Raw genomic sequence first — 115,086 nt, 5'->3', positions numbered from 1 at the left:
GGTTTTATTCAATGCCTCATTGGGTTCGGTTGCCATGTGCCAGAAGTCCACGCCGAGAATATCGGAAGCTTCGACAAAGGTGTCCCTGATGACAGCAAGGTCACCAAACCCCTGCATCATGCCAACTGACTGTGATCCCTGACCGGGAAAGAAAAATGCAAATTTCATTATTGGGTCTTCTTGATGAGAGAAAATTAATATTTGAGAAGCACGGAACCCCAGGTAAATCCGCCGCCAAATGCTTCCATCAAAACAGTTTCGCCACGCTTGATACGGCCGTCACGCACAGCAACATCAAGCGCAAGAGGGACAGAGGCCGCTGAAGTATTGCCATGCTTGTCCACGGTCACAACAACTCTCTCCATATCCATCCCCAGCTTCTTGGCGGTGGACTGCAGGATGCGGATATTGGCCTGGTGCGGTACCAACCAATCTATATCGGATTTTTCCATGCCATTGGCCGCAAGGGTTTCATCAACGATGGCATCCAATGTGTTTACGGCAATCTTGAATACGGCATTGCCTTCCATATATATGGTTTTGTCGCCCTCGCGTTCAGAGACCCCGCTGGGAACATTAAGCAGTTTGGAGTAACTGCCATCCGCATGCAGATGAGTAGAAATGATGCCCTGCTCTTCGCTAGCCTGCAAAACCACGGCGCCGGCACCATCTCCCCAAAGGATACAGTTACCGCGATCAGTCCAATCAGTAATACGGGACATAGTCTCCGCACCAACCACCAGTACATTGCGAGCCGCACCACTGCGAATAAAATTATCCGCTGTGGCAAGGGCATAGATAAAGCCACTGCATACCGCCTGCACATCAAAGGCTGGCGCCCCAGCATTGCCGAGTTTTTTCTGCAGCAAGCAGGCTGTACTTGGAAACACTCGGTCTGGCGTTGTGGTTGCAACGATGATCAGATCAAGATCATCAGCAGTAATGCCTGCAGCCTGCAAAGCAGGCACGGAAGCGTGCAAGGCAAGGTCGCTAGTAAACTCGTTGTCTGCAGCGATATGGCGCTCGCGTATACCCGTGCGCGTGAATATCCATTCGTCCGTAGTATCTACCATGCGCTCCAGATCGGCATTGGTCAGGATTTTTTCTGGCAGGTAACTGCCAGTGCCGGCAATACGTGAATATGTCATAAACCCTCTTTCACAGTGGCGCTCACGTCAGCTGTTGCGTCTTCAGTTGCCTTATCAGCCTGTGGCTTCAGATGCTCGATTTCCAGCTGGTTGGTAATGCGGCCAAGAACGCCACTGCGTGATTCCTCTGAGGCAGCAGTAATTGCATATTGAAAAGCAAGACTGTCTGCACCGCCATGGCTTTTGACAACGACACCGCGCAAGCCAAGAAAAGTGGCACCGTTGTAACGGCGCGGATCCAATCTGCGCTTGAATGCCTTTAGCACCGGCATAGCAATCAAAGCCATCATCTTGGTCAGCCAGCTACGCTTGAATTCCTGGGTCAGAAAGCGATTCACCATTTGAGCCAGGCCTTCTGAGGTCTTGAGCGCCACATTGCCAACAAAGCCATCGCAGACCACTACATCAGTCGTGCCTTTATAGATATCGTTACCTTCGACGTTACCGTAGAAATTCAAATGGCTGGCACGTAGCAGCTCACCCGCCTGCTTGACCACTTCATTGCCCTTGATATCTTCAGATCCGATATTAAGCAAACCCACGGTGGGACGCTCTTTATGTTCAACGCAGGAAACCAGCATGGCACCCATAATAGCAAACTGCAGCAATTGCTCTGGCGTGCAATCCGCATTGGCACCAAGGTCCAGCATATAGGTGGTGCCTTTTTGGGTAGGAAGCACGCCGGCAATGGCAGGGCGGTCAATACCTGGCAGGGTTTTCAGCACGAATCGTGCTGTTGCCATCAGGGCGCCCGTATTTCCGGCGCTGACACAGGCGTTGGCCTCGCCGCTCTTGACGAGGTTGATGGCCACACGCATGGAGGAATCTTTTTTGTTCTTAAGCGCGCTTTGCGGCGATTCATCCATGGAAACAACTTCACTTGCATGATGAATGCGCAGGCGGGGACCGACGGAAGCGTGATTGGCGGCCAACTCTGCCTCTATGACTTCCTTTAATCCAACCAGAACAATGTTTAATTGGCTATCTTGCTTGATAGCGCTGAGCGCTGCGGGAACGGTAACATGGGGACCATGATCTCCACCCATCGCGTCAATAGCAACAGTTATATCCATGATCACAATCGGACGTTAAATACAAAAGCGCCAGCCATAAAGGCTGGCGCATAAGCCTGCAATATCAGGGAGATTACTCACCCTTGGCTGGCAATACCTTGCGACCACGATAGTAGCCATTGGGGCTCACGTGGTGACGCAGGTGAATTTCGCCAGTTGTTGGCTCAACTGCCAGTGGTGGGTTGGTCAAAAAGTCATGCGAGCGGTGCATGCCACGCTTGGATGGTGACTTTTTATTTTGTTGAACAGCCATAATTTACTCCTAATTAACTAATCGTTTTGGCTTTTGCCAGTTTTAAGACCTTTTAAAACAGCAAAAGGGCTCGGTTTCTCCAACTCAGTCCTGCCCGTTCCTCCGCAAGTACTTTCTTCATGCTTGGGTGCCAGGGGCAAGGCCAGCAATATCTCGTCTTCTACCAGGTCTATCACCTGCAATTGCGTTTCAGCAACCAGATAATCCACCTCGTCGTCATATTCATCTGAATCTGGCGACGGAATCGCGTTCTCGTTGGCGACTATAATAAAATCAGCATCAAGATCCAGCGAATATTCAAATGAATCCAGGCAACGCTGACACGTCAATATTAGTGCCGCTTGCACCCTGAGCTGCAATATCGGCCTACCTTGCGCATCGACCTTGCCGATCAAGCTAATATCCACCGTTCCGTCAGAGGACGCCAGATACTCGCTCAAGCGAGAAAATCGCAAGAGCGGGAGTATATCATGAAACTCAAGCGCTTTTCTTGCAAACTCGAGGCTATTAATAACAGGTACGTTGATTGCTTGTGCAGTCATAAGGCGCGCATGATATAATTTGTGGGTTTCTGTGTCAAAAATCAGCACCATTTTTCAGGTTTAGGTTTACTCAGTGATCAAAAAAATTCTAATTGCCAATCGTGGCGAAATCGCCGTGCGTATTGTTCGCGCATGCTCAGAGATGGGCATCAAGTCGGTGGCGATATATGCGGATGCAGACCGCCACGCATTGCACGTCAAAAAAGCTGATGAAGCTTACAACATTGGTTCAGATCCTGTATTGGGCTATCTGAATGCACATAATATAGTCAATCTTGCAGTTGCTTCCGGCTGTGACGCACTACATCCGGGCTATGGATTTCTTTCTGAGAATCCAGAGCTGGCAGAAATCTGTGCGCGCCGCGGTATCAAGTTCATAGGCCCTGACGCCAAAGTCATCCGCCAGATGGGGGATAAGATCCAGGCACGTACTGCCATGATCAAGGCTGGCATCCCTTGCGTACCTGGCAGTGAAGGCAACCTGGCCGACCTGGAAGAGGCCCGCAAACTCGCCGCCAAGATCGGCTATCCAGTCATGCTGAAAGCAACCAATGGTGGTGGCGGCCGAGGCATACGCCGTTGCAATGATGAAAAAGAGCTGCTCGGCAACTATGACCGCGTCATTTCTGAAGCCAGCAAGGCATTTGGCAAGCCGGAAGTGTTTCTTGAGAAATGCGTGGTGAACCCACGCCATATAGAAGTACAAATTCTGGCCGACAGCCACGGTAACGTAATTCACTTGTTTGAGCGTGACTGCTCCATCCAGCGGCGTAACCAGAAGCTGATTGAAATTGCCCCGTCCCCACAGCTAAGCAAGGCTCAGCGCGACTATATAGGCACGCTTGCGGTCAAGGCCGCCAAGGCGGTTGGATATAAAAATGCCGGCACCGTGGAATTCCTGCTCGACTCCGATAACAACTTCTATTTCATGGAAATGAATACCCGCTTGCAGGTGGAACATACTGTTACGGAATCCATCACCGGGATTGATATCGTACAGGAGCAGATTCGTGTCGCCGACGGTCAGCGTCTGCAATACAAGCAGGCTGAGGTACAGTATCGTGGCTTTGCCATGGAGTTTCGTATCAATGCAGAAGATCCCAAGAACGACTTCCTGCCCAGCTTCGGCAAAATCACACGCTACTACTCTCCTGGCGGCCCGGGCATCCGTATGGACGCGGCCATGTATAGCGGCTATGTGATTCCGCCTTACTATGACTCCATGTGCGCCAAACTGACTGTCTGGGCACTGAACTGGGAAAGTGTGGTCGAACGCGGCCGACGCGCGCTGAGTGATACCGTGGTCTATGGCGTAAAAACCACCATCCCTTATTATCAGGAAATTCTTAAGCACCCGGATTTCCGTGCCGCAAAGTTTGATACAAGCTTTGTAGAGGCACACCCCGAGCTTGCCAACTATGCAACAGAACTCCCTCGGGAACTGATTGCTGCGGCGATTTCTGCTGCAATAGCTGCCCACGAGGGTATCTGAGGCTTACATTAACACCTTGAAGTGGTAAAAAGATTATGGCAAAAGTACATGTAACAGACGTAGTTCTACGTGATGGTCACCAGTCGCTGATTGCGACCCGCATGCGCACCGATGACATGCTGCCCATCTGTTCAAAACTCGACTCAGTTGGCTTCTGGTCGCTTGAAGCGTGGGGAGGCGCCACTTTTGACGCCTGTGTGCGTTACCTGCGCGAGGATCCATGGGAGCGCCTGAAGAAGCTGCGCCGTGCCCTGCCCAATAGCCGCATCCAAATGCTGCTGCGCGGCCAGAACCTGCTCGGCTATCGCCACTACTCGGATGATGTTGTACGTGCTTTTGTGCAGAAATCTGCAGACAATGGCATAGACGTATTCCGCATTTTTGATGCGATGAACGACATCCGTAACCTTAAAACCTCCATTGAAGCAGTCAAAGCCGTTGGCAAGCACGCAGAAGGCACCATCAGTTACACAACCAGCCCAGTCCATGATATCCCATACTTCGTCAACCTGGCGAAGGAGCTGGAAAGCTTTGGCTGTGACACGATTGCCATCAAGGATATGGCCAGCCTGCTGACACCACAAGTGACCGGCGACCTGGTCAAGGCATTGCGTGCCGCCACCAGCCTGCCTATCCACCTGCATGCTCATGCAACGTCAGGCCTGGCAAGCATGTCCATTCAACGCGCCGTTGATAACGGTGTTTCCATTGTTGACGGTTGCATCTCATCATTTGCCGAAGGCGCCAGCCTGCCGACCACCGAAAGTATTGTGGCTGCGCTCAAGGGAACCGAATATGACACCGGCCTGGATATTGGCCTGCTGCAGGAAATTTCTGCTTACTTCCGTGAAGTACGCAAGAAATACTGGCAATTTGAGAGCGAATTCACCGGAGTGGATACCCGGGTGCTGGTCAATCAAGTGCCGGGCGGCATGATCTCCAATCTTTCCAACCAGCTCAAGGAGCAAGGCGCGCTTAACCGCATGGATGAAGTGCTGGATGAAATCCCGCGCGTTCGTGAAGATTTGGGCTTCCCTCCTTTGGTAACGCCCACATCACAGATCGTTGGCACCCAGGCAGTACTCAATGTGATGACAGGCGCACGCTATAAGTCTGTCACCAATGAGGTCAAGAACTACCTGCTTGGCCATTACGGCAAGGCACCTTCCACAGTAAATGCAGATGTACGAAGCCTGGCCGTAGGCAATGCCGAAGTGATTGAGTGCCGCCCTGCGGACCTGCTCAGCGCCGAAATGGAAAAACTGCGCAATGAGGTAGAAGGCCTGGCCAAGAGTGAGGAGGATGTGCTGACCTACGCCATGTTCCCTGACCTTGCCAAGACCTTCCTGCAAGAGCGCAATGCAGGCAGTCTCAAGCCCGAGCCGTTGCTGAGCAAGGATACGGTAACCACCAGTGCTTCACGCTATGCCCCGAGTGAGTTCAACGTCACCCTGCATGGTGAAACCTTCCATATCAAGCTGACCGGCAGCGGGCATCATGGCGAAGAACAGCGTCCATTCTATGTTTCAGTAGATGGGGTGGCGGAAGAAGTGGTTGTGGAAACCTTGAGCGAAATTGAAGTATCAGGCGCACAGAACGGTAACGGTGAAGCCAAGAAAAAATCCAGCAACTCCAGCAATGGTAGCGGCCGCCCCCGCCCTTCCCATCCAGGCTGCGTCACGACCGCCATGCCAGGTACCATTGTGGATGTTAAGGTCAATATTGGTGACAAGGTCAGCGCAGGCGATGGAGTACTGGTCATTGAGGCCATGAAGATGGAAAATGAAATCCAGGCTTCCAAGACTGGTGTGGTCGTTGCCATACACGTCAAGAAAGGCGATTCTGTCACCCCTGACGAAGCATTATTAGAAATTCAGCCCGATTAAAGCCGGATACCCAGTGCTTTGATCTAAATAAAAGCCGGCCTAGCCCGGCTTTTTACTTTTGGCCCATTATTAATCTTCAATATGGATATTTTCACTTTATCAATGAACAAGCCTCCTCTCATACTTGCCTCTTCCTCGCCCTACAGGCGTGAACTGCTGGAAAGACTGCAACTGCCGTTCAGCAGCGTAGCGCCAGAGATAGATGAAACGCCTTTGGCAGATGAACCCCCTGAGCAAACTGCGCTGCGGCTGGCGCAATCCAAGGCCAGGAAAATTGGCGAGACATGCAATGATACCTTGATCATAGGCTGCGACCAGGTTGCCACCATAGATGGACAGCAACTTGGCAAGCCTCTTACCCATGAAAATGCAGTACGCCAGTTACAACTGATGCGCGGGCGTAGTGTGATTTTTCATAGTGCCCTCTGTCTTTACAATGCTTGCACCGGCAATATGCAAGCGGAAGTTGTCCCTTATACTGTCAATTTCCGCCAACTCAGCAATCAACAGATAGAGAACTACCTGCGCAAGGAGCAGCCCTACAACTGCGCTGGTAGTGCCAAGTCGGAAGGACTGGGCATAGCAGTAATCGCATCCATGCATGGTGACGATCCCAACGCACTGATAGGCCTGCCACTCATCCGGCTAGTCAGCATGCTGGAAAATGAAGGAATTAGCGTGATCTAGCATCACGCCAATAATAAAGGAGATCAATCATGTTCAAGCATACCGCAATTGCCTGCAGCTTCATCGCCATGTTCAACCAGCCATTGCATGCGTCCGAAGCCGATGAGATACGCAGCACATTGCAAGACCAGCAAAGTGTTGCAGTGACCATCTACAATGGCGACCTTGCCTTGGTCAAGGATCAACGCAAAGTGCAGCTCAAGACTGGCTTCAACAGCCTGGCCTTGCGTGATGTCAGTGCACAAATACTGGCTGAGACAGCCTTGTTGCGCAGCCTGAACGGCAACCTGCGAATATTGGAGCAGAATTTTGATTACGACCTGTTAAGCCCGGAAAAACTGCTGGAAAAATACGTGGGGAAAACAGTCGAGGTCATCAAGACCAGTCCTGCGACAGGCGCTGAAAGCAGTGAGCAGGCACAGGTACTGGCAACCAATAATGGTACTGTGCTCAAAATCGGCAATCGCATCGAAACCGGCATTCCAGGCCGAATCGCCTATCCCGATGTACCAAGCAACCTGCGTGACCGTCCTACTTTGGTGGTCCAACTGCAAAACCAGGGCACAGGTACTCAAGATATAGAGTTGAGCTACCTGACTGGCGGCTTGGGCTGGAAGGCAGACTATGTAGCGCAACTCAACCCTGCTGAAGACAAGCTGGATTTATCGGGCTGGGTGACACTCTCCAACACTAGTGGCACCGCCTATCACAATGCCAGGCTGCAATTGGTAGCTGGTGACGTCAATCGCATACAACCACCACGTCCAATGCCCATGGCAGTGATGCGCAAAAACGAGATGATGATGGCTGACGCAGCTTCCATGGCTGAAGAATCACTGCTGGAATATCACTTGTATAGCTTGGACAGGTCAACCACCATAGCGGAAAACCAGACCAAACAGGTGGCATTGCTCTCGGCAACCGCTGTTCCTGTACGAAAAGAACTGGTATTACGTGGCGCCAACTATTATTACCAGTCCAGCCAGGGTAATCTGGGACAAAAGTTGAAGGTAGGCGTATATATCGAGTTTGACAACAAGGAAAGCGCCAGACTGGGTATGCCCCTGCCCAAAGGCATCATGCGCGTCTACAAGCAAGATAGCCAGGGCAATGCCCAATTTATTGGTGAGGACAATATCGACCACACAGCAAAAAATGAAACCGTCAGGCTTAAACTGGGGGAATCCTTTGACGTCACTGCCGACAAGAAGCAAACTGACTTCAAGAAATTGCCCAATCCCGCCAAGGACAACAGCCAATTTGAGAGCGCTTATGAAATTGTGCTGAAAAATGCCAAGAAAGAGGCGATAACAGTCAATGTGGTAGAACCAATTCCTGGCGATTGGAAAATCCTCCAGCAGAGTCATCCCAGCAATAAATCCAGCAGTAGTACCGCCAGTTGGAACATCAGCATTCCCGCTGAAAGTTCTACGACATTGACTTACAGGACACAGGTGAAATATTGAGTTACGGTACCTTATACCTGATCCCGGTTACGCTGGGTGCTGACAACATTAACCAGGTATTGCCTCCTGATGTTGTGTCACTGGCACAGAAGCTGGATACTTTTGTAGTTGAGAACGAGAAAACTGCAAGACGCTTCCTCAGCACCATCAAGCCGCTTAAACCAGTGCGCGAACTGGAACTGATGCTGCTTAACGAACACACCACAGACAAGGAGCTGCCTGCTTTGCTGCACCCACTGCTGGCAGGCAAGGATGTCGGTTTGATGTCTGAAGCCGGTTGCCCCGGCATTGCAGACCCTGGTGCCAGATTGGCGGCCTTGGCACATCGGCACCATGTGCGTGTCGCGCCATTGGTAGGCCCCTCTTCCATTCTGCTTGCACTGATGGGCTCAGGTTTCAATGGCCAGAGATTTGCCTTTCTGGGTTACATCCCCAGTGACAAGCAGGCCAGGATACTCCGGCTGAAGGAAATAGAACGCCATTCGCAGAAACAGGGCGAAACACAGGTTTTCATAGAAACACCCTATCGCAACCAGCACTTGCTCGAGGATATCCTGGCCCAGTGCCAGCCCGAAACACGGCTATGCATCGCACGCAATATCACCCTGCCAACAGAGCTGATTATGAGTAAAAGTATCCAGGACTGGAGAAAAACGGAGTTGCCGGAGCTGCATAAGCAACCTACTGTTTTTCTATTGCAGGGCTAATTCAGCCACAATAATCAGCAAAGAAAGAGGGCTGCAAAATGGATAGCAAGCTGCGGCTATACGCCAAGCACTCGCCTCACAGGTGCATAACTGCGCCTATGTATTTCTGATGCACCATGTTCAGCAAGAAGCTTGAGATGATGGGCTGTAGGGTAACCCTTGTGCTTGGCAAAATCATATTGCGGATAAAGCGTATGCATTTGATACATTTCATGATCTCGTGCGGTTTTGGCGAGTATGGAGGCAGCAGCAATTTCCTGCACCTTGCTGTCCCCTTTAATTATGCCCTGGGCCGCAATGTCGATCTTGGGGCAATGAGGACCGTCTACCAGCACCCGGCCAGGTAATACGTTCAATTGCTCAATTGCACGCTTCATGGCCAAGAGACTTGCCTGCAGAATATTGATCTCATCAATTTCAACAGCGCTACAGGAAGCAATAGCCCAGGCTAAGGCATTCTCCTTGATCTGTATGGCCAAATAGTCACGTTTTTTTTCTGATAATGTCTTCGAGTCAGCCAAGCCGACTATAGGCCGCAACGGGTCAAGTATCACAGCGGCTGCATAGACTGCACCTGCTAGAGGACCACGCCCAGCCTCATCCACACCGCAGATAACCAATTGAGTATTCATTTGATAAAGGACAAGACAGCTTGCGCCGCCTTTTCTTCGGTATTCTGCCGTAAACTTTCATGAATACGGGTAAATTCCGCACGGATATCCGCCATCATTTCCTTGTCTTGGACCATTTTGAGTGTAGTGGCCGCCAATTTTTCAGGAATGGCATCATGCTGCAACAATTCCGGCACGACAAAGCGGCCAGCTAGCACATTGGGCAAACCCACATATGGCAGGTAATTCATGCGCTTCAGTATCTGCCAACTAAGGTTTGGCATGCGATAAGTAATCACCATGGGACGTTTGAGCAAGGCTGCTTCCAGGGTGGCTGTACCAGAGGCCACCACCACCGCGTCTGCAGCTTCCATGGCCAGGTGCGCATGACCAAACAGTATTTTCAATGGCAGCTCATACGCCTGGTTGGCATATATAGCTTTTTCGAATATCTCGCGGGTTTCCCGCGTGATCAGGGGCACAAGAAACTGTACATCAGGCCTTTCCTGGGCAATCAGCTGGGCAGACTTCACATAGAGGTCAGCCAGCTGCTGCACTTCACTCTGGCGGCTTCCTGGCAGCATGGCAATCACCAGGGTTTCGGGCTTGATCTTGAGATTTTCCCGAGCCCCCTGAGTATCAGGCTCCATGGGCAATATATCAGCCAATGGATGGCCAACATAGGACACTGAAACGCCAGCATCTCGGTACAATTCAGGCTCAAAAGGAAATAGTGCCAGCATGTGGGAGACAGCCTGCTGGATTTTTTTCATACGTCCTTTACGCCATGCCCAGATCGATGGGCTGACATAATGGATGGTGCGTATGCCGTTCTTCTTGAGCTTGCGCTCCAATGCAAAGTTGAAGTCAGGCGCATCTATGCCGATGAACACATCGGGCGGGGTTTGCAGAAAATGTTGCAGTACCTGTTTTCGTATACTCAGCAGGCCTGGCAAATGACGTAGCACCTCAACATAACCGCGCACGGAAAGCCGCTCCATAGGGAACAGCGATTCAGCACCTTCAGAGATCATTTTAGGGCCAGCAATCCCGACAAACTTAAGGTCAGGGCGTTGCTTCTTGAGGGCCCTGATCAGGTGGCTACCAAGTAAATCGCCCGAGGCCTCGCCCGCTACAATGCCTATGGTCGGCATACTTCACCCGCGCGTTAGCGGACAATGCCGCGAGTTGAATGGTCGAGGAACTCAACCAAGATATCAAGCTCAGGCGCATTTTTCTGCTGCTCAACCAGCTTGAGCTTGGCTTCTTCCAAGGTATGGCCATTCCGGTACAGCGTCTTGTATGCACGCTTGATCTGCAGGATGTTGTCTGCAGTGAAGCCGCGGCGCTTGAGCCCTTCGGAGTTGATCCCATGCGGCTTGGCATCGTATCCGGCAGCCGTGACATAGGGCGGAATATCCTTGAAGACGACTGAGCCCACTGCTGTGATCACATGTGAACCTATCTTGCAAAATTGATGTATCAAGGTGAAACCACCCAGAATTGCATGATCGTGTACATCCACGTGCCCAGCCAGTGAAGAATTATTGGCAAAAATCGTGTGGTTGCCTACCTGGCAGTCATGCGCAATATGCACATAGGCCATGATCCAGTTATGACTGCCTATCTTGGTGGTGCCTTTATCCTGCACGGTACCACGATTAAAGGTACAGAACTCGCGGATGGTATTGCCATCGCCAATCTCCAGCAGCGTAGGCTCATCCTTGAATTTCTTGTCCTGGGGCACTTCACCCAGCGATGAATACTGAAATATCTGATTATTCTTTCCTATGGTAGTCGGCCCCTTGATAACCACATGACTGGCCACACGAGTACCAGCATCAATACGGACACCTGGACCTATGATGGAAAACGGGCCAACTTCAACGCTGGAGTCCAGCTCAGCCTTGGGATCAACAATCGCGCTTGGATGAATCTTTGGTTCTGTCATGCTTAATCAATCGCCTTCAAGATACACATCATCTCTGCCTCGGCAACGACGACATCATCAACCAGTGCTTGACCCTTGTATTTCCATATCCCACGCAAAACGCGATCAATGCTGACTTTAAGAATAAGCTGGTCACCGGGTGAAACTGGCTTCTTGAAGCGCACATTGTCCATACCGGCAAAATAATAAACGGATTTGTCATTGGGCTTGGTATCCATGGTCTTGAAAGACAGGATAGCCGCAGCCTGAGCCATTGCTTCTACAATCAATACACCCGGCATTACTGGATGATAAGGGAAGTGGCCAGGGAAAAATGGCTCATTGATGGTGACGTTCTTGACTGCCACAATCTCTTTATTCAACTCCAGTGAAAGCACACGATCCACCAATACAAAAGGATAGCGGTGTGGCAGGTAATTCAATATTTCATGAATATCCATGCTCGTAGAGGCTTGTTCAGTCATGGCTTTTCTCGTTTCTCAACATCAATTATTGTTTTGTTTGCTTGATCTGGCTGCTTGCTATCCAGTGAAGCAGGTTGCAGTGTGGACAACTGTTTCTCCAGTTGTTTGACACGATCTGCCAAATCTCCCAGGCGACGAATTCCGGCTGCGGTTTTCAGCCAGTCGTCGTGAGTCTGGAATGGCATCAGGGCAGTATAGGTATCCGCCTTATTCAGGGAGCGTGTAATCATACTCCCTGGAGATACCGTCACGCCATCAGCGATTTCCAGATGACCCAATATCATTGCCGCACCGCCAATGCGGCAATGCTTACCCAGTATTGCACTTCCTGCAATACCGACACATCCGGCAATGACACTATGCGCCCCTATCCGGCAGTTGTGGCCTATCTGCACTAGGTTATCAATCTTGGTGCCCTGCCCGATAATGGTGTCATCCAATGCACCACGATCTATAGTGGTATTGGCGCCTATATCAACATTATCCTCGATGATGACACGCCCTACTTGCGGAATTTTCACCCATCGCCCGTCATCTGGTGCATAGCCAAAACCATCACCACCTATCACGCTGCCAGAGAATATGTTGCAATGATTGCCAATCTGGCAATGATGGTAAACCGTGACATTTGCCTGCAGCACGCATCCATCGCCAATTTGCACACCTAGACCGATGACAGTACCAGGATGTATTACCACATGCTCCCCGAGTACTACATCTGCCGCAATGACAACATTGGCAAGGATGGTACAGCTCGCTGGAATTTTTGCACTCACATCAATGACAGCTGACCCAGCTATGCCAGGCTGATAACTTGGTACAGGATTCAATAATTCTGACACCCTGGCAAAATAGGCATAGGGATTATCCGTCACGATACATGGCAAATCAGTATTATCGCGATGTTCTGGCTTGAGAATTACTGCACTAGCCTTAGTTTCTGCCAATACAACACGGTATTTGGAATCGGTAAGAAAACTGATATGCCCGGATTGAGCATTGGCAAGGGAAGCAACACGACTGATCAATACATCATCAGCACCAGCTACCTCCCCTCCCAGCCTGGATACGATTTCCCGAAGGGAATAGGTTATGCTCATGCAAAAATCTAACTGCGCAGCTTACTTCTTGCCCAGTGACTTCAATACCTTGTCGGTAATATCGATTTTCTTGTTGGCGTAGGCAACACCACCATAAACCACCAAGTCATAACCTTCAGCTTCAGATACCGTAGTGACTGCCTTGTTGATTCTGTCCTGCAACACACCAAGCTCTTCGTTCTTGCGCAGGTTCACATCTTCACGCAATTCCCGCTGTTTACGCTGAAACTCGATTTTGAGATTCGATGCATCACGCTCCTTGTTACGGCGATCAGTTTCAGAGATAGTCAAGCTATCCTTGTCCAGTGCTGTTTCCAGATCCTTGATCTGTTTTTGCAAACGATCAAGTTCTGCAGTTCGTGGACCGAACTCCTTTTCCAGTTTCTTGCCACTTTCAGCCGTTTGCGGGGCTTCCTGCAGGATCTTGTCAACCTGCACGTACCCGATCTTCAGCTCAGCTGCCTGGGTACTTGCAGCAAATGACAACAAACTAGCCACCAACAGACTCTTCAACAACTTATTCAATTGACTTCTCCTGAAATTCACTCAATGCTGCTTAATATAAATTACCTGTTAGAACAAACCGTTAGAACTGAGATCCCATCTGGAACTGCAACATCTGGGTTCTATCACCGTCTTGCTTGTTCAAAGGCTTGGCCAATACCAGCTTGATAGGTCCAAATGGCGAGAGCCAGCTCACACCAATACCTGTTGAATAACGAATGTCACTCAAACTTGTCGAGTAAGGGCAACCTGATACATTACCTCTTCGATCAAAACAAGCTGCTGATTCATCAATACCATCGCCAGCAATAGATCCGGCATCAACAAATGCGCTCAAACGAAGTGCATTGTTATCCTTCATGCCCGGAATCGGGAAATAAAGTTCCGCGTTACCCAGCAAGCGCTTGGTACCACCTGCAGCAAAATCACGGTAATTGCCATTCACATCATAAATACGCGGGCCAATCGAACTTTGTTCGTAGCCGCGCACAGAGTTCACACCACCTGCGTAGAAATTCTTGAAGAACGGATAATCCTTGTCGCCATAGGTATTGCCATAGCCGATTTCACCATTCAGCATGAAGGTCACACTCTTGCTGATATCCTTATACCATGAGTGCTTGTATTCAACTTTATAATATTGCAAATCAAGGCCGGGCAGCCCGATTTCAGTACTGATGCGCTGGAGCACGCCCTTGTTGGGGAACATGATATTGTCACGCGTATCATGCGCCCATCCCAGGCTTGCGAACCAAGAAGAATTGCTACATCCATTACTTTCTTCAGAGTTACTGCAATAACGTTGAAACTGTGGTGGACTATTGCTAGTCAGTTCAACATCGGTATAGTCAAATGTCAGGCCAGCATTGACAGAATCGCGCTCATTCAGCGGCATGCCAAAGTTGACCCCTGCTCCAAAGGATGACGTCTTGTAATCACCAGTTCTGAGATATGTCGTATCGACATCACGGCGATAGACATTGAATCCACGGCTCACGCCATCAGGCGTGAAGTATGGATCGGTGTAGGTCAGTGAGTACACGGTATTGATACGACCAGTATTCACTTGAGCAGCAACACGGTTACCAGTGCCCAGGAAGTTGTTCTGGTTGACCGTTACCCCCAGTACCACCCCTTCATAACTGGAAAGGCCAGCACCAAACATGACACTGCCGGTTGAGCGTTCGGTCACATTGATATTGAGGTCAACCTGATCAGTGGTACCAGGAACTGCCGGGGTTTCAACATTCACGTCAGAGAAGAATTGCAAGCGCTCAAGACGCTGCTTGGAACGCTCTATCTTGTCAGCTCCATACCATGCAGACTCCAGCTGGCGCATTTCACGGCGCAATACTTCATCACGGGTACGGGTGTTGCCCGTCAAGTTGATACGGCGTACATACACTCTTCGACCAGGATCGATAAAGAAAGTAAATGCAACCGTATGATTGTCCTTATCCACTTCTGGCACGGCATTGACATTGGAAAAGGCATAACCGTCATTTCCCAGGCGGTCATTAATCGCCTTGCTGGACTCGGTCACACGCTGACGGTTGAATATCTCACCTGGCGCCACTGAAATCAGGTTGCGTGCCTCGGTTTCGGGAATCAACATCTCACCGGCCAGCTTGACATCTGTCACCGTGTATTTTTCACCTTCGGTAACATTAACCGTGATGTAGATATCGCGTTTATCTGGTGTAATGGATACCTGAGTGGAGTCAATATTAAACTCAAGGTAACCCTGGTTCATGTAGAAAGAACGCAACGTCTCGAGGTCGGCGGTCAGCTTCTGCTTGGAATACTGGTCATTCTTGTTCCACCAGGTCAACCAGTTCGGCGTTGTCAGCGTCAGCTTTTCCAGCAACTGCTCCTGGGTAAACTCAGTGTTGCCAACAATATTGATATTGCGGATCTTGGAAACCGCACCTTCCTCAATATCAAAGCGCACCGCCACACGGTTACGCTCAAGCGGGCTGACCGAAGTCTTGACCGAGGCGCCGTACTTGCCCTGAGACAAATACTGACGCTTGATTTCCTGTTCTGCGCGATCCAGCATGGACTGGTCAAAAATCAGGCCCTCGGCCAAACCGATCTGCTTGAGGCCATCCTTCATCTTGTCACTAGGAAAGGACTTGTTGCCATTGAAGGTAATCTGAGCAATTGCTGAACGCTCTTGTACCATGACCACCAGAATGCCGCTATCTGATTCGATACGCACATCCTTGAAAAAACCTGTGCCATAAAGGGATTTGATCGCCTGGGTGGCTTTTTCATCCGTCATGGTATCGCCCACACGCACCGGCAGGTAATTAAAGACCGTCCCAGCTTCAGTACGCTGCAGGCCTTCAACGCGTATATCCTTGACGACGAATGGATCCTGGGCCAGGGCTGATGTGGAGTAAAGTCCGAGAATCAGTAGCGGGATATGTTTAAGCTTCATGCCAAACTTCATTAAGATCAACCTGTTATAAACCTGGTAAAGTCATTGTAAAAAGCCACTGCCATCAGCAATGCCAGAATAGTCAATCCTATGCGTTGCCCCGCCTCCATTACGGCTTCGGAAACCGGACTGCCCTTGAAAATCTCTATCGTATAATACAACAAATGCCCCCCGTCCAACACTGGCACAGGCAACAGATTTAACACTCCAAGGCTGATGCTGATCAACGCCAGGAAACCAATGAATGACTTCCAGCCGACATGCGCACTTTGCCCCGCATAACTTGCAATGGTCACCGGCCCGCTTACACCCTTCCAGGAAGCCTCACCAGTCACCATGCGCGCCAGCATCTTGATGCTGAATACGGAGGTTTCCCATGTCTTGTTCACGGCACTGGTAAATGATTGTAAAGGGCCGTAACTCACCAGGACGGTCATCTTGTCAATTTCAGCCTGATCCATCGCATAGCCAGCCCCGATACGGCCAATTTTCTTGCCTCCTTCATCAACAATGTCCGGGGTCACAGCCAGCTGCATATTCCGGCCATCACGCTGCAATTCCAACAGCATCGCTTGGCCTGGTTGTTCGCGCACCTGAGTGACGAACTGCTCCCAATCACTGATTGCCTTGCCATTCACGCTGATCACGAGATCACCTGTCTTGAGTCCTGCTTTTTCCGCAGCACCATCCTGCAGAATATCCCCGAGCTTGGCCGGCATGACAGGACGATAAGGAGCCAGGCCCAGCTTCGCGAGAAAGTCCTCCTCAAAATCATCCTTGCCTATACTATCCAATGCCAGTTGATGTACGCTTTCGCGTTGTAAATCATTCTTGACGCGCATTTCCACCATTGGCGCCTTGATTACCTCTTGCAACAATATCCAACGTACATCCTGCCAGCTGGCTACAGGTTCACCTGCCACTGACTGGATCAATTCGCCAGACTGCAACCCGGCTTTTGCAGCGGGACTGTCAGCAGGAATATCGCCAAGCAACGGCTTGATTCCGGCCACTCCATGCATGAACAATACCCAGTAGAGAAAAATCGCCAACAATAAATTGGCTGCAGGGCCGGCAGATACTATGGCTATACGTTTCCAGACAGACTGGCGATTGAAGGCTCGAGGCAAGTCGACTGCATCAAGCGCCACTTTCTCACCTTCAGGCAGCTCACGCTCATCCAGCATCTTGACGTAACCACCAAAAGGCAGAACCGAGATTACAAACTCGGTATTGTCCTTGCCAAACCGCCTCTTATAGAAAGGCTTGCCAAAACCCAGGGAGAATCTCAGGACTTTGACATTGCACCAGCGTGCAACCTGGAAGTGGCCATACTCATGCACCGCGATCAATATGCCGAGAGTGACAATAAATGCAAGCAAGGTCAGCATACTTCGAGTTGTCTCCATTCCTTGGCAGTTACCCGGGCTAGCTCATCCACAGCCACCAACTGCTCCAACGAACTGACAGGCTCTATCGTGAGTGTGCCCATGACGAACTCAATCAGGCGTGGAATATCCAGGAAACCGATATTTCCGTTGAGGAAAGCCTCTACTGCCACTTCATTGGCAGCATTGAGTATGGCAGGAGCTGTGCCCCCTTGCCTTAGCGCGTCAAAAGCCAATCCCAAACAAGGAAAGCGCCCGGTGTCGGGAGCTTCAAAATCCAGCCTGGCAACCTTGAACAGGTCCAGGGCCGTTACGCCGCCGTCTAGGCGATCTGGATAGCCCAGGCCATACGCAATCGGCGTGCGCATGTCAGGATTACCCATTTGAGCCAGTACTGAGCCGTCCACGTACTCGACCATGGAATGAATCACACTTTGTGGATGCACGACTACTTCAATCTTCTCGGCAGGAGCATTGAACAACCAGTGTGCTTCTATGACTTCCAGCCCTTTATTCATAAGGGTGGCAGAGTCAACGGTAATCTTGGGGCCCATCACCCAGTTGGGATGATTAAGGGCCTGGGCCGGCGTTACCGCAAGCAACTCGGCGGTACTGGCATTGCGGAATGGGCCCCCAGAAGCCGTGAGGAGAATGCGCCTCACGCCCCCATCACCCAGATGTGCCAGCCTCTGGGGAGGCATGACCTGGAAAATGGCATTATGCTCGCTATCTATGGGCAACAAGGTAGCGCCTCCCTGCTCCACGGCGCGCATGAAAAGACTACCGGCCATGACCAGGGTTTCCTTGTTGGCCAGAAGAATGCGTTTACCGGCATGAGCGGCAGCCATTGCAGGCTTGAGACCGGCAGCACCAACAATCGCAGCCATGACGATATCCACATCAGCATGCGCAGAAACTTCTTCAAGTGCAGCCAGACCCGACAAGACTATGGTATCGGTACCCAGCAACTTCACAGCCAGCCTTTCAGCGGCATTGTCCTCAAGCATTACCGCGAACCGTGGCTTGAATTTGAGGCAAAGTTCTGCGAGCTCGTCTACACGCGAGTGCGCAGTCAACGCAAACACGTGAAACTGCTCTGCGTGACGGGAAATCACATCGAGCGTGTTAAGCCCTATGGTGCCAGTCGCACCCAGAATAGTGACATTTTGAGTCTTGGGCTTGATCACGCGGAATGCATCCATGCTTGATAATAAAGTGGGAAGTAAATAAAGAATGCCGCCAGTGGCAGGCTGGAAGTCAATCCATCAACGCGGTCCAGGATACCGCCATGGCCAGGCAGCAGGCTGCCGCTATCCTTGAGACCGGCCTGGCGCTTGATCAGCGACTCCAGCAGATCTCCCATAATGCTGAGTATTGTCATTCCCCAAAAACCAACAATCAGCCAGAAACTGATATCCAAAGACAGACAAAGGGCAAGCCCATAGAGACTAACTACCACCCAGGCCCCCAATACACCTTCCCAGGTTTTCCCCGGACTGATGTTGATGGCTAATTTGCGTTTGCCAAAACGCTTGCCGGCAAAATAGGCTGCACTGTCAGCAATCCATACTGCGAGCATCAAGCCCAGAAGCAGCCAGGGACTGATGCCACGCAAGCTTACCAGGGCAAGCCACAGAGGGATGACTATCAGCCAGCCGGCCAACATCATCAGGTAAATATTTTTAATATGGGCGCGGGTAGCTAGCCAAACAGGCACTAGAAGCACCCAGAAAATTACCGCAGACAAGAGCCCCCAGTAGATACTATATTCTTGCAGAAAAGCATTTTCTGGCCCGCGCCAGAAAGTAAGGAACACTCCGCCTACCATAGCCGCTGCAACGTAAAGATAACGGACGGACAACTTGAACCTAGCCATGCCGGACCATTCCCATAATCCTGCCCCTGCTGCAACAAGCATCAGTAGCGACCAATAAGGGTCAGGAAGCAGGAACAATACTGCAAGGAAAAGCGGGATCAGGATAGCTGCCGTCAGCAGGCGGGTTTTAAGCATAATTTAGTTATTCACCAACTGTTCGCTTGTACGACCAAAACGACGCTCGCGTTGCTGATATGAGTCAATCGCCAGCTTGAATGCAGCCGCGTCAAAATCCGGCCACAAGGTTTCAGTGAAATAGAGTTCGCTGTAGGCCAATTGCCATAGCAGAAAGTTGCTGATGCGTTGTTCGCCACCAGTACGAATGAACAGGTCAGGCTCAGGGGCGTAATGCATGCTGAGATAAGCGGACAGGTCTTCTTCAGTGAAGCTGTCAGCCAACTGAGGCTTATCCTGCAACAGGCGCTTGACGGCCTGCATTACATCCCAACGGCCACCATAATTGGCGGCAATGGTCAGCGTCAAACCATCATTCGCTTGTGTTTGGGCTTCAGCTTCACCAATCTTGGCCGTCAACGCAGGGTCAAAACGCGAACGGTCGCCTATCATGACCAGGCGGATATTATTTTCAGCCAGCTTGCCGACTTCCTGTTGCAGTGCCTCCATAAAGAGTCCCATCAGGAAACTTACCTCATCGCTGGGGCGTCGCCAGTTTTCGCTGCTGAACGCAAATAAAGTCAGGTATTTTACGCCACTGTTGGCACATTGCCTGACGACTTCACGGACGACTTCAACGCCTCGCTTATGACCGGCAACCCGGGGGAGAAAACGTTTCTTTGCCCAGCGGCCATTACCGTCCATGATGACGGCAATGTGCTGGGGAATCTCACCCGTCACAGGTACAGTCTGGGTGGAGCTGGAAAAAAGTGCCACTCAATGCTCCGTGAGATAATTACGATAACGAAAGCAGATGGCCGCAAAAGCAGCCATTAAACCGCCATTAATTCAGCTTCTTTGGTTTGCAGCAACTTATCAATCTCCGCTACATACTTGTCTGTCAGCTTCTGCACTTCATCTTGCGCACGGCGCTCATCATCCTCACTGGCTTCCTTATCCTTCACCAGTTTCTTCAAGGCATCATTGGCATCGCGACGTATATTGCGTACTGCCACCTTGGCGTTTTCGCTTTCACTACGCACGACCTTGATCAGATCACGCCTGCGCTCTTCAGTCAGCATTGGCATAGGCACGCGGATCATGTCGCCATTGGTGGCAGGATTCAGACCAAGATCGGAATCGCGGATGGCTTTCTCCACCTTGGCTGTCATGTTCTTTTCATACGCCTGTACATTCAGCGTGCGGGCATCACCCAAACTGACATTGGCTACCTGGTTAATGGCAACCATAGAGCCATAATATTCAACCATCACGTGGTCAAGCAAGCCGGTATGTGCACGGCCAGTACGTACTTTACTCAAGTCGGTCTTGAGCGCTTCAATAGATTTCTGCATTTTCTGGTCTGCAGTGCTTTTTACGTCTTGTATCATTTTTATCTCCTGCATGTTGCGAATATATCGGGTTAAGGTAAAACCTTGGTTCCCTCGTCTTCGCCCATCACGACCCGCTTCAACGCTCCCTGCCGGAAGATGCTGAACACGGATATTGGTAACTTCTGATCACGGCACAAAGTCAGTGCTGTTGCATCCATGACCTTCAGGTTTTTAACAATCGCCTCATCAAAACTCAGAGTCTTGTAGCGCATGGCTTCCGGGTTGGTTTTTGGATCATCAGTATAGACACCATCAACCTTGGTGGCCTTGAGCACGATCTCGGCATTGATCTCCATGCCACGTAACGCAGCTGCAGTATCAGTGGTGAAGAACGGATTGCCGGTACCTGCGCCAAAAATCACGACACGGCCTTCCTCGAGATACCGGATGGCCTTGCCCCGAATATACGGCTCTGCCACCTGCTCAATATTGAGTGCAGATTGTACACGGCTAACCAGCCCCACATGCCGCATCGCATCCTGCAGGGCAAGTGCGTTCATGACTGTTGCCAGCATGCCCATGTAATCGGCAGTTGCCCTATCCATGCCTTCGGCAGCAGGCGCTACGCCACGAAAAATATTACCACCACCAATCACCACGCCAACCTGCACGCCAAGGTCTACCACTTCCTTGATTTCTTCCACTATACGGGAAATAGTCGCACGGTTTATGCCATAGCTATCATCACCCATCAGGGCTTCACCAGAAAGCTTCAACAAGATACGTTTATAGGCGGGGGTGCTCATGGGGCTCCTTATTCTAGTTGTGCAAAACGTGAATTACCATTGCAGTGATAATTCACGTTCCTGTTATTTCAAGCATTGTCGCAACGAGTGCGAATCAATACTTTAGACCTTTGCAGCAGCAGCTACTTCAGCAGCAAAATCGGTCACAACCTTTTCAATGCCCTCACCCACCACATACATGGTGAAAGAAGCGACACTGGCATTTTGCGACTTCAACAACTGCTCGATAGTTTGCTTGTCGTCCTTGACGAAAGGCTGGCTCAACAGAGTCACTTCCTTCAGGAATTTCTGTACGGTACCGTCGGCAATCTTGTCCAGCATGGCTTCTGGCTTGCCGGCTTCCTTTGCCTTTTCTATAGCAACACGGCGCTCAGCCTCGATCAGCTCTGCACCAATACCGCTGGCATCTAGAGACTTAGGCTTGGCTGCTGCAATATGCATGGCAATGTCCTTGCCCAGATTATCATCGCCACCAACCACATCAACCAACACACCGATCTTGCCGCCGTGCACATAGCTTACCAGCTTGCCCTTGGCTGCACCGCTCACAAAGCGACGTACGCTGATGTTTTCACCAATCTTGCCCACGAGCTGCGTGCGGACATCTTCGACAGTACCGCCGTCAATTGCAAGGCCTGCCAGCGCAGCAACATCCGCTGGATTGTGCTTGGCAATCGCGTCAGCCACGTTGTTTGTAAATGTAAGGAAGTCCGCATTCTTTGCACAGAAGTCAGTTTCAGAGTTCACTTCAACAATCGCGCCAGACTTGCCATCGGAATTAATGCTAACAGCAATGATACCTTCAGCAGCAACACGGCCAGCAGCCTTGCTAGCCTTGTTGCCAAAACGTACGCGCAGGATTTCCTCTGCACGTGCCATATCACCCTCGGCCTCAGTCAGCGCCTTTTTGCAGTCCATCATTGGCGCATCAGTACGCTCACGCAACTCTTTTACCATGCTTGCGGTAATTTCAGCCATTTTTTACTCCTTAATCATTGATTGTTCTGGCGATCGGCCAGAATCAGGTACAAAAAAAGGGGGCCAGAGCCCCCTTTTAACAGGGTCTTACTCTGCCGCGGCTTCTTCAACCTCGACAAATTCTTCTTCAGACGCTGCCTTTACAATTTCGTTGATGCTGTGGCTACGACCTTCCAGAACCGCATCAGCAATACCACGGGCATACAGGCGGATTGCACGGCTGGAATCATCATTACCAGGGATAACGTAAGCTACGCCATCTGGGGAGTTGTTGGTATCAACAACACCGATCACAGGAATGCCAAGCTTTGCTGCTTCAGTCACAGCACCGCTTTCATGGCCAACGTCGATAATGAAAATCGCGTCTGGCAGGCCACCCATTTCCTTGATGCCACCAATAGAACGCTCGAGCTTGTCAACTTCACGCTTATAGCCAAGGGCTTCTTTCTTGCCAAACTTGCCAAGACCGCCTTCCTGCAACAGCGCTTCGTATTCATTCAGGCGCTTGATAGACTGTTTGACCGTCTTGAAGTTAGTCAGCATGCCACCCAGCCAGCGATGGTTAACATAAGCGCAATTGGCGCGCTGTGCTTCTTCCTTGACGATTTCACGGGCTTGACGCTTGGTGCCAACGAACAGGATACGGCCCTTGTTTGCAGCTAACTGGCGCACATACTTCAGTGCATCTTCAAACAGCGGCAGGGTTTTTTCCAGGTTGACAATATGAATCTTGTTGCGATCACCAAAGATGTACTCCGCCATCTTGGGATTCCAGTAACGGGTTTGGTGGCCGAAGTGGACACCGGCTTCCAGCATTTGACGCATGGTCACGGACATTTTAATTCTCCAGTAAGGGTTATGCTTCCACACGCCCAACAACATCCGCCGTGGCGGACACCCTGTACGGGGCATGTGTGCAGATTTGCAGTCTGCCGACTATTCAACAGACTACTAAGCCGACCAACAGGACACTCCTGTCAAACGGGTGCGGTATGCTAACATAAGCACCTGTACGAACTCAAGGAAAACATGGGCTAAAGCCCATCAATGCACATGGCAATTAACATCAAAACCGAAAGAGATATTGAGAAAATGCGCGTAGCTTGCAAGCTCGCTGCAGAAGTTCTGGATTTTATCACGCCGCATATCAAGCCGGGTGTGACTACAGGCAAGCTGGACGAGCTCTGCCATGACTACATGGTCAATGTGCAAAAGACCATCCCGGCCCCACTCAACTATGCCCCACATGGACACACTCCCTACCCAAAGTCGATATGCACTTCTGTGAACCACCAGATCTGCCATGGAATTCCAGGTGAAAAAGTCTTGAAGAGTGGTGACGTTCTCAATATTGACATTACGGTCATCAAGGATGGCTATTACGGCGATACCAGCCGCATGTTCCATGTAGGGGATATCTCAATACAGGCCAAGCGCCTCTCGGACATTACTTACGACTGCATGTGGCTGGGTATTGCCCAGGTCAAGCCAGGCGCAACGCTTGGCGATATTGGCCATGCTATCCAGACTTATGCCGAGAAGAACGGTTTCAGCGTAGTACGTGAGTTCTGCGGGCATGGCATCGGCAAGAATTTCCATGAAGACCCGCAGGTGCTGCATTATGGCCAGGCAGGCAAAGGCGCCACACTGAAACCTGGCATGATTTTCACGATAGAGCCCATGATCAATGCCGGCAAGCGCGACATCAAACAGCTTGGTGACGGCTGGACCATTGTAACCAAGGACCATAGCCTGTCTGCCCAGTGGGAACACACCGTGCTGGTGACCGAGCAGGGTTATGAAGTCCTGACCATTTCCGCAGGCACGCCTGCCCCCCCATCCTTCATCAAACAGGCAAGCGCTTAACATCAATGCAGGCCCATCCAGTTTTGCGTGAACATGACGCTCTTGCCAAATATTGGCGCAAATATTTGCTGGAGCAACAGCAAACCTTGCAGAAGGCATTTGAAAACAAGCCGAATGTGGGCCTATTGCTGAAACAACAGGCCCAATTGGTGGACCACACGCTGCAGAGCCTATGGAATGAGTTTGAGCTACCGGACCAAGCCTGCCTAGTTGCGGTAGGCGGATATGGCCGCGGGGAACTGTTCCCATACTCTGACATTGATATCCTGATCCTGCTGTCCGGTAATATCGATGAACGTGCCAATCACCGCATAGAAGAGCTGATTGGCATTTTTTGGGATATAGGCCTGGCTATAGGCCATAGCGTACGCACGCTGGAGGAGTGCTTGGATGAAGCCAGCCGTGATGTCACGGTGCAAACCAACCTGCTGGAAGCCAGGCACCTATGCGGCACGCCTGTGCTATATGCGGAATTTGAGCGCCTGATATCCGCAGCCATGCGGATAGAAGCGTTTTTTGAGGCCAAGACTCGGGAGCAGCAACAGCGGCATGCCCGCTTTAATGACACTGCCTATAACCTTGAGCCCAATATCAAGGAAAGCCCTGGCGGCTTGCGCGATTTGCACAACGTCATATGGATTGCACGTGCCCTTGGCCTTGGCAGCACATGGGGGGAACTGGTCAAGAACCGGGTTATTTCCAAGCAGGCTGCTCAGCAAACACGTCGCCATGAACGCAACCTGCAGATGTTGCGCACGCGCCTGCACTATCTGGCGAAGCGCCGTGAAGACCGACTACTGTTTGACTTCCAGAACGAACTGGCAAGCCGGATGGGGTATACCACCACCAAGCGCAAGCGTGCCAGCGAACAGCTCATGCACAGCTTTTACCAAAGTGCCAAGTTTGTCAGCCTGATCAATGAAATCATGCTCCAGGTATTACGTGAGCGCATCTACCCTACACAACATACTGTCATCAGCATCAATGACCGCTTTGAAGCGGTGAATGGTTTGCTGGAAACCAAGAACCCCACATTGCTCTATGATGAACCAACGGCCATTCTGGAAAGCTTTCTGGTATTACAGCAACACCCTGAATTAAAAGGAATGGGGGCTGAGCTTCTGCGTGCCCTGCACCGCACCAAAAGCCACATCACTCCACAATTCCGGCATGCGCCCGAAAACAAACGCCTTTTTCTTGAGATACTGAGCCAGCCTGACGGCATTACCCACACACTCAAGCGCATGAACCGGTATGGCATACTCGGACGTTACATTCCCGCATTCGGTAGGGTTTCGGGACAAATGCAACATGACCTGTTCCATGTCTATACCGTAGACGAGCATATACTCAACGTGCTGGGCAACCTGCGTCGTTTTGCCCAGCCTCAGTTTGCCCACGAGTTCCCGCTTTGTAGCCGCCTGTTCAGCGAGTTTCCCAAACCCTGGCTGCTTTACCTGGGAGCCCTATTCCACGATATCGCCAAGGGACGTGGTGGCGACCACTCGACGCTGGGGGCAGTGGACGCGCGCAGATTCTGCAAGCAGCATGGTCTTTCAGAAGAAGATGCCGAGCTAGTTGCCTGGTTGGTGGAGGCACACCTGATTATGTCCAGCACAGCACAAAAATCAGACCTCTCCGACCCGGCCGTGATAGAAAAGTTTTCCCAGGTTGTAGGCAGTGAATACCGCCTGATCGCACTCTACCTACTGACCGTAGCCGACATTCGCGGCACCAGTCCCAAGGTGTGGAACGCATGGAAAGCTGCCCTGCTGGAAAATCTGTTCCGTGCAACGCAGCGGATACTGCGCGGCAGCGGCACCAACCTGGACCAGGAGCTACATGCTCGCCAGCAGCAAGCCAAGGAAATACTCAGCCATTATGGCGTTGTTGAAAAAGCCTACCTGCCATTCTGGCAAAAACTGGGCAGTACCTATTTTCTGCGGCATGACAGTCAACAAATTGCCTGGAACACGCGCCTGCTCCTGGCCCATGTCAATACCGACAAGCCTATAGTCCGTGCCCGGCTGAGTCCCGCCGGTGATGGAATACAGACCATGATCTATATGCCGGACCAGGCTGATATTTTTGCGCGCATATGCAGCTTTTTTGAACATCTGGGCTATAACATCGTAGAAGCCAAGGTATATACCACGCAAAATGGCTATGCGCTTGATAACTTTCTTGTTCTGGATCAAACCGATAACAGGATAAGTTATCGTGATTTATTAAATTATATCGAGTATGAGCTAATGCAAAAACTCATCAGCAAGACACCGGCTGACCCGCCGCTACAAGGACGTCTCAGCCGCCAGGTCAAGCATATGCCGATGAAGACAGAACTTGCGCTCACCACTGAGGCCAACAGCAACAATACATTGCTCGACATCGCTACCAATGACCGCCCCGGATTGCTATCAAGGATTGCACACATCCTGCTGCAACAGCATGTCAGACTTCATACTGCCAAGATCAACACACTGGGCAATCGGGCAGAAGATACCTTCCTCATCTCGGCACAGTCAGGCCAACGCTTGAGTGCGGAAACCCTGCAGCTTATAGAGCATAGCCTGCGTGAGCAGCTTTAGCCTGTTAATCAGGGTTCCATCGCAAATAAAAAGCCTCATCAAATGATGAGGCTTTTTATTGCAATGCGCCAGAAAGCGCATCAGGCAGGATTAACCGTGCTTGTAATGCTTGCGCAGTGGCTTGACCACTTCCCAGCTGGTGTCCAGGCCGGCAGGAAACACGACCAGGTCACCAGGAACGATACGCACAGGCTCGCCACCCTTAGGGGTCACAATGATTTCGCCTTCAAGTACGTAAGCAGTTTCCTTGATACCGAAATCCAGTGGAAACTTGGAAACTTCCTTTTCCCAGATAGACCAGTTAGCAACGCCAAGTTGCTTCAATTTTTCTTCACTGGGATTGTGTTCAACAGTAATTTGGCTCATTTAAACGTCCTTGATATAGATAATAAAGCTTGAAAAACAAACAGCCGGGATTCCGGCATGGCGCAATTCTAACATGCAGTCCCAGTTGAGCATATCCGCCCCTTGCAAACTGTAGGGTTTTGAGCACTTGGTGAAAACTGGCTAGAAACCAACAGATCACTCCTGCCATATCAATGGCCTATCACTGACCACCACAGACTTGTCTCATTAGCAATGGGCAGGTCGCGCCTTTCGCTATTTCCCCATCAAGCCCTATGGCCTTCATGACTCATGTCACGCTAGCCAATGGCTAATGCATCGGCTGGCGTCACGACCGCACTTAACTCGCCTGTCTGCAAATGCCAGAGATCAGCATAAACACCATCCTTGGACAACAGCTCGTCATGCGTTCCAGACTCTATGATGCGACCACGTTCCAGCACGTTGATGCAATCAGCATGACGCACAGTGGACAAGCGGTGCGCAATGATAATGCTGGTCCGGCCTACCACCAGTTTTTCCAGCGAACGCTGGATAGCAGCTTCGGTTTCATTATCGACAGCTGAAGTAGCCTCATCCAGGATCAGGATGGGAGGATTCTTGAGAATAGCCCTCGCCAAGGCCAGGCGCTGCCGTTGACCTCCAGACAGCTTCATGCCGCGCTCTCCCACCTGTGTCAGGTAACCCTTGGGCAGGCTCTCGATAAACTCATGGGCCTCTACTGCCTTGGCCGCCGCAATGATGTCTTCCATCCCGGCGTCGGCCTGTCCATAGGAAATATTCTCGGCAATGCTGGCATCGGCCAGGAACGTGTCCTGGGCCACATAGCCGATAGCGCGCCGCAACTCCTGTAGATTCAGGTGATTGATATTCACACCATCCAACTGGACTTCGCCGCCCTGCGGCTCATAAAATCGGAGCAGCAACTTGGTAATGGTGCTTTTTCCACCGCCAGTGGTGCCGACAAAGGCGATGTTCTGGCCAGCAGCAATATGCAAATTGAAGTCTTGCAGGGCTGGATTAGCGCCGCTGTTTTCATAGAAGAAATCCACATGTTTAAAACGTATATCCCCTTTTACCCCGTTAATGGGCAAGGCCTGCCCTGCATATTCAATGTTCACAGGCGTATCGAGCAGATTCATTACGCGCTGGATTGAGGCCATGGAGCGTTGGTAAAGATCAGTCAGCTCGGCCAGTCCAGTCAAAGGCCATAGTAAGCGTTGCGTCAGGTACACCAATGCTGAATAGCTGCCCACTCCCAGCTCACCTTTGAGCGTCATGAAACCGCCATAGAGCAAGGTCACGGTAAAGCCTGCCAGAATTGCCATGCGAATTACCGGGGTAATGGCAGCTGAAAGGCGAATGGCCTCGGCGTTATTATTGCGATAAACATTGGAGGCATCGCTGATATGTTGCGCTTCAATTTCCTCGGCGGCATAAGCCTTGACGGTAGCAATGCCTTGCAAATTATTATTCAGCCGTGTTGCCAGCGCGCCGGCGGCCTCACGCACTGAGGTATAACGGGAAGCCAGCCGTGACTGGAACCAGAATGCGCCATAAAGAATAAAAGGGACAGGAATCAGTGCCAGGAAAGCCAGTTCCTTGGTCAACACAAAAAACACGCCGCCCACCATCAGCGAGCCAAAGAAAACCTGGATCAGGCTATTGAAACCACCATTGAAGAACCGCTCCATCTGATTGATATCTTCATTCAGGATAGCCAGCAGGTTGCCTGTGCGGTTGCGTTCAAAATAGGCCAATTCCAGCTTCTGCACATGTTGGTAGGCTTCCATGCGCAGGTCGTGTTGCAGGTTCTGCGCAAGGTTACGCCAGCGTACGTCATACAAATACTGAAACAACGACTCGCCTACCCAGATAAAGACTGTCAGCAAGGCAAGCAATATCAGCTGATCCCTTGGCTCAGCCACACCCAGGCCTGCCAGAAAGGATTCCTTGCGGTTGACCACGACATCCACAGCTATGCCGATTAAAATCTCCGGCAAGATATCAAATATCTTGTTCAGCAGGGAGTAAAAAGAGGCAATGTAGGCATCTTTTCTGTATTGGCGGGCATGATTGAACAGGCGGTGCAAAGGATGCATGGATCAACTATCTTGATAACAAAATCGCCATTCTACTGGGCCAGAACTCTAATATCAGCCACGTTATGATGATGGGAATGTATGGGAAATATAATTAAATACTCCCTGCCCCGGCATCACGCCGGAACAGGGAGCTTGAGGCGTGGCGAGAATAACTAACCGACTACCCGCAATGCCGGGGCACTGTCATGCCCTCTTACAAGTGGCAGCACTTCCTCACCAACCCGATAGGCCTCTTCCAGGTGCGGGGTGCTGGCCAGGATGAACGCATCAGCCCCCAGCTTGACCAAATCATCGAGGCGCTCCGCCACCTGCTCGTAACTACCGACAATCCCCTGGGTCTGCCCGCCCCGCAACAAGCTGAGCCCTGACCAGACATTAGGATGGATAATGAAATCACGGTAGTCATTCAACTCTTTGGGCGCATTGCTACGCTGACGTCCAGCTCCTACTGAATCACCAGTCTGCTGCGCAAAAAGCTTGTAGCGTTCGCGGGCAGCGTCGTCCAGATTTTCAAAGCCTCGCCTCACCTCACGCCATGCCTCCTCTTCAGTGCGCCGAGCAATGATATCCACCCGCACAGCGCATTTGATCTTCCGGCCCAAGGCATCAGTGCGCTCTTTTACGCGATCAAACTTTTCGCGTAATTGGTCGAAAGGCTCCAGCCACGAGAGATAGTATTCCGCATGCTTGGAGGCAGAGGCCAGCGCAGCATCGGAAGATCCAGAAAAATAGATTTCCGGAAACTCTTGTCCCAGCAGCTGGGCGGGCAAGGCTGCATCTTCGACTTGATAGAACTTTCCCTTATACGAGAACTTTTCTCCCTGCCATACACCGCGCAATACATCGAGAAACTCCGTAGTACGGGCATAGCGATCATCATGAGGCGCCACATCGCCCCACCACAACTGTGCAGGACCGCCGCCGCCGGTGATGACGTTATAAAGAGCACGACCGCCCGTTGCACGCTGCAGGCTTGCTGTCATGCGTGCCGCTACCACGGGATTGAGGAAGCCTGGCTGGAATGCGATCATGAAACGGAAAGTACTGGTTTCACGCGCAAGAAAAGAGGAAATCGCCCAGGGTTCATCCGTCATGGGAAATGATGGAATCAATCCTCCCTGAAAACCAGATATCTCCGCCGCACGCGCTACCTCGGCGATATAGTCCAGGTTGGTAAAGCCATCTTCATGGCCACCACTCAAGCCTTTATGCACAATATGGTCACCGTGCTGCTGGGACCAGTCGCCGCGATGATGCAGTTTGTCGCGAAGTGAGCTTGGCTCTCCGTGGGTGGGGATTCTCCAGAAAACATCTATTGCCATAATACTTAACTCCTCAATCAGGCTGCGCGCTGGCTGGTGCCAGCGATCAGGGAACGCACTTGTGGCAGGACATTCTCGCCAATGCGATACGCCTCCTCAAGGCTGGGCACTGCACCCAGGATAAAGTGATGAACACCGGCGGCAGCAAGCTCAGCTATGCCTTCGCTGACCTGCTGATAGCTGCCAACCAGCGTTGCCAAGGCGCCTGTATTGGCAGTTGTCAATCCGCTCCACAAGGCGTTGTGGGCAAACCCCTTGCCCTGTCCGCTTTGCTCGGCATAGCGCTTGGCGTCAAATATGGCTTCATCCTCGGTTTCACGGGCCAATACATCCAGGCGGATGCCTATTTCAATCTCTCTCCCAACAGTACTTGCCAATTGGCGCAAGCGCGTTATTTCCTGGCGGATGCCTGCCAGTGGCTGGGCATCAAGCACATGCACATCAGCCACACGTGCCGATAATGCATACGAGGCCTCATCATTGCCAGACAGATAGACTGGCGGTACCTTTTGACCAGAAAGCGGCCCTTGGAAACCACCCTTTAATACCTCGAAGAACTTTCCCTTGAAATCGTAATCGGTCTGTGTGATGACATGACGTGCAACAGTGACAAACTCTTCTATGCGCGTATTCAGATCTTCTGCCGCGACATAATCCCCATTTCTCCTGCGCTGGGATTCATTCGCCTCTACGCTGATCTGCCAGGCAAACCGGCCCCCGCTGAAACGCTGGTAGCTGACGGCATTCTTGGCTGCATATACGGCTGAGCCGCGTGCAGCATCAAATTCAGCCAGCACGGTCAGGTCCCGCGTAGCGCGGCTGAGATATCCTGCCACAATCCATGACTCATCACCTTCCGGATCATTGCGGACTTGCAGGCCATCAAACTTGGCCAACTCTGCCGCTTTTGCAATCTGGTGCAGATGATCAAAATAATTGAAGCGCCTGCCACGTGGATCAGTCACTCCCGGGAGGAAGTATGGCTTGCTGTCGCTGCGCTCACCACGTATGCGCTTCTGCGCATCGGCATACCGGCCATCGCCCGCGGTCGGTATTTGCCAGAAAAACTTGATACTCATGCATGCTCTCCTGCAACTTGGTTCTCTTGATTGATTAGAGATATCGCAGAAAACATGCCATACCTGGATCATTCCCTTAAACTTTTTACGGGAATGATCTATGAATTTGATTTAATAGTGTTAATTATGATTAATTCGGGCTTGCAAGATTTGCCTCATGCATAATATTTTCATCATCACCCGGACAAACTGTCTCATTTAAAACAGTTACCCCGCAATAAGTGTTGTATTTGCAACTTCTGCTCAAAATTCAACAATAGAAATGCCGTGTTGCAAAAACAGAATCAACCACACACATAACTAGGTAAATCAGCAATCGCAACAGGAGCATTGAGTAAATGGTATGCCTGTAATTCAAATAAAGAGTAAGCCATACCACAAAAGGCTGCTGCTGTAGATGCAACAACCCGTTTTGATGCACGGCCATTAATTTGGTAACTGATTATGCTGTTGCATGAAGATGCTCAATCTGTCACCAGCTCTCTATGCCTATATCATCTCCGTCGACAACAACGCTACTCACTGAAGTTAAATCGGCCTTCAGCATAAAACCCTGCCAACGGTTTTCGCGGGGTTGGCTGCTCTCGCAATTGGAAATCCTCGGGCAGCTCTGCCCTGTCTCCCTGATATCCGACTGCAATCAGTATCTCGATATGGAATCCTTCGGGTATATCAAGCACCACCTTTGCCTGCTCTCTGTCAAAACCGCCAATCGCATGGGTAATCAGTCCGGCATGTGTTGCCTGCAAGGCAAGATTAGCCCACGCCGCCCCAGCATCCAGCGAATGATTGCGCAGGGCGCTGGGCTCACTGTCGCCATTACGTAAGTGAGTTGTCTTTGAAACCAGGGCAATAAGTACGCTTGCACTCGCTGCCCAACGTTGGTTATTCAGGTTGGCCAGCCCTAGCAGGTTGCTCCAGCCGGTGGAACCATTTCTTGCATAGATAAATCGCCATGGTTGAGAATTATTGGCGGATGGCGCCCAGCGCGCCGCCTCGAAAAGACTGAACAAGGCGTCATCATCCACTTGCTTATCACTGAAAGAGCGTGGTGACCAACGGCTGGTAAACAAAGGATGGATATCGTAGTCAGCTTGACGGGGAGATAGCTTGTATACATTGCTCATATTGTCGGTTCCGGGTTTAAATAAACATGGAAAGTGGCTATAGCAATCAAACCGCTACTGCCCTCACAACTCATTCACTCCCGGAAATAGCGCGGGAAGAACCAGTTTGGCTTGAAGAGCACTATCCATACCAACTTCCATGGCTGCATGAATAATAAATTAATTATTGAATAACAATAATTTAACCAGAAATTTTCCGGTCAAGCTCTTACTGCCCAGCTCATGATTGTTATCAAAACAACATTTAGCAGCAATTCAAGTGTTGCCAAACAAACAGCTTGTATCTATATAAACGAAAGGAACCTTCAGATAGTCAGCCCAGCAATATGGAGGCTTCAGACATATGGCTGATAATATAGCTTGCCCCGGCGTCGACTAGCCGGGTGGCGTCCATGGTTCCGTCATACCCAATCACGGTCATGCCTGCAGCCACCGCGGCACTCACACCGATATGGGTATCCTCAATCACAATGCAGTCCTGCGGTAGCACCTGCATCGCCTTAGCTGCACTTAGGTATACATCCGGCGCTGGTTTTGGCCGCCCAAGATCAGCAGCACTGAATATGCGCCCATCAAAATACTGGAGCAGGTCACACAGGCCCAACATTTCATTGACCTTCTGCCCCTCGCTGTTTGAAGCCACACATGCTGGCAACACCAAGTTTTCAAGCAACTCTTTTACGCCAGCAACTGCTTGCAAGCCTAATTTAAGCGCCTGATCGCGCCTTGGCTTGTATTGCTCGATAAAGTCTGGTGCCAGAGCCTTGCCATACACATCCAATACAATCTGCTTGCATTGCTGCAAAGAATTGCCGACAAAATAAGCCTGCATATCCTGCAATGATGCCGGGATCCCGGCATCATTCAGCATATCGACAAATACACGGTTGGTAATACGTTCACTATCAACAAGTACCCCGTCACAATCGAAAATCACCAACTTATACGTCGACAATACTGTTTCCTTCACTCACTATTAGAATTATCCGGCCTATCCAGTCCCAGGCTTTCTCGATAGCTTGAACCACTGTACTCCTTGTGGAAAAGACCACGGCGCTGTAACTCAGGGACAACCAAACGGGCAAAATCCTCCAGCCCTTTGATGGAATAAGGCGGCACTACATTGAATCCGTCAGCACCCTTCTCTACAAACCATTGCTCAATCAGGTCAGCCACCGTTTTGACCGAACCAATAGCCTGGATATGCCCTCGCGCCACCCGGAACTTCAGAACCAATTGCCGTATGGTGAGATTCTCACGCCTAGCCAGTTCAAGTTGCTGCTGGAACCGGCCTCGGCCATTCTCACCTGGATCGTAAGGCAAATCAGGCAAAGGGCCATCCAGTGGATATTGTGAAAGATCAAATCCGCCAAATTCAATCTCGCTAAAATCTACAAGGTTCTGCAGTTCGGCATATTTATCCTGTGCCTCCTGATCAGTTTCAGCCACCACCACATTGAGCCCCGGCGTAATCTTCAACTGGTCTTCAGCGCGTCCATACTTGGCCATGCGTGACTTCACATCAGCATAGTAGTCCTGAGCCACTTTAAGGGATGTGGCCGAACTATAGGTCATTTCAGCTACCCGTGCAGCAAATTCACGTCCTGTTTCAGAGTTGCCCGCCTGCACGAATACAGGGTAGCCCTGGATGGGCCTTGGGTAGTCCAGCAAGCCTTCAGAACTGTAATATTTGCCGTGAAAATTGAGCGGGTGCGCAGCGGAAGCCTTGAAGAAAATTCCAGCCTCGCGGTCAGGATGATCAAATGCATCATCATCCCAACTATCCCACAATGCCTTGGCCAGCTGTAAAAACTCCTCAGCACGCTCATAACGTTGCTCATGTGTGCGTCCGTCATGATTTCCAAAATTTCCTACTGTTGCCGGGTTGAGTGATGAGACTATATTCCAGCCAGCCCGTCCACCGCTCAGGTGATCCAGCGAGGTAAATTGCCGCGCCACGTTATAAGGTTCCGAGAAATTGGTATTGACCGTTGCAACAAGGCCTATGCGCTTGGTCTGGGTGGCAATTGCGGACAAGAGCGTAAATGGTTCGAAGTGGAAATTGGACGGGTTTTTGGTAGCCTCTGGTGTCAGCTCGCCTGAACGTCCAATGAAATCAGCCACAAAAAAGGTATGAAACTTGGCATCTTCGGCAATCTGTGCCGCCCTTACCCACCAATTGAGGTCAGGCCTGCCATTTTCCTTCCAGGTTGGGTGCAGCCAGCCTGCAGGATGGTGTCCGTATCGGAGCAGGAAAACATTCAGGATCAGCTCGCGTTTTTTATCTGTCATGGGTATGTCTTTCACGCATAAAAAAGTCGGGCTTGCGCCCGACTCTTGATATTTCAGTCAATCAAACAATATCTTCCAGATACCTGCCGCTATAAGTCTTGGCCTTGTCCAGCAACCCTGTGCGCTTCCATTGGAGTTCCAGCGCCCCTGGCGTGTAAACCTGGGCACCACCGATCTGCTCTGCAATCGCCTGATATCGCGCAGCCTCCTCGACAAACAGGATAAGTTCTGAAGTGCGGATAATCCCCTTGCCCCAGAAATTCACACCGCCATTGGATTCCAGCAAGGCAGGCGGCGGTGCCAGCTCCGGATATTTATCCAGGCGCTCACTGATCACGTCCAGGACACTGCGGGTGCGGTCCAGATGGTTGGGAATCTCTCGTGCCAGGAGATGGCGTGCGGCTGCCACATAGAGAATTGGGAAAGGTTTATGTGCCAGAGACCATGCAGATAAATAGTTGGTATGAATATGAATGGCAGTATCCGCATCCAGGCGAGACTCATTGAGAATATGGTTTTTCTCATCGGAGAAATTGGTCAGGTTGATCGTAGGCGTCTGGTCACGTGCCAGGCCACCCGGGAATCGTATATGCAGCAATTTGTCATGCCCTGGGATACGGTGCGAGATATGAAAAGTCAGGCTGGCGGATAATGTCCGGTTTTCACGCAGCACATTAAATGCATGGATTGCATCGGCCTTGGCTTCATCAACATAAGATATCAAATCAATCTCGGAGAGGTTATCACTCATTTCAGTCATCCTTTTGGGGTTGGAATACAGTTTTGATCTGGCAGATGGAAAAGCCCTGGTCTATTAAATGACCAAGAGAATCAGCCCATCAATTATTGCTGAACGGCTTACATTGGATTTAAGCGGCCATAGCGTGATCATTAATCAAACTGCAATCTGTATGCCATGTGTGAACCGTATACAGAACTTCGCACCAAGTTTTCAGGAAATGGTTTGGATATTAAAAATAACCTATTGATATTAATAATTTTTCAAAAAACCACCATCAATTATATTTAAGATTTTCCTAACCCCTCTCTTTTCCAATCCACCATTCATTGTTTGTATATCAACAATACCTATGCACCCATACAAACAACTGTTCAAATATAAACACTTTGCATAAAAATTAAGTAAAAATTCAACAAACAAGCTCAACCTCGTCATTTGATGACCTAAAAACAACATTTGTTGGCGAAACAACAGTTAAAACTGTTTCCCAGCCAACAGAAAGCTGATTAAAAACCTCTAAATTTGGATAAATATATTTATTTATCAACAGATTAAACCAGAACTCTACCACTGGCATGGTTCCTGCCATATCAAGCTGACAGCTCGTTAGTGTTGACGAGATAGCATTCAATTGACGCAGGGAACCTTTATGGCTAAGAATTCGCAACAAACAATCTTTATCAAGAAACCTTTGACTATTGCTGTACTGGGGGCATTGGCAGGTAGCTTGTTCATTAACGCAGCTTTTGCTGCCGAAGACGCGCAGCCCGACACCGCAGCAAGTGAGGAAAAGGTTACAGAGAGCTCTCCAGCAACATCGAGCGTTGCTCAACCAGAAAAGGATATAGAGTCATCATTGGGTAGCGTAGTAGTGACTGCACAACGCCGTGAAGAAAATGCACAGGAAGTCCCTACCGCGATTTCCGTACTCAGTGGCAAAGAGCTTCAGGACAGAGGCATAGGCCGCTCTGCCGGTGAAGTCCTCAATAATGTGCCCAACTCTTCTGCTGGCACCATCCAGAATGGCCGGCCACGTTGGTGGATTCGTGGTGTAGGTGCAGGCCAGCAACAGCTCGACTTCCCGAACCCAATCGGGTTTTATATTGATGACGTGTTCATCAGTAATGCCACAGCAACGGGCATTCCGATTTTTGACCTTGACCGCGTGGAGGTGTTGCGTGGTCCACAGGGTACGTTGTGGGGTAAAAACACGACTGGCGGTGCAGTCAATATCGTTTCCAAAAAGCCCACCTTTACTGACAAGCCTGAAGGTTATGTCAAAGCAGATTACGGCAGTTTTGGCGATAAGGTTGTTCAAGGCGCTGTAGGTGGCACCATCGTTGATGAACGTGTGGCCGGGCGTATTTCTTTCTACAATCAGGATCTGGATGGACGGTTCAAGAACCAGTTTGATGGAAAAACTAATGGCGGGGTTGAGGATTCCGTGATCCGAGGCCAGTTGTTATTTTTACTTACACCAGATCTGGATGCATTGCTAAATGTCTACCACCGCAAATATAAAACTGAAGGTAACGTAGGCACTGTAAAAGGTACAGGGGCTAATGGTGTATTCCGAGACAATTATATTCCCAGTCGTGACATCAACCATGTCAGCAGTAATGCAGAAAACAGCAGCGATATAACCCAGAATGGTGCCTCCATAAGCGTTAATTGGCAGTTAGGTAATTTAACCCTGACCTCCATCACTGCTTATGCTGACTTCAAGCAAGAGACCTTGCAGGATGGCGACAGCTCCCCACTCGAAATCAATCGGACTTACACCGACGCCAAGAGTCATCAGTGGACGCAAGAATTTCGCCTGGCATCCCCACGCGAAGATAAATGGAACTGGTTGACTGGTTTCTTCTATTTTAATGAAGATATAGATTCCATCTCAGCGGGTGCCCGTTTGCCGAATGGATCCGTACCACAACTTGCAGGTAGCACTCAAGCTGTCACTTATAACAAAGCTGACCTCAGCCACAAAACTGAGAGCTATGCTATTTTCGGTAGCACAACTTACAACTTCACTGAGAAATTCGATACCACTTTAGGAGCACGCTGGACTACCGAGGAAAAGAAATATGATCTTGACCGTATCAGTAGCCCTAATGCAGGAGCAGCAGGTTGGAGTAATTTAGGTTCGTGGTGGAATAGCTATAATGGCATTATAGGTGGCGCCGGCACCTTTAATGATTCACGCGATAAGCGCTGGAATGCGTTTACTTACGACATCACTCCTCAATATAAAATCACTGATACTGACCGTGTATATTTCAAGTTTTCCAGAGGCATCAAATCCGGCGGCTATAACACTGCAGCGACATCAGAATTGGCACTTAACACTCTCAAGCCGGAGGAATTGAATGCATTCGAGGTAGGCTATAAATCCGAATGGCTAAATGGTCGTCTTAATTTCAATGCCAACGCCTTTTACTATGATTACAGCAACGTTCAGGTCAATGTGGTGGGTACAACGCCACAAGGCCAAACAGTTTCCTATCTTCAGAATGTAGAAAAATCTAGCGTCAAGGGTGCAGAGTTGGAAATTGAGGCGTTGCCCACCAATAATTTGCATATCAATGCAAACGTAGGGCTATTAAAAACAGAGTTCGAGAAATTTGACGTGCTCAATGGCGGTGGTAACCATGATGGTAATGAATTTGTGCGCGCACCACGCTGGAGTGCTTTGCTAGCTGCCAGTTACCGCATTCCATTGCAAAATGGCAGTAAAGTTACACTAGGTGGTGATGCACGCTACTTGGGCAAGCAGTATTTCTTTGTTGTCCCACAGGATAACGATCTCCTCAACCAGGACCCCTACACTCTTGTCAATGCCCGTGTCACTTATAGCACTAAAGATGACAAGGTTGAACTGACTGGCTATGTAAATAACCTGTTCGACAAAGAGTACCGTTATCATGCCCTGCCTCCCCAAAACTCCACTGGCAATATCGTGTATTGGGGCAACCCTCGTACGATAGGTGCATCTTTAACTGTGCGTTTCTAATTCATCTTCAGGGGGACTCTCCTGAAATGATGACAAAAAAGACCTGGCAGTATGACGTTGCTAGGTCTTTTATTTCTTTCCGGTTAATAGGCGATCTATGAATAAACAGCATCCATTACTACGCTGCTTGGCGCTCTATCGATATATGCCATGGAAATTTTCATTTACGGCTGTGCTGTTTACCTTGGTTAATATCGGAATGGCTTGGCAGTTATGGATCGTCGGCCAGGCAGTACAGGATTTACAGACCGGGAGTGCGATCATTCGCTTGGCGGATGGCAATTTGGATTACTCACTGGCAAAACATTGGATTGTGTTACTAATACTTGTTGCCCTTGCCCGCGGCGTGTTGCAATACATCGGCGGCATCATGTCACTGATCATCGGCCAGGATTTACTGACCATTCTGCGCGAACGCATCATGCATCAGGTACAACGCCTTGACTTGGCCTATCACTGGCGTCACGGTATGGGTGAAATGGTCACCCGTACTACGCGTGATGCAGACAAGGTACGCGATGCCCTCATCAACTTCTGGCGCCAGGTTTTCGAGGCCAGCCTATGGGTACTTGTCTCTGTAGCCTTGCTATCGTGGTATCACCCCTGGCTGGGGTTGGGCACTTTATTTTTTACCCTGCTTGGTATCGGTATTTTTATTGCACAGACAGAAAAACTGGTGGTCCTTGACCGTGTAGTGGGAGACGCATATGACCATGTCAATCAAGAATTGAGCGAAGGCGTAAACGGCGTACGCGTTATCAAGTCTTTCAGCCTTGAGCAGCAGCGTATCGCCATTTTCAGCCACTTAGTCCAAACATTTATTCAGCATGCGAGAACCGCCTTGGCCTATGCCACATCTCGCATTCCTTTACCGCAGACGGTAGTTGCCCTGAGCCATGTGTGGATACTGGCAATCGGCGCCTACCTGGTACAGCAAGGTGCCATCAACATCGGCCAGCTGGTGGCCTCGGTGCTGGTGGCCAATGCATTAGTGTTTCGTATAGAGGGTATAGGGCGCATTATCCAGATCTTTGCTGATGCACGCTCCTCTGCGGCCCGTATCTGGGAATTGCTTGATGAATCTCCCACCATCACGCCCGGCAATGAACCTATTCCTGATGGCCCCTTGGGGATACGCCTCAACCAGGTCAGCATCAGCGCGCCAGGCAATGGTAATGCCATTTTGATGGATTGCGACTTTGAAGTTGCTCCAGGCGAAGTAGTCGCCGTGGTTGGTATGACGGGGTCTGGCAAGAGTACGCTTGCGGGCCTGCTTCCGCGTTTGCTTGAAACGGACAAGGGTGAAGTCCAGATAGGTTCGCCTTGGGCCGGATGGAGAAACATAAAATCATTTAAATTAAATGAGTTGAGAAGTAGAATTCATGTAGTTCCACAAGAAAGTTTTTTGTTTTCAGATACTCTGGAAGCCAACTTGAAGCTCGCCAAAGCTGATGCCAGTCAACAAGAAATCCTCAATGCCTTGGCACAGGCTTCTGCCGGTGAAGTGTTGGAAAAGCTCAAGGATGGACTCCATACCCGCATCGGAGATCGCGGCATTACGCTCTCAGGTGGGCAAAGGCAGCGTATCAGCCTGGCCCGCGCCTTCCTGGCAGAACCATCTATCCTTGTGCTAGATGATGCCACCAGCGCACTGGATGCCATCACTGAAAGACGCGTTCTGGAAAACATACGGCAATTACGTGGCCGCAACGGCTACCAGATTACTGTCATCCTGATTGCCAGCAAGCTCTCCACCATATTGCTGGCGGATCGCGTCGTGATGCTTGCCCAGGGGGGAATTGCTGCTTCAGGCACCCATCAGCAGCTGGTAGAGAGCAGTGCAATATATAGGGATCTGGTAGGAGTTGATCATGGCCAATGACTTTCGTGGCGACAAGCCGCTCAATGATATAGAGCTGGAACAATCACTGGCACGCAAGCAGTTGGACCGCAATATGTTCTGGCGGTTGTTGCCGCTGCTTAATCAGGTCCGTGGCCGCATTGCTGCTGTCATCTTGCTTGAGCTGGCGCTGGTAGGCGTCATCTTCATCCGCCCCTGGTTCCTGCGTGAAGTGATTGACTATGGATTCATACAAACCGCGCAGGGATTGGTACTTAATACTCCACTGATCAGCTGGATGGCTCTGGCAACAGGTCTCAGCTGGGCGGTACGTTTTGGCATTGCCGGCCTGTCACAGTATCTGGCTGGCACGGCAGCCATCACCATTCTCAATAACCTGCGTATTCAGGTATTCAGCCATGTGCAGTCATTGAGCGTACGCTATTTCGACCAGACCAAGGCCGGGCGCATCATTTCGCGCGCTGATCGCGACATCGACACCCTGGAGCCGCTGCTGATCCAGGGGCCGCCTGAGCTGTTTTCAGCCATATTGCGCCTGTTAGTCGCTTCATTCGCGCTGTGGTGGATATCACCAAGATTATTCCTGGCACTTGCCAGCATAGTGCCGGTATTGGTACTGGGAACCTGGCTATTCAAGCGGATCTCGGAAAAAATCTGGGGGCGTGTGGCAGAGGCCCGTGCACGATTCACCGCTCACCTGGTAGAAACCGTATCCGGGGTGCGCATCCTCAAGCAGACCGTCAACGAAGAAGCCAACCAGCAACGCTACAAAGCCTTACTGGAAGACTTCAACACTATCCTGGTACGCGGCAGCATGCGCTCCAGCTGGTTCCTGCCGTTGACCCAGGTGCTCAGCACCGTGGGTATGGCTTTTCTCCTGATGGCTGGCGGCATCAGTATTGCAGATAAACAGATGACGGTAGGCCAGCTGGCACAGAGTCTGTTCTACGTGCAACTTTTCCTCGGCCCTCTGCAGGAACTCAATGATCTGTTTGAGCGTTACACGTCAGGTGCATCATCGGCACAACGCATTTTCCTCATGCTGGATACTGAACCTGAGATCAACGACCCTGCAGAGCCTAAAACGCCAGCGCAGCACCTGGGCGAGGTCGAATTCAGGCAAGTAGTGTTCGGCTATAACGCCCCTCCTGCTGTCCCGGTAATCAGTGACTTCAACTTGAAGATAGCGCCAGGCGAAGTCCTTGCCATCGTCGGCCCCTCCGGGCATGGCAAGAGCACCCTGGTGCAACTGCTGACTCGCTTTTATGAAGTGCAGCAAGGTGAGGTGCTGATTGATGGACAGGACGTGCGAGCCTACAAGCAACAAGATTTGCGGAAAAAAGTCGGGGTGGTCCTGCAAGATAATGTGCTGTTCTCCGGCAGCGTATTGCACAATTTGCGATTGGCTGCGCCCGGAGCCAGTGATGAGCTATTGATTGCCGCTGCGCGTGAGCTTGGCGCCGATGAAGTTCTGGAACGTTTACCTAAAGGTTACCAAACCGAGGTAGGCCCGCTGGGAGCCTTTCTCAGCCATGGTCAGCGCCAATTGGTGTGCCTGGTGCGCGCTTATCTTGCCAACCCCTCAGTACTGGTATTGGATGAAGCCACCTCTGCTGTCGATATCCATACAGAACGTCGCATCCAGGCGGCCTTCCGGCGCCTGTGTGAAGGCAGGACAGCCATCATTATCGCCCACCGTCTGGCCACTATTCGTGATGCTGATCGTATTGCCGTAATCTGGAATGGCCAACTGGCAGAAATAGGCAGCCATCAGCAACTGATTCATCAAGGAGGCTCCTACTCCAGGTTGTATCAGGCTTACGAAGAAGCCTCCATCTCATCTGGCGCAACCTCGGCCTAAAAATGCACCTTCGTCATGGAATGGTGCCAGACAAACAAATGTTGCCATAACAACAGATAAAAAGTTATCTGTTGTTATGGCAACAGACCTCTCGATCGCCAAATCCAAAACGCTGAACGATATAACTTTAATTCATTGAATATTAACCGTTAAAAATCACAATACCAATCATGGATAACTGGCATGGAATATGCCAGATAGATAACTCAAGCCCTGCCCCCTCGCATGTGGCAAGACCAATACACAAGGAGATTTTACCCATGTCACAAGATCCAAGCATCGACGCACTTTGGTATACCCGCTGCCCTGTTCCCACCCCACTGGGCCTGGCGGCCAGGGAAGACTGGTTCAAGCAGGAATTCCAGGCTGATGGCATCAGTATCAACACGCTGCAAGAAACCACGGACCCTGTGCTTCGTGAGTCACACTACGACCACAAGCTGCCGCACTCTTTTCGCCAGGGCGGCAATGTCCCGGCAATCTGGGCTCGTGCCAACGGTACTGACACCAAGGTAATCGGGCTAAACTGGGTAGATGAAGCACAGTTGATCCTGACGCTCCCAGAATCTGGCATCAAGGCTCCGCAAGACCTCAAAGGCAAGAAAATTGCCCTGCCCTTGAACCGCATCAGCATTGATCATCAGCGTGCGAGCGCATTGCGCGGCATTGTGGTCACACTTGAAACAGCTGGCTTGACCCACAAGGATGTAGAACTGGTTGATTTTGAAGTGCCACAAGCACCTACAGGTCAAGGCTGGGGGGCTGGCGTTCGTGTAGCCTATGCCACTGAACTCGAAGCTCTCAAGAGCGGCCAGGTTGATGCAATCTTCACCAAAGGCGCCCGTGGTTATGAAACCGCTGAAGCCAATGGCCTCACCATTGTGTATGACGTACGCAATCATCCTGATCCAAAAGTACGGGCCAATAACGGTGCTCCGCGCCCTATTACCGTGGATGGTGAATTGCTCCGCACTCGCCCAGATCTCGTTGCCCGCTTCCTGAGCCGCATTGTGCAAGCTGGCGACTGGGCATCCGCGCACGAAGCTGAAACCGTGGCTTATATCGCCAAGGAGTCAGGCTCCACAGATGAATATATACGCAAGGCCTATGGCAATGACATCCATCTGCACCAAGGCACTGACTTGAGCCCTGAATCTATTGCCGCACTGGAAGGTTATAAAAACTTCCTGCTGGAGTGGGGCTTCATCAAGGCCGACTTTGATGTCAAGGCATGGATTGATCCTGCGCCATTAGCCGAGGTATTGCGCTCGCAATCCAAAAAAGCAGCATAATAAGCTTATAACAAACAATCATAACAAGCAGTTGTTTGTTATGATTAAATCAAGGTATCTTCACAAAATGAAGGTACCTTGATTATTTACAAGGCCTTGAAACAACAAATTGAAACAGGCTTTGAGTGACCATATTCAGAATTAACCAGGAGGCCTTACCATGGCAACACTAAGATTAGGCGATACCGCTCCCGACTTCACCCAGGACTCCAGCATCGGCCAGATTTCCTTCCATGAATGGCTGGGGGATAGCTGGGCTATCCTGTTTTCCCATCCAGCCGACTACACTCCGGTTTGCACCACAGAACTAGGAGCCACTGCCAAGCTCGCGGGCGAATTCAAGAAGCGTAACGTCAAACCGATTGCCCTTTCTGTAGACCCGGTTGAGTCCCACAAAGGCTGGATTACAGACATCAACGAAACCCAGTCAACAGAAGTCAACTTCCCCATCATTGCCGATGCAGACCGCAAGGTTTCCGAGCTTTATGACCTGATACACCCCAATGCCAGTACCACAGCCACCGTGCGCTCAGTATTCATCATAGATCCTAACAAGAAAATCCGCCTGACTTTGACTTACCCAGCCAGTACCGGCCGTAACTTCAATGAACTCCTGCGCGTGATCGACTCGCTGCAACTGACTGAGTACCACAGCGTAGCCACCCCGGCCAATTGGGAAGATGGCGACGATGTTGTCATCGTGCCGTCCATCACCGACCCGGAAGTTCTCAAACAGAAGTTCCCGAAAGGCTTTAAAGCCGTCAAGCCATATCTCCGGTTGACCCCACAGCCGAATAAATAATGGATGGCTAAAACGGATAGCAATCTGAGGAATAAAAAAGCCTGCATTAATGCGGGCTTTTTTATCCCTAAGCTCTTGGGACTGGTGCTTAAGAATCCAGGCGCATTCATTCATTGAATTTCAATGTAGCTCCCGAGAAATATTGATTCAAAAAGGAAAATTCTTGTTCACCAAAAGAACCAAAAATCCAACCCGGAAATTCTACAAAATAATTGCAGAATATTGTTGACCACACCCCGCCAAGCCAGTATAGTAGCGCCTTCATCGATTCCCCGATAGCTCAGTCGGTAGAGCAACGGACTGTTAATCCGTGTGTCCCTGGTTCGAGCCCAGGTCGGGGAGCCAGATATGAGGCTCACTATGAACCGGTTGTTTTTCAACCGTGTTTATAGTGAGTTTTTCATTTTCAGCGACAGAAATCACTCTCTCTGGCCAATACACCAAATCAACAGAGTCTGGTGTCATGACGGCTTCTTTTATCATCAACTTCATGAATTCGCGCACCCTCTTGGGATCGCTGCATTCCTTTACAATTTTATGCATAAAATCGGTGGCTTTTTGCATATCTGATGCTGAAACTTGCATAGAAGGCTCAGATTGAAGGCTTACGCGTAAATATTCATTTTGCAAATTATCCTTTTGACTTTTCAACAGTCTTAGGCGTTCGGAGAGGTCACCAAGGTTGGGGGCGTCAACTCCGTGCAACTCTAGGATTTCATATAGTTTGGTCTGCCGCCGCTCAACATCGCTTATTTGTGAAGCGATGGAGTCAATTGTGGCCTGGTGATTCTGATGCCATTCGCTGCGTAGTTGCAGTACCTCCTGCATCAATACTTCCATGCGTTTTGGCGTAAAAACCCGTTGCAGAATTGCATCCATCAGCCAATCATCCAGTTGATCAGCGCTCACGCGGCGGTTGATGCAGCCCTTACCCTTCAGGAAATTGCGACAATTGTAGTAACTGTATTGCGCGGCCCGTCCTCTGGCAGTTTCGATCTGCATGGGAGCGTTACAAAGACCACAGCGCAAGATTCCCGTGAAAACATATCTACTAACAGGTGAACCGTTGTTGATTGAGCTAGTGCGGTTTCTAAATCCACGCTGGACGGCCTCAAAATCCTCATCTTTAATGATGGGATTGTGGCTTTTGGTGATCACCCAGTCTTTTTCTGGCTTGAATATGCCATCAGCGTGGTTTTTTCGGTTGAAAACGGTCACGCCTATGTTGGCTTTATTTTTCAAGACCAGCGTAATGGTGTTTTTTTCCCAAGGCACACCTCGTTTGAGCAAACCTGCCCTGTTCAGCTGTATAGCAATTTCCCTCGTACCCGCGCCTTCCAGATAACTACGGAATATTTGCCGCACGATTGTGGCCTCGGGTTCGTAAATATCCAGGCGTTTTCGCTTGCCTTCTGGCACTGCGATATAGCCATATGGCACGCGACCACCATTGAAAAAGCCATCAGCTGCATTTTTCATCATAGAGCGGCGTGTATCTTTACTGATTACGCGACTGTAATGCTCATCAACAATTTCAAAAATGGACTCCGAGAACCATCCTTCATCCGTTTCACTGTCGATATCGTTGCTGGCATATATCACTTTAGTGCCATGCCGCTTCAATTCAAGCTTATAGGCAGCTGCATCCAATTTGTTACGTGCAAAGCGAGATGTGCTCCAAACTATGAAATAGGTAACTTTATGCAATGCACAGAAGGCAATGGCTTGCTGGAATGCTGGACGTTTGGAAGTGCGCCCCGATATCCCCTCATCTGTGAAAACCTTTAGCAACTCAGCATCCATTGACTGGGCTTTTTTGATACCTTGCTCCACCTGGCTTTCTACGGGCAATCCATCTTCAGCTTGCCGAGTAGTGGAAACGCGACCATATACTATCGCCGTGATTTTATTTTTCATGTCCCAATCATAGCCTTTATGTTGTTTGGGCAATATGTGGAAAAAACTAAATTTTTCACAATGTTAAACATCAAATGCTCCGCATGGCCGCTTAGGCCTTTCCCTTGCTACACAATCGCTCTATCTGCCTAAGACTCATTTTTTCCCCCACCTGTTTATAAACAAGTTCTCTGATCTCCCTTGGTGTAAGCCCAGAGCTCTGAAGCGTATCTATATAACGGTTTCGCTGATACCTAAGAAAAATCTGATACCGCCTGATCGGCACTAACACGCGCCCCTCATCTGTGAAGTGTGCAGGCCTGGCGTCCAGGATGCGCCAAATATTCAGGAATACATCAACTCCGACCTGTTCAGCTATCTCAAGCCACACAGGCTGCAATCCCACTTGCTGAAGTTCCAATAACCGAGGGTCGCGTTTTTTTTCTGGCGCGATTTTTTTTGTGAAGTTTGAGGTAGTGCAGTTATCTAGGTACCCACCTCCCATGGTGGGGGGGGCGGGGGGTGCATGCCGACCCCCCACCCTGTTACCCCCCACCCCTTGGCTATCCAGGGGGGTGGCAGTTTGCAGTGATGAACTGCGCTTTTCATTCACTTGGCACATGGCTCAGCCCTCATTGTGTCGTTTATCAACTGCGCTTTTCTACATATCACGCAGTACAGGGGATTGGAGTAGTTGCGTCCGGTTAACTGTTTTAGCCCGATATTGGACCTCGTTGCGAAGGCTGCGTAGGCATACGAATCCACCCAGCTACAGCGCAGGTTCACCATATATACAGAGGTCTTGGCAACCACCCTTAATAGGCGTTGCGTCTGGTTGATGGAAGTCAAGCGCGCGCATAGATCTTGAGCCTTAAAAAATGGCGGGATCTGGATCATGGCTTTTTCTCCAGTCGCTTGAGGATGTCACTTACTGGTGTCTTCATCTTGGTTAATGGATTGGCACGATCTGATTCCCTGGTCAGTTTACGCATGGCAAGGTTGGTGTAGATCTTAGTGTTCTTGGGATCAGCGTGGCCCATGAGGTTCTGACGTACGAGGATATCCACATCATCCTCTGCCAATTCGGTGCCAAACAGGTGACGCAAGGCATGGGGATGGATCTGATCCTCTGGGATATCCAGCAGCTGGCCATATCGTTTGATGACAGACCACACAGCCTTGCGGTTGAGGCGCCGCTTTTCCCCGATGAACTCATGGGCTGGAACAGTACGGTTGGTGATGCTGACGAAAAGGACTCTGTCACCATCTGGCAATGCCCGGTCGATATCCTTCAGGTCTGGATGTTCAAGATACATGCGCAGCAATAGATCTGCCTCTTGGGGCAATGGAACTTTGCGTTCCTTATCGCCCTTTTCCGTGACCCGGATCAACAACCTGATCCTGTCATCAATCCTGTCCTGAATGAGCTGGCTTTCATTGAGGCTGACAAGGCCCGATGCACGCAGCCCGCAGCCAATTAACATGGCGATCATGGCGCTGTCTCGCAGGCCTTTGAATGTGGATACATCAGGTGCCCACATCAAGCGCTCCGCATTCTCCAGCGTAATGATGCGTGGTATGCGCTTGGCTTGGGATGGGGCCTGCAGCATGAGGGCTGGGTCGCGTTTGATCAGGCCAGTCTTCTTCATCCAGCTGAAGAACTCTCTGATATTGACCACATGAATGCGCCGGTTGCCTGGCTTGACCCCCTGCTTGTGCAACCAAGGTCCAGCGAATGCGACCAGGTCGTCGCTGGTCGCAGTATGAAGTGACTTGTTACCCATGAACACTTGAAAGCGGCTTAGTACAAGCTTGTAGACCTCTCCAGTTCTTGCGGATCGTTTCTGGTTGACCAATTTATATTCTAAAAATCGATCGATAACATCATTGGACATGAGCGGCTCCAAAAATACCCACACGCAAAACAACCCGTGGATGCGTGGATTGAATGAAATACTGACTTATCATTTTGATTATTAATGATAAATGCATCCACGGATTTCCACGGGTTAGCGTTTTTTTAATTGCTAACCCGTGGATTAAAAAATAGGCAGCTCTGCTAACCCGTGGATCAGTGTTATCTATTTTAAGGCCTATTCCATTATTATTTATTTCTTTTAAAAGAATAAGATAGATAGATATATTAATGTGAAGTGTAGAAAAACGACCCGTGGATAAAACAGGGTAATCCGTGGATAAAACACATGAACCCGTGGATTTAACAGCATTACCCGTGGATGCATACCGCTCCACAATCAATAACTTACGTCCAGAAACATGCTGAATCCACGGGTTAGCGCCACTCTGCCCCACAACCTTTCCAGAAAACGCGCAGCGGACAAAAAAAAGCGGCTGCTTTCCTTGATGGGGGGTGCGGGGGGATCTAAGGAACATGATTGAAGTCCGTTTCTACCTTGGTCACTGCGTGCAGCCCAAACTGTGCAAGCTTGGAGAGCTGCAGGGCCACCAGGTGCGATACTCGGTTGCTGTTGATAGTACGCTCTAGGCTGTCGCTGAAAATAGCGCCTGCGTTTTGTAGCTGCTTCTTGAATACGCGGTCAGACTTCACCGGCAGGCCGTTCCACTTCTCACGCAGCGCGGGGGTCTGTGCCAGGTGATCCATGACATGGCTGGTGCGGATCAAGAGGCAATGCTCTCCGTCCACATAATCGAACTTGTGCGGATAGCGGAATTCACCCCGGGCAATCTCAGAGAGCGCAGTCTCCATGATCCAGATCCAGGGCTCACGGTCTGAACTGGTTTCCTTGATGTGCAGGTTCATGTCTTTGAGCAAATCCGCCCCGAAATTACCCTGGGTGACTGGGATCTCGGCAAACTCGCATAAGTAGCGCCAGGCCGTCAGCACAGCTGCATAATTGCTTGCCATGCGCACCGCCCCATCGTCTGATCCACTGGCCATTGATTGCTTGAGGCAATGCTCCCGCAGCGTTTCATAGGCTGCCAGCACATTCTTGCGGTTAAGTCCTGTCAGGAATTCCAGCCATTGCCTCACTGGGAAGCTGGGCAAATCATCGGGCATGATCGGCCCTTTCTTGCCTGTCAGGTCGGTGCGGACAATCTTGCCAGTCAATGAGCGCACCGGCACATCCTCTCCTGCTAGCAGCACAGGGGCTGATATCAAGAATTCCGTCATATCCGCCCCGCGTCTGTTGACCGTGTACTGGTAATTTTCCTGCAGCAGGGCAACGGCTTTTTCGATAATGTCCTGGCGGCGTGCGGATAGCTCTTCCCAGCCCACAGGCTGGGACGTGTGGCTGATTGATGTCAGCAAGCGGAACTCGGTCTGGAGTGACTGGCCTGAAAACATTGTAAATCCGATGCTACGCTCAAGGCGCTTGATCAGCGTGGATTTACCCTGCCCCTTGTCAGCTTGCATCATCATGTGTGGCCAGAAGCCTAACAACACCTTCAGGTGGCCACCCAGACCCCACACCAGCGCCATCAGCGCTGCGTTGCCCTTGAATGTCTGCTGGTATGCATCAATCACGGTGCGAGCGTCTCGCTGGTGCCCATTGGGAAAAGTGAGGTTATGGTATGGGCACTGTTGATCTGGATTGGTGAAGTAGCAATCAGGCCCTTCATTGACCTTGAGCTTTCCATCCATATAGCAGAGGCCGACAAAATTGGCAGCCTTGCGTGAACCGATGTGGGCGCCACGCTCCAGGATGTTGATCATGCGCAAGAATTCGCTTTGTTTCCATACGGCGCCGAATCGCTTCCACGTGTCCACATTAAACAGTTTTTCATCTTCCACCACGCGGCGTTGGAGATCCGCGCCATTGCGTGGCGTCTGCACGCTCACGGCAAACTGCACCTTTGGCTGTGTATCCTCATCACCTGTCATGGTCGCAGTGGCACTAGCGATCGTCACGCGGGATAGGCCAGCCACTCGGAAGCTGCACAGCTCGCCAAACGTATAGCTTTCACCGTCATCGCCCTGCTTGATTTCGGTGATATAACTTGTGAAATCCTCAGTGACGCGATAGCGCCAATATTTATTGTCATCCAAATAAGGCAAATACACGCGTTGATTGCCTTCACTAAATTCCCTCTTTCCTGCCTGACCTTGAATCAACCAGGGTTCGAGTTGGCGCATCAGCCTGGTGAGGGCTTCAAGCCCCATTTCCTGCAGTAGATCATTGACATCATTAATCGGCTTCTCATTGCCATCTACCCACTTGGATTGATCAAGCATCATGGCGCTGATGTCCATGGCCGTCAGGCGCTCATGCAGCTCCCATGCGGTGGCAAGACCAGGGCGACGCCCATTGTTATCCGGTTGGTCATTGTCCATGCAGATATGGACACGCTTACCCTTCAGCCAATCAAGCGGGATATTGCTGGCATTGCCGGTACCACGGATGGCAAAGGCAGCGCGACCAGGCATGCCACAACTCTCGATCGACATGGCATTAATGGGCGATTCCACCAGGTACACCGTATGCGCCTTGAGTAAAGCCTTGGGATCCAGCGCCCAGCCATAGCCAAACTTCTCACCCTGGCACTGGGTTTTCACGCCACCATTCATGGTAGCGTCAAAATACCGCATATCCACGGCCACCACGGGGCCACCAGTAAGGGGTTTTACAATGAATGCAGCAGCTGGTCCACCATGCATGGGCTGCCCTTCTTCTATCTTTGTGGATCGGTAGTCGTTAAACCCCACTGTGCGTTTGTTCAGGCCCTTGAGGATCACTTCCTCGCTAATACCCCGCCCCTTGAGATACTCCACCACGTGACTGGTGTCTGAATAGCACTGGTCAGCAATGTATTCAACACGGGTTTTCTCGCGCCTTTCGGTCTTCTCTGGCTTATCCAGTGGGATACCAAGGTAGTTGTGCAGGTATTTAATGGCGTCAGCCACGTCCATGCGCAGCACATACATGACCAGGTCAACACACGTACCAGATGCATTGGAATCACCAGAGTAATCACGCCATTTATCAGGTCCAGCCTTGGTACCAATCTGCAGCGAAGGTGCTTCATCCTTGTGGTGCGGACTGCGGTAATTACCCTTGCTGCCACCTGGACGTACCAGCTTTAAATGGTCAGCCAGGTCATGCAGGTCTACCCGCTGCTTGAGTTCGTCAATCGATGCCACGGCCTTACCCCTGCTTGATTAATTGTCTGTGTCCATAGGTATCAGGGGCTGTAATCACATCGCCCTCAAGCCCACGCATCAAGCGCATGGCATGGCTGTAACTGATGCGCAGCTTGCGCTGGATGAGTGATTCACAGGGCCTGCCGGCACTCAACACCAATGCACGGGCGGCGGAATATAGGGGGTCTTGTCTTGGGTCTAACAGCTTAGTTTTTTTCATGGAAATCCCCTAAAGGTTCGGTCATGGCAAAGCGCAGGCCACACGGGTGGCTCACGCGAATAATGTTGTTGGAGGTATTGCCGGCAAGGCTGATGCGCTCAAAATGCATCTGCTCATACAGGGCATAAAGTGGATCCAGATGAGGCCAGATATAGGCAATGTCCGATAGCCGGTTGCTGTCGCTTCCCTCGGCTTCAATCAGGTCCAGCACCTCTTCCCAAGGCACCGGGCAACCATCCAGCACCCCGGCAAAGCTTCCGCGAATGTGCTGGACAGGCACCACCAACAGACTGCAGCTGCTGACTGCAATGATGTGGTCAAATGCACGGTACAGTCGCTTGTCTTCAGCAAAGTGCAGCAGCAGATCAATTTGAATGGTGGGATGGGCCATATCAAAACCCCACCAATGCCTGAAGGATCAGCGCCATGAGTATCAACAGCACCCCTTCAAACTCGCGCAGATCCTTGCTCATGGTCTTACCCACAGCCCAAAAAATCACGCAGATAACCACCAGTCCGCAAAGTGTTTTCATTTCCCTGGCTCCAGAAAGGTCACAGTAGCAGTGATCGCGGCGGCAGAAAGCCAATAGCACACCCCAAACGCATTGCGCTCAAATGCCCAGCGCAAGATGTTCAGGCTGTACAACGCCAGAATCACATAATTGAAAATTCGAGGATCTAGAAAGATGTGCTTCATGATTTTGATAGCTCCCGGAAGCGATACATAAATGCCTTGTATGCATCCAGCGGCGCCAAAGGATGGATCTTCATGCGCAACGGGGTGATGCCATCAATCAATGCCCACTGGTCATCATGGGCTGGCATCAAGTCCCGCTGCTCAGTGGCCAGCAGCACAATGTCTGCATGCTTGATGGTGGAATGCAGCTTCAATGGCAGGCCAAACTTGATGGCGATAGCCAACTCCACCCGCGCTTCAATCACCTTATATTCAGGCAGTAGCTGTTTGAGTGGCCGGGTAACATCGCCCAGATAGGCCTCAGAGGCGTCATGCAGCAACGCTGACAACGCATGCTCATAAGGCACAATCTCGCTCACCATCACAGAATGCTGAGCCACCGAGTAAAACTTGCTGGTATGGCCGTTGAAGCGGCACAGATGTGACAATGCATGCGCAATGTCGGTGATCTCGATGGTGTTCAGGTTGGGGGTCAGAAAATCGAAGTAAGCACCGCTGGCGGTGAGGATGTCGGGGCGGCAGGTCATGATTGCACCTCATCCTGACCAATAATTGCCTCTGCCTTATCAATGGCATCTTGAAGGTGCTGTGGTAAAGATCGCCAGCTTTCAGTTGCACGGTTTCTATCATCCTCAACCAGTGCATGGCCCATTATTGCTGCATGGTTAATGAGACGGTCCAGATCGCCTAGATCTTCAACCTTTACCACACTCTTTTGATTGGCTTGTACAAGAGCGACAATGTCATCAGCCATTTCTCGGTTCTGAAACCCATACTTATTCATAATTAATCGAATACGACTCATAAAATCTTCGTCTTGATTAAGAATGATCTGTTCCTGCTCTGGCTGGTGAGCGGCATCGAAATTACTTGCACCTTCCTGGCTGATATCCTGAAAATCAACCGCCGCACGGGCCTTGGAATCAATATATGCTTTGGGCCAAGGAAAATCAGATACACGTGATGCATGCTGCTTGAATGCGTCAACCTTGCTGAAGACCTCAGCTTGGGATAAATCAGTGGTATAACCAATCCCGTCCTTGGTCCACCACAGAACATTGTTGCCAACAAAATCCCGGCTGTCCTGCAAGTAATAAAGATGGCCTTGATTCAATTCACCGTTGCTCATGCTGCTGCCCTCCTTTTGGCTGCCAATTCGTCGTAATAAGCGCAGACCTCTTTATCTGCATAAACCCACAATTCACCTGGCTGGCGCAGCCAGAACTCCCTGGAGAAGTCGACCATGTCACGCAGGGCTTTCAGCTCCAGGGCGTTCACACCCAGTTTTCCTGTATTACCAAATCGGCCCCGGATGGAAACAATCACTGGCTTGATCTTCTGTTCTGCGTAATCCAGGGCATATTTGCGCTCTGGGCTGGTCTGGCCAGCGATCAGCAGCAGGTTCATCATCAGCAGGAGCAAATCGAAGTGCTGTTCCTTGGCAACACCATGGGTAAACGCGTTGATGCACTGACGCTCGCGGATCTCCATTTCGGTGTTGGCCAAGGTGCGGGTAACCAGCATGGGTGGGTTGGCTTTGTTGCGATCGGAACCTGGTGACTTGCTAGAATGGCGCCGCATGGCGCGATTGGGTTGGGTGTTCATGCCTTCACCTCCAATTCTTGGATCAGGCCACGAAGCGTAACCAGCTGGTGCTCAACACCATCCTGCAACTCATCATCCTCAAAACCTGAAATGAAGCTTTCAGCCTGTATCAACGCCGACTTGATACGGTCATCCCTACTTTGTGCAGCCAGCAGTCGTGCTTGCCACTCAATATAGGATTTGCAAGGCTTGGCTTTTCCGGTGGAAATCCATGGATCATCGCCGCACCGGTTGATGCAATCGCATGGGGGTAATGTAATTTTGACTTTCATCCCATACTCCATTCCATGGGGGCAACGGCATAGCCCACATAAAGCGGATGCTTGGGAGAACCATTGCGGTTTTGACCAAGGTAGTAAGGAACAACGCCAGCAGAGCGTAGGAGTGAAATTACGGCCAGATCTCGACCTAATAGATCGCCATGCTTACCCCAACCGCACACCACCATACCTGCGCTCTTGATTAAATCCAGGATGGTGGAGTCGTTGTCGGGACCTATTGGATCACTGTGCCCGTAAAGCAAAGCAGGATTGGTTGATCGCAAAGCAAATAGATTAACCACCCATAAGCTGCCAAAGCCCATGAATCGCGCCCGGCGTTCGCAGCGCTCCACTGTGGGATCATTCTTGAAAGCATCGGCAGTTGATGGATTCAACATAATGAACAGCATGGGAGCTTTGGTGTTGTCCCATACACGCCACAGGGCATAACGGTATAGGCCACAAGGTGAAAGAGTCGCACCGGTATTAGATGTGGTGATCATTTGTGACCTCGAACATTTCTTTGTGAACACGCATGAGCAATGTGCCTGGCATAAGTTGCAACAGCTCTCCAATATGCAGCCATTGGGCCTTTCCGACGCTTCCAGGCTTTATCCGCCTCATCATTGGCTTGAAGTCTCAGTTCACGCATGACGTTTTCAATGAGCTGCCTTTCCGAGGCTGGAAGCTCCAATAATTTCTTCCCAGCAGGAAGTTGTAAAAGTGGATTGATGTATCCCATTACAAACTCCCCTGTGCCACGCTCAAAGCCACCGCCACTGGCTGAACCCAAACCTTGCTGGCACTGAGCTGGAAGGTTTCACCCGACCAAGCCAGCAGCAGCGTCAGAAAATATTCATTGCCGATGGCTTCCATGGAGTCAGGCGGTATCATGTTGCCGATCTGCTCGCGCCACTCCTGGTCACTCAAGCCATCAAGTACCAGCTTTTCTTCCGGGTCGATGTAGCTTTGCAGTGCTGCCAGCTCTAGTGTGGTGAACGGACGGTGCCATGTGCCATCCAGTGACTGGATGATGGCGATGAGTTTTTCGTCTGCAGCAGGGATGCGAGGGTCAGCAACAGACCAACGGCCATTGTCGAACTTGCCTGAAGCGCTGACGGCACCTGTGTGCTGGTCCCATGGGATTACGCCATAGTGTCCACCCGTCAGGTAATGGTCGCCCTTTTCCCGGTCGAGGTTGGTGCGTGGATCTGCCACTGCAAATGCACCTTGTCCTGTGGTACTACCAGCAATCACGGTTCCTGCTGGCTCATCCCAACCGTTAATACGGTATTTTCCCTTGCCACCAAAACCAGTATTGGAACGAGGATCAGCCACCGCACAAGCCCCATTCACGGCCCCAGCAATGACTGTCCTGGTAGGCTCCTTCCATGAGGTCACGGGGTATTTTCCATGCAGCTTGCTAGGGTCGTCACCACCACGTGGATCTGCCACTGACATGGCAGCACCGGCAACATGGGCAGCGCCGGTGACTGCACCTGCCTGACGGTCAAAACTCACAACCCGGTACATGCCGTTTTGCCGGTTGGCTTTCTCTGGCATGCGTGGATCTGCGACCGTGTATTTACCGCCGCCGGGTTTGGACTGGCTGCTGATGGCGCCCATGGACTGATCAAACGGGATCACGCCATATTGCATGTACTCTTTGCCGTTGTAGCGCGGGTCAGCCACAGAGAATTTTCCGGTGGACGGCGATGCATGGCCAGTGATGGTGCCAGTGGAGTCTGCCCATTTATTCACGCCCATATAGCCAGCGTGGTAGTCAGGGACAATCAGGTAATCACGCAGCAGGCCATCCTCGACCGCTAATTTATTCAGGCTACGCCAATCGCTACCAGCCTCAACAAATGCCAGCCTGACCCATGTTTTCCACTGCAATGATGGGATGCGGTGCATAGGTCCAGCACGCAGATCACCCGGCAGCAACATACGGCCCAGCACATCACCCACGGCACGCAATGGGCGCTTGGGTGGCTCATATAGATAGTTGGGTACCTTCTCCATATGGCGTGCAACCAGCAGGAAACGCTTGCGGCTTTGGGCCAAACCGCCCAGCTCACCACAATCGTGGGTGGTTTCTGCCACGGCATAGCCATAGTGGTGCAGGATCTGTTCGATCTGGTCCAGCAAGTGACGGCCCCGGGTGGCAATGCGCGGGACATTCTCAAATACGATCAGCTCGACCGGGTCGTCCTTCCAGGCTTCGCACATCAACCATACGCAGCGCAGTGTCAGCTCGTTCAGTGCCTGGTACTTGCCGGTCTTGCTCAAGGTTTCAGACAGCAGGCCGGACAAGCCCTTGCATGGCGATGAGATCAGGACGATGTGCGGGTGCTCATGGCCTGCCGCTGCCTGGATATCAGCGGGTGTGACTTCACGCCACTGATCACCTGGCTCACGGCCATGGAATGCAATGTACTGTTGACGGGTAAACAGATCCATCACGGTACCCTTGCGCCCTGGTCCTGCATTGTCGAAATTGCGGATGGCGCCCGGGTTGACGTCAATGCCACCAATGCAGCGCGATGTGGCCATCATGTTGCCCACACGTGCGCTGGATTTGTTCAGGCCTTTCTTGCCACCACCAGACCCGCAGGCAAAGTGGAAATGACGGATTTCATGGATATCGCTCATGCTGATTTCTCCGCAGTCTGAAGCGCCTGGGCAGCGCGAAATTCCGTGACTGTGATTTCCGTCATCAGCTCATTCAGTGTGCAACCAGTATTGACGTACAGCGTTCCCTCGAAATAAAAGAAGCCCATCCCAAGCAAGAAAACATGGCCCCAGTCCGTGTTCATGGCCTTGTACAGTGGTTCAAAGCTCACTTTTTCAGTGGGGAAGCTCGAATTCCACCTCTCGTTGAGTGCCTTAAGCTCTTCACGCTGGGCTGGTGTAGCTTTCTTTAAGGTAGCCCTGGGGCGCTGACTGTTGAAGTATTTGCGATCGGGCAAAGTCCACAAAGGGCTGTCATTGGCTGGTTCAAACTTAATGCCATCAACGCTGTAATCATGAAGTGAATACAGCACCACAGGGATTCCACCAAACTGGTCTGCGAAGGCGACAGCAACTTTGTGCAGTGCCTTCTTTTTCTCCAGGATATCAACGCAGATTGCGGTGAGTGTGGGGTGGTTTGACTTGTAAAATTTGATGTCGCTCATAGCGGCAGCACCTCTTGTTTCTCAGCAAACTGAAGTTGCTCCAGCTCTTTGGTTTTGACGCAGAGATTATCAAGATGCTGATCAATGGCGGCTTTCAGCTCATGGCATTGCCATGGTTCGATGCTCACATGGAAGGAAGCCCTACCAGTGCTGATTATTAAAACTGATGCGACTTCTTTGGGTTCATAATCCGTGATCCACGTTGAAAGCTCAATTTCTGCTTTTTCCACAAGGATGGAGGCTCTTAAATGTTCATTCATGACGGCTGCCCTACTTCCTGCTCAAGCCGCTTTTCCACATCATTGATGGCTGCCAGGTAGGCGGCTGTATCAGCTCCACGAATGGCGATGAGTGCAAATATGGGTTTCTGGGATGTGCTGTCAGAAATCGTCATGGTCAATAGGCCGCCGTCCAATTTCTCCATGTCAGCCAACATCTGGGCTAACATTTCCTTGACTTGATCTACCTTCATGACGCCCTCCACTCGGTGTGTTGACGCACTGCACGCTTGCGGACCACTACGCCATCCACCTCATTGAGGGCTGCAGCCATGGCTTCACGTGTCACAGCGGTGTAGATGCCGGTGCTGGCAATGGATGCATGCCCCAGCTCAGCCTGGACGATGCCGCGTGGGTCTCGGCTGGTGGTGCGGGCCATGATGTTCATGGCGCGGGTATGGCGGAACCAATGCGGCGAAACCCCATCTGGCAATCCAGCCAGGGCTGCCCAATGCGCCACACGGGCCTGATAGCTCCGGACAGACATGGCTTTGCTGTTGCGGCTCATGACCAAGGGCTGGTCAGGGTGGTTGATATATCCCATGCGCTCACGGATGTTCAATAGCTCATGCAAGGTATCGCGCACGGGCTGGGTGACCAGTTTTGAATGATCCTTGCGTTTGCCCTTGCGGTGTTCGCGTGGGATAAACACATAACCAAGCTTTAGCGCGTTGTGGGCGCATCCCACTGTCAGCAGGCTGAACTCGGTCACGCGGAACCCTGTGAGGTTTAACAGGGACATCCAGGCATAGTCCCTCTGGGCTAGTACATCCGAGAATTTCTTCGGGGCTGATAGGAGTAGGCGTTGCTCGCCTTCCGTCAAGTACCTCTTCATCATTTTCATGGCTCGCTCTTTCCATAGATTGATCCGTGGTCTCTTCCAACATGGGCACCCCCCACGGAAAATCGGGTGACATGACTACAACTGCCAGCGCCACTGCCACGCTGGTATACAAAACGCCTTCAAGAATCCTGTTCAAAACCCTCTCCCCTTTCGCATCACAGAAACTGCTACGTTGCGCAAACACACCTTCAATCCCCTGTCCTGCATTGCCGCCTCAAAACTCACTGCCAGCCGGCAGCGCTGATAGGCCGCCCGCATGACCCCTTCCGGGATTTCCACTATTTCAAGCGGCAATCGCTTTTGATGCCGGCTGCGTGATCTGCGCATGGGATGGGCTCCTGCTTGAGCTTGGCTTCAATATCGCTGCGGAAAATGCGTAAAAAAAAGCTGGTCACATCCAATGCATCACCTGGCTGCAGGTTGTCGCGGACCTCATTAAGGCCGCGCCTGGCAACAGCTGGTGGTACTGGCTTCACTTGCTCATTTCCTCAATCCGGAAAAGGGCCTCATGGATGGCGGCAATCCATTCATCCGCCTCTTTCTTAACCTTGAAAAAACATTCAGGGGTTGGCCGTCCACCATTGGTGAGGATCTTCTGTAACTCGTGGTAAAAGTCGCCACCCTCGGATTCAATCTTCAGGATGTGCAGCAACAGGGAATCGGTGGTCAGGTTTGATAGGTCGGGGCTTTCAACATATATGCCCCCAGCAATCTGGCAGAAAGCCTGCACAATCCGCTTGTCACCTGTAACGGTGGTGGCAATCACGGCATCTGCCAGGGTAGGCTTGTTGTGCCCTTCATGGTCCGGATTGGTTTTGTTGTACAAAACCCCAGGTGTGCTTCCAATCAGCGAGGCCATCAGATCAATGCCGTAGTCATGGACTACATCGTGATAAGCCACGTGAATGTTCTTGGGTAAGGCGGCTGCCATCTATGAATCCCCCGTCAAAATTAACCTACTACTGCTGAGCTTTGGCGGGGATACTTGGCTTGCGAGCGAGTACCACCGCATCCCATTTGCTGGTTGGCGCCAGCAAATGGGCTTTTAGGCTTTTGCTTCTTCCAGCGTGAATCGTTCTGGATAAAGAATTTCGATCTCAGATATTTTTCCGTTGAAAAATTTGGAAATTTTTTCAGCTAGATCTGGAGATGGTTTTTCCTTCATCCGCTCGATGCGAGAAATCGTGGAAGCTGAGCACTCAACACCACTAGCCAAGCCATATATGGTCACATTGGTTTTAGTTCTGATTTTTTTTAATGGTGTAGCAACTGAGGTCATGGCTATGTTCCGTTTCACGCAACTTGTTAAAGCGCATGTTGCGCCTTACGAAACATCATGTCAATAGGAAGTTGCGTGTTACGTGTTGCGAGCTACGCAACAACAACAGAAAATGCAGGAATGAAAATTGGATCCGTTATTGAAAAACTTCGGATCGAGCGCGAGTGGTCACAGGATGAGTTGGCAGACAAGGCCGGCACTACCAAGTCCAACCTTTCCCGCATTGAGAATAATTCACAATGGCCGCGGCCCGAGCTGTTAGAAAAAATTGCAGCAGCACTCGATATGAAGGTTTACCAGATATTTGCACTTGCAGAGAGTGTGAGCCTTCCCACGGCCCCCTCCCCCTATAGCAAAGATGAAGAAACCCTAGTTAAAGCCTATAAGGCGATGGAGCCAGACGCTCAAGCCCATTATTTGGGTTTGGCGCATATGATTGCTAAGTCAAAACTAAATTAGGATCTGTTCATGAACTACGCCATCACCAAAATCCTGGCTGTTTTCGCCCTGCTGCTCTTGGGATGTCTGGCTTATGTTCAGTATGGCTACCATCTTGATGGGGATATCCGCGCCACCATGAACAAAATCAGACACAATGCCAAGGACCCTGACAGCATTCAATTCAGGTCACTGAGAAAAGTCAAAGCCAGAATTGCCGAAGCAGATATTAAAACCATTTGTGGTGAATACAATGGCAAGAACTCTTTTGGGGCATATGTTGGTTTTACCCCTTTTTATGCGCTTGTGCTTACAGATAACCCGATTATTTATGATGCAGAGCATGATGTTCAAAATTACCATCTCTATTGCAGCACAAGCCTTTAAACTCCACCCGCATAAATAAACAGATCATCCAGCTGTTCATCAGTCAGTTCCAGCAATGCCGCCATGGCCAGCAATGAAGGGCTATTGCGCTCGAACGTTGGCGCCTCACGAAAATCAATGACCAGCTCAACAGGGGTATCAGGATCATCCAGCAGTGCATTGATGGCCGGCATCAGGCCAAAATGCTGCAGCGCCCTTAACCCTTGCCGCCGCGTCACAGATGCCGGTATCGGCGGCAGCAGGTATTGATCGTACATAGGATGCTGCCCGCGCAGCCCCTCACTGATCTGCCTGCTCAAATCAATTTGTTCCAATGCGCCTTGGGGTGATGTCGGCAGCGGGAAAGCACCCAGGCGCTTGAAATACATCGCTCCTTCATATTCCCCCAGCATTGCCAGGCTGGCCTCGCCATCCCACTTTTCCGGCCAGGTCAGGGTGCCGACCAGGTCCGCTTCAATCATCCATGTACTCATAGCATCACCTTTTGGAATCCGGGAATTAAACTGGCTGTCGTCTGAATGGCGCTGGCCTGGTTCGAGCTGTTGTAGCCAGCTGCGTAGAGGTTGCCAAGGTTGGTGCGGGCAAACAGGGTTTCGTACTGGTCGTAACCGGACCTGAACAATTCGACGAATTTCTCGCCCGGCTCATCCATGATGGGCCTGGTTGCCACCGTGAATCTGGTCTTGTTCGCAGCATTGGTGCCAGAAATTACATAGGTGTCATAACCTGTTAGGTATACATTGCCGTCCGTATCCAATACGGCGATGCCGCCATACCCTAATCCCACACCACTATGCCCGACAATTTGCGCAATTTTGCCACTGAATTCAGGAGGACTCGCCACGATGATCAATGCAGTCCCGGACCACTTCTGATATTCGCTAACGGTGAATGGGCTTGTTACCTCCACAATAGCGCCATTGCCCACCTGACCAGCAGAATTTCTGCCCCAAGTCAGCAATTCACCGTTTTGACGCACGGCCCAAGAGTAACCATACATACCGCCGCCAACGCCAATTTCCACAATGTCAGTCAAACCAGGCACAAGCGTGAAAGCATTGCGCCCGACGGTATCCCCCAGACCAAGCTGGCCCGAACCATTATGGCCCGCCGCATAAACCCTGCCGTCATCCGCCAGGGCCAGAATATGACCGCCAGCTGATGCCCAGGTTGAATCTACCCACCCCTGAGTCGCGGCAATATCGACGATATTGATCCCAGCAAGTGCTGAAGGTGAGGTAAACGATGATTTGTTGACGTTATCACCCACCCCAAGCTGCCCTCTGCTGTTGTATCCTGCCCCCAGCAAGTTGCCACTTTCCAGCAGCAGGTAGCTTTGTCCAGCGTTGCCCGTCAATACTATTTTTTTTACGCCACTAATGACAGCTACAGGCGACGGCAGGTTTCTGTTGGATGTGTCGCCCAAGCCGAGCACGCCATTGACGCCGTACCCGCATGACCATATTTGCCCGCTCGCATTCCTGAAAAATGCCCAGCCAGCCTCGCTGGTTGCACGGCTGGTTTCAGCAACCACGTCGACAATATTGATGCTGTTGGTCACGAAATATTCAATCCTGCAAAGCAGCGCACGGTGGACGGTATCTCCGTGGCCCAGCATGCCATAGCCATTTGATCCGCCCGAATAAACCCACCCGTTGCTGATCACGGCATAAAGGGCGTTGCCAGTTTTTTCCCACTTCACCACGTGATGCCCGGCTGGGATGGGAATATTGAACAATGGCCTTTGCGGTGGCGCGATGAAATCTCCCGTCTGGTTCACACCAATGGCCAAGTTCACCGTCCTACCCCAGACGGCCGCGCTCCCGTCATCAAACCCCGCGAGCATCTGAAAATAGGTCCAGTCGTGGCCGGAACCCGCAAACCCCTTCACCTTGCGGGATACGCTATTGGACAGCATACGTTTGGAGATGATGTCGTTGGTCAGGTCTGATGCCAGCACCCCGGTATTCAGCGCCTTGCCATCCTTGCGAACAATGATCACACGGAACCGGGTAGTGGTCTCCGCCAGCACCATGGCCCAATCGCCAGCCTGGGTTGTATAGGTTGGACGGCCAATGATCAAGTCATCACTGCCAGTGATGGTGAGCACATCATCAAACATCAGCCACTGGATGGCCCCTGCAAACGGTGCACTGCTGAAGCCTGTGATGGTACTGATGCCGGTGATGTGCCGCTTGTTGCCATCATTGAGCCAGATCATGGGACTGGCAGCGCTTGCTACGGCTGCTCCCATGCCTTGGGTTTCGCCAGCCACAGCTGGGGATATCACCCAGTTGCTATAAGTGCCACCGCCCTGGATCTGCTTTACCGCAAAAGTCATGGCGCCAGTGGTCACGTTGTAACTGGTGATATCCCCCAACATCCAGTTTACCGGGGCGCTTTTCGCGGCTGCCTTGATGGTCATGCCTAGCAAGAATCCTTTGTCAGGCTCAACCAGCATTGCCTTGGGACCGATGCCAATTTCCTGCTCAGCGATGCTGGTACCTGAAGTGGCAAAGTTATTGAGCTGCGTGATGAATTCATTGAGGCCTGGGACAAGCTGCTCAGCTTGCCATTTCAAAAATGCATCTGTCCTGCTATCAAATTCTGCAGGAGGTAAATTGCTTTGAGGCACAGGCGGGGCGAGTGGTATAGACATTAAATAAAACCCTCGTTGTCGATCGTTAAAATGGAATAGGTGGGGAAACTGATCAGCATCCTGAATTTGTTGTAAACGCCATAGATCACCAGCGACTCATAACCGGGCGCCCCTATCCAGACTATCGGGGTCGCGCGGTATTCAGCCAGCAGACTGTTGACGGCATCCACACTGCCAGCCGTCACCCACACTTCAAGGGCGCTGCGCTTGGTCCAGCCGCGTTTTTTAAGATATGGGTTGCCAAAGGCATCACGCTTGTTGACCGAATAGTCATTGATCCCCACCTCAGCACCATAGCGGGTTCCGCCGATGTCCCGCTTGCGCCCTATCACCAGGTTATTGCAACTCACGGCACCGCCTGGCCGGCTGATGATTACCTGGATATTGGCATTGGCAATGTTGGGTAGATCCGTGATCAACAATTCTCTTTTGATAGCCCGAGGCTGGAAGAAGTAAGCCCAGAAACCTGTAATCAGGCTGTGGTCGATCAGGTCATAGGTCTTGTTATAGACTTCACCTGCAATGCTGTCTGTCACAATGACCTGCACAGACTCAGCCTCAACCCCCAGCACAGCCACGGCATCCACCCGGCCTATGGTGTTCAGTGTTACAGCAATACTGTCCTCATTAGTGCTGGCCTGGCTGAAAGGGTCAAACATGCGCCATGGGGCTGTCTTTCCGGCCCTTGCCCAATTCACAGGGATGGCTTCCGGGTCATCGCTTTCTTCCAATGGATTGTTACCCAGGTTGTCAGCCTTCACGGAACGGTATCGATAATGCACGCCTGCCGTGGTGACCTGCACCCAGTCATGCAGATCATAAGTGTGCAAAGGGTCAAACTCATCATGCTCTGTTTCGGGGATATTGGTGGCATCCAGAATAGAGTCGGTCACCACCAACGGCACTATCATGCTCATGCCGCTCATAATTCTTCTTCCTGCACCTGTGGCATGCCAATATCATCCCACTCTTCAAGCTGGTCAGCGGTTTTACCGGTGGCCTTGAGTATTTGTATCAACACCAGCTTGATCTCTTCCTGCTGACGCTCCAGGCGGCGGATATCGGCATCGTGCCCACCGTTGAGCATCTGGGCTGTTTGCTGGTTATTGAAAATCTGCGAGGGCCCGGTATATTCCAGCTCAGGGCCCTGCTCGCCCACGATGCGCCAGCCACCTGCATGATGGCCGCCGCTGGCAAAACCAGGGATGCCCAGCAGCTCATTGGCTTTATTGATGCCACTGTTGGTGGCAATCCCTTTGTAAGCCTGCAAATCAAACAGGCTGGCAAACTTATCAGTATCAAACGCATTCATGCTGGCATAGAGCTGGTCTGTGCCATCCTTGAGCGACATGAAAGCCTGCACCAGGCTGGGGAATGCTGCCGCGAGATCCAGCCCGGCCTCTGTGGTGTAATCAATACCAGTGCCAAGCTTGATCAATTCATCAATGCTGGTTGGCATGGTGAGGTTGAGCTCATCAAATGAACCTTTGAGGTCTGATTCCAGGCGCTTCAATTGTTCAGCCGGGGTCAGCATACTGACCACGCTGGCATCCACATTGGCCTTGAGCGTATCTATGGCCTTGGTGAACTCGGTAAAGCCAGTGCGAATGCCAAACAGGGCTGTGAATTTCTCAATGCCTTCCTGGGTGGTGGTGTCTATGCTTTTGAGCAATGAGTCAAATGCATCCAGCGTGGTGGGCATGGTCGTGGCGCCGCTGAATGCCTCGATGTAATCAAGCAACGTGCTCTTGGTTTCCAGCAGCACCTGGCTGCTGGTCTTGAAGCTGTTGGCCGTGGTGGCCAGATCGTTTACAAACTTGCTCAGCTCATCCCCGGTGTAACCGCTTTGCACTGCGACCTTGGCAGCAGCATCCACCGTCAGGCCAAAGCGGTCAGCCAGTTTCTCCTGTGCGTAGTTCAGGTTCAGGCTGGCCTGGATCATCTCGCTCACCTTGGTGCGATCTGTCAGACCGTTGAACAATGCGCGAATTCCCTCTGGCAGCTTGGAGCGCTGGATGGCCTCAACCAGTGTCTTGCCCATGACGATCTCAAACATCTGCTGAAAGGCCTGCTCAGCCGTTGTGCGCTTGGATTTTCCGAAATTCTGCCCAAAGCTTACGGAACCTCCTTCAAAAGAGGCATCAAATCCCCCGCGCACATTGGTGCGGGAGATCATGTTAGAGCTGGAAGCTATGCGGTCATTCAATCCAAACGCCGACAGCATGGATCCAAGGGATGATGAAAATGCTTCATTAAGCCCCCCCAGGGCACTGCCTACCCCGAGATCCCTATCTCCAAGTTTTCCGATGCTGCCATTGGAATAAGCCCCTCCCTCGTAAACACCTGATGTCGAGGTGCCGTATTTCTTGAGCTTTTTTCCGCCAGTGAGTGAACCGATCAGGGAGCCTATCACCGCACCAATGGCCGTACCGATGCCGGGAATGATGGAGCCAATGGCAGCACCGGCAGCGGTGAATGCCGCTCCGCGCACATCCCCGGAAAGGGCCTGGATGGCAGCACCAACCCAGGGCATGGCCTTTGCAGCCATGGCGCCGGCTGCGCCCCAGCCGCTGCTCATGGCGCCAATGCCAGTGGCTGAACCGGCTACAGTGGCGCCCATGCCAGACGCTGCCCCCACCATCTGGCCAGACATGCCTGATGCAAACTGGCTAAGAGTCTGTGAGCCAAGCATACTGCCGATGTTGCCTACCCACCCTCCCACGGTACCCATCAGGTTCTGGCTCATGCTATTGCCCGATTTCAAACTGTAAATACTCTGTGCAGCACCCATGATTGAATTGGTAGCACTATTACCACCCGCGGTGGCTACACCATTGGTAGTACCGGCGCCACTGAAAATACCGCTCAGCATATTGCTCACTGGCGACATCACGGCCTGGATCACGGGACGCAGAATCAAGGTGCTGAACATGTTTTTGATAGTGTCACGCAGGTTTTCAGCAAAGGTTTTCCCACTTTCAAACCCGCGCAAAAGCGCATCTGTCAGCGATCTATTGATGATGTCATGGTCACGCTTGGCCTGGGTGACCAGGTCTTCCTGTGCTTTGCGCACCTGTTTGATGCCGTCCAGGGAAGCTTGCTTGCTGTAAGCCTGTTTTCGGGCTTCAGCCAGCTCACGCAATGATCGTGCTTGTTCCTGTGCAAACTTGATAGCGGTGGGTGAATATTCATCCAGGGCCATCATGGCTGCCGCTTGCTCATAGGCTGCCGCGGCATCCAGCAACCGCGCCTGCTCCATATTGCTCACAGCCAGTGCCCCAAGCTTCAGTACATCAATCTGCTGCTGGATGGCTTGCGCCTCTTTCACAGCGCTGGCAACCAGAGAATCTACCGACTTGCCAGCCGCTTCCAGGCTGGCGTTGTATGCCCGTTCCTCTTCAAGTCGGATCCGCTGGGCCTCGGCAAATACCGCCATTTTCTCGGCCTTGTTGGACTCAGCCAGGGATAAAGCCTCAAGCGTGGTGATCTGCTGTGCATAGGTTTCCAGCAGCTCGCGCTGGGACTTACTCAAATGCCCGGTACCAGTCGCCAGCAGCTCGCGGATATCCAGCACCGCCTTCTGCCCCTGGGTCAGTTTGTTTCCTGCATCAATCTCGTACTGTAGAGAAGTCACCAGGTCTTTGGACTTGTTGACGATGGACTCATAGCTGTTGGCAATCTTGTTGGCAGCCTCTGTGGCAAGCTTCTTCTGTCCCGTGGCCTTGTTGTACTTGTCAGCCAGCACCGCCAGCTTGGCTTGCAGCACATCCTGGGCAATGCCTTCACGGTTGGCGGCTTCAGTGATGGACTTGACCTGTTCCTGGTATTCCTTTGTGACATCGATGACGGTTTTCAACTCACTGGTCAGGTCGGCAAAGCGCTTAGCAGTGGGGTCAATTTTCCGGTTGGGATCCTGCAGCTCAAGCTTGGCCAGTTCAATACCGGCCCCCTTGATCATTTCAGAGGTAATGCGGATTTTCTGATTCAGGTCATCAATCTTGCTTTGATCGATCTTGGATAGACTCTTTGCCAAGCCTTCAAACATGGTGCCCTGGTAATCACCGCCTGCAAAAGAATTACGGCGATTGATCAACTCATTCTGAGTTTTGATGAGATCCTGAAGTGAGGATTTTTGCGCAAGGTAAGGGTCGTCCTGTTTGGCATTAGGATCCACCTGCTTGGCCTTATTCAGTTCCTTCTGTTTGGCAATTACCTGATCAAGTGCAGGTACCGCCTTGTCACGCATTAAGATGAAGGCGCCAGCCGCAGCTGTAAGTCCAATCACCAAACCCACAGGACCCAATAATGAAAGACTTAATGCTTTCAATCCAGCGCCAAGAGTGGCAATGCCCGTCAAAATGGTAGGCGCATACATGGCGGCCAATCCAGCACCAGCAGCTGATCCCGCAATGGCGACAATCCCTAGGTTGTCTGCAACCATAAGCATGGCAGCAGCCACAGCCTTGGATGATCCAGTGACTTGATCAAATCTGCCTATGCGCTGTGTGATTGAATCTGTTAGAACCTGCCACCCGCTGCCAAGAGTCTGCATCTCTTTGGCTTGCTGACGCAATGCAGCCAAAGCTTTTGGGTTGTTAAAGGCATTTGCCAGGATGTCACTCGTAAGCAAACCCTGAGAGGCCATTTCCCTCAATGAACCTACAGGCACATTGATGGCTTCTGCCAAAGTGCGCATCAAGCCTGGTGCAGCTTCGTTCACAGCGTTAAATTCTTCGCCACGCAATACGCCAGATCCAAACGCTTGAGAGAGTTGCAACATTGCAGAGGCTGACTCTGTTGCTGTAGCCCCTGATACTCGCAATGAAAGGGCAACCGTTTCACTGATATTGCTAACTTCAACCTGGGTAGCATTCAGCCCACGCAATGAGTTATTCAGGCGTGCATACAATATGCCGGTACTATTAACCTCAGTTTGGGCACGTCTCGCAATGGCCAGAGTGTTGGCATTAGCCTGGGCATATTCTTCCGTGCTGCGGGTTGCGAGTTTCAGCTGACCAGTGAAACGGGTATATTCATCCGTGACGCGTGCCAATCCGGTAATGCTGAAAATAGCCCCCAGTGCGAAACCCAGCTTGCTGACCATTCCACTGGCAATATTGGATGTATTCCCAAGGTTCTTGGTTGACTTGTCCATATCGTCAACGTGCTGCTTGAGATTGACCAGGTTCTTGTCGTAAACCTCCTGGCTGAGGATCCCAGCCTCAAATGCCTGGCGTAATGTCACCGTGCCAGAGGCCAGCTTGCTCATGCTGGCATAACCTGGCTCGATGGTCTGGCGCAAGCTGTCAATGCGGGTTGCCAGGTTCTGCGCATAGATGCGGGCCCCGTCAAGCTTGGCAGCCGCATCCTTGGCAGCCTCGCCTATGCTCTTGATGCCCTGCTCGCCTTGCTTGGCTTGCTTGCCGGCTGCATCCATCTTGTCGCCGGCCTTGGTTGCAGCACTGCCCACCGCCTCCAGTGCCTGCTCGGTTTTCACCGTGGCCTGCACTGTGGTGTTCAGTTGCTTGCCGGTTTTATCGCTGTTGATGCCAAGCTTGTCGATGGATGCTGAGAATGAGTTGAGTTCGGCAGCACCAGCAGCCACCCCCTCCACTTCAAGCTTTAATCCCAGTATCTTCTGCGTCATCTCAGTTTTTCTCGTTCAACACATCCAGCGCTTCACGCTCCATGATTTGCAAACCGGAAAACAATACCTTGCTCATTTCCAGCTCCAAGCCCTGCAGCACGATTGGCAAAGCCTCATAACGCAAACCCATGTATCGAATGCTGGTTGGCAACACCAGCATTCGCCACTGCTTTTCCATTGCCAGAAACACCTCAACAGTTGGTAGGTTTTCCGGCCATATCTCACAATCATATGAAGCCCCCGCCTCCAGCTCGATGCGGGCCTGTTGCAGCTGCTCATCGGACATTCCATATTGCTTGAGCCCTTCGATATAGCTGTCAACACTGGGGCGCCCTTCTTGAGCCCAGTAGCGGGCGGCCTCTTTTAGTTTCCCAACTCTATTCCTGCATTGGCCTTCAAAAAGGCGTTGTAAATATCTGCTGCAGCCATTGGATAAGCTACTAATATGTGGCGCAAATTTTCACGGTTGAATTCAGTGCTTTCACCGATCTGCACATCTTCCCAACCTTCCAAAAACAACAGCAGGAAATCCAAATCAGAATCGATTTTTTCAGTGATGCTTTGCTCTGCACCGCCTAGAGCCTCGTTATCTTCCTTGGCCTGTTTCAACAGTGCGTCAATTTCTTCACGGTTGTGACGCTTGAATTTCAACCGGATGACGTTTTCAACACGACGCCCTTTGCCATCAATGGATGGCAACTTAACAAGTGCTAGGAATGATGCGGATAGTGCAATTTTGAAAGCCATGGCTCGCCCTTTGTGGTTAGTGAATGGTGATGTAAAGCTCGTCATTGCCATCAATAGGCAAATGACGCATTTCAGCAGTGAAAGTACGCACACTGGTTTTTTCCCCATAGTTCGGGTTATTGAGCACCACCGAGTTGCTGCACACAGTCACCCGGTTGCCCGCCTGCAGGCCATGCCCCACTGCAAAATTACCTGTGGTGCCATCGCGTACCGCGCCCCACAAATCAGACACGGCCACATTGACGGCTTCCAGGCTGATGTTGGTTTGTGAGCGGCGGTCTGTTTGCTCGAATGACTCAGTGATGTTGATGAAGTCCAGGAACTGGATCTCATTGCCCAGGTCCAGGCTGATGGATTCAAGGCCAATGTCATAAGCCCCGAGGAAGGCCACTAGCGGGGTATTGTTCTTGTTGGCCAGCAAGGGCTTTTTCCAGGCGCTGAATACAGGATTGGGGATGACATTGTCTTCAACCGGTGCAGCCACGCCCTGAAAAGCAAAATTCCACTTGGGTATGGCATTGGCCCCCAGCTCAAACACTGCATTGCCACGGGTGCCCACAAACCGGTGCAAGACATCCTTGATGTATAGATAAATAGTGATCGACTCATGGTTGGCACTGATCGGCGTGTAAACCACGCTGGGCTCAATGCTGTATTGGCTAGTGTTGTCAGTTTCTATCCAGTCTTTACCGATGACCTTGGCAGTCTTGGTGGCACCGTCATAATCCACGATCACACCAGCCTGCCCCTCACCAGTTCCATCGGTGATGGTGATCGGGCGCCCGTTGTAGAAGTTATTGACCGCAGATGCCGCAGCAGCCAATTGCACAGTGTCAGCAGTACCCCCTTGTGCAGTCCCGATGATTGCTGCAGCCAGCAAGCTTTCGCTCAGGCCGCAGGCACGCAACGCAGGGCCGTAGGCTGGCGCCACTCCAGCGGTACCAGATCCTGCTCCCTCAACTGAAAAATTGATCTGCCCGGTGATGGAGCCAATCAATTGCTCAAAATTGCCAAAATATGGCCGTATCAAGTCACGGTCTGCCCCACGGATCTCCATTGGTGTAAATGTGGGCTGGCCTGATAACAGCACGGCGTTTAAGGCTGCGGTGGGGGCTGCATCCACCCCATAAGTGGCCTCGTTTTTCATCAGCAACGATGTAATGCGTAATGGAATCATGATCAATAATCCTTAACTTGAAATGGTTGATTTCCCCTTGCGCTGCTTTACTGGCGCCTGGGGTTTTACTGGCTGCTGAGGGGCGGCGGGTGCAGCGTTAGCGGGCCTGGTTTCCTGCTGCAGCTCACGCTTGCCGCTGCCATCAATCACAAAGCTGCCACCCCTGCCCAGGTTGATGTCTTGATTCATGATGCCCTCCGCTGTGCTATCAAGAGTTGCTGGCAGGATGTCAGTTGCTCGACGACCTGGTCGGCTTCTGAGGCGAGGCTGACAAGAAATTCAGCAGCCGTGTCAGAAAGTTCGGCTCTCGCTTCACCATCACGTCCGAAGGTGGCGGTGTTGGTTTCTCCTGGCTGGTCTTGACCGGGAGCACATGCACCGGCGCTGCTGGCGGTTTTGATGCCGATGCGCAGCTGCTGAGCATTAGCGCGCAGGCCAGCAATAACACTGTCTTTACGGGTTTCAACATGGCGTAATTTCTCCTGGTAATCAGCAGATATGAAGGCAAACGACTCCTGCACCGCTTGGCTGTAAGCCCTGCTGGTCTCCTGCTCGGCATTGAGTTGCAGCAGGGCGTCCTGCAATGAGATATTGGCGGCGTGCAAGTCAATGTTGTACTTGCCCTGCCACTCAATATCCTTGGCCGTGCTGCCGTTGTCATATGCCCAGCCATAGGCCAGAAAAGCCAATACCCCAAACAGAGCCGCCAACACAACGTTGCGTATCGCCACCGCGCTCATATGGCCATCGCCTTGATATATTTGGCCTGGCGCACTGTGAAAATGGTGCGTACGTATTCCCGGTTGATCTCGAAAAAAGTTTTTTTGTAGCCGCTGGCCAGGCTCTTGGCCTTCAGGCTGGTATGCTCAACATGTCCAAACCAGTAGGCCGCATCGCAACCTTCCGTGCCTCGACACAGCTGGCGGTCAGAAGCCAGTCCACCTGCCCCGCCGTTATAGGCCGCCAGCGTAAACGCCATGGCCTCCCTTTCATTGGCCGCAGCCTTGATCATCTCGAAGTTCTGCCTGTCCTTCAGCACCAAGGCCCGCAGCTGGAATGCCGGGTCATACAAACTCTCGCTATCCCATGACCAGCCATCCAATGCAGCTGGATAGGCCGCCCGCAATTCCGCCAGTGCATCAAAGCGCTTGGTGCGGGTGATCTGCCCCAAGCCAATGCCCTGCTCACGGTCTGTTTTCAACTCAGCAAGGCGGCTCCAGCAGCGCCGGTGAGTGAGGCTGATGCATGTTTCCTGCTCTACCTGCCCCGCCAGCAGCGCAGGCATGGGAGCTTTGGGCCACCATGTCTGCTGCTCGGTTTTAAGCAACGGCAGGTACGCATGCGCATTCTTAGGGATGGGCTGATCAGATGCCTGGGCCACATTGCCCAGCAATAACAAGGTGGATGACAACACCAGGCATACGCCGATGAAAACAAGGCCAGCCCCCGTGGAAGTCTGGCTGGCAATACATGCGGTTCTGCCCATCTCAACCTTGGGAAACAGGATCCGCCGCACGACATGCGACAAGGCCACCGCATACAAGGCCAGTCCGGAAAACAAGCCCCACACGGCAAATGCCGGTTGCCGCGTCAGCAATGCAAAAGGCTCAGCACCAAGGCTGAACACTGTTGCCACCGCCAGAAGCGAAAGCACCCGGGTAATATCGGTTCTGTATTTATTCAAGATCATGGCTTTCTCGCCTCCCTGCGTGATATGTCAATTGATAGCTGCTTGATGTCCGATCGCATCTCAGTCAGCTGGGTCTTTAAATTCATGGTTTCCATTTCCAGCTTGATCATGCGTTCCGGCATCAATGCCAGGGCAGTGATCGCTGCTCGGTCTTCCAACCTGCGTTCCTCTAGATTGCCAATGCGCCCATCCTGCCTGGTGCTGTAAATCACAAAAGCCACTGTTTGCATCAAGAGCGCAAAAATTAAACTGATCGGTATTTTCTTATCCAGGCTCCACTTGTTTTCTCTGCGGTCCATGTCGTTAACCTCGCTCATGGTTGCCCCTCAATCCACTGCCATCATTTCAAGCCGGCATGCAATCCAGCCCCAAGGCACATCCATCTGCTCACTACTTCTGCAATCGATCAGCAGCAAGTGGGAAATGCCGGCTGGGTAGTTATTGGTGATTTCCTTAATCTCATCCAGCATTGCACCCTCAAGGTTTTCCATGGCTGAAGGTGGCTCACCGTCATCAATCTGTAGCTGCCCAATGATCTTGATGGAGCGGACGCCATGGGCTGCAGAACGTCCCAGCAGGTTGGTGTAATTGCCCTCTGCGCTGTGCAGCAGCGTGTAGACCCCGCGTTTGAGATCAGCACAATCCCTCTGGGAAAAATCCTTCAGGTCCCTGGTTACCACCCGGTGAGGAAACCTGTCAGCAAGGGCGGACTTCAGCAGTTCCATCTGCAGCTCAAGGTCACTCATAAAAAGGCATCCTTGATCCCGGCATCCAAGCCCTGCTCCATCAGGGTCATGAAACGTGGCTCAATCTCATCCGCGGTAGGCTGGATATAGGGCTTGGCTTTGGTCCCAGTTTTGGAAATTTTCCAGGCAATGGCGCGCGCTGCTCGGTAAGCCGCGTTTTCACGCAAGCCCAGCACACGTTCAACCCATGGCTGCAATGCCTTGGCTGGCGGCAAATGGGGCTTGGTGCCATCTTCCAGGAATCCGCTATAGTTCATATGCGGCGCCACGATGTACTGCAAGCGGCCTGATTTTTCCGCCAAAATGCTGTTGGCATTGGTGGTAAATGCCTTGGGGGACTTTTCCCGCATCAATCGAGCCGCTTCCTGCGCGCCTCGATGCAAATACATTTCCAGGCTGTTTTCCAGCACTTCAGGCAATTTGCGAAAGCCCATTGCAGTTTGGAAGCCGGTAGCTGTGAAGGAAAGCCGTGCCATCATTGGGTTTGATGCGATTTATTCAGATGTGGCAGAGTTTGGGGAAAACGTCACGACATCAACAGGGGGCGGGCATGTCGCCAGCAATAAAAAACCCGCCGAAGCGGGTTGATTGGTTTGTTCACCCGGATTAGTCAGCGGGGGTGATATCAACGTAATACTCTTTTCCTATTTCAAATGCTGACGCCGCTGGCTTATCAAGTTGAATACCCAAAGTTAGATCACCTATCGGGGTGTAATCAGAAAAGACCTTGTTTTCAGAATTAGGATCATCCGAATAAACAACCCCAAAACGAACAATCACATTTCCGTGTTGAGGGGATTTACCATTACATTTCATTTTGGCTCGAACAGTATTTGCCACTTTAATACTCCTGGTTAATTGCCTGTATAGGCTAAAAACAGGATTGTTGTTTCAGTGTTACGCCCTGTTGGGTTGATAAATCGGTTTATCCCGCCAGCCTTTCAAACTGCTCCATCAAAGCCTGAAACAAGAATGACGGGGTGCCATTGCGGGGGCCGTTGCTGATACCGTCACGCAGCGCCACTGGCTTGGTCAAGTTGCGCATAGCCATTTCCTTGCAGGCCTCGGCCTGGGAACGCAAAATGAGCAAGCCCCGGTCGGCAGCCTGAATGGTGGTGTCATTGGCAGTTTCGCCTATGACATGGCGGGCAAAATAGAAAAATTTATACTGGCTTCCCAGCACTGCAATCTGCTTGTCAGTAGGTGCTGGTACCAGTTGCATCAAGGAAATGGAGCCATTGCTCACACAGCTGCAGCGTGGCAATGGCCCTGTCCAGTTTTTCTCCCACGGCTGGGGGCGGGAAATTCCCCAAATAGGGGATTTGAAGGCTTGAAAATCTGCTGGCGCGTCATAAGCATTTTGCCCAGGAATCAGGGTAATCTCGCCAACAAGGGTGCGGGTCCTGTATCTGGAAAGCTCAAGTGCAGCCACATTCAGGATCCGCTTGAAATCCGCATCATCCGGTGCCTTGAATACCCCAACGCAGTCGTGAAGACTGGCCTTGAAGTCTGCAACCAGATCAGCTTGTGACATGCTGTCAGCCATGGTTATTGTGCAGCAGTCTTTCGTGTTTCAACTTCAGCCACCAGCGCGGCTGCCAGCTCATTATCCGCATTGTTGCCCTTGGCTTTTTCATCTTCAACCAGGGTGGAAAGCTCATCATCGCTGAGTGCAGGCAATGACTTGATTTTGGCGGTGATCTCAGCACGTGAGGAACGGGTGAGCAGCTCGTTGCCAATCTCGCTCAGCAGACTGCTGCGGGGTGTTTCCTTCAGTTGCTCAAGTTCACCCAGCTTTTCCAGCTGCTCAAAAGTGAGGGTGCCAAATTGAGCCTTGATGGCCTTGATGGACAACTCCAACAAGTCCGCTAGCGGGTCTGTGTCAGCGGCAGGTTCTTCAACCGGGGCCTCAGCTGGCCTGAACTCTGGCGGCACTTCATGCGGGTAAAAATGGCGGGTTTCACCAGGTGCCACCATGGAAGCACCCACCCAGATAGGGCAATCGGTAGTGTTACTTACAGGTATCTTGTCCATGTCTAATCCTTTCTTGCCTATCAGCCGGGAATGCGGCTGATAGGAATTGATGGTTGGCTTACCGGGCTACGCGGGCGGCAGCGCTATATAGCGCAATGGATGTCAGGCCTGCTTTCAGCGGTGTTGGTGTATGCACCACGATGAATTGATCGCCGTACGCTTCTTTCTTGCCGGTGAAATTACCATTGTCGTCCCGCTGGTTTTCCAGCTGGCCCATGCTCCATGGCTTCAGCATGCGGAAACGTGTGAGGTTTCGTTCACCAATCAGCACTCGCTGGTCACCCATTTGCAGGCCTGGGGCGCTGGTCTTGAAGTTAGGCACGCCCTTCACAATTCCCAGGTTGCCCTCGGAATCCAGCGAGGTACCCTTGCGTTCCCCTGTTGCCACAAAGGTGCGGGCCTGCTCTATGGTGGTCATCACTGAGCCAGACATGAGGCCAAAATTGGCACGATGCAAGCGGTCATCTTCAATGATGTTTTTGCGCAGGCCATAGCGGTACAGGAAACCATCCCAGAAAACATCGGTTGCCACGGCGCCCTGGTCCACGTTGAACTGATATACATTGGTGACACGGTAGTAACTCGCCACAATGGCATGACCACTGGTGATGTTGACCGGCACGCCCACTTCGCTGACAAACTGGATTTCACCCAGGTTGTAGTTCAGTGTGAAGTAAATGCCAGAAGCCTGGGTGCCGGTGCCGTCATACTGTAAACGTGCTGTGCCATTGGTACTGACAGTGTGCGGATATTGGGTGTTGCCCACTTGCGCGCCCTGAAGGTCAAAAATACGCTTGGGGCGCACCACAGGGAAATTGGCCAATGGGAATGTGGATTTATTGCCATCACCAGTGGCTACCGCCTCATTGGTCACCTGCAATGCGCCATATTGATCAGACGCATTCAGTGGTTCATTGAACAGCAGCTGCTCGGTATCTTCACCGATGATTCGGGTGGCATTGACCACGTTTTCTGCCAAAGCGCTCCAATTAAGCTGCCCATTGGTGGTCAGGTATTGCAATTCATCCGAAATGCTGAATGACAGCTTTTGGGGGATTGGGTAAGCGCTTTCCATGGCCTGGATCACGCCAGCCCGCTTGATGCCCTGTCCTTCATAGGTACGGGTGCCATTGCGGCCGGCCGCGGTCTGGTCACGGTAGCTGAATGGGATACCAATGCTGTTGGCAAATGCAGCCACGCCTGAATCCACAAACTGCAAGCCGATCAGGCTATACAGCGCCTCACGGATCACGGTCCGTTCAAAAATGGCAGGTACTGCCACATCGGACACTACACCAGATCCTCCCGCCAGGCGCTTATGTTCCTGATGCAGGCGCATACCATTGGTGGCATCAAATTGCGCCATGACCGCTTCAGCCAGTGCCTTGTTCTTGGACTGCAACACGCCACCTGTGTTGGCGTAACGGTCAACATCTGGTTGGCCTGAAAGCTTCAGCACCTTGTCAGCATGTTCTTGCAATGCCTTCACCTCGTTGCTGGAATCCACGGTGATATGCACATTGCCTGCGGGTTGGTAGCCCAGGCTGGCTAGCTTGCGGGCGGCTGCCAGTTGATTACCCTGCTTGATCTGGTTTTCTGCCAGACGCATCACCTGGTCTGCTGACATGTCAGCGGTGATCAGGTCGGCTACAGCTTCGGTCAGTTCTTTCTTGGTTTCATCATCAAAATCCTTCACGGCGCCAACGGCGTCAGAAAGAATCTTGATATTGGCATCACGGGCTTCAGTTAACTTCTTGGTTTCTTGCGTTGCCTTGGCGCTACGGTCTTCCATCAGCTTGATGACTTGCTCTTCAGTCAGGCCCTTTGTACCGGCAGCAGGGATATTGGGAACTTCGATCGCAAGCTTGATGACCTTGTCGCCAATCTCTTCAGCCAACTTCTTGCCGCTGTCTTCAAAGCTCTGTACTAATGCCTTGGCAACCGCTTCATCAGTGACGTTCTTCAAGGCGGTTTCGCAGGTTTCAGCCAGTTGCTTGACCACGGCTTCAGCCAGCTTATATTTGCCCAGGTTGGCGGTTAGTTTCTCAATCAGTTCTTTCCACATGGTGCGGATCTCCTGTAAAAGTTTGGTATTCAGTTCTGGATGCAGAATGGTGGGGATGTTGTGATCGCTCTCGCTCAAGCGGATGGTGTCAGGCTCAATGGGATCAAGCCCCTTGATCACAGGACGTATGGTCAGGCCAGCGCCCAGCAGCACAGTGCCGTGTGTGTTGCCCACTTCGTTATCGCGCCAGTTTTCATCGTATTCAGCCGAGAAATATTTATAGCCCTTTGTCTTGAGCATTTTGATGCCGTAATCAGTCCACTCAACCAGCGCACGCAACCGGTCACCCTCAATGGCCAATTTCTTGAATTCGCCAGCGGCGCCATCTTCAGGTTTGTGGGAAATGTCGGCAAAAATCTTTGTGCCAACAGTATTGGCTTCAAAATTGCTCACCATGGACATCAGCATGTCGCGGGATATTTCAAACCGGCCATAGCGGGGATCGGTAAAGCTGCCAGTGCGGGTAAGTGTCACCCAGCTGGTACGCTTCCCGGCTTCCAGATTCACAACGAAACTGGAGAGGAAGCGCACCCTCCTGGATTCGGCCTCTGAAAGTTTGATACGCCTAGATTGTTTTCCCATGCCTGCCTCAATCTGTGACCCCATCGCAACTGGCGAGCGAGCCAGAACAGCGTCACGATGGGGTCAACCCTTTAAATCGATGTGGCAGAGTTTGGGGAAAACGTCACGACATCAACAGGGGGCGGGCATGTCGTGGATCAAAAAGCAGGCAGCGCTGCTAAGTGTTGAAATTACTGATGGGGATGGAATTGATGCACAACCTTACCCACAGAAAATGTGGGTAAGCTGGGCTTAATGGATAATTTCGATTGGGGCTTCAAAACCATCAGAGCCCGCAATGGTGTTCAAGTCATCTTCCTGCACCTGTGGCAGATGCTTGGAGAGATCCTCAGGAACTACCCACTTCAGAGAAAGCACCAGGGCCATATCTGCCATGCTGTGAAGCGGATCATTGATTTCGTAAGTGCTAGGGTATGGGTTGCCGATCACATAGCCTTGCTCAACCTGCGCCTTGATGTGGGCATGCAGCAAACCTGCATCAGGGCCGCTCAATTCGCCTGTCTCAATGTCCCACACCACATTCAAAGGCGGAATGGTGGCGGATATCCCTGGCAATATCAGTTTACGGCTCATATTTGAATAATACTCCTATTACCAGGTCGAACATTTCCCGGTCTCTCTCTAAGATGTCTTGCAAGCGTTGATGGTTCCCACCCAACACATCCTCGATCGACATTGTCATCACTTCCAGCGCTCCATACTTGCCACGATAACTGGTGTTGTTATAGATTCGGCCCTGGTAAGGATGGATGTAGTGATCCTCACGCGTCACCTCATTGCTACCATACCCATAACCTGGCATCAGTTGGCTAAGTTTTTTCAGCTGGTCGCCGTTGGTCCTGCGGTGGTGCAGTTCCTGGAAGTAGTCATCAAGCTGCGGGATCACGTGCTGGATGCGGTGCACATATTCATGCACCGCAGTGCTGAACGTGCCCAGCTGGATGAACCCTTCACCACCCTTGGAAACTCCCGACAATCCCATTATCTTGTAAGCCTTGCCAGTCACATCACTAGGGATGGTGTATTGATATCCCCTGCGCGATGAAAACTTGACGAAAAGCGGGCCATATTGATCCACCTTCTTGGTCCAGCTATCCGGGAATAATTGAGATGCTGCCTGCACAAACTGAGCCCCTACGCCCTTGCTCCTGACTTTTGCCGGGGTGTTGATCGGTCTGGCGGCTGCCAGGGCGTCATGAATCACCTCACGCAACCTGGCAATATCCGGCCTGCCACCCTCCCCCAATACAGACTTCAGCACATCATCGGCAATGGTGTTACCTTCTTTCAGAATCGCATCCAGGGTCAAGCGCCCCTTGATGCGGGCGGGTGAGATTGGACGTGGTGGACGGATGGATGGTGTGGATCCAATGCGCTTCTGCACGTCCTTCCATCGCGCCTTGATCATCCCCTGCTTGAGCTGGCCATCCTGGTAAACCTCGTTTTTTTTCTTGCCCAGCACACCGATTCTTTGCGCTGGAGTCATGCGGTCTAGCGTTTCAAGCGGAGTTTCCTTGCCCTCTCTATCCTCATCCGTGATTTCATCCTTGAAAACTACCTCAACATAGCTGAGTGTGTTGGGATGCGCAGGCCATGGGCATTTGTCACGGGTGGGGTAAACCCCCTTGCCAAGTCCATAGAGGTTGGCCGCCGCGTGAAAGTCGCAGATATCAGGCCGTGGGTGAGCTGGCGATAGCTTGAAGCGAACACCTGCCGCCATCGGGTGACTGAGGGCACTATCAATGTATGCCTCACCATGCGCCCGGTTGATCTCGGTACGGAAAACCCGCATGGCGTTGCTCATGGGGCTGCCTTCGCCGGTCAGCAAGGCCTGGGCAGTATCCTTCCCGATCTTGCGGGAGTTTGCCATGCCAATTTTGGTCTGTATCTCGATGGGCACAATCTCACCCCGTGCCAAAAACTCCCGGGCTGCTTCAGCTGCACCCTGACCCTGGATCACGGCCATCTCAACTGCATTGGTCATTACATCCCGCGCATGCCTGTCCAGCCGCCAGATCCTGTCGGAGAGCTGCAAACCATTGCCATCAATGAAGGTTCGCACAAAATTCACTGCCCTGTCACTGATCTGCACCGCCGCCGCCTGGCTGAGTATGCCTTCCGTCTGCTGCATGATGCCAAGCCTGACAGCACTGAAAGGCACGGTACCAAGATTAGCTGCAGCCTTGAGGTTGCCATTCAACAAGCGCGACCGCTCCACACTCAAAGCACGCAACCGCCCATCAATCTGCACCAGCACATCCTGCAAACGCTGCAACTGCACAGTGCCATCACTATCACCAGCCGCATCAAGATGATCCCTGATCTGCTCCGCAGCCATTTCATAAAGGGACTGTAAAGCCTCCAAGGCTTCACCGTCCAGATCATTCATCTGACGCTGCGCCTGGAGCGTGGCGCGTTTAATGGTGGCTTGAATTGGGGTCATTAGTCCAGTATCTAAAAATAATGACGACAAGATCAGGGGGGTGTTGTGGCAGCGATGAGTAAGCCCACCGAAGTGAGCTTTGGGTTGTGTCCCAACAAGTAGGGTTATTGTGTAGCCGCTGGTATACGCTCCCATTGCTTAAAATATTGGCTCATGCTCATCTGCAGAAGCCGTCCTTGATTCCTGCGGTTTGCCACCTCGATTAAAAAGTTTTCAAACTCCGTTAAATTAATTTCTGTAGCCCCTGGATTTTCTGAAGTTGTAACAGAGTGAAACAGATAGAGAACGGCCATTTGCTGCAGTTCGGCTGAGTTGAGCCATTTGATAAGGCCCGCAGATGTTGCCTGATCGCCTTTGACTGCCGCGACCCCAATCAAAGGCTCCTTACCAACAGACGATATCACCACCGCTCGTTTCGAGCCGTACCGAATAAACTTAAAACCACGATCAATAAGTTGTTGAATCCCTACTCCAGACATTGCATTCACAGGCGCTGTCCAAATATAGCGAGCATGCTTATCAACCCCAATTGCCGCCATGCGCTCAATTGCAGTATCTGCGTCCTGTCCTGTAAGGGGGGCATTCTCGGCAAGGCTGTAGTTTTTATGACCGACGCCTTCATTGGTAATATCGTGCCCAGCATTAAACAATGCTTGAGCTATAGCAATGCCTGCTCCGTTGTTAACCGTTGATAAGAGTTGCTGGGAATTGACACTGAAGGATGCCTTAAAACCATACTTGCGCAACAGTGGCAAGACCGTAGTAATATGTCCGCCATCCGAACCACCCCCATCAAATCCAAACATAATGGTCGGAGTAGCCGCCGCCCCAAAGGTGATGTCCGAGAATAGTACATATCGACTTCCGTCTTGACCGCCAGCCGGGAAGTTGAAAAATAAATCAATTTCAGCAACGGCGGCGACGTCAGCACCAGTACCCGAGCTAGTCCAAGATGTACCTATATTTGGGGAATTATCGGCAGTAGCGTTTAGGTCAACCGACAATATGGCCCACCGACCAAACTTCATCTGATCCGGCTCGAACTTATAGGTACGACGGTTAGATGGCGTCGATGTAGGTGGTACGGCAGCAGGTTCACCACTGCTGACAAACACCTCAAGCGTAGCGCTTGACCCAAAACCAGACGGGAAAAACACTGGTATATCGATACGGTTTTTAGCTACTCCGCGATCTTTTAACGGGATGCGGCGCCGCAACACAGGATACGCCGGGCTGCCAACAGGGGTAGCAGCCGATAGACGTACAACGTCACGCCCGTTGTATTTCATATTCGGCTCTAGGGTTAATGTTGCTTCTGACACGGGACCCCAGCCATCATTGCCTGAAAAAATCGCGGCAGGTAGGACCAGTGATGCCGGGGTGACGATAAACTCCGAGAGGCTAATCTCTTCGCCATCCGGCCCAACCAGCACAGTGTTGCCGGTAGTGGGGTCTGTAATATATTTGGCTACTTCAGGTTCTTTTTTATTATCTATCTCATTCGCCAATCCAGTTGCAACCAATCCAGCTGCAATCTGCGATGGCAATACATTATTGCCCTGATACAAACCTGCCTCATAAAAAATCCCCTGGTAATTCGCCCGTTGAGGAATAAATATGTTCATGATGTCCTACCCCTTCTATCGATTAGTAATATCAAGGGCGCTTTCATCCTTGCGCCCATTGCCAGGTGTGATTTTTACGGTGGGATTGCTTGATTCGTCTCCAGGGTATGGGTCATAGTTTTTCGCCTCCCACTCCTTTCGCTCCTGCACGATGGTGGCGTTGTAACCCAGCTCTTCCAGTACCATGCCTTGTGGCAAGCCCAGTGCCTTTAGTTTCAGCGCGCGGTCTGTGGTCTGGGTCATGGTTTCAGTACGGCGCTCGAACGTGGTGATCTTGTATTCTTCCGCATCCGGATTGATGCCCTTCAGCATCAGGTGGAGGCGGAATCCGCAGTCATATACAAAGCACTGCGCATCCTGCAGCACGTCAATTTCATCGTAGTAGTCCCGTTTGAGGTCTTCCAGGATGTCCCTCGCCATGCCATCGGTGTAACCCATCATGCCTTTGGGTAAAGGCGTACCGGCAAAAAAACTGTCCAGCAGATAAACCACATCCGCGATCTGATCCAGGTTGCTGTCCCCGCCAACAGCTGTGACGCCGCCTTTTTTGTTGGCATAAAAATCCGTGGTGATCTCATATTGATCCGCTTCAACTTCAGCCCGGTATTTATCAATTTCGTCCGTGCTTGCACCCTCCAACACGTGGGACATGCGCTGAGGCGCCCGTGTGCGGCGCCTGATGACAAGATCTTCCTCGGTCATCTGCAATTTGCGCCACACCCCGCGGGATGCATCCAGGAAGGGTCGGCCATAGCATCCCAGGTCGTCAAAATTGTCAGGATCGTAACGCTCGTGTGTGAGCTGCCAGAGGGCAAAATTGGCCTGGACTGTGCCGGTCATGATGTCAATCTGGCTATAAGCCTTGGTCACGTCCAGAAACCGGCCATTCTGCGAAACATTGGGAATAATGGTTTCACTAGGCATGCGGATGCCAGCCACCACATTGAGCTCAGAATCCAGTACCCATTGCATAGGCAGGTTTCCTTCCTTCACCAATCCCAATGCATCAGATTTCAGCTTGGTGACTCGGTTGAGCTGCAGCCGCCGCTGAAAATCGTCCCATTCACGGCTCAATACTTCACTGGGTGAAGATTGCTGCATGATCAACCCGCCCTTGATGGTATCCCTGGCGATGCGGCTATGAATGCGCTTCACCCGTCCGTCTGCCCTGTCCATATCTCTTATGTCCAGGATGGCCTGACGGTGGTCCGGGTCCACCCACATAAGCCGATGCATATACTTGATGGCATCTTCAGGAGTTGGGCGGTAGCCCATTTCATTCGTTGGCGCCCCTTCACGGGCATTGATGTTCGGGATGTCCTTGCCAAACAGCAGTCCACTGGCGGCGCGTAATCGGCTTATAAAACTCATGGGGATTCCTTTTTTACAAAACCATTGCCGCTAAGGTCAGTCCAGCTGGGTGAAACAAGTTTGGGATTGGTGTCAGGCACACGTGGACCAACAGCTACCACATGTTTCCATCCTTCAAACATGCCAAATTCATACAATTGCGTCATGAAGGGAATGGCCCCGGGCAACTCGGTGTGCACAAACTGCCGGTTCTGGGCAATGACGGTGTTATCGGTTTCAATTAATTTAGTCATCAGGCCCTCATGCCTAATCGAGGGGCTATGCCCATCAGCTGCTCACGCGTCTGTTTGCGATGGGTGATCACTGCGGGCTCATCGGCAATGCCACCGACATTCAAGCCCCATACCGATGCCATGGCAGCATCAAACAAGTCATCACCAATTTTGATGTTGGCTTGCTTGTAGCTGGCATAGCTGGATTTGGTGGGTAGCGATTTGATGTTGCCGAGCTGACGGACGAATGCCACCCAATCTGGGGGACCTTCAACCCCTGATATTTCACCTGGTACCCAGATCACATTTGAATCGCGGACCTCAGCGATTTCACGACTATCATCAAAATATGGAATGGCCGCCTGTCCGTTATGAAATGCTGCCCGCAGGGCCCCGGCCATACTGTGCTTGACCATGCCCTCAAAGCGGATCGGCGCAAACGCCCATGAAGACCAGGTACTGCCAGTGCTCTGCCCATCCCCAATAGTGCGGCGGTCAATGTGGGTCAGGCCACGCGCATAAAGGCGATCATTCAAGTTGGTCAGCATGCCCACGCCATAGGCATCCCCTATCGCATAGTCAGGCCTGAAGTAATCCCAGAAACTGAACAGATCACCCTCAATTACCTTGTCGTCTATGCCAGCTGGCCAGCTTTTAACAAACGGGAATGTGATGAAATTGCCTATCTGCTCTGTCACTACCAGGGCAGATTTTGAAGCAGTGGTACTTTCACCATGGCCGGTATGGTCATAGCCAAAGCTGATCAATCCGCGGCGCTTATAGCGCATCCCCGGCATGGGTTCCGCGATCTGCAAACCAGCCTGCAAACCCACGGACATGGCCTTGCGAATGAATTTCTCCCAGATGTGGTTCTGGGCTGACACGTTCTTGCAGAGAAACTGCCTGATGAACTCTCCTTCAGGCAGCTCTTGACGCATCTTGTGCATGAAACTGGCATTGAGGATGCCCATCTCAATGCCCAGATACACATTCAGGACTGGCAACATGTGATAGTTGCCGGAGTCCAGTAGCTGCTGGATTACGTCAGCACCTTTGAAAACGCCAGTCACGCGCACCTGTGGCTTGAATGAAATCTCGCTTGAAGCCCCTAACCGGCGCGCTGAGCCCAGCATGGGCATGAATCTGGAAAGCAAACGATCTGCGGGCATATCATCAACTTCCTCGATCGAGGCATAACTCAGCGCATCCCCGTCAATCTGGCTCATGATCCCGTAAGAACTGGCCTTGGACTTATTCACGAATGAATACTTGGTGTCACTCAGCTGCTTACGGCCTGCCTTGTAATCCACGTAGGCATCCAGCATAGGTGAGCGACGGATGGCCTCAATGTGATAATTGAGGTTGGTCTGTGACTGCTGCAATCGTGGAGCCACAATTCCCAGCTCCTGCGCGGGAGTGGTGGCAAGATATTTGAGTGCATGCATTTCCTTGACCGCAGTCTTACCTGTCCGGCGGCACGACACATCAATCGTGTCAGGATGCTGGTCCATCTCAATGCATTTCAACACCTGCACTGGATCCAGATCCACGTTGTGCACATGCTTGTGCCACATGGCGTGATCATCCTTGTAGCGCATGATCTCCACTTCAGCACGGTTGCTGAGCTGGGCACGCTCCGCTGCCGATACACGAGCCACCATGATCAGGAATTCTCCTGGTTGTATTCAAGCAGAATTGGATCCTGATCGGTCTGCTTGTTGGCGCGCTGAATCTTGTCCGCCATGTCTTGCAAGGCCAGTACCTGGCGCTGCCTGTATTCGTTGGCGTCGACCTTGACGGGCGCGTCCTGCGTGTTACCGAAGCTGTCATCCTCAGCCTCAATGACCTTGTTGGTCATCCCCATGTCGGATAAGGTCAGGCCAGACCTGGTCAACAGCTCTCCCAGAGATTTTAGCAAGGGGTGGGCTGTCAGTTCCTTGCGTAAGAGCTTGCGATTACCTTCTTCATCAACATACTCAGCCACGCGCACATTGTTGTCTTTGTCGTAATCCCAGACTACCGACTCGATCTTGACCCCATCAGCGACAATGACCTGGACGATCTGTTGCACCAGGGCAAACACACCGGCATGCATATCTGAATAGATCCCCATCAGGTGCTTGGGATTGCGCTGCTCAAATGCCGCATGGTGCAGCATGAATAATTCGGTTTTCTTGGTGCAAGCCGCTTGCTGCCTGCAAAACACCCGGTCAACATCACAACCTTGGCAGAATGAGTAACCATCTGGCTTAGCCGGAAAATAATTGGCGGTTCTCGCATTCATGCCATGCTTCATGGCATTGAATCGAGTGCGCAGCGATTCCTCTTTGGTGGGATGCCCTTCCAGGTTGGCTGCTGTGGCGGCCTTCCCTTCTTCCGTCTTGGGTCCTGTGGATTTACCCCAGGCCGCTATCAGGTTCTTTTCCCAATGCACCTGTTCAACTTCGCGCTCGCAATTGGGACATGTGCCGAAATATTGATATGGGTGGTGCGGTTGATCAGGCGCATCCTCAATACGTGATGGCGCCGCCTTGAATGAGTGAAAGCAAGGCTTGCAGTAAAACGATATCTTATCGAGAGGATTGGAACGGTCTTTCGCCATGCTCGGATAATCCAGCAAGGCGCATGACATGTGCAGGGGGGCTAAATGTCGCTCAAGGTACTGTTCGGAACGAGCGTACAGTTGAATATGTGAAAAGTCATAGAATAGTGTACATTCGTACAGTAAACTATGCTCACTATGTTTCTACCTCTACACAGATCAAATTGTAAGCTTCTTGGGCCGGTGCCTGAGAGCACCCTGCCATTGGCGCTGCCGCAGTATTCATCGAAGGTGCGCGCTGGACAATCTCACTTCCCTTCCCCTGCTCAGGACTATGAGCAGGAATTCCTTGACCTCAATCACCGCTTCATCACCAACCCGCCAGCAACATTCCTGTTTGTGGTGGCTGGCGATTCAATGATTGGTGCCGGTATTTATCCTGGTAGCACTATCATTGTCGACAGATCCAAGAAAGCTAAATCAGGCTCGATAGTAATTGTGGATGTGGAAGGCGAATGGATGGTCAAACGCCTGAAGAAAACTGGTCGAGCATTCACCTTGCTGTCAGAGAACCCGGCCTATCCTCCCATTGAGCTGCAGCCCGACCAGTCATTGATTGTATTCGGTGTCGTGACCACTGTCATTCATGAGCCACAATAACCTGGTCTACGCCCTCTGTGATGCAAACTCGTTCTATGCATCATGCGAGAAAGTCTTTCGCCCGGATCTGCGACATAAGCCGGTAGTCGTCCTGAGCAACAACGATGGCTGCGTCATTGCCCAATCCAAGGAAGCCAAAGAGCTGTTGGAGCTTTGGATGTGCCGACCATGGTTTGAGATCGAAAAGGAAGCCACCAGGCTGGGCGTGATTCACTTCTCCAGCAACTACGAGCTATACGCCAATATGAGCAACCGGTTCTCAGACACCCTCCGCCAGTTTGCCCCAAGGGTTGAAGTGTATTCAATCGACGAGTCATTTCTAGACCTCACTGGCGTGAACCGGGACTACAGCAAATACGGCCGTGAGATTAAGGACACAGTAATGAAATGGACTGGCCTGCCGATCTGCGTTGGCTTTGGTCATACAAAGACCCTCGCAAAACTGGCCAATCACTGTGCGAAGAAACAGCCAGGCTATGACGGCGTTTGTGATCTAACCAGCATCAGCACCGGTGAGCTGCAGAAAATCATGGAGGCTTTACCTGTTTCCAAAGTCTGGGGCGTGGGTAGCAGGCTGGAAAAGCGCCTCAATGAGCTGGGAGTGGATAATGTATGGCGCCTACGTAATGCCAGCCCCAAGCGCATCAGGGATGAGTTTGGCGTGGTACTGGAACGCACAGTCAAAGAGTTGAACGGAGAATCATGGCTGGAGCTGGAAGAAGTATTGCCAGAGGCAAAGCAAGTGATGTCATCCCGATCCTTTGGGCAGCGTGTGAACAGCTTGCAGGACATGAGCGAGGCTATCTCATTTCACGTCACCAATGCTGCAGAGCGCATGCGGAAGAAAGGCCTCTATGCCGGGGCAATACATCTGTTCATCCAGAACAGTCCTTTCGACCAGGCGCAATACTTCAGCGCTGGCCAGTTCGTTGCCCTTCCCTCTCCGACTAATAACACGATGTTGTTAGATAAGACAGCGCAGTGGATATTGAAAAAGATATTCAAGGAAGGCATCTATTATCAGAAGGCGGGGGTAATGCTGAGTGAACTTGTTCCTGAAGGTGGGCAGCAGCGCGACCTCTTTGGATTTTCTGTGACAGATGCCAAATCTATAAAGCTGATGAACACTCTAGATCAAATCAATGACAAGTACAGCCGCGGCACCATGAAATTGGCATCTGAGGGCCTGGACAATGGCTGGCAAATGCGCCGGGCTTTCAAAAGTCCAAACTACACTACAGATTGGCAAGATTTGCCAGTAGTTCTCTAGGCAGCTAATCTGCGCAATTGATCAGGCAGCAAAATATGAATTTTCTTGGTTCTTAGATCGACCACATCGGGGAGCCAGATAAAAAAAGGGTTAGCTTAATGGCTAACCCTTTTTCCTTTTCAGTGATCGTCAATCGAACAACAACCTAAATTTGCCCATAGCCAAACAAGGTCATGCAAATCCAGATCATTGGATTTAAATTCCGACCTCAGTCACGTCATCACATTAAAAATTAACCAAGCTCACCACAAATAAAAAGCCTACCCCTGAGGGCAGGCTTGGCATTGCATATGAAAATTTCAAGTTTGGCTCTTACGACGCATTGCAATACCCAAAAGACCAATTCCAGCCAACATAAGAGCATAGCTTGATGGCTCAGGAACAGGCGTCAGTACAGCAGCAACATCAGGAGTAAAGCCTACTTGGGCAAAAGTACCTGTGTAAACCAGGCCATTGTCAGTCCAAGCTGTCACCACGCCCCCAATAAAATCGAAACTGGTTGCGCCATAACTTCCATCGATAGCCGAATCAGGATCCCAGCTGAATTTGAAAACATCGAAAGTATCGAAGCTGGTAAAGTTAAAGCCAAATACTGCACCGCTACCGAAGAAAGTAGCAGTGCCGCCAGCAGGAGGTGTAATAGAAATTGGTGACCCATCGATGACCAAGTAGCTGCCGTCGGATGTGGTAGTGCTTGAGAAGTCGAAGGTGATCTGTGTAATGAGATAGCTGGAACCATTAAAGCCCAAGGTCTCGATATTGAAGCCATCGGCACCAGGTTCAGTGACGAAGATCGAGCCATTGGCCATGGCCTGTGAACTAACTAGCGCAAAACTTACAGCCAGCGCAATGTGACGTAATTTCATTTGTTTCCCCTTAATCATGAATCATAACGAGAAAACCCTGATAGGTTGATCAGAGCCGACGCACCTGACAGGCATGTCGCAATATCTAGTAATAGTCCGGGCGCCTTACTTTTAACGCGGATTAAATCTACTCCCAATCAAGCCACCAAAATATAGTCCATTCGGGCTAATTATCCCTTTAATATCAAACGATAAAGTTGGCTCAATTGACCAACCGCATTCTAGATATCCAAAGCGTTCGGCCTACAAGTGAACAACAAGGCCGTTACCCATTATTAGCCGAAAGGCAACATGGGTAACGGCCCTTTTCTATCTGGTATATCAAATAGGGAATATTGATAAGAAATTCAAATGGTCTCCTTACATTCCTTTGAATTTCATTAATTTTTACCGTTGGAGCCTTAAAAATTGCAGCACATCATATGTGCACTATCAATCATGCATGTGCATTGATGCGTATGTCGTACACGTGCCGAATTGTGAGAAGACAGTGATTGCCCCTGACTGAGGAAAAGCATAGGAAACTTACGGATATCTTGGCCTGACACTATGCATCCAGTCACTCGCAAAGCTGATTAGGTATAAAATTCACAAGACTCAAGATAAATGTAGACCTTTCTCAATGCTTCCAGCCTATGTATTGCTCGACCTTGAAACCACCGGCGCAACCCCTCTCACAGACAGAATCACGGAAATCGGCCTGATCCGTTATGAAGGTGGCGTTGAGGTAAGCCGCTGGCAGACACTGGTGAACCCGGAAATGAATATCTCCTATTTCATCCAGGGCATTACGGGCATCACCAACGAGATGGTGAAGGATGCCCCCTTGTTCAAGGATGTCGCGGCTGACTTGATCACTTATCTGGAAGGCGCTGTGCTGTGCGCGCACAATGTGCGCTTCGACCATGGCTTCCTCAAGAGCGAGTTCAAGCGCCTGGGTATTACATTGCGACAACAAGTGCTCTGCACGGTTAAACTATCCCGGCTCTTATATCCTGAATACAAGAGCCACGGGCTTGATGCGATTATCCAGCGGCACAATATTGCGTGCTCGTCCCGCCACCGGGCCATGGGGGACGTAGAAGTGATGTCTGCGTTTCTTGAGATTGCAGAGCGGGAACATGGCGTCTATAGACTCGAGCAAATGGCCAGCCAACTGCTGAAGGGCCAAAGCCTGCCTGCTGGCATAAATCCTCAACTTCTGGAGGAGATGCCGGAAACACCAGGCATTTATATTTTTTATGGTGATAACACCCTGCCCTTATATGTGGGTAAAAGCGTGAATATACGTTCACGTGTGCTATCCCATTTCAGCAGCGATCATGCACGGACAAAAAGCATGCGCATATCACAGGAAATCAAGCACATTGAATGGATAGAAACTGCGGGAGAATTTGGAGCCTTGCTGCTCGAATCCCGCCTGATCAAGGAACGCCAGCCCATTTATAACCGCCAGCTCAGACGCGAGCGGCAATTATGCTCATGGAAGCTATCTGGTTCACCAACCCAGACGCCATTGCTGACGCTGGTCAATCACGATGAAATCACGCCGGAATCATTGGGGCAGTCATATGGCGCTTATCGCAGCAAGCGCCAGGCTATTGCTGCATTACGCCAGATTGTAGAAGCTCACCATCTCTGCCCGCAGTGGGTGGGCCTGGAGCCTGGGCAAGGTCCCTGCTTTGCCTTTCAGCTCAAACGCTGCAAGGGAGTGTGCTGCGACAGGGAATCTCCGGATATTCATTACTTGCGCCTGAAGCAGGCACTGATTGCACAACAATTAAAATACTGGCCCTACCCAGGCAAGATCGGCATCAAGGAGTCGAATGCCGATAATGGGAAATCAGCGATCCATGTTTTCGAGCACTGGAATTACCTGGGATCCGTGGAGGACGAGCCTGCATGCGCGGAACTTCTGATGAGCAAGACCGATTTTTACTTCGACCTCGATAGTTACAAACTTTTGCTAAAAGAGCTTGGCAAAGCGAAGCTAAACATTATCCAGCTATAGCATGCCAAGGCAGGAAGAGTGCCGTTCAAATAAGGCAATCTAAAACTCCTGCCCTTGCTCATAAGCATGGTAAAGCGCTGCATAATGACCGCTCTGCTGCATGAGCACGTCGTGTGTGCCTTGCTCCACCACCTGCCCTTGACGAATGACCGCAATGCGGTCCGCATCACGTATGGTCGCCAGGCGGTGCGCAATGATGATGGCAGTGCGTCCTTCACATAATCGTCTCAATGCATGCTGGATTTTACGTTCAGTCTGGATATCCACAGCCGAGGTAGCTTCATCCAGAATCAGGATAGCAGGATCAGCCAGGTAGGCACGTACCAGACACACCAGCTGGCGCTGACCGTGACTCAGATGGCTGCCAAGCGCCCCTACTTCCGTATGATAGCCATGAGGCAGGCGGCTGATGATGTCATGCACGCCCAATGCCTGTGCGGCATTGATGAAATCCTGCTCGCTGGCCTCTGGGTTAGCCAACTGCAAGTTTTCAAAAATAGTCCCGCTGAACAATACATTATCCTGCAAAACCACGCCCACGTGACTGCGCAAGTCCCGCTGGGCAATATCCTTCACATCCTTGCCATCTATCAAGACAGCGCCGGCTTGTACCTCATAAAACCGGGTCAGCAGTTGCACCAATGTACTTTTTCCATGCCCCGTAGGACCAACAATTGCCAGCACTTCCCCAGCAGGTATCTTAAGGTCAAGGTGGCGTATCACCGGAGTTGCTGCCAACGGGTTATAGGCAAATACCACATCCCTGAACTCTACATCGCCACGCACGTGCTCAAAAGGCAGCACCTGCTCCTTGTCGCGGATTTCCGGCTTGGTATCCAGCAGCAGGAATATGCGCTGTGCCGAAGCCACGCCATTGATATAGCGTTCAAACAGGTCGCCCAGTTCCTGTAAAGGCCCAAGGAACATGAACACATAAAACATGCTGGCTGCCAGTTGACCAAAACTGATGTGCCCCAATGCCACTTCCCGCCCGCCAAACACCAGCAGCAACATCATGCCCAATGTAGTCAGGATGCTTGTGAAATGGGTGAACCAGCCTGCCATCAGGGTATTACGGATCAGCGACTGGATGAAATCCTGGATCAACGCACGATAACGCGCACGATTGCTTTCTTCCTGCACAGTCTGCTTGATCATGCGTACCCCGGCCACGGTTTCCACCAGGTGGGCAGTAAAACGTGCGCGGTTTTCCGCCACTCGCGCGTAATTACTTTGTGCCAGCTTCTTGAATAGCCAAGTAGCGCCCAGAAGCAATGGAATAATGGAAGCCAGGCTCAGAAACAACACTGGCGATATCAGCCACAGCAATACGCCGGCTACAAAACTGCGCAACAAGGCGGAAAGCAGCTCTGGCGGACCTTGTATCATCAGCGGCTCCAGGCTGTCCACATCCCTGTCTATGCGCGAAACAATGCGGCCGGACTTGGTACGGTCAAAATAACCCACACTCAAATGCTGCACATGGTTGAACACGCTGACACGCAGACTATTAAGCACCCGGATGGCAGCAGAGCCGGAAAGATATTGAGACACTCCCGCGAGGCCAAAGCGCCCGGCCCAGGAAATGGTCATCCCCAGCAATGCCCAGGCAATGAGATGGGTATCTAGGCTGTAAGCGCCCGCAACGCTCCGGATCAATCCATGGTCTATCACCTGTTCAATAAAATAAGGCCGCAGGAAAACAAAGGACACCAGCAAAACCTCAGCCAGGATGGAGCCCAGCACAAAATGGCGTACAGGCCGCAATAAAGGCAATAAACGCCAGAACATGCCGCGCTGCAATTTCTGCTGAGCGAACATTTCTTCAAGTTCGATATCCGACATCACCTTGAGAACAGGAACATTATCAACGGCCATCATCTATCCCCATCAATTCACGGTATTCCGCGCTCTGCGCAGTGAGAGTGGTATGTGTGCCCTCAGCCACGATACGTCCACCCGACAGCAACAAGACACGATCCGCCAAGAGGATAGTAGAAAGCTTGCTGGCAATAATGAACACTGAAATGGCATGGCCCTTTTTACCGGGAAGGCGGCGTATGTTTTGCAATACGTTGCGCTCCGTGACTGCATCCAGCGCACTCGTGGCATCATCCAGCACCAGTATGGCGGGCCTGCCGATCAGCGCGCGGGCCAGGCAGATACGCTGGCGCTGGCCGCCTGACAAGGTAATGCCCCTGTCGCCAATCTTGGTTTGCAGTCCGTCGCCCAGGCCTGCCAGCACTTCATCTGCAGAAGCCATGTGCAATGCCCAGTGCAGACCATCATCCATGGCATCTGGGGCTGCCAGGCGCAGGTTGGCCGCCAACGTATCGGAAAACAAAAATCCTTCCTGCGGTACTACATGAACGTTGCGCCTGACGTCATCCAACAGGAGGTCACGTACATCCTGCCATTGATCCCCACTGCCTATTTCCACACGCCCACTTGCAGGATCGACTAGGCGCGGAAGCAGGTTTGCAAGCGTGCTCTTGCCAGAGCCAGTGGCTCCCACCAGGGCAACCACCTCGCCAGGCTTGAGTGTGAGACTGCAATCTTTCAATACTGGATTGCCGCCGCCTGGGGGCAATACGGTGACATCGCTCAAGCGGATTCCAACATCCTTGGCCTTGATCTGCTGGCTGCCGCTCTCGATTTCCGGCAAGGCATCCAGCAGCTCCCAGATACGTGCGGCAGATGAACGGGCATCAGCAAATACCTGCATGACCCTCCCCACTCCTTCCACCCGGAAAACCAATGTAGTTGCCATCAACAAGGCCGCTACCAGTTCACCAAAATTCAATTGATGATGGGATACCAGATAAGCCCCTGTCCCCAACACCCATACCTGGCCAATGCCCACCACAAACTGTGGCAATGGAATACGCGAGCTGGAGTAAGCCAGCGCTTCCAGTGCCTGGCCGACAAAAAACCGGACATGCCCTTCAAAGCGGTTTACGCGTGAAGCCTCCAAACCGAACGCCTTGATGACACGGACGCCGTTGACCCCCTCGGTCAAATCCTGGTTCACTGCATCAAATGCCTGGCCGACAGCACGGTCAAGCTGTACCAAGTGGTCGGTCTGGCGAATCAGGATAAAAAAGCCGACCAGCGTCAACACCAGAGGACCTATACCCAGCAATGGGTGATACCAGAAAAGGAATCCAACTGCGGCAATGACAATAAAAGAGGTATCCACCACCTGGCGCCAGAAGCTGATCAGGGCGTCGCGCACCTTGTCTGAATCGCGAGTGGTGCGCGTGACGATCTCCCCTGCCCCATGCAGCCAGTGATATGCCAAGTCCAGGCGCTGCACTTGCACCAATATCATTTCACGCAAGTGGCCGAGCAAATCCTGCTGGATTACCAACGACAACCAGCCAACAAAATACATTAGCAATGCCCGGCCTGTGGCAATCCCGACAATCACCAGCAACCAGTGCACGGCAACACTTGCATCTACATTCCCTGCCGCATCCACCACCACCGCCAGTCCAAGCTCTACGTCATGAACCGCCCTTGCAATCATGCCCTGTTGCCAGGCGAGCATGAAATTAGCCAGGGCAAACAGGGCAGCGGATATCCAGAAGCGGATGGGAGTGCGACGATAGAGCAACAGGCAGCGCAGCAAGGGATAGGAGCGGATATTCACAAACCATGACTTTCAAGCAAATGATGACGGCTATTCATTAAGGAAACAGCCTTTATACATCAATACGGCAGCTTGATTGCTGCCGTATTGGACATATGGGGTAAAAGGCTAGCGCAGATTGCGCCAGCGGAACAAGTATTGGCCGACTTTGTTGATCAGATAGTTCATGAGAAAACCGAGCAGGCCAATCAACGCAGTGAGGATGATCAAGATGTCCATGCGCGAAGCCGCCTGTGCATTCATCATGATATTACCGAGACCAGCGCCAGCACTAAACAAAATTTCACTACCGATGGTTGCTAGCCAGGCAAATGCAAGTGCAAAGGATATACCAGTAAAAATATTTGGTAAGGCAGCAGGCAACAGTATCTTGATAAATGTCTTGGTACGGCTCAGTTTAAGCACATCGCCAACCTCCTTGTACTTGCTCTCTACCTGATGCAGGCTCTCATAAGTTGCCAACACAAGTGGATAGAATGCAGAGAGGCATACTACGACCAGCTTGGAGGGATCTCCATTACCTAGCCATAAGCTAAACAGAGGCACCAGTCCCATGAGCGGTACTTGTCGCAACATATGGTAGAGCGGGCCAATTAAAACATCGGCTACGCGCCATTGGGCCATGACGGCACCGATAGAGAACCCGAGGAAACCACCGATCAGCAAGCCAAGAAAAGCGCGTTGCAGGCTGGCCGCTATCCCTTGCTGCAACTCACCAGTTGACAGTATTTCTACCAAGCCATGGTAAATCTGTTCAATCGATGCAAAAGCGTAGGCATTTTCAGCACTCTGGCGCGACATGACTTCCCATACCAGCAATAAACCTACGGGAATCAGCCAGCCACGTGCAGAGTTAAGAAAACTGTATTTGGATAAAGTATGTGTTGACATGATGCTCACGCTGTACGCCATGGAATAAGGTTGGCTTCGCCCCATTTGAAGAGGCGGTCGATACCAAAGCCGATCAGCCCTGTTAAGACTACACCGACCATGACAATATCGATACGGAAAACCTCACGTCCCATTTGCATCATATGACCGAGGCCGCTATCGGCAGCCAAGAGCTCAGCCGCAACCAGGATCGTCCAGGAACGTGAGAACGCAATCCGCAATCCGGTCAATACAGGCGGCAAGATCGCCGGAATCACAATCTTGGTATATAGCGTATAGGTTGGCAGCTTGTAAGCCTGCGACACCTCAAAATAATTTCTTGAAATACCCTTGGTTGCCTCGTACGAAGCCAGCGCCACCGTGAAGAATGCAGCCTTGGTCACAATGGCGATCTTGAATATCTCGTCAATACCGAACAGCAGGATGAAGATAGGAATCAAGGCAATGCTGGGTACTTGGCGCAAGGCTTGGAAAACAGGTGAGAAAAACCCCTCCACGCGCTTGGACAAAGCCATGACTATACCAAAAAGCAGCCCGGAGCTAGCCCCTATCGAGAAACCTATCCCCAACCGCGAGAAGCTCACAGACAAATGCTCCCAGAGCTCTCCGGAGTCCAACAGCTCGTGGAACGTTTGCAAGACCTCCAGCGGCGACACCAGAAGCTGAGGGGAAAACAACTCTATTTTAGCAACCCAAGCCCACAGCAAAAGAAAGGCAATAGGAGAAATAAAAGCGGCAAGGCGCAAACGGCTACGACGGCGAAACTTAGGGTCGGCCTGGTTGATGCCAAGTGCAACCCTGATTCCTATACTCATATTCTGGATTCTTTCCTACTCAAAACCTGCTTTTGTTGCCCTATTCACTGCGCAATTACTCGGCTTGAGTCAATACTGCAAGCTTGGTAATGCCTGCACGTTCGATAGACGCCATTACCTTGGCCACAACCCCATAGTTGACAGCCTCATCAGAGCTGAGATGCAAGGCCAGCTCTGGATTGGCGGAATGACGTGTCTTGAGTTCAGCTTCAAGCTGGCCTAACGGAAATTCCTGTTTATCTACAAACACCTTGCCTTGCGCGTCCACGCTTACAGTCACGGGTTTCTTTGGTTCCGGCGGCTGAGTAGCTGCAGTTTTCGGCAGATTAACGGTAATCGCGTTGTTAAGGACCGGGATAGTCACGATAAAAGCCACCAGCAATACCAACATTACATCCACCAATGGGGTAATGTTGATCTCGCTTAAAACTTCATCGCCTTCATTACTGGATGAAAATGCCATTATGCGAACGCCTCATTTTTAAGATTAACCACAGATGAACCATTCTCCGCATGCTGTTTGGCAGCAGCTGCTTCAGCAGCCTTGCCACCGAAATTAACCTTGCGTGATAAACGGATCAGGTCGGCAGCAAAGTCATCAAGATCACCACTGATCAACTTCAGGCGACGAGTGAAAAAGTTATAGGCCAACACTGCCGGCACGGCAACCGCAATACCAAGACCAGTCGCCACCAAAGCTTCACCAATCGGGCCAGCCACTACTTCCAAGCTTGCAGAACCAAGCGCACCGATATTGGTTAGGGCATTCATGATGCCCCATACCGTACCGAATAGGCCGACAAACGGAGATGTGCTGCCGATACTTGCCAAAATGGCAAGACCGCTGTCCAGGCTGCGTCGTTCTTTAAGTATTTGCTGGCGCAAGGAACGCTCAAGCAAATCCTGGCGGTCCCCGGTATGTTCCAGGTCATGCGAAGCATTGCTATCAACATCACGCAATGTATGGAAGCCAGCGTTAGCTACACGGGCGGCCGGACCGTCTACGTCCTGGATTTCAGCCGCTGCGAGAATGTTGGGGGCGCTCCAGAACTCTTTCTTATAACGCTTTGTCTGGCTGCTTGCACGCCAATGCTGGAAACCCTTGACCAACAACAGGGTCCAAGTGACTACAGAAAAAGCAATCAGCGAGTACAGCACACCATCAACAATCAAAGACTTGGAGTTTTCAATATCAAACATAATTATTCCTTAAGTAACTGGTTACTATTTATTTAACTAGAGAGCCTTAACCTTATGAGGCCAGCTTGAATTCAATCGGCACAGTTGCCCAACCGTCGATTGGTGTATTGCCGCGCTTGGATGGCGCAAACTCCCATCCCTTGACCGCCTCAATTGCGGCATCATCCAAAGTCTTACGCCCACTGGACTTTTTTACCTCAACACTTTGGACACGCCCATTAGCCAATACCCTCACCCGCAAAGTCACTGTGCCCTGCCAACCTTGGCGCTGGGCAAAGGATGGATACTTGGGCGCCGGATTGTTCAAATAACCGGCATAACCTGTCGCTTCAGTAACCGGCTCTTCCTTGGGTGGCGCAGGCGGTGCTGGCGGTTCTGGTGGCGCAGCTTCTACTGGCCCAGTAGTCTTCTCAGCAGTCGTATTCTCCTGTACTACAATATCGTCAGGCTTGATATCCGGCTCCGCCTCAGGCGTTTTCAACGCAGGCTGAGGCTTGGGTTTTGGCGGCTCAACCTTCTTTGGCGGAGGTGGTGGTGGCGGAGGTGGCGGTTTTACCTCCGGTGGCGGTTCAATCACCGGTTTAATGATTTCAATTTCTACCCGCTTCGGCTGCACAATCGGCTCATGACTAGTGTTAACGTAGAGATAAGCACCAATGACGTGAGCCGCAACCACTACTAGCCCCAAGACAAGATAATTCCTGCCGGAACCACCACTCGCTGCCTCGCTCTCAAGCTGCTTTTGCCTGAGGGCGAATGAACGATCGATGCGCCTGGTTGCTTCCGAAACCCGCGGAGCAATTGACTCATTGCTGGACAGGAAACCGCCTGGGTTAAGCAGGCCGGAAGGCTTCAAGGCAGAAGTAGACACCTGTATTCTCCTTTTAACTTTAATCCATTGAATGCGTGCTAGACAAAATCTGTCAGCACGTCATCCTTGATACGCTGGAACTCTAAAGTTGAACGCACACGAGGTCGCGGTAGATCAACAGGAACTATGCGTTTGATACGACCAGGGTGTGACTCCATCACCACCACCCGATCCCCTAGAAACACCGCCTCTTCCACATCATGGGTGACAAGGATTGTAGTCAATCCTTCATGTTCCCATAGGCGCTGCAACTCCTGCTGCAACTTCAATCTGGTTAACGCATCCAGAGCGGCAAAGGGCTCATCCAGTAGCAATAACTGAGGACGCAAAACCAGAGCCCGGGCAATCGCCACGCGCTGCGACATGCCGCCTGAAATCTGGTGCGGATAAGCTTTTTCAAAGCCGCTGAGCCCTACTAGTTTTATCTGGGCCTGCACGCGCGCTCTGCGCTCTGCCTTGGGCACATCAGTTGCCGAAAATGCCAGCAGGATATTGGCTTCCACCGTCAGCCAGGGAAACAGCCTGTGTTCCTGAAAAACGATGCCACGATCGAGGTCGGTACCAGTAATGCGCGAACCCTGGTAAACAATATCGCCGCCGTATTGGCCATCCAGACCAGCCACCAATCGCAGCAAAGTAGATTTTCCGCACCCGCTGGCTCCTACAATCGAGATAAACTCTCCTGCCCGGATATCCAGATTAATGCCGGCAAGCACCTGCAGGCGTTCTCCACTTAACTGGTAGGACTTTTCAACATTCTTGATTTCCAGAGTTACTGGCGCCAATGGCTTAACCGGTTGCTGGAACTCTCCTGAACCAGGCCGGACCCTTTGTTGGGAACCTGCCAGGGAAGAGTCTGTCGACTCTTCCTTCAGTGCTGCATCTCGCTTGAAACTCAGCACCGTATTCAATGAACTCATTCTTCTCTTTCTCCAGTTCCTTACTGGCTTGACTGTCCATGCCGACAGCAAATAACTAACGGCTATATGTATTTATCAATATAAATATATAAAGATTAAATATTTTATAATTTAGTTATATATATGCAATCGTCATGCCAAAACTTTTATCAAAAGCCTTTAGCATTAAAATTCATCAGGTTAAATCCAAACTAGCTATCAAGGGCAATCATCAACTGTTGGAAATGAATCACTTTCGGCAAAAAACTGTTGATATAAGAACATCTGCAACTGACTGAAATAAAACAGCACCGAGATGCGACTCTGCTTCTGCAATTCATCATATGGACACGACGCTAGTTTGGCGCCCAGAACCCTTCCAGCTTTAGATCCTTGAGCGCACGCTTCACAAAGCTGGGATCAAGAAGCTGGTTCACATCCGCCTCATTCCTTGTCAGCCCTGAGGCCTTGGCGTATGTAACCGCCCTTCGGTAATGCTCTTGGAGTGCAGCGTCATACAATGGCGACCAGCGCTGCTTCCAACTCACATTGTCATTTTCATATTCGCGGCGGTTGACGCTTTCTGGATAAACCTTGTTTGAATATTCGCGAATATAAGTTTCCTTGTTTTGCTCTTGCGCGACCCAGTGCACGCTCTTGAGGTAGGCAGTAACGACAGCCTGGGTCACATCGGGATTTTTATTAACAAAGTCATTCCGCCCCCAGACTCCTCCCATCAGTTTCCAGTCCACGGGCGCATTCTTGGTGGACCAAATGATCTTGCCCACGCCACGATCTTCCAGGATGTAGGAATCAAACAAGCTGAAAAAACCATCCACGGTACCGCTGGCTAGTGCCGCGGCCCCCACTTGCGGGTTGACGTTGACAATCTTGAAGTCATTGAAGCTCAATCCATTAGCTTCCAGCAGGTTGGCAAAGGCAATCTCCCAGGGACGGCCGCGATGCAAAGCGATACGCTTGCCTTTAAGATCCTTGATACTCTTGGCAGTCGAGTTCTTGGGTACCACAAGGTAAGAGTTTGAAGTCGTGCCCCAAGGCGCTACCAGCCGCACCGTGGGCTTGTTGGAGTTAAGGATGATGGGCGGCAGGTCGCCGTAGATGCCGAAGTCGATCTTACCGCTGGCAAAACCTTCATTGATTACAGGACCCACAGTAGCTATTGCTGCAGGCACCCACTCCACCTTGATGCCCTGTTTTCTCAGGTCCTCCGAAAAAGTCCCATTGACCACCAGCGATGCACTACCGGTATACACGGCTTTTCCAGCTATGTTTGCGGCTACCGATGCAATACGCACAACCTTGAGCTCTTCTGCAGCTTGTAATTGAATGCTGAAACCCGACATCAATACCAAAGCCACGCCTAATATCTGATTGAATCGCACTTTTTGCTCCTAACGTCTGGCTTGTATTTCAGCGCCTTGCCAGTAGTGCTCAATATTGAGTTGCTTGAGCGCATGGTCCACAAAGCGGGGGGTTAATAACTGATCCAGGCTTACCTGGGTTCTTACCAAGCCGGAATCTTTTGCGTAACTGGTCGCACGGCGGTAATGCTCATGCAATGCCTGGTCATACAATGGTGACCACCGATCTTTCCAGGCCACGATGTCATTATCGTAATCTCGGCGCACCACGCTTTCAGGCAAGGCATTGGTGCCGTATTCCTTGATGTACTTATCCTTGTTCTGTTCCTGTGCAATCCAGTAATTGGTTTTGACGTAGGCAGTGACTATGGTTTGTGTCAGTTCAGGATACTTCTTGATAAAGTCATTGCTCGCCCAGAGTCCGCCCATCAGCTTCCAGTCTGGTGGCGAATTCTTGGTGGACCATATAATTCGTCCTACCTTACGGTCTTCCAGGATATGTGCGTCATTCAGGCCAAAGAAGCCGTCCACGGTACCGCTGGCAAGCGCTGCCGCCCCCACTTGCGGATTGACGTTGACGATCTTGAAATCCTTGAAGCTCAAACCCTTGGACTCCACCAAGTTGGCAAAGGCGATCTCCCAAGGGCGGCCGCGATGCAGCGCTATGCGTTTGCCTTTGAGATCTTCCAGGTTCCGGGCAGTTGACTTGGCTGGCACCACCAAATAGGAATTGCCTGTGCGCCCCCATGGTGCCACCAGCTGCACCGTAGGCTTGGAGGCATTCAGGATGATGGGAGGCAAATCGCCATAAGAGGCAAAATCCACCTTGCCGCTGGCAAAGCCTTCATTAATGATGGGACCAACCGCAGAATGCGAGGCAGGCACCCATTCTATTCGTACCCCCTTGTCCTTGAGGGTTTGCTCCAGCCCGCCTTCAGTCAGCACGGCCTGTCCATTCAGATATGTAGTCTTGCCTGCAATGTTGTAAACCACGGCGGCAATGCGCACTACCTTGGGCAATTCCTCAGCAAAGGCTTGGCCTGCCAGCAGGACCGGCAATACAATGCCCGACAGCGCCAAGGCATATAATCTCTTCTTTAACATTGATTACTCCAAAAACTGGTCAATCTCAATTCAAAATCCGATGCGGGGTATCTGAATACTCTTGATAACTACTGAAAATAAAAATCAGCGCATTCGCCCGTTGACGGGTAAAACACACTGAAAACGAGACAGTTTTCTTGTAATCCCTGTATTAACACCTGCATATGCCTATGGATCAGGCTACCTTGCTTCTTTCATTCAGCCACTTCTGGGCTTCCAACAGCGGACGCTGGTCCACCCACCCATCCAAGTCAAAATCGCGGTCCAGCAAACCATATATCCACATGAAATTCTTCTGTTTGCGGAACAGCTCTATGCGCTCCGGCGAGAGCGTTGGTTCTAGGTGCAGGTGAAAATCATTGCGGTAGGCAGTCGCCACGCTATCAGGGCCGGCGTAAGTTTCACCTTGTAATATGGACCTGACTCCTTCGAGGTTGCTCTTGGCCCAGTCAGCTGCACGAAGGGTCTGGTACATGAAGCGCACAACCAGGTCAAAATGGTTTTCAAGGAGGTCTTCATGCACAGTGATAGGCCGGGGCGTACCATTGTTCACGCGCGAACCAAGGTCCGGGTAACCATCCAGGTCTATGCCCACTATCACGCCTACACGCTTGGCTGCCTCAACCGCAGAGGCGCCTTTGACGTAAACGGCATCCACATTGCCTGTAATCAGATCATCAAGCCCGGCCCACAAACCGCCCAGCACTTCACGGCTGCGGCGCGCATCGCCCTTGCCGCGGCCTGCGGCCACTTCAATCAACTCCACATCATCCAGTGTCAGCCCGGCGATACTGAGTGCGCCCTTGTAGCCATGCAGGCTCATGCCACGTGCGATGCTGCTGCCGCGTACATGATCCTTGATTGGGTGATCCACAAACGCAGGCAAAGCCAAGCGTTTGCCCTTGAGGTGTTCCGGCTTGCTGATGCCAGAGTCAGGCCGCACCAATATGGCCTGCCACTCATCTATCCAAGTCAACCCAATCAGTCGCGTAGGTGCGAATTGGGCGCGGGCAGCGATTGAGAGCAGGCTTCCCCCTTCGCGAATCAAGGTGGGCAGTTGATGGTCGTAATGATGGCGGTTATATTCACGCGGCGCTTCCTGCAAGGTGGCAACCTTGATGTTATCCTTGGAAAACTCCTCGCTTAACCAGCCCAGCTTGTAAGCCAAACCAGTTGCAGTGGGTACCGGACAACGCGTGAACCATATCTGGTCCACCGCTTGATAGATATCTGTCATACCTGCCTCGCTTAGACCAGATCAGTGGCAGGCAACAAGTTGAGCGCTTTGGCCTGATCATAGATCTTGGCCATTTTCCATTGCTGGGCCAGCACGCCCGGCCCAAAGTCACGCGAGCCTCCCAGCGCATCTGCCAGGGTCTGAATCAAGGCACCCTCTTCCAGTATCTGGATGAACTCTGCGGTCTTGCGCAAGCCCTGCTTGCCCCATACGGTGGAGCCGCCGTTGGCCTCCAGGATGGCAGTATTGTGAGGGTTGAGCTTGATCTGATCCAGGATGAAGTCTACTTCTTGCTGGCGGCGGTCTATATATATGGGTATCTCACGGATCAGCTTAAAGCGTTGCACCGGCACATAGCGTATTGGCAGGGTGCGGTGGGTTTGAGCCCATGCCCCCAGGTACGGAGAGTGCACATGGGATATAGTTGTAACATCCGGATGCTCCTTGAACAGTTTTGTATACCGTCCAGAGCCTGCGATGCTGGTGCTTTTACCCAGCACGACATTACCATCAAAATCCACTACTACAGCCTCAATCTCTTCATTCTTCCAGTTGAAAGGCCCCGGATCGTTAACAATCACCAACTTTTCTTCCCCAGGTACCCGTTCGACAAAACCCACTGTACCGTTGGCAGTGACAGTACCAGTCTTGCGGAATGCCTCGAATGCAATCTTTGCATCCGCCAACACTTGATTTGCAAAAGATTCAATGTAATTTTCTGTTTCAATAGTTGTGACTGTCATAATTAACCTTTTGTATCGTTATGAGAGGTATTGATCTCTCCATCCTATTTAGTGCCTAGCAACAGCCAAGCTTTGATAACGATGACAGTGGCAAATCCCGTGCCACATCAAAAAAACAGTCTGAATTTAATTTTTATTAAAATTTATCAGTTAGTTAAATAAAAATATTTTGCTAAAAGATGAAAACTCCAAGGTGTATGAATAACAACACTTGCTTGAAATAAAACAGTTGATATTCTTTTAATGTTGGCAGAAAGACATTTAAAACCTACTTATGACCCCTTACAAATGAAGCGATGAAAAATTGGTCGTGCCCATCAAATCAATATTCCAAAAATGAATATTGATATAAATATATAGTTTTAGACCTACTAAAGAAATTTAAGTATATTAATCGGACTATATATAAGGGAAGTCTGCCTAATGCACGCAGAACTATGGAATTATGAACGCGCGTTTGAAAGCGCGGATCATGTCATTACTCATCCGAACCCAACAGCTGTGAGCTTATCCGTTCGTGCTAGTGCGCTGGTATTCAGTGATCCGCGGTCGCAAGCTCTACTCAACCTGATCGAGAAAATTTCAGCCAGCAACGCAACCGCGCTTATCATTGGTGAAACCGGAACTGGCAAGGAACTCATTGCACGTCATATCCATGCGTTAAGCACTCGAAGAGATGGTCCTTTTCAAGCAATCAATTGCGGCGCTTTTTCAGAAACCCTGGTAGAGAGCGAATTGTTTGGCTACGAGCGCGGTGCCTTTACTGGCGCAGTCAGCTCCAAAACCGGCTGGTTTGAGTCTGCAAATGGCGGGACTTTATTTTTAGATGAAATCGGTGATCTACCCCAATCCACCCAGGTAAAATTATTGCGGGTATTGCAAGAACGCGAAGTAGTCAGATTAGGGTCACGCAAACCGACCCCTATTGATGTACGCCTTATTGCCGCTACCAATGTAGATTTAGAAGAAGCTGTTAGAGCAGGACGTTTTCGTGAAGATCTATACTACAGAATCAAGGTCGTACCAGTAGACTTGCCCCCTCTTAGAGAGCGCCCTGGCGATATTCTGCCGTTAGTTGAGCACTTTCTGAGCGTATACAAAAGCCGCCTTCATACAGAAATACCCAAACTTGCCCCTGAAACCATACAACAATTGTTGGAATACCCCTGGCCAGGAAATATCAGGGAACTGGAAAATGTCATTCATCGCGCGCTGTTGATTTCCACATCAGGGACATTATCACCCAAAGATTTGGGCCTGCCGCGGATTATCGCCAACGCCAACAATCAGGAGCAACGCCCTAGCCTGGCGGCTTTCAACGGCACTAAAAATAATGTGGAATTTTCACCCTCATCCACGATAGAAACCTACCAATTGGAACGCGTATTAAGCCAGTTATTTGAAACACCGCCGCCCAGCCTATATGAATTGGTAAACTCAGTGCTGGTGAAAAAAGCTTATGAATATAGTAATAAAAACCAGGTGCATACAGCCAAACTGCTGGGAATAAGCCGCAATATCCTACGCGCCCGGTTAAAAGAATTGAACTTGATTGCATAGGCATTGAACAATATCCAATAAAAAAGCGGCTTCAAGCCGCTTTTTTATTGGATGGTATAGAAGAAACTTCAGGCTACCAGGGATTGTGGCACTTCCTGTTTCAATAAGAACAAGGCCTGGTCCACAGCAGCATTGACGCGGTTGCGGATGGACTCGCTAGTCAATTGGTAGTCAGCGAACTCTGTGTCTTTGGCATAAATTGCAGTGGGCGTCGTATATATATTGAAAAAGCTGGCCAGGGTTCGGAGCTGGTAATCGACCACCATGGCATGCTGGTCGCTCCCACCTGTTGCAGCCAGAATGGCCACTTTGCCCGCCAAAGCCTTGGGATCAAGCAAATCAAAGAAGTGCTTGAGCAAACCGGTGTAAGAAGCCTTGTAAACTGGACTAGCGATAATAATAAGATCCGCTTCATGCAGTTTCTTATACGCAGCGGCCAGCACATCAGGGAAATCACCATAGGAAATCGTGCTTCCAAGCACTGATGCAATCTGTGCAATATCTATAATATCGGCGGGCGCGTGTAGCTTATGCGATGCGTTTGCTGCAATCTCCTCAACCAGCGTCTTTGTTCTTGATGGTTGCGTCAAACTGCCCGAGATACCAACTATCCTTGCCATACATACTCCTAAAACTATTGATCAATTCATTTAATGCCATAAGACGGCCTGAATGTATTCAGCAATAAAGGTGCCAAAAGTTAATTTTTATTATAAATCAAATACAAGCAATAAAGACCCCTCTACTCATTAAGGATTATTGCTGATTGAGCAACTCTTCTGCTGATTATGTGCTGATTAATCAACAGTATTTAGCCTATGTGTTTCCACACAAACACTTTAAATATCTCCTCTTCACACATTTACCAGCATCCGCATCAAGAACCTATGGTCGCATCTCCTAGTCATACTATTCAAATACTGACAGGAGTAACCATGAACAAGACAGGCAAACTGCTGATCACTGCCACTTTGGTGATCATCGCCATCTGGATAGCGTTTACCCAGGCACCCAACTATCTCGATCGCGACATCCTAAATGGTAAAGCTGCAGTGCTGCGCGCGGTCATGAATGCTGAAAGCGTGAAATTCAATGACTTACGTAAGGTCAGACATGAAGGGCTGACAATAGTCTGCGGACAGTTTGATGTGAAAGATCAAACGGGAAATTATGTCGGATATAAAGACTTTAGCGCCAAAGTGGTAGACAAAAATTCGGTGTTCAGCGAAGACCCGGAGGAATACCAGCTATATTGCAAATAAATGTAAACATTTGGGCCGCCAGCCTCTCTGCCCCAACCGACTGTCGTCCTATTCCTACAATAGAATCTGTCGCTTTCTGATAATGATCAGCTAGCCTTATCCTTATGCTTGCCAAAAATATTGCTATCAACAATATTCCAAACATAACTCTGAGCAGAAAAGGATAGTCGATGAAAAAAACTATAAGCGTGTTTGTCCTGATTGGCAGCCTTCATGCCAGCCAATCTTATGCAGTAGATGGCATATCCTTGATAGGTGGTAGCGGCTCAGATGCAGACATGGCCGCCATATCATTACACTGGGATTGGGACAAGCGGTGGTTTACCGAGGGAAACTGGTTTTTGGGCGGCTATTGGGAGCTAGGCGCGTCGTTCTTGAAGGGCAATGGGCCATCTCCGCATAAAGAAATATATGGTGTAGGATTTACCCCGGTTTTCCGCTTTGAGCGCCAACCCATCAATGGAATCGCTCCATATATTGAAGCTGGCATAGGAGTGAACCAGTTTTCACGCAGGCAGGTAAATGGCGATACACGCATGGGCTCGAGATTCGAGTTCGGTGATCATATAGGTTTGGGTTTCAAATTTGGGGATAGGCAACAATACGATATCAGCTATCGATTCCAGCATTACTCCAATGGAGGAATTACGTCAGACAACCCTGGTATCAATTTCAACCAGCTTAGATTGAGTTACCACTTCTAGACCTTACCAATTGGTGGGCTTTTAATTGTGTCATTGATCAATAGCTATCATCTATTGATTGGATTGACTAACGATCAAGCATCTTGGACCAAGTAATGATCGATCAAAACAAATCGCAAATACTGGTACGTAATCTGGACAGGCTACTCGCCAAGCAAACTGTATGTGAGTTGATCTTGGCTGCCCTCGCTCAGGGAGAGCTCAGCCAAGAAATTTTTTATCAATTACAAGAATATACCCTTGCTAATGCATTAGCTTCAGATATGAGCGATGCCCGCCTCGATGCACTGACAGCAGCTTTCAGATATTACGAACCGCTTATCCAATAGGGAGAACTCAAGTCATCCCTATTTCCCCAGTTCGATAAGAAGCCCTCTGCAAGCACGTTTGTCGCTAAAATAAAGTTTACTGATAGCATCGCTATCAGGTAGCTTGCCCTTTGCCTTGAATTGAGCAGATGAATACTGCTTGAACGAGTCCAATACCATCCTGCAGTCTGTGTATTTCTCATAACCGTTTTTTCCAAAGCGCGGCCACTCCGTAATTTTTTGAATAGTGGGCTTATAAACAGCCTGTATGAACTCTTCTTGACTCCCATAACTGACAAGTTGAGTCAACATGGACTCATGCTCCTCCACAAAGGCAAAAGTCTCTTTGGCCAACTCCAGGGCAGGCTTTGTAGCCCAAGCAGTGATTGATACTGATGCAAGAACAAATGACATGATTATCTGGCTACGCATAAAACGCTCCCATGAGAATAACTGAACCACTTTTTGTTAGATTCAATTGCTGAGCGAAAAGCAACTTTAAACAAACCTGATTGGATTTTTTTAGGTAAAAGACTGAAGAAATAAGACCGAGCAATTTACATTAGACCAAACAAACATAAAATCTATGCATATCATGAGATTTTTTTAGTTAGCACCATAGAATTGCTGGATACAGCAAAGCGGATTCCCAATGCGTTCAATCTAGACCAACACTCCTTATTGTGGATCTAATAAGGATTAACCAAGGGAACCATCAAGTCGAATAGTGTAACGTCTCTCATAGAAAAAAACTGGCAGTTGTCGGATTTTTCCGTAAGCGGCTATTACCAAGGCGTTTCATACTCCCTCCCCCTAGGCTAGCACCTGTCATTAAACTCTTACATGCATATCAGAAGGCATCCGATGAATCGGCATGAGGGCAAGGTTTATTGTGGAGTCACGTTGCTTTTACCCAATGACCTCATGCCCAGAAATGTCATCATCAAGCAACGTAACTTCTGGAAGTGAGGAACCAAAGGAGATAATCATGGCAAATACGACACAGAAGCAAGGTGGCACTAGTGAGCAACATGCTAAAGCTGGCAGCCAAAGCCACAAAAACCAGCCTCAATCCGCGGGAAGCAGCAGCCAAAGTCGCGGTGGTACGCATGAGCAACACGTAAAGGCTGGCAGCCAAAGTCATAAAAACCGCTAGAGTAGTCTAGGTTAAAGATCAGCAAATGGTTTAGGACATTTGCTGATCTTTATATTCAGCTGCAGCAAATTTATGATTGAATATGTGTTTCAAAATTTACAAAAACCGACGTATCTTATTTCAAATACCACCAACAGTCTGTTTCATAAACAAGATACTATAGCTCTTTGGCAATATCATGATGCGCTCATGTACTTGAGTTAGTTAGATAGAAAAGTGAAAGCAATCATTTGAAGGCAGCACATTCCCTCAAATTGAGGAACTTCATTTCATTATTGCAACTCTCTCAGTAAATAAATCTCTTATTTTCCAGGGGGAGCTATGGCAGAGCTAAACAGCATTTCATCAGGTTCAAAATTTTCCTTACTTAATGCCTACTGGCGTGCGGCGAACTATCTTTCTGTCGGTCAGATATACCTCTACGATAATCCTCTATTAAAAACCCCTCTTACCACGGACGACATCAAGCCCCGTCTTCTCGGACACTGGGGAACCACCCCGGGACTCAATTTTATATACGCCCATCTGAATAGACTGATTAATAATCATGATTTGAACATGATATTTGTAACTGGACCAGGCCATGGCGGCCCGGCAGTAGTGGCAAATACCTATCTGGAAGGAAGCTACAGCGAGTTTTATCCAGACATCACACAAGATGAACAAGGCATGGCGAAGCTTTTTAAGCAATTTTCCTTTCCCGGCGGTATTCCTAGCCATGCCTCAGCTCAGACACCCGGCTCCATCAATGAAGGGGGTGAGCTGGGGTATGCATTGCTACATGCCTACGGCGCTGTATTCGATAACCCAGGCTTGATTGCCTGTTGCGTGGTGGGTGATGGTGAGGCGGAAACAGGCCCGTTGGCTGCTTCCTGGCATTCAAACAAATTCCTCAACCCACAAACCGATGGAGTAGTACTTCCCGTTCTCCATCTCAACGGCTACAAGATCGCCAACCCTACCCTGCTATCACGGATCAGTAGAGAAGAATTACAAAGCTTATTTGAGGGATATGGCTATACCCCTTATTTTGTAGAAGGCGATGACCCCGAGGCCATGCATCAACTTATGGCCGACACATTGGATAAGGTCATTGAGGATATCCATGACATCAAAAGCAGGGCCAGCAAACAGCAATCGCCAGAAAGACCGCGCTGGCCCATGGTCATCCTGCGCTCGCCCAAGGGCTGGACCGGTCCAGTCGAGGTGGATGGCAAACCCAACACCGGTACCTTTCATGCTCACCAGGTCCCTTTCAGTGATATGGAGAAACCCGAACATCTTCGACTCCTGCAGGAGTGGTTGCTGTCCTATGCCCCGAATGAACTATTTGATGAGTCAGGCCAATTAAAACCTGAATTGCGCGCGCTCAGCCCTAAAGGAAAACACCGCATGGGGAGCAATCCTCACGCCAATGGCGGTTTGCTGCTCCAACCGCTGCAGTTGCCGGATTTCCATCATTTTGCTTTCGAGGTCGCCCAGCCCGGTGAGCATAAAGCCAGTGCCATGGGCGAGATGGGCAAATATCTGGCCGAGGTCATGCGCCTCAATGCGCATCGTTTTCGCGTATTCAGTCCGGATGAAAATAATTCCAATCGCCTGAACGCCTTGTTCGAGGTCACCCAGCGGCAATGGGTCGCAGACCGGCTAGAGAGCGACGAAGATCTTGCTCCATACGGAGGTGTGATGGAGATACTATCCGAGCATTGCTGCGAAGGCTGGCTGGAGGGGTATTTGCTCACTGGGAGACATGGCCTTTTTACCTGCTACGAGGCTTTCATTCACATTGTCGACTCCATGGTGAATCAATATGCCAAGTGGTTGAAAGAATGCCGGGATATTGCTTGGCGCAAGCCGATTGCCTCCTTGAATATCGTACTCACTTCGCATGTGTGGCGTCAGGATCATAACGGGTTCTCGCACCAGGATCCCGGCTTCATGGATCATGTTGCCAACAAGAAAGCGGAGATCATTCGGATTTATTTGCCTGCCGATGCAAATACCCTCATTGTGGTCACCGACCATTGCCTACGCAGTAATGACTTAATCAATGTAATCGTAGCCGGCAAGCAAAAGCAGGAGCAATGGCTTGATATGGACGAGGCTGAGCAACATGCCAAGCAAGGCATCAGTGTGTGGGAATGGGCAAGCAATGATGAGGGAAGCCCGGATGTAGTAATCGCTAGTGCGGGAGATATTCCAGTACTCGAATCCCTTGCGGCAGTTTCGTTACTACGTGAGCTAGCCCCTCAGTTAAAAATCCGCTATATCAATGTTGTGGACCTAATGGCCTTGCAACCAGACGACATACACGCTCATGGCCTGAGCGACGAAGCGTTTGATCGGATGTTCACCCGGGATAAACCAATCATATTCGCATTCCATGGTTATCCTGGGTTGATACACCGTATGGCCTACCGCCGCCATAACCATGGCAACCTTCATGTACATGGCTATCAGGAAGAAGGCACCACAACCACGCCTTTTGATATGGTAGTGCTGAACAAACTGGACCGTTTTCACTTGATCAAGAATGTCCTGAAACGCGTCGAAAACCTGGAAAATGCCGAGCATGTCCTTGCCATAGTGGACGAAAAACTTATCCAGCATAAACGCTATATTGAACAGCACGGTGAAGATATGCCTGAAATCCAAGACTGGAAATGGCAGGTACCTGCATCTTGATTGGGAACCAGGCATATGTCTTCATTCCAACTCCGTCCAATGAGTTTCATAAATATATGATGCCCATGATGCTACCGCTGTGTTGGTCAATAAAAACCGCCGAAGCGGGTCTATGCAGCACGAGAGATAATATCTTTTAAGGTTTATTATTCTCTTCGTTAAAGAGGATTGTATCGTATTGATTTTTATTAAAAATTCTCTTCGCAGCTTGTCCTTGGTGGGGGCCAATGAAGCTCTGCATCTTCTTGGTTAAGTAGGTTTTATCCTCATCCATTACATTCAAGGCAACAGAGGTAATCTTTCCCAGATTTTTACTTTTCTTATCTAGATACTCTTTCAAACTGTTCCCAGCCTCATACCATTGCATCCGAGTACCCTTTTTTCTAAATTCATAATGATGATTGTCACTATGTGCGAAATTGAAGTAAAAATTCATTATTAGAGATCAAGGTTTCCTATGGACACCACTTCTCTTGCCTTACCATCGTAGTACTAAATTGGCGTTCTCATCGTGAGTTGCCGCACATAGCAAATATGATGATATTTTGTTAGTAGTTTTTCGCATATTCCAGAATTTGCAATGTTGCCCACTCATTGCCTTTTGCAGCTTCCAATGCCAAATGGCACATTTTTGCCAATGCATGTCCAAGCACTGATTCTTCAGATTCGAAGTCACTCCTTCTTGAGAGCTTGACCACTTTTCTCTGAATGTTTGCTGAGTTCATATCAGTCCTTATCTTTAGGTATGAATCTGTCTTTAACAGGATGGGTAAGATGTATAGTCAATGACGCTTTTGATGCCGCCTGGAATCTTTTACTTCAGCTCATCTATACACTCATATACTTAAGAACGTTTTTCTTGAAGTCTAATCAATTACTTAATGCCTGAAGTATTGAATCAACACAATACACAATTACTCATTTCAATCATATGATGTGTGTGACCTATCGGCCAAAGATTTAAAGGCCTATAAAGAGCAAGCTAAAACCTTATTGAATCTTAATCTTGCTTCTCGGCCAAGCGCCCATGCAACATTTAACAAATCACAGAAATAGAGCCTTGGTCTATGCGCCAGCGTACATATAAGTTTATTTTTAAGGCTTATACTTAACCGATCAATTTGATGTATCTCTAATAACAATACAAATTAATTCGCTTGGGATATCTATGGATAACTTTGCTACTCCGTCACCCTTGCACAATCAACTGCTCTCAGCCCTGCCAGATGCCGACTTTGAGCGTTTGGCCCCTCATTTGGAATTGTTTTCCATGGAGTTAGGTTTAGTTTTGTGTGAATCAGGGGAGCTACTGAGTTATGTGTTCTTCCCCACCACCAGTATCGTTTCACTTCTGTATCAATTGGAAGATGGATCTTCTGCAGAAATAGCGGTAGTCGGCAATGAAGGGATCGTTGGCATTTCTTTGTTCATGGGCGGTGAAACAACTCCTAGTCGTGCTGTTGTACAAAGCGCTGGTTATAGCTATCGCCTCAAAGCTCAGTTGTTGAAAAAAGAATTCAATCGCACTGGTCCAATGATGCATTTGCTACTGCGCTATACTCAGGCGCTGATCACGCAGATGACCCAGACTGCGGTGTGTAACCGTCACCATTCGGTAGAGCAGCAATTGTGTCGCTGGTTGCTATTAAGCCTGGATAGGTTACCCGATAATGACCTAAAGATGACCCAAGAACTGATTGCCAATATGCTTGGAGTACGCCGAGAAGGCGTCACTGAGGCAGCTGGAAAGCTTCAGAGAGCGGGACTCATCGAGTATAGCCGCGGGCACATCAAAGTACTGGATCGACCCGGTTTGGAAAAGCGCGTATGTGAATGCTACAAGGTGGTCAAGCTGGAATTTGACCGTTTGCTCCCAGTCCGCCCGCAATTCTAAATACTTCAGCAGTTAAGATCGCTAGTCGTTGTCATTCAAATCCAGCACACTTTTGGAACGCCGAACCAATCTAAGAAACATTAAGGATTAGTGCAAAAAAAAGCGCTCACTCGGGGGGAAAGGCGCCCCACCCTTCATATAGGAAGAGAAATATTTTGGTTAGCCTCGCATAAATAGCCAACAGATCACTCTAGCCCTATTGCTTCTGCACTACAAGATAATTAAATAATTAACTGACCCACGATTATCAATACCCAAAGATTCATAAATAAAGGCCCGGAATATGCGGCCATGTCACTACAAACAATATGAGCAGGATGCAGAAAATGACAATAAATGTTGTGATTGCTATTCCATCAAATATCTCAAACATGGCTGTTCCTTTATGTATTTTAGGCAGACATGTCTAAAATATTGATATGTCTTTTTCTATTATTTCCCTGAATTCCTTCACTCAAGTAGACCAACATAAAAGCGTTGCTAATGTCCCGACAAGAATCATCGCGAAAGATAAAATAAAAATAACCCGTATTGATTTATCCGACATTGCTAACTCTGATAGCTTTCTCATCTGGATTTACCAGGGAAATTTTCTTCCAATGACACAACATACAGAATTCTTTTTTGGCTAAATCAACAATCATCGATATGCCATCATTGGCCTCATATTTTATTTTTGTAGTGAGTTGACTCACAAAATATGGTTCAAGCCTAGGGTTCAATAGGGCGATGATCAAGAAGTTTCCAGTCATGGGCTGATGGTTCTCAGGACTGCTCATTGTTAACCCTTCATTCTCGTACACATTGTGTTGTACTCCCATTGAATGAGAGTGTCTATGTGATAGCGCACATAAAAATTGATTGGGCAGGGCTTGAGAAAATGCGTCAAGGGCATATATCAATATGCCCATGGAAAACCATCTTCAGTTCAACAAGTGATCATGAGGGTATGTACTCCACCACTCAATGGGACTTGTATCACCCCATCAGTCAACGCAAGGCTGGCGCCATCCAATGTTGCGCCAGAAAACCCCGTGCCGGCACCGGACCGGTTTT

Annotated in this window: 117 protein-coding genes and 1 tRNA gene (2 of these 118 only partly in view); 25 read left to right on the top strand and 93 right to left on the bottom strand. The window is 50.7% G+C overall.

Going from position 1 to position 115,086, the window contains the following annotated elements:
• The 5 genes from fabD to LG200_RS05455 all read right to left on the bottom strand — a co-directional run.
• A protein-coding gene (gene fabD / locus LG200_RS05475) for an ACP S-malonyltransferase (RefSeq protein ID WP_264193808.1) crosses the window boundary here: on the bottom strand, nt 1–168 show its start. It extends 762 nt beyond the left edge of the window; 168 of the gene's 930 nt are visible here — the first part of the coding sequence; it begins with the start codon at nt 166–168; the stop codon falls past the left edge of the window.
• A 26-nt stretch (nt 169–194) separates the two neighbouring features.
• Complete coding sequence (locus LG200_RS05470) at nt 195–1,148, bottom strand: beta-ketoacyl-ACP synthase III (RefSeq protein WP_226756575.1); 954 nt, start codon at nt 1,146–1,148, stop codon at nt 195–197.
• Nucleotides 1,145–2,221, bottom strand: coding sequence for a phosphate acyltransferase PlsX (plsX, locus tag LG200_RS05465; RefSeq protein ID WP_226756574.1), 1,077 nt, complete (start codon nt 2,219–2,221; stop codon nt 1,145–1,147). The genes LG200_RS05470 and plsX overlap by 4 nt, the downstream gene beginning before the upstream one ends.
• A 73-nt stretch (nt 2,222–2,294) precedes the next feature.
• Nucleotides 2,295–2,474 (bottom strand): 50S ribosomal protein L32, encoded by a 180-nt coding sequence (gene rpmF / locus LG200_RS05460; protein ID WP_226756573.1) that lies wholly within the window; start codon nt 2,472–2,474, stop codon nt 2,295–2,297.
• Nucleotides 2,475–2,491: 17 nt separating this feature from the next.
• Nucleotides 2,492–3,016: a YceD family protein gene (locus LG200_RS05455; protein ID WP_226756572.1), complete on the bottom strand. Its 525-nt coding sequence runs from the start codon at nt 3,014–3,016 to the stop codon at nt 2,492–2,494.
• A 73-nt stretch (nt 3,017–3,089) separates the two neighbouring features.
• On the opposite strand from LG200_RS05455, the gene LG200_RS05450 reads away from it, so the two are divergent.
• The 5 genes from LG200_RS05450 to LG200_RS05430 all read left to right on the top strand — a co-directional run bounded on the left by LG200_RS05450 (nt 3,090) and on the right by LG200_RS05430 (nt 9,254).
• Complete coding sequence (locus LG200_RS05450; RefSeq protein ID WP_226756571.1) at nt 3,090–4,508, top strand: acetyl-CoA carboxylase biotin carboxylase subunit; 1,419 nt, start codon at nt 3,090–3,092, stop codon at nt 4,506–4,508.
• 35 nt (nt 4,509–4,543) lie between these two features.
• Nucleotides 4,544–6,394: a sodium-extruding oxaloacetate decarboxylase subunit alpha gene (oadA, locus tag LG200_RS05445; RefSeq protein ID WP_226756570.1), complete on the top strand. Its 1,851-nt coding sequence runs from the start codon at nt 4,544–4,546 to the stop codon at nt 6,392–6,394.
• Between the two features lie 102 nt (nt 6,395–6,496).
• Complete coding sequence (locus LG200_RS05440; protein ID WP_226756569.1) at nt 6,497–7,081, top strand: Maf family nucleotide pyrophosphatase; 585 nt, start codon at nt 6,497–6,499, stop codon at nt 7,079–7,081.
• 68 nt (nt 7,082–7,149) lie between these two features.
• Complete coding sequence (locus LG200_RS05435; protein WP_404809796.1) at nt 7,150–8,547, top strand: DUF4139 domain-containing protein; 1,398 nt, start codon at nt 7,150–7,152, stop codon at nt 8,545–8,547.
• Nucleotides 8,544–9,254: an SAM-dependent methyltransferase gene (locus LG200_RS05430; protein ID WP_226756567.1), complete on the top strand. Its 711-nt coding sequence runs from the start codon at nt 8,544–8,546 to the stop codon at nt 9,252–9,254. The genes LG200_RS05435 and LG200_RS05430 overlap by 4 nt, the downstream gene beginning before the upstream one ends.
• Before the next feature lie 56 nt (nt 9,255–9,310).
• Here the strand turns inward: LG200_RS05430 and rnhB are convergent, their stop codons facing one another.
• From rnhB to rpsB, 15 genes are all read right to left on the bottom strand, one after another.
• Complete coding sequence (gene rnhB / locus LG200_RS05425; protein ID WP_226756566.1) at nt 9,311–9,886, bottom strand: ribonuclease HII; 576 nt, start codon at nt 9,884–9,886, stop codon at nt 9,311–9,313.
• Nucleotides 9,883–11,019 (bottom strand): lipid-A-disaccharide synthase, encoded by a 1,137-nt coding sequence (lpxB, locus tag LG200_RS05420; protein WP_226756565.1) that lies wholly within the window; start codon nt 11,017–11,019, stop codon nt 9,883–9,885. Before lpxB ends, rnhB begins: the two co-directional genes overlap by 4 nt.
• Before the next feature lie 14 nt (nt 11,020–11,033).
• Nucleotides 11,034–11,816, bottom strand: a complete 783-nt coding sequence (lpxA, locus tag LG200_RS05415) for an acyl-ACP--UDP-N-acetylglucosamine O-acyltransferase (protein ID WP_226756564.1) — start codon at nt 11,814–11,816, stop codon at nt 11,034–11,036.
• Nucleotides 11,817–11,818: 2 nt separating this feature from the next.
• Nucleotides 11,819–12,280 carry a 3-hydroxyacyl-ACP dehydratase FabZ gene (gene fabZ, locus LG200_RS05410; RefSeq protein ID WP_226756563.1) on the bottom strand — a complete coding sequence of 154 codons (462 nt, stop codon included), beginning with the start codon at nt 12,278–12,280 and terminating at the stop codon, nt 11,819–11,821.
• Nucleotides 12,277–13,380: a UDP-3-O-(3-hydroxymyristoyl)glucosamine N-acyltransferase gene (gene lpxD / locus LG200_RS05405; protein ID WP_226756562.1), complete on the bottom strand. Its 1,104-nt coding sequence runs from the start codon at nt 13,378–13,380 to the stop codon at nt 12,277–12,279. Before lpxD ends, fabZ begins: the two co-directional genes overlap by 4 nt.
• Nucleotides 13,381–13,401: 21 nt before the next feature.
• A complete protein-coding gene (locus LG200_RS05400) occupies nt 13,402–13,905 on the bottom strand; it encodes an OmpH family outer membrane protein (protein WP_226756561.1) in 504 nt (167 codons plus the stop codon).
• A gap of 61 nt (nt 13,906–13,966) precedes the next feature.
• Nucleotides 13,967–16,327, bottom strand: a complete 2,361-nt coding sequence (gene bamA / locus LG200_RS05395) for an outer membrane protein assembly factor BamA (protein ID WP_449811963.1) — start codon at nt 16,325–16,327, stop codon at nt 13,967–13,969.
• A gap of 17 nt (nt 16,328–16,344) precedes the next feature.
• On the bottom strand, nt 16,345–17,718 hold the full coding sequence (gene rseP, locus LG200_RS05390; protein WP_226756559.1) for an RIP metalloprotease RseP: 1,374 nt from the start codon (nt 17,716–17,718) through the stop codon (nt 16,345–16,347).
• Nucleotides 17,712–18,917, bottom strand: a complete 1,206-nt coding sequence (ispC, locus tag LG200_RS05385; protein WP_226756558.1) for a 1-deoxy-D-xylulose-5-phosphate reductoisomerase — start codon at nt 18,915–18,917, stop codon at nt 17,712–17,714. The genes rseP and ispC overlap by 7 nt, the downstream gene beginning before the upstream one ends.
• A complete protein-coding gene (locus LG200_RS05380) occupies nt 18,899–19,726 on the bottom strand; it encodes a phosphatidate cytidylyltransferase (protein WP_226756557.1) in 828 nt (275 codons plus the stop codon). Before LG200_RS05380 ends, ispC begins: the two co-directional genes overlap by 19 nt.
• Nucleotides 19,727–19,729: 3 nt before the next feature.
• Complete coding sequence (locus LG200_RS05375; RefSeq protein ID WP_226756556.1) at nt 19,730–20,482, bottom strand: isoprenyl transferase; 753 nt, start codon at nt 20,480–20,482, stop codon at nt 19,730–19,732.
• A gap of 56 nt (nt 20,483–20,538) precedes the next feature.
• Entirely contained in the window at nt 20,539–21,096 is a 558-nt protein-coding gene (gene frr, locus LG200_RS05370) for a ribosome recycling factor (RefSeq protein ID WP_226756555.1), read from the bottom strand.
• Nucleotides 21,097–21,128: 32 nt separating this feature from the next.
• Nucleotides 21,129–21,845, bottom strand: coding sequence for a UMP kinase (pyrH, locus tag LG200_RS05365; protein ID WP_226756554.1), 717 nt, complete (start codon nt 21,843–21,845; stop codon nt 21,129–21,131).
• 102 nt (nt 21,846–21,947) lie between these two features.
• Nucleotides 21,948–22,823, bottom strand: a complete 876-nt coding sequence (gene tsf / locus LG200_RS05360; RefSeq protein WP_226756553.1) for a translation elongation factor Ts — start codon at nt 22,821–22,823, stop codon at nt 21,948–21,950.
• A gap of 87 nt (nt 22,824–22,910) precedes the next feature.
• Nucleotides 22,911–23,660: a 30S ribosomal protein S2 gene (gene rpsB, locus LG200_RS05355; protein WP_226756552.1), complete on the bottom strand. Its 750-nt coding sequence runs from the start codon at nt 23,658–23,660 to the stop codon at nt 22,911–22,913.
• A 216-nt stretch (nt 23,661–23,876) separates the two neighbouring features.
• Here rpsB and map point away from each other — a divergent pair, with 216 nt between their 5' ends.
• On the top strand, nt 23,877–24,689 hold the full coding sequence (map, locus tag LG200_RS05350; RefSeq protein ID WP_226756551.1) for a type I methionyl aminopeptidase: 813 nt from the start codon (nt 23,877–23,879) through the stop codon (nt 24,687–24,689).
• A gap of 5 nt (nt 24,690–24,694) precedes the next feature.
• Nucleotides 24,695–27,277 (top strand): [protein-PII] uridylyltransferase, encoded by a 2,583-nt coding sequence (locus LG200_RS05345; RefSeq protein WP_226756550.1) that lies wholly within the window; start codon nt 24,695–24,697, stop codon nt 27,275–27,277.
• A gap of 90 nt (nt 27,278–27,367) precedes the next feature.
• Here LG200_RS05345 and LG200_RS05340 read toward each other — a convergent pair whose 3' ends face one another.
• From LG200_RS05340 to LG200_RS05300, 9 genes are all read right to left on the bottom strand, one after another.
• The gene (locus LG200_RS05340; protein WP_226756549.1) at nt 27,368–27,643 is read right to left on the bottom strand and encodes a cupin domain-containing protein; all 276 of its coding nucleotides are present in this window, start codon (nt 27,641–27,643) and stop codon (nt 27,368–27,370) included.
• Between the two features lie 278 nt (nt 27,644–27,921).
• Nucleotides 27,922–29,724: an ABC transporter ATP-binding protein gene (locus LG200_RS05335; RefSeq protein WP_226756548.1), complete on the bottom strand. Its 1,803-nt coding sequence runs from the start codon at nt 29,722–29,724 to the stop codon at nt 27,922–27,924.
• A gap of 155 nt (nt 29,725–29,879) precedes the next feature.
• Nucleotides 29,880–31,049 (bottom strand): LLM class flavin-dependent oxidoreductase, encoded by a 1,170-nt coding sequence (locus LG200_RS05330; RefSeq protein WP_226756547.1) that lies wholly within the window; start codon nt 31,047–31,049, stop codon nt 29,880–29,882.
• A gap of 17 nt (nt 31,050–31,066) precedes the next feature.
• On the bottom strand, nt 31,067–32,128 hold the full coding sequence (locus LG200_RS05325; RefSeq protein WP_226756546.1) for an LLM class flavin-dependent oxidoreductase: 1,062 nt from the start codon (nt 32,126–32,128) through the stop codon (nt 31,067–31,069).
• A gap of 515 nt (nt 32,129–32,643) precedes the next feature.
• The gene (locus LG200_RS05320) at nt 32,644–33,255 is read right to left on the bottom strand and encodes a nitroreductase family protein (RefSeq protein WP_226756545.1); all 612 of its coding nucleotides are present in this window, start codon (nt 33,253–33,255) and stop codon (nt 32,644–32,646) included.
• Between the two features lie 313 nt (nt 33,256–33,568).
• A complete protein-coding gene (locus LG200_RS05315) occupies nt 33,569–34,210 on the bottom strand; it encodes an HAD family hydrolase (protein WP_226756544.1) in 642 nt (213 codons plus the stop codon).
• A gap of 11 nt (nt 34,211–34,221) precedes the next feature.
• Nucleotides 34,222–35,547, bottom strand: a complete 1,326-nt coding sequence (locus tag LG200_RS05310) for an LLM class flavin-dependent oxidoreductase (RefSeq protein ID WP_226756543.1) — start codon at nt 35,545–35,547, stop codon at nt 34,222–34,224.
• Nucleotides 35,548–35,608: 61 nt separating this feature from the next.
• On the bottom strand, nt 35,609–36,298 hold the full coding sequence (locus LG200_RS05305; protein ID WP_226756542.1) for a class II aldolase/adducin family protein: 690 nt from the start codon (nt 36,296–36,298) through the stop codon (nt 35,609–35,611).
• Nucleotides 36,299–36,698: 400 nt separating this feature from the next.
• Nucleotides 36,699–36,878: a hypothetical protein gene (locus LG200_RS05300; RefSeq protein WP_226756541.1), complete on the bottom strand. Its 180-nt coding sequence runs from the start codon at nt 36,876–36,878 to the stop codon at nt 36,699–36,701.
• Between the two features lie 60 nt (nt 36,879–36,938).
• On the opposite strand from LG200_RS05300, the gene LG200_RS05295 reads away from it, so the two are divergent.
• The 6 genes from LG200_RS05295 to LG200_RS05270 all read left to right on the top strand — a co-directional run bounded on the left by LG200_RS05295 (nt 36,939) and on the right by LG200_RS05270 (nt 45,460).
• On the top strand, nt 36,939–39,299 hold the full coding sequence (locus tag LG200_RS05295; RefSeq protein ID WP_226756540.1) for a TonB-dependent receptor: 2,361 nt from the start codon (nt 36,939–36,941) through the stop codon (nt 39,297–39,299).
• Nucleotides 39,300–39,396: 97 nt separating this feature from the next.
• Nucleotides 39,397–41,181, top strand: coding sequence for an ABC transporter ATP-binding protein (locus LG200_RS05290; protein WP_226756539.1), 1,785 nt, complete (start codon nt 39,397–39,399; stop codon nt 41,179–41,181).
• Nucleotides 41,171–43,021: an ABC transporter ATP-binding protein gene (locus tag LG200_RS05285; RefSeq protein ID WP_226756538.1), complete on the top strand. Its 1,851-nt coding sequence runs from the start codon at nt 41,171–41,173 to the stop codon at nt 43,019–43,021. Before LG200_RS05290 ends, LG200_RS05285 begins: the two co-directional genes overlap by 11 nt.
• 260 nt (nt 43,022–43,281) lie before the next feature.
• Nucleotides 43,282–44,313, top strand: a complete 1,032-nt coding sequence (locus tag LG200_RS05280; RefSeq protein ID WP_226756537.1) for an ABC transporter substrate-binding protein — start codon at nt 43,282–43,284, stop codon at nt 44,311–44,313.
• 160 nt (nt 44,314–44,473) lie between these two features.
• The gene (locus LG200_RS05275; RefSeq protein WP_226756536.1) at nt 44,474–45,115 is read left to right on the top strand and encodes a peroxiredoxin; all 642 of its coding nucleotides are present in this window, start codon (nt 44,474–44,476) and stop codon (nt 45,113–45,115) included.
• 269 nt (nt 45,116–45,384) lie between these two features.
• Nucleotides 45,385–45,460: transfer RNA gene (locus LG200_RS05270), tRNA-Asn, on the top strand.
• Here LG200_RS05270 and LG200_RS14190 read toward each other — a convergent pair.
• From LG200_RS14190 to LG200_RS05160, 22 genes are all read right to left on the bottom strand, one after another.
• Nucleotides 45,419–47,032 carry a recombinase family protein gene (locus tag LG200_RS14190; RefSeq protein WP_226757306.1) on the bottom strand — a complete coding sequence of 538 codons (1,614 nt, stop codon included), beginning with the start codon at nt 47,030–47,032 and terminating at the stop codon, nt 45,419–45,421. The genes LG200_RS05270 and LG200_RS14190 overlap by 42 nt on opposite strands.
• An 872-nt stretch (nt 47,033–47,904) precedes the next feature.
• Entirely contained in the window at nt 47,905–48,906 is a 1,002-nt protein-coding gene (locus LG200_RS05260; protein WP_226756535.1) for a tyrosine-type recombinase/integrase, read from the bottom strand.
• A complete protein-coding gene (locus LG200_RS05255; RefSeq protein WP_226756534.1) occupies nt 48,896–49,405 on the bottom strand; it encodes a hypothetical protein in 510 nt (169 codons plus the stop codon). Before LG200_RS05255 ends, LG200_RS05260 begins: the two co-directional genes overlap by 11 nt.
• Nucleotides 49,395–52,133, bottom strand: coding sequence for a toprim domain-containing protein (locus LG200_RS05250; protein ID WP_226756533.1), 2,739 nt, complete (start codon nt 52,131–52,133; stop codon nt 49,395–49,397). The genes LG200_RS05255 and LG200_RS05250 overlap by 11 nt, the downstream gene beginning before the upstream one ends.
• A gap of 4 nt (nt 52,134–52,137) precedes the next feature.
• Nucleotides 52,138–52,353, bottom strand: coding sequence for a DNA translocase FtsK (locus LG200_RS05245; protein ID WP_226756532.1), 216 nt, complete (start codon nt 52,351–52,353; stop codon nt 52,138–52,140).
• A complete protein-coding gene (locus tag LG200_RS05240) occupies nt 52,340–52,744 on the bottom strand; it encodes a hypothetical protein (protein ID WP_226756531.1) in 405 nt (134 codons plus the stop codon). The genes LG200_RS05245 and LG200_RS05240 overlap by 14 nt, the downstream gene beginning before the upstream one ends.
• Before the next feature lies 1 nt (nt 52,745).
• Nucleotides 52,746–52,886, bottom strand: a complete 141-nt coding sequence (locus LG200_RS05235; protein ID WP_226756530.1) for a hypothetical protein — start codon at nt 52,884–52,886, stop codon at nt 52,746–52,748.
• On the bottom strand, nt 52,883–53,050 hold the full coding sequence (locus LG200_RS05230; RefSeq protein WP_226756529.1) for a hypothetical protein: 168 nt from the start codon (nt 53,048–53,050) through the stop codon (nt 52,883–52,885). The genes LG200_RS05235 and LG200_RS05230 overlap by 4 nt, the downstream gene beginning before the upstream one ends.
• Nucleotides 53,047–53,577: an HD domain-containing protein gene (locus LG200_RS05225; protein ID WP_226756528.1), complete on the bottom strand. Its 531-nt coding sequence runs from the start codon at nt 53,575–53,577 to the stop codon at nt 53,047–53,049. Before LG200_RS05225 ends, LG200_RS05230 begins: the two co-directional genes overlap by 4 nt.
• A complete protein-coding gene (locus LG200_RS05220) occupies nt 53,574–54,179 on the bottom strand; it encodes a hypothetical protein (protein WP_226756527.1) in 606 nt (201 codons plus the stop codon). The genes LG200_RS05225 and LG200_RS05220 overlap by 4 nt, the downstream gene beginning before the upstream one ends.
• Nucleotides 54,176–54,655: a hypothetical protein gene (locus LG200_RS05215; protein WP_226756526.1), complete on the bottom strand. Its 480-nt coding sequence runs from the start codon at nt 54,653–54,655 to the stop codon at nt 54,176–54,178. The genes LG200_RS05220 and LG200_RS05215 overlap by 4 nt, the downstream gene beginning before the upstream one ends.
• Complete coding sequence (locus tag LG200_RS05210; RefSeq protein WP_226756525.1) at nt 54,652–54,927, bottom strand: hypothetical protein; 276 nt, start codon at nt 54,925–54,927, stop codon at nt 54,652–54,654. Before LG200_RS05210 ends, LG200_RS05215 begins: the two co-directional genes overlap by 4 nt.
• Nucleotides 54,924–55,418, bottom strand: coding sequence for a DUF1643 domain-containing protein (locus tag LG200_RS05205; protein ID WP_226756524.1), 495 nt, complete (start codon nt 55,416–55,418; stop codon nt 54,924–54,926). Before LG200_RS05205 ends, LG200_RS05210 begins: the two co-directional genes overlap by 4 nt.
• The gene (locus tag LG200_RS05200) at nt 55,415–55,657 is read right to left on the bottom strand and encodes a hypothetical protein (protein ID WP_226756523.1); all 243 of its coding nucleotides are present in this window, start codon (nt 55,655–55,657) and stop codon (nt 55,415–55,417) included. Before LG200_RS05200 ends, LG200_RS05205 begins: the two co-directional genes overlap by 4 nt.
• Nucleotides 55,657–57,570 carry a DNA cytosine methyltransferase gene (locus LG200_RS05195; RefSeq protein ID WP_226756522.1) on the bottom strand — a complete coding sequence of 638 codons (1,914 nt, stop codon included), beginning with the start codon at nt 57,568–57,570 and terminating at the stop codon, nt 55,657–55,659. Before LG200_RS05195 ends, LG200_RS05200 begins: the two co-directional genes overlap by 1 nt.
• Nucleotides 57,567–58,094, bottom strand: coding sequence for a hypothetical protein (locus tag LG200_RS05190; protein WP_226756521.1), 528 nt, complete (start codon nt 58,092–58,094; stop codon nt 57,567–57,569). Before LG200_RS05190 ends, LG200_RS05195 begins: the two co-directional genes overlap by 4 nt.
• Nucleotides 58,091–58,354, bottom strand: coding sequence for a hypothetical protein (locus LG200_RS05185; protein ID WP_226756520.1), 264 nt, complete (start codon nt 58,352–58,354; stop codon nt 58,091–58,093). The genes LG200_RS05190 and LG200_RS05185 overlap by 4 nt, the downstream gene beginning before the upstream one ends.
• Nucleotides 58,351–58,566 (bottom strand): hypothetical protein, encoded by a 216-nt coding sequence (locus LG200_RS05180; protein WP_226756519.1) that lies wholly within the window; start codon nt 58,564–58,566, stop codon nt 58,351–58,353. The genes LG200_RS05185 and LG200_RS05180 overlap by 4 nt, the downstream gene beginning before the upstream one ends.
• Nucleotides 58,563–59,210: a tyrosine-type recombinase/integrase gene (locus tag LG200_RS05175; protein ID WP_226756518.1), complete on the bottom strand. Its 648-nt coding sequence runs from the start codon at nt 59,208–59,210 to the stop codon at nt 58,563–58,565. Before LG200_RS05175 ends, LG200_RS05180 begins: the two co-directional genes overlap by 4 nt.
• Before the next feature lie 284 nt (nt 59,211–59,494).
• Nucleotides 59,495–59,692, bottom strand: coding sequence for a hypothetical protein (locus tag LG200_RS05170; RefSeq protein WP_226756517.1), 198 nt, complete (start codon nt 59,690–59,692; stop codon nt 59,495–59,497).
• Nucleotides 59,689–60,147 carry a phage regulatory CII family protein gene (locus tag LG200_RS05165; protein ID WP_226756516.1) on the bottom strand — a complete coding sequence of 153 codons (459 nt, stop codon included), beginning with the start codon at nt 60,145–60,147 and terminating at the stop codon, nt 59,689–59,691. The genes LG200_RS05170 and LG200_RS05165 overlap by 4 nt, the downstream gene beginning before the upstream one ends.
• Before the next feature lie 114 nt (nt 60,148–60,261).
• Complete coding sequence (locus tag LG200_RS05160; RefSeq protein WP_226756515.1) at nt 60,262–60,495, bottom strand: helix-turn-helix domain-containing protein; 234 nt, start codon at nt 60,493–60,495, stop codon at nt 60,262–60,264.
• Between the two features lie 75 nt (nt 60,496–60,570).
• Here LG200_RS05160 and LG200_RS05155 point away from each other — a divergent pair, with 75 nt between their 5' ends.
• Entirely contained in the window at nt 60,571–60,954 is a 384-nt protein-coding gene (locus tag LG200_RS05155) for a helix-turn-helix domain-containing protein (protein ID WP_226756514.1), read from the top strand.
• Between the two features lie 9 nt (nt 60,955–60,963).
• The gene (locus LG200_RS05150) at nt 60,964–61,320 is read left to right on the top strand and encodes a hypothetical protein (protein ID WP_226756513.1); all 357 of its coding nucleotides are present in this window, start codon (nt 60,964–60,966) and stop codon (nt 61,318–61,320) included.
• Here the strand turns inward: LG200_RS05150 and LG200_RS05145 are convergent.
• The 13 genes from LG200_RS05145 to LG200_RS05085 all read right to left on the bottom strand — a co-directional run bounded on the left by LG200_RS05145 (nt 61,317) and on the right by LG200_RS05085 (nt 74,420).
• On the bottom strand, nt 61,317–61,793 hold the full coding sequence (locus tag LG200_RS05145) for a hypothetical protein (RefSeq protein ID WP_226756512.1): 477 nt from the start codon (nt 61,791–61,793) through the stop codon (nt 61,317–61,319). The genes LG200_RS05150 and LG200_RS05145 overlap by 4 nt on opposite strands.
• Nucleotides 61,790–63,979: an RCC1 domain-containing protein gene (locus LG200_RS05140; RefSeq protein ID WP_226756511.1), complete on the bottom strand. Its 2,190-nt coding sequence runs from the start codon at nt 63,977–63,979 to the stop codon at nt 61,790–61,792. Before LG200_RS05140 ends, LG200_RS05145 begins: the two co-directional genes overlap by 4 nt.
• A complete protein-coding gene (locus tag LG200_RS05135) occupies nt 63,979–64,905 on the bottom strand; it encodes a hypothetical protein (RefSeq protein WP_226756510.1) in 927 nt (308 codons plus the stop codon). Before LG200_RS05135 ends, LG200_RS05140 begins: the two co-directional genes overlap by 1 nt.
• Nucleotides 64,902–69,626 (bottom strand): tape measure protein, encoded by a 4,725-nt coding sequence (locus tag LG200_RS05130; RefSeq protein ID WP_226756509.1) that lies wholly within the window; start codon nt 69,624–69,626, stop codon nt 64,902–64,904. Before LG200_RS05130 ends, LG200_RS05135 begins: the two co-directional genes overlap by 4 nt.
• 1 nt (nt 69,627) lies before the next feature.
• A complete protein-coding gene (locus LG200_RS05125; protein WP_226756508.1) occupies nt 69,628–69,912 on the bottom strand; it encodes a DUF1799 domain-containing protein in 285 nt (94 codons plus the stop codon).
• A 77-nt stretch (nt 69,913–69,989) separates the two neighbouring features.
• Nucleotides 69,990–70,373: a phage tail assembly chaperone gene (locus LG200_RS05120; protein WP_226756507.1), complete on the bottom strand. Its 384-nt coding sequence runs from the start codon at nt 70,371–70,373 to the stop codon at nt 69,990–69,992.
• 16 nt (nt 70,374–70,389) lie between these two features.
• Entirely contained in the window at nt 70,390–71,550 is a 1,161-nt protein-coding gene (locus tag LG200_RS05115; protein WP_226756506.1) for a hypothetical protein, read from the bottom strand.
• 12 nt (nt 71,551–71,562) lie between these two features.
• Nucleotides 71,563–71,739 carry a hypothetical protein gene (locus LG200_RS05110; RefSeq protein ID WP_226756505.1) on the bottom strand — a complete coding sequence of 59 codons (177 nt, stop codon included), beginning with the start codon at nt 71,737–71,739 and terminating at the stop codon, nt 71,563–71,565.
• Nucleotides 71,736–72,290, bottom strand: coding sequence for a lysis system i-spanin subunit Rz (locus tag LG200_RS05105; protein WP_226756504.1), 555 nt, complete (start codon nt 72,288–72,290; stop codon nt 71,736–71,738). The genes LG200_RS05110 and LG200_RS05105 overlap by 4 nt, the downstream gene beginning before the upstream one ends.
• Complete coding sequence (locus LG200_RS05100; RefSeq protein WP_226756503.1) at nt 72,287–73,240, bottom strand: transglycosylase SLT domain-containing protein; 954 nt, start codon at nt 73,238–73,240, stop codon at nt 72,287–72,289. Before LG200_RS05100 ends, LG200_RS05105 begins: the two co-directional genes overlap by 4 nt.
• The gene (locus LG200_RS05095; protein ID WP_226756502.1) at nt 73,237–73,557 is read right to left on the bottom strand and encodes a thioredoxin domain-containing protein; all 321 of its coding nucleotides are present in this window, start codon (nt 73,555–73,557) and stop codon (nt 73,237–73,239) included. Before LG200_RS05095 ends, LG200_RS05100 begins: the two co-directional genes overlap by 4 nt.
• 9 nt (nt 73,558–73,566) lie before the next feature.
• Nucleotides 73,567–73,986, bottom strand: a complete 420-nt coding sequence (locus LG200_RS05090) for a hypothetical protein (protein WP_226756501.1) — start codon at nt 73,984–73,986, stop codon at nt 73,567–73,569.
• Nucleotides 73,983–74,420: a hypothetical protein gene (locus LG200_RS05085; protein WP_226756500.1), complete on the bottom strand. Its 438-nt coding sequence runs from the start codon at nt 74,418–74,420 to the stop codon at nt 73,983–73,985. Before LG200_RS05085 ends, LG200_RS05090 begins: the two co-directional genes overlap by 4 nt.
• Nucleotides 74,421–74,442: 22 nt before the next feature.
• Between LG200_RS05085 and LG200_RS14040 the strand changes: the two genes are divergently transcribed.
• Entirely contained in the window at nt 74,443–74,574 is a 132-nt protein-coding gene (locus LG200_RS14040; protein ID WP_264193806.1) for a hypothetical protein, read from the top strand.
• Nucleotides 74,575–74,592: 18 nt separating this feature from the next.
• Here LG200_RS14040 and LG200_RS05080 read toward each other — a convergent pair whose 3' ends face one another.
• From LG200_RS05080 to LG200_RS05030, 11 genes are all read right to left on the bottom strand, one after another.
• Nucleotides 74,593–74,826 carry a hypothetical protein gene (locus LG200_RS05080; protein ID WP_226756499.1) on the bottom strand — a complete coding sequence of 78 codons (234 nt, stop codon included), beginning with the start codon at nt 74,824–74,826 and terminating at the stop codon, nt 74,593–74,595.
• Between the two features lie 85 nt (nt 74,827–74,911).
• On the bottom strand, nt 74,912–75,532 hold the full coding sequence (locus LG200_RS05075; RefSeq protein ID WP_226756498.1) for a phage adaptor protein: 621 nt from the start codon (nt 75,530–75,532) through the stop codon (nt 74,912–74,914).
• A 2-nt stretch (nt 75,533–75,534) separates the two neighbouring features.
• Nucleotides 75,535–76,020, bottom strand: coding sequence for a hypothetical protein (locus tag LG200_RS05070; protein WP_226756497.1), 486 nt, complete (start codon nt 76,018–76,020; stop codon nt 75,535–75,537).
• Between the two features lie 58 nt (nt 76,021–76,078).
• Entirely contained in the window at nt 76,079–78,667 is a 2,589-nt protein-coding gene (locus LG200_RS05065) for a phage protease (RefSeq protein ID WP_226756496.1), read from the bottom strand.
• Nucleotides 78,668–78,898: 231 nt separating this feature from the next.
• Nucleotides 78,899–79,240 carry a hypothetical protein gene (locus LG200_RS05060; protein WP_226756495.1) on the bottom strand — a complete coding sequence of 114 codons (342 nt, stop codon included), beginning with the start codon at nt 79,238–79,240 and terminating at the stop codon, nt 78,899–78,901.
• The gene (locus LG200_RS05055) at nt 79,230–81,110 is read right to left on the bottom strand and encodes a hypothetical protein (protein ID WP_226756494.1); all 1,881 of its coding nucleotides are present in this window, start codon (nt 81,108–81,110) and stop codon (nt 79,230–79,232) included. Before LG200_RS05055 ends, LG200_RS05060 begins: the two co-directional genes overlap by 11 nt.
• Nucleotides 81,111–81,214: 104 nt before the next feature.
• A complete protein-coding gene (locus LG200_RS05050) occupies nt 81,215–82,735 on the bottom strand; it encodes a polysaccharide deacetylase family protein (protein ID WP_226756493.1) in 1,521 nt (506 codons plus the stop codon).
• Between the two features lie 15 nt (nt 82,736–82,750).
• Nucleotides 82,751–84,106: a hypothetical protein gene (locus tag LG200_RS05045; protein ID WP_226756492.1), complete on the bottom strand. Its 1,356-nt coding sequence runs from the start codon at nt 84,104–84,106 to the stop codon at nt 82,751–82,753.
• On the bottom strand, nt 84,103–84,339 hold the full coding sequence (locus LG200_RS05040) for a hypothetical protein (RefSeq protein WP_226756491.1): 237 nt from the start codon (nt 84,337–84,339) through the stop codon (nt 84,103–84,105). The genes LG200_RS05045 and LG200_RS05040 overlap by 4 nt, the downstream gene beginning before the upstream one ends.
• On the bottom strand, nt 84,339–85,979 hold the full coding sequence (locus LG200_RS05035; protein ID WP_226756490.1) for a hypothetical protein: 1,641 nt from the start codon (nt 85,977–85,979) through the stop codon (nt 84,339–84,341). The genes LG200_RS05040 and LG200_RS05035 overlap by 1 nt, the downstream gene beginning before the upstream one ends.
• 2 nt (nt 85,980–85,981) lie before the next feature.
• Complete coding sequence (locus LG200_RS05030) at nt 85,982–86,920, bottom strand: hypothetical protein (protein WP_226756489.1); 939 nt, start codon at nt 86,918–86,920, stop codon at nt 85,982–85,984.
• A 183-nt stretch (nt 86,921–87,103) separates the two neighbouring features.
• Between LG200_RS05030 and LG200_RS05025 the strand changes: the two genes are divergently transcribed.
• Complete coding sequence (locus tag LG200_RS05025; protein WP_226756488.1) at nt 87,104–87,520, top strand: LexA family protein; 417 nt, start codon at nt 87,104–87,106, stop codon at nt 87,518–87,520.
• A complete protein-coding gene (umuC, locus tag LG200_RS05020) occupies nt 87,507–88,790 on the top strand; it encodes a translesion error-prone DNA polymerase V subunit UmuC (RefSeq protein WP_226756487.1) in 1,284 nt (427 codons plus the stop codon). Before LG200_RS05025 ends, umuC begins: the two co-directional genes overlap by 14 nt.
• 299 nt (nt 88,791–89,089) lie before the next feature.
• Here the strand turns inward: umuC and LG200_RS05015 are convergent, their stop codons facing one another.
• The gene (locus LG200_RS05015; RefSeq protein ID WP_226756486.1) at nt 89,090–89,656 is read right to left on the bottom strand and encodes a PEP-CTERM sorting domain-containing protein; all 567 of its coding nucleotides are present in this window, start codon (nt 89,654–89,656) and stop codon (nt 89,090–89,092) included.
• Between the two features lie 622 nt (nt 89,657–90,278).
• Here LG200_RS05015 and LG200_RS05010 point away from each other — a divergent pair.
• Nucleotides 90,279–91,667 (top strand): exonuclease domain-containing protein, encoded by a 1,389-nt coding sequence (locus LG200_RS05010; protein WP_226756485.1) that lies wholly within the window; start codon nt 90,279–90,281, stop codon nt 91,665–91,667.
• A gap of 39 nt (nt 91,668–91,706) precedes the next feature.
• Here the strand turns inward: LG200_RS05010 and LG200_RS05005 are convergent, their stop codons facing one another.
• From LG200_RS05005 to LG200_RS04950, 12 genes are all read right to left on the bottom strand, one after another.
• Nucleotides 91,707–93,548, bottom strand: a complete 1,842-nt coding sequence (locus LG200_RS05005) for an ABC transporter ATP-binding protein (protein WP_226756484.1) — start codon at nt 93,546–93,548, stop codon at nt 91,707–91,709.
• The gene (locus tag LG200_RS05000) at nt 93,535–95,319 is read right to left on the bottom strand and encodes an ABC transporter ATP-binding protein (RefSeq protein ID WP_226756483.1); all 1,785 of its coding nucleotides are present in this window, start codon (nt 95,317–95,319) and stop codon (nt 93,535–93,537) included. The genes LG200_RS05005 and LG200_RS05000 overlap by 14 nt, the downstream gene beginning before the upstream one ends.
• A gap of 108 nt (nt 95,320–95,427) precedes the next feature.
• Complete coding sequence (locus tag LG200_RS04995) at nt 95,428–96,210, bottom strand: ABC transporter permease (RefSeq protein WP_226756482.1); 783 nt, start codon at nt 96,208–96,210, stop codon at nt 95,428–95,430.
• Between the two features lie 5 nt (nt 96,211–96,215).
• Nucleotides 96,216–97,025: an ABC transporter permease gene (locus LG200_RS04990; protein ID WP_226756481.1), complete on the bottom strand. Its 810-nt coding sequence runs from the start codon at nt 97,023–97,025 to the stop codon at nt 96,216–96,218.
• A gap of 55 nt (nt 97,026–97,080) precedes the next feature.
• Complete coding sequence (locus LG200_RS04985; protein WP_226756480.1) at nt 97,081–97,488, bottom strand: ExbD/TolR family protein; 408 nt, start codon at nt 97,486–97,488, stop codon at nt 97,081–97,083.
• Nucleotides 97,488–98,225 (bottom strand): MotA/TolQ/ExbB proton channel family protein, encoded by a 738-nt coding sequence (locus LG200_RS04980; protein WP_226756479.1) that lies wholly within the window; start codon nt 98,223–98,225, stop codon nt 97,488–97,490. Before LG200_RS04980 ends, LG200_RS04985 begins: the two co-directional genes overlap by 1 nt.
• 52 nt (nt 98,226–98,277) lie before the next feature.
• On the bottom strand, nt 98,278–99,096 hold the full coding sequence (locus tag LG200_RS04975; protein ID WP_226756478.1) for an energy transducer TonB: 819 nt from the start codon (nt 99,094–99,096) through the stop codon (nt 98,278–98,280).
• Between the two features lie 38 nt (nt 99,097–99,134).
• Nucleotides 99,135–100,016, bottom strand: a complete 882-nt coding sequence (locus tag LG200_RS04970) for an ABC transporter ATP-binding protein (RefSeq protein ID WP_226756477.1) — start codon at nt 100,014–100,016, stop codon at nt 99,135–99,137.
• A 335-nt stretch (nt 100,017–100,351) separates the two neighbouring features.
• Nucleotides 100,352–101,398: an ABC transporter substrate-binding protein gene (locus tag LG200_RS04965; RefSeq protein ID WP_226756476.1), complete on the bottom strand. Its 1,047-nt coding sequence runs from the start codon at nt 101,396–101,398 to the stop codon at nt 100,352–100,354.
• A 9-nt stretch (nt 101,399–101,407) separates the two neighbouring features.
• Nucleotides 101,408–102,481, bottom strand: coding sequence for an ABC transporter substrate-binding protein (locus LG200_RS04960; protein WP_226756475.1), 1,074 nt, complete (start codon nt 102,479–102,481; stop codon nt 101,408–101,410).
• 175 nt (nt 102,482–102,656) lie between these two features.
• Nucleotides 102,657–103,718 (bottom strand): ABC transporter substrate-binding protein, encoded by a 1,062-nt coding sequence (locus tag LG200_RS04955; RefSeq protein ID WP_226756474.1) that lies wholly within the window; start codon nt 103,716–103,718, stop codon nt 102,657–102,659.
• An 11-nt stretch (nt 103,719–103,729) separates the two neighbouring features.
• Nucleotides 103,730–104,461 carry a class II aldolase/adducin family protein gene (locus LG200_RS04950; RefSeq protein WP_226756473.1) on the bottom strand — a complete coding sequence of 244 codons (732 nt, stop codon included), beginning with the start codon at nt 104,459–104,461 and terminating at the stop codon, nt 103,730–103,732.
• Between the two features lie 423 nt (nt 104,462–104,884).
• Between LG200_RS04950 and LG200_RS04945 the strand changes: the two genes are divergently transcribed.
• Nucleotides 104,885–106,021 (top strand): sigma-54 interaction domain-containing protein, encoded by a 1,137-nt coding sequence (locus LG200_RS04945; protein ID WP_226756472.1) that lies wholly within the window; start codon nt 104,885–104,887, stop codon nt 106,019–106,021.
• Nucleotides 106,022–106,089: 68 nt separating this feature from the next.
• Here the strand turns inward: LG200_RS04945 and LG200_RS04940 are convergent, their stop codons facing one another.
• Nucleotides 106,090–106,641: an NADPH-dependent FMN reductase gene (locus LG200_RS04940; protein WP_226756471.1), complete on the bottom strand. Its 552-nt coding sequence runs from the start codon at nt 106,639–106,641 to the stop codon at nt 106,090–106,092.
• Between the two features lie 315 nt (nt 106,642–106,956).
• Here LG200_RS04940 and LG200_RS04935 point away from each other — a divergent pair, with 315 nt between their 5' ends.
• The 3 genes from LG200_RS04935 to LG200_RS04925 all read left to right on the top strand — a co-directional run bounded on the left by LG200_RS04935 (nt 106,957) and on the right by LG200_RS04925 (nt 108,316).
• Nucleotides 106,957–107,283: a hypothetical protein gene (locus tag LG200_RS04935; protein WP_226756470.1), complete on the top strand. Its 327-nt coding sequence runs from the start codon at nt 106,957–106,959 to the stop codon at nt 107,281–107,283.
• Between the two features lie 170 nt (nt 107,284–107,453).
• Nucleotides 107,454–107,987 carry an acyloxyacyl hydrolase gene (locus tag LG200_RS04930; protein ID WP_226756469.1) on the top strand — a complete coding sequence of 178 codons (534 nt, stop codon included), beginning with the start codon at nt 107,454–107,456 and terminating at the stop codon, nt 107,985–107,987.
• A 95-nt stretch (nt 107,988–108,082) separates the two neighbouring features.
• Nucleotides 108,083–108,316, top strand: coding sequence for a hypothetical protein (locus tag LG200_RS04925; protein ID WP_226756468.1), 234 nt, complete (start codon nt 108,083–108,085; stop codon nt 108,314–108,316).
• An 18-nt stretch (nt 108,317–108,334) separates the two neighbouring features.
• Here the strand turns inward: LG200_RS04925 and LG200_RS04920 are convergent, their stop codons facing one another.
• Nucleotides 108,335–108,727: a hypothetical protein gene (locus tag LG200_RS04920; protein ID WP_226756467.1), complete on the bottom strand. Its 393-nt coding sequence runs from the start codon at nt 108,725–108,727 to the stop codon at nt 108,335–108,337.
• 1,045 nt (nt 108,728–109,772) lie between these two features.
• Between LG200_RS04920 and LG200_RS04915 the strand changes: the two genes are divergently transcribed.
• Nucleotides 109,773–112,136, top strand: coding sequence for a phosphoketolase family protein (locus tag LG200_RS04915; protein WP_226756466.1), 2,364 nt, complete (start codon nt 109,773–109,775; stop codon nt 112,134–112,136).
• 136 nt (nt 112,137–112,272) lie between these two features.
• Here the strand turns inward: LG200_RS04915 and LG200_RS04910 are convergent, their stop codons facing one another.
• Nucleotides 112,273–112,503 (bottom strand): hypothetical protein, encoded by a 231-nt coding sequence (locus LG200_RS04910; protein WP_226756465.1) that lies wholly within the window; start codon nt 112,501–112,503, stop codon nt 112,273–112,275.
• Nucleotides 112,504–113,304: 801 nt separating this feature from the next.
• Between LG200_RS04910 and LG200_RS04905 the strand changes: the two genes are divergently transcribed.
• Nucleotides 113,305–114,030 carry a Crp/Fnr family transcriptional regulator gene (locus LG200_RS04905; RefSeq protein WP_226756464.1) on the top strand — a complete coding sequence of 242 codons (726 nt, stop codon included), beginning with the start codon at nt 113,305–113,307 and terminating at the stop codon, nt 114,028–114,030.
• Between the two features lie 536 nt (nt 114,031–114,566).
• Here LG200_RS04905 and LG200_RS04900 read toward each other — a convergent pair.
• Nucleotides 114,567–114,941: a hypothetical protein gene (locus tag LG200_RS04900; protein WP_226756463.1), complete on the bottom strand. Its 375-nt coding sequence runs from the start codon at nt 114,939–114,941 to the stop codon at nt 114,567–114,569.
• A 17-nt stretch (nt 114,942–114,958) separates the two neighbouring features.
• A protein-coding gene (locus LG200_RS04895) for a GH36-type glycosyl hydrolase domain-containing protein (RefSeq protein WP_226756462.1) crosses the window boundary here: on the bottom strand, nt 114,959–115,086 show its 3' portion. 8,413 nt of this gene lie beyond the right edge of the window; the window shows 128 of its 8,541 coding nt (coding positions 8,414–8,541); its start codon lies off the right edge, out of view — the gene reads right to left on this strand; its stop codon occupies nt 114,959–114,961.

It is taken from the genome of Methylobacillus caricis, from assembly GCF_020532705.1.
Lineage (GTDB): Bacteria > Pseudomonadota > Gammaproteobacteria > Burkholderiales > Methylophilaceae > Methylobacillus > Methylobacillus caricis.
Note: the sequence above shows the minus strand (reverse complement) of the source record. Positions and strands in the feature narration are given on the sequence as shown.

Bases quoted from the DNA above. Each gene is read 5' to 3' on its own strand.
- LG200_RS05470 (WP_226756575.1), bottom strand. From the start codon at position 1,148: ATGACATATTCACGTATTGCCGGCACTGGCAGTTACCTGCCAGAAAAA.
- plsX (WP_226756574.1), bottom strand. From the start codon at position 2,221: ATGGATATAACTGTTGCTATTGACGCGATGGGTGGAGATCATGGTCCC.
- rpmF (WP_226756573.1), bottom strand. From the start codon at position 2,474: ATGGCTGTTCAACAAAATAAAAAGTCACCATCCAAGCGTGGCATGCAC.
- LG200_RS05455 (WP_226756572.1), bottom strand. From the start codon at position 3,016: ATGACTGCACAAGCAATCAACGTACCTGTTATTAATAGCCTCGAGTTT.
- oadA (WP_226756570.1), top strand. From the start codon at position 4,544: ATGGCAAAAGTACATGTAACAGACGTAGTTCTACGTGATGGTCACCAG.
- LG200_RS05440 (WP_226756569.1), top strand. From the start codon at position 6,497: ATGAACAAGCCTCCTCTCATACTTGCCTCTTCCTCGCCCTACAGGCGT.
- LG200_RS05435 (WP_404809796.1), top strand. From the start codon at position 7,150: ATGTTCAACCAGCCATTGCATGCGTCCGAAGCCGATGAGATACGCAGC.
- rnhB (WP_226756566.1), bottom strand. From the start codon at position 9,886: ATGAATACTCAATTGGTTATCTGCGGTGTGGATGAGGCTGGGCGTGGT.
- lpxB (WP_226756565.1), bottom strand. From the start codon at position 11,019: ATGCCGACCATAGGCATTGTAGCGGGCGAGGCCTCGGGCGATTTACTT.
- lpxA (WP_226756564.1), bottom strand. From the start codon at position 11,816: ATGACAGAACCAAAGATTCATCCAAGCGCGATTGTTGATCCCAAGGCT.
- fabZ (WP_226756563.1), bottom strand. From the start codon at position 12,280: ATGACTGAACAAGCCTCTACGAGCATGGATATTCATGAAATATTGAAT.
- lpxD (WP_226756562.1), bottom strand. From the start codon at position 13,380: ATGAGCATAACCTATTCCCTTCGGGAAATCGTATCCAGGCTGGGAGGG.
- bamA (WP_449811963.1), bottom strand. From the start codon at position 16,327: ATGAAGCTTAAACATATCCCGCTACTGATTCTCGGACTTTACTCCACA.
- rseP (WP_226756559.1), bottom strand. From the start codon at position 17,718: ATGCTGACCTTGCTTGCATTTATTGTCACTCTCGGCATATTGATCGCG.
- ispC (WP_226756558.1), bottom strand. From the start codon at position 18,917: ATGGATGCATTCCGCGTGATCAAGCCCAAGACTCAAAATGTCACTATT.
- LG200_RS05380 (WP_226756557.1), bottom strand. From the start codon at position 19,726: ATGCTTAAAACCCGCCTGCTGACGGCAGCTATCCTGATCCCGCTTTTC.
- frr (WP_226756555.1), bottom strand. From the start codon at position 21,096: ATGATACAAGACGTAAAAAGCACTGCAGACCAGAAAATGCAGAAATCT.
- pyrH (WP_226756554.1), bottom strand. From the start codon at position 21,845: ATGAGCACCCCCGCCTATAAACGTATCTTGTTGAAGCTTTCTGGTGAA.
- tsf (WP_226756553.1), bottom strand. From the start codon at position 22,823: ATGGCTGAAATTACCGCAAGCATGGTAAAAGAGTTGCGTGAGCGTACT.
- rpsB (WP_226756552.1), bottom strand. From the start codon at position 23,660: ATGTCCGTGACCATGCGTCAAATGCTGGAAGCCGGTGTCCACTTCGGC.
- map (WP_226756551.1), top strand. From the start codon at position 23,877: ATGGCAATTAACATCAAAACCGAAAGAGATATTGAGAAAATGCGCGTA.
- LG200_RS05345 (WP_226756550.1), top strand. From the start codon at position 24,695: ATGCAGGCCCATCCAGTTTTGCGTGAACATGACGCTCTTGCCAAATAT.
- LG200_RS05340 (WP_226756549.1), bottom strand. From the start codon at position 27,643: ATGAGCCAAATTACTGTTGAACACAATCCCAGTGAAGAAAAATTGAAG.
- LG200_RS05335 (WP_226756548.1), bottom strand. From the start codon at position 29,724: ATGCATCCTTTGCACCGCCTGTTCAATCATGCCCGCCAATACAGAAAA.
- LG200_RS05330 (WP_226756547.1), bottom strand. From the start codon at position 31,049: ATGGCAATAGATGTTTTCTGGAGAATCCCCACCCACGGAGAGCCAAGC.
- LG200_RS05325 (WP_226756546.1), bottom strand. From the start codon at position 32,128: ATGAGTATCAAGTTTTTCTGGCAAATACCGACCGCGGGCGATGGCCGG.
- LG200_RS05320 (WP_226756545.1), bottom strand. From the start codon at position 33,255: ATGAGCAATGTATACAAGCTATCTCCCCGTCAAGCTGACTACGATATC.
- LG200_RS05310 (WP_226756543.1), bottom strand. From the start codon at position 35,547: ATGACAGATAAAAAACGCGAGCTGATCCTGAATGTTTTCCTGCTCCGA.
- LG200_RS05305 (WP_226756542.1), bottom strand. From the start codon at position 36,298: ATGAGTGATAACCTCTCCGAGATTGATTTGATATCTTATGTTGATGAA.
- LG200_RS05300 (WP_226756541.1), bottom strand. From the start codon at position 36,878: ATGGCAGGAACCATGCCAGTGGTAGAGTTCTGGTTTAATCTGTTGATA.
- LG200_RS05295 (WP_226756540.1), top strand. From the start codon at position 36,939: ATGGCTAAGAATTCGCAACAAACAATCTTTATCAAGAAACCTTTGACT.
- LG200_RS05290 (WP_226756539.1), top strand. From the start codon at position 39,397: ATGAATAAACAGCATCCATTACTACGCTGCTTGGCGCTCTATCGATAT.
- LG200_RS05285 (WP_226756538.1), top strand. From the start codon at position 41,171: ATGGCCAATGACTTTCGTGGCGACAAGCCGCTCAATGATATAGAGCTG.
- LG200_RS05280 (WP_226756537.1), top strand. From the start codon at position 43,282: ATGTCACAAGATCCAAGCATCGACGCACTTTGGTATACCCGCTGCCCT.
- LG200_RS05275 (WP_226756536.1), top strand. From the start codon at position 44,474: ATGGCAACACTAAGATTAGGCGATACCGCTCCCGACTTCACCCAGGAC.
- LG200_RS14190 (WP_226757306.1), bottom strand. From the start codon at position 47,032: ATGAAAAATAAAATCACGGCGATAGTATATGGTCGCGTTTCCACTACT.
- LG200_RS05260 (WP_226756535.1), bottom strand. From the start codon at position 48,906: ATGTCCAATGATGTTATCGATCGATTTTTAGAATATAAATTGGTCAAC.
- LG200_RS05255 (WP_226756534.1), bottom strand. From the start codon at position 49,405: ATGTTCCTTAGATCCCCCCGCACCCCCCATCAAGGAAAGCAGCCGCTT.
- LG200_RS05245 (WP_226756532.1), bottom strand. From the start codon at position 52,353: ATGAAAAAAACTAAGCTGTTAGACCCAAGACAAGACCCCCTATATTCC.
- LG200_RS05240 (WP_226756531.1), bottom strand. From the start codon at position 52,744: ATGGCCCATCCCACCATTCAAATTGATCTGCTGCTGCACTTTGCTGAA.
- LG200_RS05235 (WP_226756530.1), bottom strand. From the start codon at position 52,886: ATGAAAACACTTTGCGGACTGGTGGTTATCTGCGTGATTTTTTGGGCT.
- LG200_RS05230 (WP_226756529.1), bottom strand. From the start codon at position 53,050: ATGAAGCACATCTTTCTAGATCCTCGAATTTTCAATTATGTGATTCTG.
- LG200_RS05225 (WP_226756528.1), bottom strand. From the start codon at position 53,577: ATGACCTGCCGCCCCGACATCCTCACCGCCAGCGGTGCTTACTTCGAT.
- LG200_RS05220 (WP_226756527.1), bottom strand. From the start codon at position 54,179: ATGAGCAACGGTGAATTGAATCAAGGCCATCTTTATTACTTGCAGGAC.
- LG200_RS05215 (WP_226756526.1), bottom strand. From the start codon at position 54,655: ATGAACACCCAACCCAATCGCGCCATGCGGCGCCATTCTAGCAAGTCA.
- LG200_RS05210 (WP_226756525.1), bottom strand. From the start codon at position 54,927: ATGAAAGTCAAAATTACATTACCCCCATGCGATTGCATCAACCGGTGC.
- LG200_RS05205 (WP_226756524.1), bottom strand. From the start codon at position 55,418: ATGATCACCACATCTAATACCGGTGCGACTCTTTCACCTTGTGGCCTA.
- LG200_RS05200 (WP_226756523.1), bottom strand. From the start codon at position 55,657: ATGGGATACATCAATCCACTTTTACAACTTCCTGCTGGGAAGAAATTA.
- LG200_RS05195 (WP_226756522.1), bottom strand. From the start codon at position 57,570: ATGAGCGATATCCATGAAATCCGTCATTTCCACTTTGCCTGCGGGTCT.
- LG200_RS05190 (WP_226756521.1), bottom strand. From the start codon at position 58,094: ATGAGCGACATCAAATTTTACAAGTCAAACCACCCCACACTCACCGCA.
- LG200_RS05185 (WP_226756520.1), bottom strand. From the start codon at position 58,354: ATGAATGAACATTTAAGAGCCTCCATCCTTGTGGAAAAAGCAGAAATT.
- LG200_RS05180 (WP_226756519.1), bottom strand. From the start codon at position 58,566: ATGAAGGTAGATCAAGTCAAGGAAATGTTAGCCCAGATGTTGGCTGAC.
- LG200_RS05175 (WP_226756518.1), bottom strand. From the start codon at position 59,210: ATGATGAAGAGGTACTTGACGGAAGGCGAGCAACGCCTACTCCTATCA.
- LG200_RS05165 (WP_226756516.1), bottom strand. From the start codon at position 60,147: ATGGCAGCCGCCTTACCCAAGAACATTCACGTGGCTTATCACGATGTA.
- LG200_RS05160 (WP_226756515.1), bottom strand. From the start codon at position 60,495: ATGACCTCAGTTGCTACACCATTAAAAAAAATCAGAACTAAAACCAAT.
- LG200_RS05150 (WP_226756513.1), top strand. From the start codon at position 60,964: ATGAACTACGCCATCACCAAAATCCTGGCTGTTTTCGCCCTGCTGCTC.
- LG200_RS05145 (WP_226756512.1), bottom strand. From the start codon at position 61,793: ATGAGTACATGGATGATTGAAGCGGACCTGGTCGGCACCCTGACCTGG.
- LG200_RS05140 (WP_226756511.1), bottom strand. From the start codon at position 63,979: ATGTCTATACCACTCGCCCCGCCTGTGCCTCAAAGCAATTTACCTCCT.
- LG200_RS05135 (WP_226756510.1), bottom strand. From the start codon at position 64,905: ATGAGCGGCATGAGCATGATAGTGCCGTTGGTGGTGACCGACTCTATT.
- LG200_RS05130 (WP_226756509.1), bottom strand. From the start codon at position 69,626: ATGACGCAGAAGATACTGGGATTAAAGCTTGAAGTGGAGGGGGTGGCT.
- LG200_RS05125 (WP_226756508.1), bottom strand. From the start codon at position 69,912: ATGTCCGATGAGCAGCTGCAACAGGCCCGCATCGAGCTGGAGGCGGGG.
- LG200_RS05120 (WP_226756507.1), bottom strand. From the start codon at position 70,373: ATGGCTTTCAAAATTGCACTATCCGCATCATTCCTAGCACTTGTTAAG.
- LG200_RS05115 (WP_226756506.1), bottom strand. From the start codon at position 71,550: ATGATTCCATTACGCATTACATCGTTGCTGATGAAAAACGAGGCCACT.
- LG200_RS05110 (WP_226756505.1), bottom strand. From the start codon at position 71,739: ATGAATCAAGACATCAACCTGGGCAGGGGTGGCAGCTTTGTGATTGAT.
- LG200_RS05105 (WP_226756504.1), bottom strand. From the start codon at position 72,290: ATGAGCGCGGTGGCGATACGCAACGTTGTGTTGGCGGCTCTGTTTGGG.
- LG200_RS05100 (WP_226756503.1), bottom strand. From the start codon at position 73,240: ATGATCTTGAATAAATACAGAACCGATATTACCCGGGTGCTTTCGCTT.
- LG200_RS05095 (WP_226756502.1), bottom strand. From the start codon at position 73,557: ATGAGCGAGGTTAACGACATGGACCGCAGAGAAAACAAGTGGAGCCTG.
- LG200_RS05090 (WP_226756501.1), bottom strand. From the start codon at position 73,986: ATGAGTGACCTTGAGCTGCAGATGGAACTGCTGAAGTCCGCCCTTGCT.
- LG200_RS05085 (WP_226756500.1), bottom strand. From the start codon at position 74,420: ATGGGCTTTCGCAAATTGCCTGAAGTGCTGGAAAACAGCCTGGAAATG.
- LG200_RS05075 (WP_226756498.1), bottom strand. From the start codon at position 75,532: ATGGCTGACAGCATGTCACAAGCTGATCTGGTTGCAGACTTCAAGGCC.
- LG200_RS05070 (WP_226756497.1), bottom strand. From the start codon at position 76,020: ATGGACAAGATACCTGTAAGTAACACTACCGATTGCCCTATCTGGGTG.
- LG200_RS05065 (WP_226756496.1), bottom strand. From the start codon at position 78,667: ATGGGAAAACAATCTAGGCGTATCAAACTTTCAGAGGCCGAATCCAGG.
- LG200_RS05060 (WP_226756495.1), bottom strand. From the start codon at position 79,240: ATGAGCCGTAAACTGATATTGCCAGGGATATCCGCCACCATTCCGCCT.
- LG200_RS05055 (WP_226756494.1), bottom strand. From the start codon at position 81,110: ATGACCCCAATTCAAGCCACCATTAAACGCGCCACGCTCCAGGCGCAG.
- LG200_RS05050 (WP_226756493.1), bottom strand. From the start codon at position 82,735: ATGAACATATTTATTCCTCAACGGGCGAATTACCAGGGGATTTTTTAT.
- LG200_RS05045 (WP_226756492.1), bottom strand. From the start codon at position 84,106: ATGAGTTTTATAAGCCGATTACGCGCCGCCAGTGGACTGCTGTTTGGC.
- LG200_RS05040 (WP_226756491.1), bottom strand. From the start codon at position 84,339: ATGACTAAATTAATTGAAACCGATAACACCGTCATTGCCCAGAACCGG.
- LG200_RS05035 (WP_226756490.1), bottom strand. From the start codon at position 85,979: ATGGTGGCTCGTGTATCGGCAGCGGAGCGTGCCCAGCTCAGCAACCGT.
- LG200_RS05030 (WP_226756489.1), bottom strand. From the start codon at position 86,920: ATGGCGAAAGACCGTTCCAATCCTCTCGATAAGATATCGTTTTACTGC.
- umuC (WP_226756487.1), top strand. From the start codon at position 87,507: ATGAGCCACAATAACCTGGTCTACGCCCTCTGTGATGCAAACTCGTTC.
- LG200_RS05015 (WP_226756486.1), bottom strand. From the start codon at position 89,656: ATGAAATTACGTCACATTGCGCTGGCTGTAAGTTTTGCGCTAGTTAGT.
- LG200_RS05010 (WP_226756485.1), top strand. From the start codon at position 90,279: ATGCTTCCAGCCTATGTATTGCTCGACCTTGAAACCACCGGCGCAACC.
- LG200_RS05005 (WP_226756484.1), bottom strand. From the start codon at position 93,548: ATGATGGCCGTTGATAATGTTCCTGTTCTCAAGGTGATGTCGGATATC.
- LG200_RS04995 (WP_226756482.1), bottom strand. From the start codon at position 96,210: ATGTCAACACATACTTTATCCAAATACAGTTTTCTTAACTCTGCACGT.
- LG200_RS04990 (WP_226756481.1), bottom strand. From the start codon at position 97,025: ATGAGTATAGGAATCAGGGTTGCACTTGGCATCAACCAGGCCGACCCT.
- LG200_RS04985 (WP_226756480.1), bottom strand. From the start codon at position 97,488: ATGGCATTTTCATCCAGTAATGAAGGCGATGAAGTTTTAAGCGAGATC.
- LG200_RS04980 (WP_226756479.1), bottom strand. From the start codon at position 98,225: ATGTTTGATATTGAAAACTCCAAGTCTTTGATTGTTGATGGTGTGCTG.
- LG200_RS04970 (WP_226756477.1), bottom strand. From the start codon at position 100,016: ATGAGTTCATTGAATACGGTGCTGAGTTTCAAGCGAGATGCAGCACTG.
- LG200_RS04960 (WP_226756475.1), bottom strand. From the start codon at position 102,481: ATGTTAAAGAAGAGATTATATGCCTTGGCGCTGTCGGGCATTGTATTG.
- LG200_RS04955 (WP_226756474.1), bottom strand. From the start codon at position 103,718: ATGACAGATATCTATCAAGCGGTGGACCAGATATGGTTCACGCGTTGT.
- LG200_RS04950 (WP_226756473.1), bottom strand. From the start codon at position 104,461: ATGACAGTCACAACTATTGAAACAGAAAATTACATTGAATCTTTTGCA.
- LG200_RS04945 (WP_226756472.1), top strand. From the start codon at position 104,885: ATGCACGCAGAACTATGGAATTATGAACGCGCGTTTGAAAGCGCGGAT.
- LG200_RS04940 (WP_226756471.1), bottom strand. From the start codon at position 106,641: ATGGCAAGGATAGTTGGTATCTCGGGCAGTTTGACGCAACCATCAAGA.
- LG200_RS04935 (WP_226756470.1), top strand. From the start codon at position 106,957: ATGAACAAGACAGGCAAACTGCTGATCACTGCCACTTTGGTGATCATC.
- LG200_RS04930 (WP_226756469.1), top strand. From the start codon at position 107,454: ATGAAAAAAACTATAAGCGTGTTTGTCCTGATTGGCAGCCTTCATGCC.
- LG200_RS04925 (WP_226756468.1), top strand. From the start codon at position 108,083: ATGATCGATCAAAACAAATCGCAAATACTGGTACGTAATCTGGACAGG.
- LG200_RS04920 (WP_226756467.1), bottom strand. From the start codon at position 108,727: ATGCGTAGCCAGATAATCATGTCATTTGTTCTTGCATCAGTATCAATC.
- LG200_RS04915 (WP_226756466.1), top strand. From the start codon at position 109,773: ATGGCAGAGCTAAACAGCATTTCATCAGGTTCAAAATTTTCCTTACTT.
- LG200_RS04910 (WP_226756465.1), bottom strand. From the start codon at position 112,503: ATGCAATGGTATGAGGCTGGGAACAGTTTGAAAGAGTATCTAGATAAG.
- LG200_RS04905 (WP_226756464.1), top strand. From the start codon at position 113,305: ATGGATAACTTTGCTACTCCGTCACCCTTGCACAATCAACTGCTCTCA.
- LG200_RS04900 (WP_226756463.1), bottom strand. From the start codon at position 114,941: ATGGGCATATTGATATATGCCCTTGACGCATTTTCTCAAGCCCTGCCC.